This window comes from Rhodobacter sp. CZR27 (assembly GCF_002407205.1).
Taxonomy (GTDB): Bacteria; Pseudomonadota; Alphaproteobacteria; order Rhodobacterales; family Rhodobacteraceae; genus Cereibacter_A.
The window spans coordinates 3,008,817-3,095,000 of sequence record NZ_CP023548.1 but is presented as its reverse complement, the minus strand read 5'-3'; the positions used below and the strand labels follow the sequence as shown (position 1 = coordinate 3,095,000).

At 63.7% G+C, this 86,184-nt stretch carries 64 protein-coding genes, 1 tRNA gene, 2 rRNA genes and 8 pseudogenes (2 of these 75 running past the window's edge); 34 read left to right on the top strand and 41 right to left on the bottom strand.

Translation table 11 applies throughout. The features are described 5' to 3' along the window. From CK951_RS15005 to CK951_RS14995, 3 genes are all read left to right on the top strand, one after another. A 23S ribosomal RNA gene (locus CK951_RS15005) occupies window positions 1-2,466 on the top strand; it begins 402 nt to the left of the window's first position. 99 nt (window positions 2,467-2,565) lie between these two features. Further along, window positions 2,566-2,680: ribosomal RNA gene (gene rrf / locus CK951_RS15000) — 5S ribosomal RNA — on the top strand. Window positions 2,681-2,758: 78 nt separating this feature from the next. After that, window positions 2,759-2,835, top strand: a tRNA-Met gene (locus tag CK951_RS14995). Here the strand turns inward: CK951_RS14995 and CK951_RS22000 are convergent. The 4 genes from CK951_RS22000 to CK951_RS14975 form a co-directional block, all read right to left on the bottom strand. Continuing rightward, a complete protein-coding gene (locus CK951_RS22000) occupies window positions 2,792-4,519 on the bottom strand; it encodes a recombinase family protein (protein ID WP_096787287.1) in 1,728 nt (575 codons plus the stop codon). The two genes, CK951_RS14995 and CK951_RS22000, sit on opposite strands and share 44 nt — an antisense overlap. Window positions 4,520-5,290: 771 nt before the next feature. Next, the gene (locus tag CK951_RS14985) at window positions 5,291-7,489 is read right to left on the bottom strand and encodes an AAA family ATPase (protein ID WP_157764581.1); all 2,199 of its coding nucleotides are present in this window, start codon (window positions 7,487-7,489) and stop codon (window positions 5,291-5,293) included. An 83-nt stretch (window positions 7,490-7,572) separates the two neighbouring features. Continuing rightward, the gene (locus CK951_RS14980; RefSeq protein WP_096786888.1) at window positions 7,573-8,472 is read right to left on the bottom strand and encodes a hypothetical protein; all 900 of its coding nucleotides are present in this window, start codon (window positions 8,470-8,472) and stop codon (window positions 7,573-7,575) included. A 266-nt stretch (window positions 8,473-8,738) separates the two neighbouring features. Further along, window positions 8,739-9,245, bottom strand: a complete 507-nt coding sequence (locus CK951_RS14975) for a hypothetical protein (RefSeq protein WP_096786887.1) — start codon at window positions 9,243-9,245, stop codon at window positions 8,739-8,741. 82 nt (window positions 9,246-9,327) lie between these two features. On the opposite strand from CK951_RS14975, the gene CK951_RS21120 reads away from it, so the two are divergent. Further along, on the top strand, window positions 9,328-9,534 hold the full coding sequence (locus CK951_RS21120) for a ribbon-helix-helix protein, CopG family (protein ID WP_332461070.1): 207 nt from the start codon (window positions 9,328-9,330) through the stop codon (window positions 9,532-9,534). Between the two features lie 637 nt (window positions 9,535-10,171). Here the strand turns inward: CK951_RS21120 and CK951_RS14970 are convergent. From CK951_RS14970 to CK951_RS14945, 5 genes are all read right to left on the bottom strand, one after another. Then, window positions 10,172-10,903 carry an outer membrane protein gene (locus CK951_RS14970; RefSeq protein WP_096786886.1) on the bottom strand — a complete coding sequence of 244 codons (732 nt, stop codon included), beginning with the start codon at window positions 10,901-10,903 and terminating at the stop codon, window positions 10,172-10,174. A 267-nt stretch (window positions 10,904-11,170) separates the two neighbouring features. Beyond that, complete coding sequence (locus CK951_RS14965) at window positions 11,171-11,536, bottom strand: DUF1622 domain-containing protein (protein ID WP_096786885.1); 366 nt, start codon at window positions 11,534-11,536, stop codon at window positions 11,171-11,173. Between the two features lie 407 nt (window positions 11,537-11,943). Continuing rightward, entirely contained in the window at window positions 11,944-12,939 is a 996-nt protein-coding gene (locus tag CK951_RS21425; protein ID WP_198402366.1) for a YidH family protein, read from the bottom strand. An 8-nt stretch (window positions 12,940-12,947) separates the two neighbouring features. Further along, window positions 12,948-13,937, bottom strand: a complete 990-nt coding sequence (locus CK951_RS14950; protein WP_096786884.1) for a formylglycine-generating enzyme family protein — start codon at window positions 13,935-13,937, stop codon at window positions 12,948-12,950. Between the two features lie 287 nt (window positions 13,938-14,224). Next, window positions 14,225-16,543 (bottom strand): arylsulfatase, encoded by a 2,319-nt coding sequence (locus CK951_RS14945; protein ID WP_096786883.1) that lies wholly within the window; start codon window positions 16,541-16,543, stop codon window positions 14,225-14,227. A 1,044-nt stretch (window positions 16,544-17,587) separates the two neighbouring features. On the opposite strand from CK951_RS14945, the gene CK951_RS14940 reads away from it, so the two are divergent. After that, window positions 17,588-18,400: a hypothetical protein gene (locus tag CK951_RS14940; RefSeq protein ID WP_096786882.1), complete on the top strand. Its 813-nt coding sequence runs from the start codon at window positions 17,588-17,590 to the stop codon at window positions 18,398-18,400. A gap of 768 nt (window positions 18,401-19,168) precedes the next feature. On the opposite strand, the gene CK951_RS14935 is transcribed toward CK951_RS14940, so the two are convergent. Further along, complete coding sequence (locus CK951_RS14935) at window positions 19,169-20,608, bottom strand: IS1182 family transposase (RefSeq protein ID WP_096786881.1); 1,440 nt, start codon at window positions 20,606-20,608, stop codon at window positions 19,169-19,171. Window positions 20,609-20,940: 332 nt separating this feature from the next. Between CK951_RS14935 and CK951_RS14930 the strand changes: the two genes are divergently transcribed. Then, window positions 20,941-21,303: a hypothetical protein gene (locus CK951_RS14930; RefSeq protein WP_096786880.1), complete on the top strand. Its 363-nt coding sequence runs from the start codon at window positions 20,941-20,943 to the stop codon at window positions 21,301-21,303. A gap of 162 nt (window positions 21,304-21,465) precedes the next feature. On the opposite strand, the pseudogene CK951_RS14925 reads toward CK951_RS14930, so the two are convergent. From CK951_RS14925 to CK951_RS21110, 6 genes and pseudogenes are all read right to left on the bottom strand, one after another. Next, window positions 21,466-21,897 (bottom strand): annotated as a pseudogene (locus tag CK951_RS14925) (IS110 family transposase); the annotation flags it as partial. Between the two features lie 323 nt (window positions 21,898-22,220). Next, complete coding sequence (locus tag CK951_RS14920; RefSeq protein WP_096786879.1) at window positions 22,221-23,255, bottom strand: IS110 family transposase; 1,035 nt, start codon at window positions 23,253-23,255, stop codon at window positions 22,221-22,223. Between the two features lie 143 nt (window positions 23,256-23,398). Then, entirely contained in the window at window positions 23,399-25,102 is a 1,704-nt protein-coding gene (locus tag CK951_RS14915) for a hypothetical protein (RefSeq protein WP_157764579.1), read from the bottom strand. A gap of 48 nt (window positions 25,103-25,150) precedes the next feature. Further along, window positions 25,151-25,345: pseudogene (locus CK951_RS14910) on the bottom strand (transposase); the annotation flags it as partial. A 448-nt stretch (window positions 25,346-25,793) separates the two neighbouring features. Then, a complete protein-coding gene (locus tag CK951_RS21115) occupies window positions 25,794-26,303 on the bottom strand; it encodes a hypothetical protein (RefSeq protein ID WP_157764577.1) in 510 nt (169 codons plus the stop codon). Window positions 26,304-26,651: 348 nt separating this feature from the next. Next, on the bottom strand, window positions 26,652-26,852 hold the full coding sequence (locus CK951_RS21110; RefSeq protein WP_157764575.1) for a hypothetical protein: 201 nt from the start codon (window positions 26,850-26,852) through the stop codon (window positions 26,652-26,654). A 26-nt stretch (window positions 26,853-26,878) separates the two neighbouring features. On the opposite strand from CK951_RS21110, the pseudogene CK951_RS14905 reads away from it, so the two are divergent. Both CK951_RS14905 and CK951_RS22125 read left to right on the top strand, forming a co-directional pair. Next, window positions 26,879-27,316, top strand: a pseudogene (locus CK951_RS14905) (transposase); the annotation flags it as partial. A gap of 57 nt (window positions 27,317-27,373) precedes the next feature. Then, window positions 27,374-27,508 (top strand): annotated as a pseudogene (locus CK951_RS22125) (IS3 family transposase); the annotation flags it as partial. Window positions 27,509-27,589: 81 nt separating this feature from the next. Here CK951_RS22125 and qatD read toward each other — a convergent pair. The 4 genes from qatD to qatA all read right to left on the bottom strand — a co-directional run bounded on the left by qatD (window position 27,590) and on the right by qatA (window position 32,483). Then, window positions 27,590-28,333 carry a Qat anti-phage system TatD family nuclease QatD gene (gene qatD, locus CK951_RS14900; RefSeq protein WP_096786877.1) on the bottom strand — a complete coding sequence of 248 codons (744 nt, stop codon included), beginning with the start codon at window positions 28,331-28,333 and terminating at the stop codon, window positions 27,590-27,592. Next, a complete protein-coding gene (qatC, locus tag CK951_RS14895; protein WP_096786876.1) occupies window positions 28,330-29,688 on the bottom strand; it encodes a Qat anti-phage system QueC-like protein QatC in 1,359 nt (452 codons plus the stop codon). The genes qatD and qatC overlap by 4 nt, the downstream gene beginning before the upstream one ends. Then, on the bottom strand, window positions 29,685-30,278 hold the full coding sequence (gene qatB / locus CK951_RS14890) for a Qat anti-phage system associated protein QatB (RefSeq protein ID WP_198402365.1): 594 nt from the start codon (window positions 30,276-30,278) through the stop codon (window positions 29,685-29,687). The genes qatC and qatB overlap by 4 nt, the downstream gene beginning before the upstream one ends. Window positions 30,279-30,524: 246 nt before the next feature. Further along, a complete protein-coding gene (gene qatA, locus CK951_RS14885; RefSeq protein ID WP_198402364.1) occupies window positions 30,525-32,483 on the bottom strand; it encodes a Qat anti-phage system ATPase QatA in 1,959 nt (652 codons plus the stop codon). Window positions 32,484-33,026: 543 nt separating this feature from the next. Between qatA and CK951_RS14880 the strand changes: the two are divergent. From CK951_RS14880 to CK951_RS14810, 16 genes and pseudogenes are all read left to right on the top strand, one after another. Beyond that, window positions 33,027-34,372 (top strand): annotated as a pseudogene (locus CK951_RS14880) (IS5 family transposase). Between the two features lie 423 nt (window positions 34,373-34,795). Further along, window positions 34,796-36,007 (top strand): annotated as a pseudogene (locus tag CK951_RS14875) (IS3 family transposase). Window positions 36,008-36,094: 87 nt separating this feature from the next. Then, window positions 36,095-36,841 carry a site-specific integrase gene (locus CK951_RS14870; protein ID WP_096786874.1) on the top strand — a complete coding sequence of 249 codons (747 nt, stop codon included), beginning with the start codon at window positions 36,095-36,097 and terminating at the stop codon, window positions 36,839-36,841. Window positions 36,842-37,283: 442 nt separating this feature from the next. Beyond that, window positions 37,284-37,469: an AlpA family transcriptional regulator gene (locus CK951_RS14865; protein ID WP_096786873.1), complete on the top strand. Its 186-nt coding sequence runs from the start codon at window positions 37,284-37,286 to the stop codon at window positions 37,467-37,469. A 131-nt stretch (window positions 37,470-37,600) separates the two neighbouring features. Beyond that, window positions 37,601-37,903, top strand: a complete 303-nt coding sequence (locus CK951_RS21105) for a hypothetical protein (protein WP_157764573.1) — start codon at window positions 37,601-37,603, stop codon at window positions 37,901-37,903. Continuing rightward, window positions 37,900-38,793 (top strand): DUF1376 domain-containing protein, encoded by an 894-nt coding sequence (locus tag CK951_RS14860; RefSeq protein ID WP_198402363.1) that lies wholly within the window; start codon window positions 37,900-37,902, stop codon window positions 38,791-38,793. The genes CK951_RS21105 and CK951_RS14860 overlap by 4 nt, the downstream gene beginning before the upstream one ends. 187 nt (window positions 38,794-38,980) lie before the next feature. Then, a complete protein-coding gene (locus CK951_RS14855; protein WP_157764572.1) occupies window positions 38,981-39,652 on the top strand; it encodes a hypothetical protein in 672 nt (223 codons plus the stop codon). Window positions 39,653-39,861: 209 nt separating this feature from the next. Beyond that, window positions 39,862-41,364 carry an ADP-ribosylglycohydrolase family protein gene (locus tag CK951_RS14850; protein WP_198402362.1) on the top strand — a complete coding sequence of 501 codons (1,503 nt, stop codon included), beginning with the start codon at window positions 39,862-39,864 and terminating at the stop codon, window positions 41,362-41,364. Between the two features lie 181 nt (window positions 41,365-41,545). After that, window positions 41,546-42,061, top strand: a complete 516-nt coding sequence (locus CK951_RS14845) for a uracil-DNA glycosylase family protein (protein ID WP_157764570.1) — start codon at window positions 41,546-41,548, stop codon at window positions 42,059-42,061. A gap of 104 nt (window positions 42,062-42,165) precedes the next feature. Continuing rightward, window positions 42,166-43,707, top strand: coding sequence for a class I SAM-dependent DNA methyltransferase (locus tag CK951_RS14840; RefSeq protein WP_096786870.1), 1,542 nt, complete (start codon window positions 42,166-42,168; stop codon window positions 43,705-43,707). Continuing rightward, the gene (locus CK951_RS14835; protein WP_096786869.1) at window positions 43,704-44,804 is read left to right on the top strand and encodes a restriction endonuclease subunit S; all 1,101 of its coding nucleotides are present in this window, start codon (window positions 43,704-43,706) and stop codon (window positions 44,802-44,804) included. The genes CK951_RS14840 and CK951_RS14835 overlap by 4 nt, the downstream gene beginning before the upstream one ends. A gap of 29 nt (window positions 44,805-44,833) precedes the next feature. Further along, window positions 44,834-48,226, top strand: coding sequence for a DEAD/DEAH box helicase family protein (locus CK951_RS14830; protein WP_096786868.1), 3,393 nt, complete (start codon window positions 44,834-44,836; stop codon window positions 48,224-48,226). 357 nt (window positions 48,227-48,583) lie between these two features. Further along, window positions 48,584-49,276, top strand: coding sequence for a hypothetical protein (locus tag CK951_RS14825; RefSeq protein ID WP_232520637.1), 693 nt, complete (start codon window positions 48,584-48,586; stop codon window positions 49,274-49,276). A 227-nt stretch (window positions 49,277-49,503) separates the two neighbouring features. Continuing rightward, window positions 49,504-50,970, top strand: coding sequence for an IS21 family transposase (gene istA, locus CK951_RS14820; protein WP_157764584.1), 1,467 nt, complete (start codon window positions 49,504-49,506; stop codon window positions 50,968-50,970). Next, complete coding sequence (gene istB, locus CK951_RS14815) at window positions 50,967-51,830, top strand: IS21-like element helper ATPase IstB (protein WP_096784779.1); 864 nt, start codon at window positions 50,967-50,969, stop codon at window positions 51,828-51,830. The genes istA and istB overlap by 4 nt, the downstream gene beginning before the upstream one ends. 81 nt (window positions 51,831-51,911) lie before the next feature. Then, on the top strand, window positions 51,912-52,433 hold the full coding sequence (locus CK951_RS14810; protein WP_232520636.1) for a hypothetical protein: 522 nt from the start codon (window positions 51,912-51,914) through the stop codon (window positions 52,431-52,433). 53 nt (window positions 52,434-52,486) lie between these two features. Here CK951_RS14810 and CK951_RS14805 read toward each other — a convergent pair whose 3' ends face one another. The 6 genes from CK951_RS14805 to CK951_RS14780 all read right to left on the bottom strand — a co-directional run bounded on the left by CK951_RS14805 (window position 52,487) and on the right by CK951_RS14780 (window position 61,588). Further along, complete coding sequence (locus CK951_RS14805; protein ID WP_096786867.1) at window positions 52,487-53,233, bottom strand: hypothetical protein; 747 nt, start codon at window positions 53,231-53,233, stop codon at window positions 52,487-52,489. Then, on the bottom strand, window positions 53,226-54,131 hold the full coding sequence (locus CK951_RS14800) for a hypothetical protein (protein ID WP_096786866.1): 906 nt from the start codon (window positions 54,129-54,131) through the stop codon (window positions 53,226-53,228). Before CK951_RS14800 ends, CK951_RS14805 begins: the two co-directional genes overlap by 8 nt. Further along, window positions 54,128-55,987 carry a hypothetical protein gene (locus CK951_RS14795; protein WP_096786865.1) on the bottom strand — a complete coding sequence of 620 codons (1,860 nt, stop codon included), beginning with the start codon at window positions 55,985-55,987 and terminating at the stop codon, window positions 54,128-54,130. Before CK951_RS14795 ends, CK951_RS14800 begins: the two co-directional genes overlap by 4 nt. Next, window positions 55,972-56,991 carry a PD-(D/E)XK motif protein gene (locus tag CK951_RS14790; RefSeq protein ID WP_096786864.1) on the bottom strand — a complete coding sequence of 340 codons (1,020 nt, stop codon included), beginning with the start codon at window positions 56,989-56,991 and terminating at the stop codon, window positions 55,972-55,974. Before CK951_RS14790 ends, CK951_RS14795 begins: the two co-directional genes overlap by 16 nt. Beyond that, window positions 56,988-59,822, bottom strand: coding sequence for a Z1 domain-containing protein (locus CK951_RS14785; protein ID WP_198402361.1), 2,835 nt, complete (start codon window positions 59,820-59,822; stop codon window positions 56,988-56,990). The genes CK951_RS14790 and CK951_RS14785 overlap by 4 nt, the downstream gene beginning before the upstream one ends. A gap of 188 nt (window positions 59,823-60,010) precedes the next feature. Next, complete coding sequence (locus CK951_RS14780; RefSeq protein WP_096786862.1) at window positions 60,011-61,588, bottom strand: DNA cytosine methyltransferase; 1,578 nt, start codon at window positions 61,586-61,588, stop codon at window positions 60,011-60,013. A 67-nt stretch (window positions 61,589-61,655) separates the two neighbouring features. On the opposite strand from CK951_RS14780, the gene CK951_RS14775 reads away from it, so the two are divergent. Then, on the top strand, window positions 61,656-62,120 hold the full coding sequence (locus CK951_RS14775) for a very short patch repair endonuclease (protein WP_096786861.1): 465 nt from the start codon (window positions 61,656-61,658) through the stop codon (window positions 62,118-62,120). 236 nt (window positions 62,121-62,356) lie between these two features. Here the strand turns inward: CK951_RS14775 and CK951_RS14765 are convergent, their stop codons facing one another. The 13 genes and pseudogenes from CK951_RS14765 to CK951_RS14710 form a co-directional block, all read right to left on the bottom strand. Then, complete coding sequence (locus tag CK951_RS14765) at window positions 62,357-62,614, bottom strand: hypothetical protein (protein WP_096786859.1); 258 nt, start codon at window positions 62,612-62,614, stop codon at window positions 62,357-62,359. Further along, window positions 62,611-63,285: a D-Ala-D-Ala carboxypeptidase family metallohydrolase gene (locus CK951_RS14760; RefSeq protein WP_096786858.1), complete on the bottom strand. Its 675-nt coding sequence runs from the start codon at window positions 63,283-63,285 to the stop codon at window positions 62,611-62,613. Before CK951_RS14760 ends, CK951_RS14765 begins: the two co-directional genes overlap by 4 nt. 73 nt (window positions 63,286-63,358) lie before the next feature. Further along, window positions 63,359-63,646, bottom strand: coding sequence for a DUF6127 family protein (locus tag CK951_RS14755; RefSeq protein ID WP_096786857.1), 288 nt, complete (start codon window positions 63,644-63,646; stop codon window positions 63,359-63,361). A 19-nt stretch (window positions 63,647-63,665) separates the two neighbouring features. Further along, window positions 63,666-64,742, bottom strand: a complete 1,077-nt coding sequence (locus tag CK951_RS14750) for a DUF2793 domain-containing protein (RefSeq protein ID WP_096786856.1) — start codon at window positions 64,740-64,742, stop codon at window positions 63,666-63,668. A gap of 10 nt (window positions 64,743-64,752) precedes the next feature. Then, window positions 64,753-68,716: pseudogene (locus CK951_RS14745) on the bottom strand (glycoside hydrolase TIM-barrel-like domain-containing protein). An 8-nt stretch (window positions 68,717-68,724) separates the two neighbouring features. Continuing rightward, complete coding sequence (locus CK951_RS14740) at window positions 68,725-69,159, bottom strand: NlpC/P60 family protein (protein WP_096786855.1); 435 nt, start codon at window positions 69,157-69,159, stop codon at window positions 68,725-68,727. Next, a complete protein-coding gene (locus CK951_RS14735) occupies window positions 69,156-70,040 on the bottom strand; it encodes a DUF2163 domain-containing protein (protein ID WP_096786854.1) in 885 nt (294 codons plus the stop codon). Before CK951_RS14735 ends, CK951_RS14740 begins: the two co-directional genes overlap by 4 nt. Then, window positions 70,037-70,663, bottom strand: coding sequence for a DUF2460 domain-containing protein (locus CK951_RS14730; RefSeq protein ID WP_096786853.1), 627 nt, complete (start codon window positions 70,661-70,663; stop codon window positions 70,037-70,039). Before CK951_RS14730 ends, CK951_RS14735 begins: the two co-directional genes overlap by 4 nt. A 61-nt stretch (window positions 70,664-70,724) precedes the next feature. Next, complete coding sequence (locus CK951_RS14725; RefSeq protein WP_096786852.1) at window positions 70,725-73,142, bottom strand: phage tail tape measure C-terminal domain-containing protein; 2,418 nt, start codon at window positions 73,140-73,142, stop codon at window positions 70,725-70,727. After that, window positions 73,135-73,263, bottom strand: a complete 129-nt coding sequence (locus CK951_RS21920) for a hypothetical protein (protein WP_269770469.1) — start codon at window positions 73,261-73,263, stop codon at window positions 73,135-73,137. The genes CK951_RS14725 and CK951_RS21920 overlap by 8 nt, the downstream gene beginning before the upstream one ends. 98 nt (window positions 73,264-73,361) lie before the next feature. Beyond that, on the bottom strand, window positions 73,362-73,799 hold the full coding sequence (locus CK951_RS14720; RefSeq protein ID WP_096786851.1) for a hypothetical protein: 438 nt from the start codon (window positions 73,797-73,799) through the stop codon (window positions 73,362-73,364). Further along, a complete protein-coding gene (locus tag CK951_RS14715) occupies window positions 73,799-74,740 on the bottom strand; it encodes a phage tail tube protein (RefSeq protein ID WP_096786850.1) in 942 nt (313 codons plus the stop codon). Before CK951_RS14715 ends, CK951_RS14720 begins: the two co-directional genes overlap by 1 nt. A gap of 24 nt (window positions 74,741-74,764) precedes the next feature. After that, entirely contained in the window at window positions 74,765-75,184 is a 420-nt protein-coding gene (locus tag CK951_RS14710) for an acyl-CoA transferase (RefSeq protein ID WP_096786849.1), read from the bottom strand. Window positions 75,185-75,309: 125 nt separating this feature from the next. On the opposite strand from CK951_RS14710, the gene CK951_RS21095 reads away from it, so the two are divergent. Both CK951_RS21095 and CK951_RS14705 read left to right on the top strand, forming a co-directional pair. After that, window positions 75,310-76,050 (top strand): hypothetical protein, encoded by a 741-nt coding sequence (locus CK951_RS21095; RefSeq protein ID WP_157764568.1) that lies wholly within the window; start codon window positions 75,310-75,312, stop codon window positions 76,048-76,050. A gap of 2 nt (window positions 76,051-76,052) precedes the next feature. Then, entirely contained in the window at window positions 76,053-76,760 is a 708-nt protein-coding gene (locus CK951_RS14705; protein WP_096786848.1) for a hypothetical protein, read from the top strand. 55 nt (window positions 76,761-76,815) lie between these two features. Here CK951_RS14705 and CK951_RS14700 read toward each other — a convergent pair whose 3' ends face one another. Continuing rightward, window positions 76,816-77,445: a DUF6441 family protein gene (locus CK951_RS14700; protein ID WP_096786847.1), complete on the bottom strand. Its 630-nt coding sequence runs from the start codon at window positions 77,443-77,445 to the stop codon at window positions 76,816-76,818. Between the two features lie 72 nt (window positions 77,446-77,517). Between CK951_RS14700 and CK951_RS14695 the strand changes: the two are divergent. The 7 genes and pseudogenes from CK951_RS14695 to CK951_RS14675 form a co-directional block, all read left to right on the top strand. Next, window positions 77,518-78,705: pseudogene (locus CK951_RS14695) on the top strand (recombinase family protein); the annotation flags it as partial. Next, entirely contained in the window at window positions 78,702-79,085 is a 384-nt protein-coding gene (locus tag CK951_RS14690) for a hypothetical protein (protein WP_096786846.1), read from the top strand. The pseudogene CK951_RS14695 and the gene CK951_RS14690, both read left to right, overlap by 4 nt. Window positions 79,086-79,320: 235 nt before the next feature. Next, window positions 79,321-81,099, top strand: coding sequence for a hypothetical protein (locus CK951_RS14685; RefSeq protein ID WP_096786845.1), 1,779 nt, complete (start codon window positions 79,321-79,323; stop codon window positions 81,097-81,099). Then, a complete protein-coding gene (locus CK951_RS14680) occupies window positions 81,096-82,100 on the top strand; it encodes an HNH endonuclease (protein WP_096786844.1) in 1,005 nt (334 codons plus the stop codon). The genes CK951_RS14685 and CK951_RS14680 overlap by 4 nt, the downstream gene beginning before the upstream one ends. 492 nt (window positions 82,101-82,592) lie before the next feature. Continuing rightward, the gene (locus tag CK951_RS21090) at window positions 82,593-82,964 is read left to right on the top strand and encodes a hypothetical protein (RefSeq protein ID WP_157764566.1); all 372 of its coding nucleotides are present in this window, start codon (window positions 82,593-82,595) and stop codon (window positions 82,962-82,964) included. 8 nt (window positions 82,965-82,972) lie between these two features. Continuing rightward, window positions 82,973-83,485 carry a hypothetical protein gene (locus CK951_RS21085; RefSeq protein ID WP_157764565.1) on the top strand — a complete coding sequence of 171 codons (513 nt, stop codon included), beginning with the start codon at window positions 82,973-82,975 and terminating at the stop codon, window positions 83,483-83,485. Window positions 83,486-84,054: 569 nt separating this feature from the next. Continuing rightward, window positions 84,055-84,615 (top strand): recombinase family protein, encoded by a 561-nt coding sequence (locus CK951_RS14675; protein WP_096786843.1) that lies wholly within the window; start codon window positions 84,055-84,057, stop codon window positions 84,613-84,615. Here the strand turns inward: CK951_RS14675 and CK951_RS21080 are convergent. Next, on the bottom strand, window positions 84,612-86,184 hold the 3' portion of the coding sequence (locus tag CK951_RS21080; RefSeq protein ID WP_157764564.1) for an RNA-directed DNA polymerase. The gene runs 296 nt beyond the window's last position; 1,573 of the gene's 1,869 nt are visible here — the last part of the coding sequence; its start codon lies off the right edge, out of view; its stop codon occupies window positions 84,612-84,614. The genes CK951_RS14675 and CK951_RS21080 overlap by 4 nt on opposite strands.

Sequence of the window (86,184 nt, the reverse complement as noted above, 5' to 3'; positions counted from 1 at the left end):
CCGTACAGGAAGCTCCAGGAGACATATCAAGTAGGGCGGGACACGTGAAATCCTGTCTGAAGATCGGGGGACCACCCCCGAAGGCTAAGTACTCCTTGCTGACCGATAGCGAACCAGTACCGTGAGGGAAAGGTGAAAAGCACCCCGACGAGGGGAGTGAAACAGTACCTGAAACCGGACGCCTACAAGCAGTCGGAGGGTCCATGAGACCTGACGGCGTACCTTTTGTATAATGGGTCAACGACTTGGTCTCACGAGCAAGCTTAAGCCGATAGGTGGAGGCGCAGCGAAAGCGAGTCTTAAAAGGGCGTCGAGTTCGTGGGATCAGACCCGAAACCAGGTGATCTAGCCATGAGCAGGATGAAGTCAGGGTAACACCTGATGGAGGTCCGAACCAACACCCGTTGAAAAGGGTCTGGATGACTTGTGGCTAGGGGTGAAAGGCCAATCAAACCTGGAGATAGCTGGTTCTCCGCGAAAGCTATTTAGGTAGCGCCTCGGACGAATACCTCGGGGGGTAGAGCACTGCATGGATGATGGGGGCCCACAGCCTTACTGAGTCTAAGCAAACTCCGAATACCCGAGAGTACTATCCGGGAGACACACGGCGGGTGCTAACGTCCGTCGTGAAGAGGGAAACAACCCTGACCTGCAGCTAAGGCCCCCAATTCGTGGCTAAGTGGGAAAGCATGTGGGACGGCCAAAACAACCAGGAGGTTGGCTTAGAAGCAGCCATCCTTTAAAGATAGCGTAACAGCTCACTGGTCTAGACAAGCTGTCCTGCGGCGAAGATGTAACGGGGCTCAAGCCACGAGCCGAAGCTCAGGATGCACAGCAATGTGCGTGGTAGCGGAGCGTTCCGTGATATAGCTTCATGTCTCTTATCCCTCCGGGGAGACAGAGACGCGAAGCTTTCTGTGAAGCCGGGCCGTAAGGCATCCGGTGGAGAGATCGGAAGCGAGAATGTTGACATGAGTAGCGACAAACAGGGTGAGAGACCCTGTCGCCGAAAGTCCAAGGGTTCCTGCTTAAAGCTAATCTGAGCAGGGTGAGCCGGCCCCTAAGGCGAGGCCGAAAGGCGTAGTCGATGGGAACCAGGTTAATATTCCTGGGCCAGGAGGATGTGACGGATCGCAGGTGTAGTTCGGCCTTATCGGATTGGCCGGGCTGCTGAGCGGTCCCTGGAAATAGCCCTCCATCAGACCGTACCCTAAACCGACACAGGTGGACTGGTAGAGTATACCAAGGCGCTTGAGAGAACCACATCAAAGGAACTCGGCAAAATGCCTCCGTAAGTTCGCGAGAAGGAGGCCCCGTCTGTGCGCAAGCATGGGCGGGGGGCACAAACCAGGGGGTGGCGACTGTTTACTTAAAACACAGGGCTCTGCGAAGCCGTAAGGCGACGTATAGGGTCTGACGCCTGCCCGGTGCTGGAAGGTTAAAAGGAGAGGTGCAAGCCTTGAATTGAAGCCCCAGTAAACGGCGGCCGTAACTATAACGGTCCTAAGGTAGCGAAATTCCTTGTCGGGTAAGTTCCGACCTGCACGAATGGCGTAACGATCTCCCCGCTGTCTCTGATGTGGACTCAGCGAAATTGAACTGTGTGTCAAGATGCACACTTCCCGCGGTTAGACGGAAAGACCCCATGAACCTTTACTATAGCTTCGCACTGGCATCAGGAATGTGATGTGCAGGATAGGTGGTAGGCATCGAAGCGGGGACGCCAGTTCCCGTGGAGCCAACCTTGAGATACCACCCTTCGCATTCTTGATGTCTAACCGCGGTCCGTCATCCGGATCCGGGACCCTGCGTGGTGGGTAGTTTGACTGGGGCGGTCGCCTCCCAAACAGTAACGGAGGCGCGCGATGGTGGGCTCAGACCGGTCGGAAATCGGTCGTCGAGTGCAATGGCAGAAGCCCGCCTGACTGCAAGACTGACAAGTCGAGCAGAGACGAAAGTCGGCCATAGTGATCCGGTGGTCCCGAGTGGAAGGGCCATCGCTCAACGGATAAAAGGTACTCTGGGGATAACAGGCTGATGATGCCCAAGAGTCCATATCGACGGCATCGTTTGGCACCTCGATGTCGGCTCATCTCATCCTGGGGCTGGAGCAGGTCCCAAGGGTATGGCTGTTCGCCATTTAAAGAGGTACGTGAGCTGGGTTTAGAACGTCGTGAGACAGTTCGGTCCCTATCTGCCGTGGGTGTAGGAGACTTGAGAAGAGTTGCCCCTAGTACGAGAGGACCGGGGTGAACGAACCACTGGTGGACCAGTTGTCGTGCCAACGGCAGTGCTGGGTAGCTATGTTCGGACAGGATAACCGCTGAAGGCATCTAAGCGGGAAGCCCCCTTCAAAACAAGGTCTCCCTTGAGGGCCGTGGAAGACCACCACGTCGATAGGCCAGAGGTGTAAGCGCGGCAACGCGTTCAGCTGACTGGTACTAATTGCCCGATTGGCTTGATCTGACCCGGTAACAGCAAGGCTCGAAACCTCGCTCTGCCCCAGATCAGAAAGCAGCACGACCTGGAACAAGCATAAGCCTGATGTTGTCGTTTCTTCTCCGGTCTGGTGGCCATAGCACGAGCAAAACACCCGATCCCATCCCGAACTCGGCCGTTAAGTGCCGTCGCGCCAATGGTACTGCGTCTCAAGACGTGGGAGAGTAGGTCGCCGCCAGACCTGAAAAGAAACGAAATCTCCAGAACGATCAAAATCATCCGCGTCAGAAGCAAACAATCGCTCAAGACGCAAAACGGCCGCGGGGTGGAGCAGCCCGGTAGCTCGTCAGGCTCATAACCTGAAGGCCGCAGGTTCAAATCCTGCCCCCGCAACCAACACTAATTTGTCAACAAATTCAACGGCTTCGGAAACACCATCCGAGGCCGTGACGCTATTTGCACCGCCCGCTGCCCGTCGCGGGACATCGGCCATCGGCAGTCCCGTCGCCAGGCGCAGGAGGCTCGCCAGCGCCCCGTGCAGGTCGATCGCCAGTTCCGTCTTGCCGTCAGGCCCCATCACTGGCGTCAGCACGATCTTCTCCACCATGGCCCGGATCGCCTCCTTCGCCTCTTCCATCCCCTCCGGTTCCCGCAGCGCCCGGATCAGCGCCCCGATCCGCTCGCGGTAGGCGCCCGACATCGACGGGTGGAACCGCACCGGGTCCGGCGCGGCCTCCGCCGAGAGCTGACGCTCGAGCTCCTTCCGCCTTGCGTCGAGCGCGTTCATCCGCTCCTTCACCTGCTCGACCGGCACGCCGGCGATGATCGCATCCACCAGCTTGGCGTGGTCGCGCTTCACCTGGGCCAGCTCCTTCTCCAGCCCCTTGCGGTTCGCCGTGGCACCCGCCGCCAGCCGGTTCCGCTCCGCGGCGTATTCCTCGCAGAAGATCCGCACCGCCGCCTCGTCCATCAGGTGATGCTCGAGCGCGTGCAGCACCCGGCCTTCCAGGTCGGCCTGCTTGATGACGGTCCGGTTTGTGCAGACCGCCGCACCCTTGCTCCGCGCCGCCGAGCAGCTGAAGCCGTCCCGCCCTTCCTTCGAGACGCCGGAGCCGCAGCAGCCGCACTTCATCAGCCGCGAAAACAGGAACTTCGGCCGCCGCCGGTCCCAGACGGCCACCTGCGTTCCCTTTGACGTCAGCGCGCCCTGCCGTGCCCGAACCCGCTGCCAGAGGTCGTCGTCGACGATCCGCAGATGCGGGACGTCCGTGGTGACCAGGACGTCGCCGGCGTTCGGCCTCGACATCCGCTTGCCGGTGTCCGGATCCTTCCTGTACTGAAGCCGATTCCAGACCAGCCGTCCGATGTAGAGCTCGTTGTTGAGGATCCCGGTTCTGCGCTCGCGGTTGCCGTGCAGCGTCGAGGCGCCCCAGGCGCGGCCCCGGGGTCCCGGAATGCCTTCCGTGTTCAGCGCCTCGGCGATCCTTCTCGGTGACAGGCCGCGCGCGTAGTCCTCGAAGATCCGGCGCACCACCGCGGCCTTGCCCGGGTTGATCGCGCGCTCACCGCCCTCGGTCCGACCCTTGCCGTCCGCGGGTCCCGCGACGACGTCGTAGCCATAGGAATTGCCGCCCGCGACCTTGCCCTGCCGCACCCGGCCGCGCTGGCCGCGCCGGGTCTTCAGCGCGATGTCGCGCAGCTGCATCGCGTTCATCGTGCCCTTGAGCCCGATCTTCATGTCGTCGACGTCTTCCTCGGTGATGGTCCAGATCCGGATGCCCGCATGTTCCATCCGCTCGTGGAACCGCGAGATGTCGGAGAGCTTCCGAGACAGCCGGTCCATGCCCTCCCACAGCACGATGTCGAACTGGCCGGCCCTGGCGCCGCGCTGCAGCGCCTCGATCCCGGATCGGAACATGCTGGCGCCGGAGGTCGCCCGGTCGCTGTACTCGGCCACGACCTGCCAGCCTTGCCGCAGCGCCGCCTCGCGACAGTATACCAGCTGGTCCTCGATCGAGGCCTCCCGCTGCAGGTCGGTCGAGAAGCGGGCGTAGATCGCCACGCGATTGCCCTTGCTCATGGCGAGGCTCCTTCGTCTGGACCGGGTTCGCTCTTCGGACCCATGATCATCGTTCGCATTCGTTCCGGCAAGCAGCGAAAGCGGGGTGTTCGGCATCTGCAGGTCATCCCGGCACGGCTTCGACACATCCGGGGCGGGCGGGCCATGCCCATCGCCGCCCCTACCGCTTCCCCTTCCCGCCGCCGCCGTTCCGACGATGGTCGGCCCGGGCCGCCTCCCGGGCCAGCGCGCGGAGAAAGCTCCTGAAAGCTTCCGCGGCGGCGGACAGGTCCGCCGTTTCCGAATTCGCAGGCGGAGAGCCATCCGACGCGCCGCCCGCGACCGGAGCGTTGGCTCCGGCCTTCAATCGGGCATGCGTCTTCCGTGCTCGGGCCATCGGCCGAGATGCTCCGCTGCAGGCAACCGGCACGGCCGATCGCGGTTCCGGGGGTCTGGGGCAGGGGCGGGGTGAGGATCCCGCTCCTCGGCCGCCAGTCTACCTCAGGCCGCGGTTCCGCGAAGCAGCGATTCGACTGTCGGACCGTCAGGCCTGTGGATATCCCTTCGGTCGGCACCGGGAATGCATCGGATAACAGTGCCTTGTCTCGGTCTTTCCTCAGGCCACGGGACGGCGGGCGAGGGCTGCGGGTGGCACTGACGTCCCTTGCGGAGGACACGCGCAAAAAGCTGAATCGCAAGGAGGTACTTCCGGCAGAAGCCCGGCTTACCCTGATGCGTTTGACGAGGGGGCACCCTGCGCCGAGCGAACGGCGGTGCTGGCCGACGCCCGGCCTATGCCAGCCCATCGGGGGACGGCTCCTGCGGCATGAGCGGGAAGGGGATGACCTGCGAGGTCTCCTCCGCATCGGGCGGCCCCTTGCGGACGTCCGCGAGGAGGGCGGTGATGCGATCGGCATCCAGGTCGCGCTCCCGCAGCAGGACGGCCGCGATCCGGTGAAGCTGCGGCAGGTGTCGGCCGAGCAGGTCGAGCGCCGTGGCGTACGCCGCGCAAAGCCGCGCCTCGATCCGGGCACGCAGTCCGGGATCGGTGCCGAGCAGGTCACCGCGCTCGGCATCCTGCCATGACAGCCCGCCGTCGCCGTTCGTCAGGCGCCACGACACCTCCAGCTTCAGCGCGAGCCGTGTCGCTGAGGCGAGATCGCTGTCCCGCCCCTCTCCCGCGCCGCTCGAGGGCGCGCCATAGACCAGAACTTCCGCCGCACGGCCGCCCATCAGCATCGCCAGATCCTCCTCCGCCGTGTCGAGCGTCTGTAGCGCGGTCCTGGCGCCGGCGACGAAGCCTCCCTGCGCCGTTAGGCGGACGAGGCTCGGCGCCGGCCGGCCCACAAGGTGGCCGACCAGCAGGTGACCCACCTCGTGAAGCGCGACGCGGCGGTCGATCTCGGCATCAAGCGGCGGCGCGAGCCGCTCGGCGGCCGCGGTCAGGTCGGAAGCCGTGAGAAGGCGGCCGGCGGCCCGCGCCCGGCTCGCGGCGTCGCGCAGCAGCGCCGCCACATCGGCGCCCGAACAGCCAAGCAGGCGACGGGCGAGGGCCGCAATCGCCCCGGCTTCGATCCGGGGGCGGGGATCGAGACGGGCGAGGCCGGTAGTGAGCAGATCCTCCAGCCCCGCGACGTCGGGCAGCGCCATGGCGAGCTTCAGGTCGAACCGGCCCGAGCGGATCACCGCCGGATCGACGTCGCCGGGATGATTGGTGGCGCCGAGGACGAGAACGCCCTCGGCGCGGGCGAGCCGCGACAGTTCCTCGAGCAGACCGTTCACCACACCGCGCTGGTAGCGCGCCGAGTTGCCGTCGTCGCTGCGGGTCAGGAAGCTGTCCAGTTCGTCGATGAAGAAGACCGACGGCGCCCCGGCGATCGCCTCATCGACCCGTGCGTGGAGTTCGGCGAGCATGTCGCCTTGGTGGCCCATCTTCTGGCAGGCGCTGTAGCTGGTGGCGATGAACGGAACGCCGGCGCTGCCCGCGGTCGCCTCGGCCGCCATGCTCTTGCCGGTGCCGGGCGGGCCGTAGAACAGGGCCGAGGCCGACACCTCGTTCCAGGCAAGCCCGCCTTCGCGCCAGCGACCGAGGTCGGCGACCATGCGCGTCAGGATCCGCACCGGCTCGGGCTGGCCACGAACGTCCGCAAGCGTGAGGCTCGGCGCGGTGACGGGGTTCGCCATCCCGGCCAGGCGCTCGACCACGGCCGCTGCGGTGGGCGCCATGAATGCGGCGCGGATCGCGATCGGCGCGAGGCGGGCCAGCGCCTCCGTCTCGAGAAAACGGAGAGCTTCGGCGTCGAAATCCTCGGGATGGGTGCGGCTCAGCACCTCTAGAAGCAGGCCGGCAGACAGCCGCGGCAGCCGCACCTCCGGCCCGAAAAGGGCCGCGAGATCGCCCCACCGCAGGTCGCGCTCGGCGCTGACCAGAAAGACCGGCCGCCCGATCCCGACGGCGTCGCGGACCTTGTCGCGGTGGAGCCGGATCTCGCTGGCGCGGTCGCGCGGGGACTGATCGGTCCTGAACGACACGATCCGGATCATCGGATCGGCGGCATCCTCCTCGTCGACCTCCGCCCGGTCGCGCAGATGGCGCAGAAGCCGCCCGCTGAATGCCTTGCCAATGGCATCCTCGCAGCCGGGGAGGGGCGGTCGCACGAGAGTGATCGCTCCGGGGTCGAACAACGGCGCGAGATCGTGGCCCTCGGGCAGCACCCTGGCGAGGGCCGCCACCATCAGCAACTCCAGCGCCTCGTGCCGCCCAGGCCGGCGGAGCCGTTCGGTTGCCTCACGGCGGGCAATCTCGTCCTCGGCCTCCGCCATGCCCCGGCGCATCAGGTCGAGCAGCGGTTCGGTGGACTCCGGATTCTGGAAATCCGGAAGTTCGGGACGCGCATCCGGAAAATCAAGCGACAGATGGGCTGCGAGAAACTCCGCAACGCGGCGGCAGGGGAAGGCCGAGACTTCCGGAACAGAGGGCGACTGGGTCAAGGGGACACCTTCGGGAAAATCCGGATCGGTCCCGGCCGGTATGGCGCCGGCCGGGAGGGCATGGGGCGGAAGAGGCAGGTGGATCAGCCGCGTGGGCACGGCCTGCGACGCGCCCTGGCCTCGATGGCGTCGAGGGCGGCCAGCACGATGGGCTCGAGCCTGCCGTCATATACTTCGGTCGTGACCTTGATCACGCCGCGGAACCGTTCGGCCGGCAGAACTGCCCAGGGAAAGCGGCGCCTCAGCGTGGCGTGAAGCCGCTTCTCGATGCGCAGCGCGGCCGAGCCGCTGGCCATGGGCACCGTCTTCAGGAGATCGGCCGGCAGGTCGTCCCGCAGCCGAAGCTGGTGGTGGAGGCGGCTCTCCGGATCGTTCGAGTGGCCGAGCTTCACGACGGTCGTCCCGTCGCCCAGCACGAAGCGCAGCGCGTAGAGGTTGTTGGGCGCCGCCGGCCAGGCCGGTCCGCATTTGCCGCACTGGAAGCGGCCCGTTTGCATATTCACCCGTGCCACGCGCTGCTCGTGGCCGCAGGAGTGGCGGTAGAGGCGGTAGTTCGGGTCGCCCTCGTGATCGGGTCCGAGCAGCTGCCAGCAGCGACGCTCCGCTTCCGCGGCTTCTGTCCCCGCCTGGCAGATCGCGCAACGAAAGCCGGTCTCGCCCTGCGCCATGCGCTCGATCAGTCCGAACTGTCGCCGAAGCTCGTGCCCGCAGGGCGCCCGGAAGATCCCGTAGTGCCGATCGTGCGCGTCCCGCCGAAGGTATTCCAGACCCGCGGCCTCGGCGGTGTCATGCCAGCGATCGGTCTTGCAGGCGTGGCAGATCGGCTGGAAGCCCATGAGCACGGACACGCGAACAACGTCCTGCGATCCGCAGGCCTTGCATTCGAGCAGGACGTGCAGCCTGTCCCAGACCCGGTCGATCAGCGTGAAGCCCTTGGCCTCGGCCTCGTCGATCCAGTGCGCGTGGAGCAGGCCCGGATACACCGGTTCCCGGTCGTCGGAGAGAAAGTATCTCTTGTCGGTGAAGATGGTTGTCCTTTGTCAGGTGAGAGAGGAAGGGGGGCGGCGCGGACGCTGCCCGGGAGCGGTCGATTGCGCCGTCCAAGAAGATCCGGATCATGCGAATGCAGATGGAGACGGCCACCGCCCGTGTGGCCCGGAGACGTGCGGAGCGACGCTGGGCCGCGGGCCAGCTTCGAATGATCCGGATCGGTTGCGGGAAACCGGCCGAAAATCCGGATGCGTCCTGATCAGCAGCCGCCGGGCGACACTTCCGGGTCGGACGACGTGTCGGGTCCGGTGGACAGCGCCGCCAGCACGTGGAGCCGCGCCTTTGCCGTGCTCAGCATGCGGTCGACGCGGCGCGACGTCGGATCGCTGCCGGGGCAGCAGAAGCAGTCGGCGTGGCGATCGAGAAGGCCGTAGAGCTGGGTGAACTCGTCCGGATGCGTGCTCCGCAGCATCGCCTGTCCCAGCATCGTGGTGAGCCGCAAGGGCAGGTCCGAGACGCGCTCGATCTGGAGATCCAGCACCTCGGCCATGCCCGCCAACGTCGTGACGCGGGTGCGTTCCGCCTCGGTCAGCCAATCCGCGAAGGCCGGATCGGCCCAGTTCGCATGCGCGATGTCGCGCTCGGCCTCGACGCAGCAGCCGAGCTTGCCGAGGAGCCGCGAGAAGCAGCGCGAAATCGGCGTGTGGGTGAAGCGCGCAGGCGGTTCCGTCCCGCTAAGCGGCGTGGTAGTCACTTTGGTAGCCATGATGATCTCCTGATAGATCAGTGTGGTCAGAGCCGAGGCGAGGGGCCCTAATCCCTTGCCTTGGTTCGTCAATGGTGGCACAATGGTATCTTGGTGTCAACATCGGGATTGGAATTATTTTATGGCTCCTCCAAAGAAGGACACGGAGGCAATTAACCTGCGTCTTCCTAGGGAACTCATTGCAGCTCTTGATGACCGCCGCCGGATCGAGCCGGATCTGCCAACGCGTCCGGAGATGATACGCCGCGCGCTCATCCAGTGGCTTGAAATGACGGAGAAAACGCTCTGACGGACGTTGCGCCGCCATCGATCTGGTCGCATGGGCTGGAGTTGGCCGGCCGGCCGGCATCAGCACCCACTGGATCGGAACGACGCGCCACGCCGCCGTCAGACATCCAGTCTCACTCGTGAGACACCTATCTTGTGCCCGGTGATCCCGCGCGACCCTCCGACGCCGAGCGCGAGGTTCTTGCCGGCCTCGTCGAGCGCGTTACCGATCGACGGCGCTGCTCGCACGTCACGGAATGGCTGGCGGGTGTCGAAGTGAGCAGCGGCCATAATGCGTGGGTTGCAAGGCATCTCGCGAAACTGGCCGGAGCGGCACCAACGCGTAGAAGCGACTTCGGGGCGCCGCCGACTAACGCAGACGACCCCTTTCCGCCTGCCGGCGCGTGATGCTCCGTTTCGCGAAGCGGTCGCACAGGCGAAGTGCAGTAGGAGCTGCGTGCAGCCCTTTGCTGCCCCTCGTGCGCCGCACAGCATGACGCCAGGCGCCGACACGAGGGGCGGAGAGCGGACAGATGCAGGTGCGGCAGAGCTGTCGCAGCATCTGCGCGAAAGCCGACACTCGAATTCTGCCCGGCATTGCCGGCAGGATCGACATGAAGGTCAGGTATGTCTTTTGCCGTGACTTGCGGTAACAAGAGCTAGAAGCGGTATGTGGCGCCAAAGACGATGCCGGAGAGTTTGAGGTCGATGTCGCCCACCTCGTCGCCTCGATCGGACTCGATGTGGCGGTAGCCCGCCTCTGCCCACCACCGGTCGTTGATCCGGTAGTTCACCGTCGCGAGGCCTTGAAACGCATCACCGATGTGGTTCTCGAAGCCGCCGACATCCACTATCAGGCTGGCAGACCACCTGTCGTTGAACTCATGACGCAGGCGGGCTCCCACGAGGGCGTCGATCCACTCGTCCTCAAGATCGAGGGATTGCGTGGATCCGTCCACAGCCGTGACGGAAATGTCCGTCGTCAGCCGGAAGCCACGAAGGCCCAAGGCGAGGTCCACGCTGGTCGTCGCCGTCTCCTGCACTCGGTAGAGCAGATAGGCGGTGCCGATGGCGCTGGTGGATCCGATGTCCGCCTCCGAATAGCCTGGTGCGGGATCGGCAGCCGAGTCCTCGGTCGCGGAGTAGATCACGTCGCCGATCAGGCCCCAGCGGCCATGCCTGGCCTCAACGGCGCCCATGAACCCGAACTTCAGCGTGTCGAGGGCGTCGCTCACGCTGATGTCGCTTTCAACCCTGCCTTCCGACGTGTTTGCCGACAGGGATGTCTCCGGGAGCCAACCATAGATCGTCGCCGAATAGGTCCAGCCGGACTCCTGGGCCGTGGCCTGAGTTCCTGCGAGCGTGGCGAAGAGAACGAGCGATTTCTTCATCCTTCAGCATCCTTTATCAAAGCGTCGTGTCGTCTTGCCGGTCGCCCTCCCCGACGCCGGAGGACGACAGGGTTTTCCCGGCGGAACCCGTCAGCGCGTTGCTGCACAGGGCGGTAAGGCCACGACAACCGGCTGACGGCGAAATGGTTGAATTGGCGAACGTCCTTCACCCGGTTGACGAGGGGACCGTCAAGAGGGGACGTCCAACCGAATCCACTCGCCATCACGAACTGAAGCCGCTTGTGCCATCGAAGTCGGCTCGTCCATTCACGGCCCTTCACGCTGGCGCTCGCGAAGGTCGGAAAGGTCGCGTTCCAGGAAGTAGTTGAGGAAGGTGCGGATCACGGCGACGAGGCCGAGCCTTGCCACATCCTCCCAGTCGGTCGTCGTCGCCGTCTCGATGATATCGGCGGCAAGCTGGAACGTGAGGGCAGCGACAAGGACGCGGCCGTAGCGGAGCCAGACGCCGCGGCTTTCCGTATCTCTCGCGGTCCGCGACAGGAAGACACCCGCACCGGCCACGAAGGTCTGGATCGTGCCGGCAAGCACAAGCCCGAGGACCATGACGTCGATGGCGAGGACGGTGAGGTCGGTGGCCACGACGAGGCCCTCGCGGAACTCTTCGGCCGTCATGGGCAATCGAGCCTGGGGGATGACGCGTGAGGAACACGGCCCCGGGTGGCGTAGCCCTGGTTCCTGCGCGCGGGGGCAATCCCCACGATCTTCCCGTTCATCCCGGCCCGTGCATCGACGTTCGAAAGTCCCGAGCGGTAGACACTCCGTCGAGTGATGAAGAGGGACCGCTCGTCCCTGAGGGACACGCCACAGCCGTCGCCGAGCAACATCCAGACCTTGGCGGGCCGATCAGGGTCCGGCGTCCGGTGCCCCATGAGACCGCGCGAGCGGAAGGTCAGGCTCGAGGTTCCACGATCCTTGCCCTTGGTGACGAGGATGTCGGGCGTCCTGCCCTCCTGCCTTCGAGCTTCATGTGCCATCTCGGCCCCCTAAAGACGACGTTGATTAGGTAAACGGCTCAGGCTTCAGCCGAACGGCCCGACCGAGAAGACCATGCTGACGATGGCGAACACGCCGATGACGAGCAGCACGAAGGCGGTGACGAGGGTGAGCGAGAGGGGAAAGTGGCTTTCGCCGTGGATCAGCCCGGCCCCGGTCATCGCCTGGCGCTCCATCCGGAGGCCTGCCATGAACTGCACGTGGTAGACGATGCCGATCACCAGCATCGCGATGCCCAGAAGCACCAGGGCCACGCCGAAGTTGCGCGGCGCGTCACCGGCCTGCGAGATCATCCCTGCGTCCTGCGCCTTGTCGAAGACCTGATGGATCGTGAAGCCGAAACTGATGAGCGACAGCGAGGTCCGGATCACCGACATGAGCGTGCGATCGGCGCTCATCCGGGTGCGTTGGAACGACATTCCCGTGCGCCGGGCCGAGAGTTCGACCGAGATCTGCTCTGAAGCAGATTGAGCAGTGACGGGCGGTCGGGCGGGGTCCGGGTCCATGGCGCTTCCTCTCTGGGATCTTGTCGCGGTGGAGGCGCCGCCGCTCCGGCCCGCCCGCCGACGCGCGAGACGGGCGAACGGCCCGCGCAACAGCACGTATGGCAGGAAGGCGAACAGGATCGCGACGAGCGGTATCTCGGCGGGGTAGAACGTCCCCAGCACCGTCACCTGGTAGATCGCGTCCATCACGAGGGCCAGAACGAAGATCCGGCCGGTGGCCAGCAGGCCCTCGCGCAGGCGGATCGCGCGCTCGTTCGATCCGGTGAGCAGCGTCCAGAGATAGGGGGAGCGACCGAGCCTCGCATCCTGCACCCCGTCGTGGAACGCCGCGGCGGCCGCCATGCAGGGCTGGAGGATGAAGCGGAAGGTCATGGGCCCTCCGGGTCGCGCGGCGATGTCGCGCCAGATGCGCTCATGCACTTCAGCCGAGTAGCCGTACCAGACGAGCCCCGCCACGACGAAGAGAGCGGACGCCGCGACGGCGATCCGCGCCAGCACGACTTGGGTCCGCGTCACCGTCTCCGTCATTGCCCGGTGCTCGCGGGGCGGAGCACACACCGGAAGCCCACGTGGCTGGTCGAGGTGTCGATCGGCTGCGGGTGGCGGGCGGCGGGTCGATAGCGGCGGCAGTAGTTTGGAGCGCAGAGATGCGAGCCGCCCTTGAGCACCCTGCGAGGGATGCGGATGTCGGGTTGCAAGGGATCGAGGCTGTCTGACGCGGCGGCCCCTCGAGGGTTCCGCGGGATGCAGCAGGGCTTCAACGCATCGGTGGAATGCTGCGGACCGTACCAGTCGGCGGTCCACTCCCACACGTTGCCGATCATGTCGCAAAGGCCATAGCCGTTCGGCGGGAAGGCTCCAACCGGCGACGTCCGCTCGTATCCGCCCGCCCGCCGGTTGCGGAAGGGAAACTGGCCCTGCCAGGTGTTCGCCATCCTGCGGCCGCCTGGCATGAATTCATCGCCCCAGGCGTATTCCGCCCCGTCGATGCCGCCGCGTGCCGCGAACTCCCATTCCGCTTCGGTCGGCAGTTCCTTTCCCGCCCAGGCGGCGTAGGCCTCTGCATCCGCGCAGGCCACATGAACGACCGGGTGGCTGTCGAGGCCGGCGATGGAGGATCCCGGACCGGTCGGATGGCGCCAGTTGGCCCCGAACCGGAACTTCCACCACTGGCTCCAGTCCCGCGTGTCGACCGGCGCCGTCTTCGGCGGCCGGAACACCAGCGACCCGGGTTTGAGCAGGTGCGGCGGGGCGCCGGGGTAGTCCGCCGGGTCCGGCCGTCGCTCGGCCATGGTCACGTAGCTGCAGGCCTGCACGAACTTCCGGAATGCCGCGTTCGTGACCGGCGTCCGGTCGATCCAGAAGCCGTCGACCGTCACCCGATGCACCGGAGCCTCCTCGGGGTAATGGCGGTCCGACCCCATCTGGAAGGTGCCCCCGGGGATCCACACCATGTCGAGACCGGGAGATGTCGGTTGAAGCGGTGCCCCTGTCGGGTGGTGCGGGAGGTTCATGTATCGATCCTCGCAGAAAGGACCGGCAACCCGGAGGGCCTGCGGCCGTTCCGCCGCACGGGTCGCGAGTACGAGATCGCCGATGAGCGCCCTTGCACGCTTGTCAGCTTGAGTCCACGCCCTCGTCCGGTCGCAGGCACGGTGATCCGTGGGCAAACGGCCGGCAACCGCGCCGCGGCGATGTGGCGGACCGCTCCGGCGGACAGGGCCGGACGGCCATCCGGAGATCGGCCGTCACGCTCCCGCCACCACGAGCCGAGGTGGTTCTGGTCCATGGCGAGGCTCCGTCAGTCCCGCGCCAAGGCCGCGGCGAGCTTGCGCTCCACGTCGATGTAGACGTCGTCGGCAATGTCGAAGACGACCTTCACGACCCGCCCACCGGAGAACGGAAACTGGGGCTTGTACTCGCTCGAGACCGCATCGCCGCCGTCGTAACCGACGCAGAGACCCTCGCCACACAGCGCGTAGCGGCCGGTCTGGGTCCGGAAGGCGGCCTGCGCCGCCACCTCCTCGTCCACGTAAAGCGTCATCTGCCCGAAGGCCTCCCCGAGGTCGCTGATCCGCTCCTTCACGAACTCGACTCCGACGACGTGCCGGCCGAGCCGGGGCGCCTCGGTGACCAGGCGCTGTTCCGGCGGGACGCCGAGGAAGTTGTAAACGTAGAAGAGCTTGCCGCCCTTCACGAACAGCGAGTACCCCCCGAAGCGGGAGCCTTGGGCAATGATCACGCCCTGGCTGTCGCCAGTGAACTCCACCTCGGCCAGCATCTTGAACGACACGCCCAGCGTTCCGGCCGCCACGGCTTCCGGCACCTCGGTGGTTCCCGGATAGTAGACGTACCGGTCGCGTTTTGGGGCGTGGAATTCGGCCGCGTGCTGGTCATGCACGTTCAGGTCGTTGAGCGGCAGGACGTTGTTCTTCTCGGCCTCCGTCATCCAGAGCTCGACCAGTTCCTTCAGCTTCTCGGGATGCTCGGCGGAAAGATCCCGCGCCTCGGACCGGTCGACGTCCGTGTGGAACAGCTGCCAGACATCCCGGTCGAAGCCGCCCTGGTCCGATGGCATCGGCGCGTGGAGGGCCGCGGCCTTCCAGCCCTTGCTCCAGATCCCGCGCGTGCCGGCCATCTCGTAGTACTGGGTCTTCTTCCGGGTGGGCGCGCTCGCGTCCTCGAAGCTGTAGGCCATCGACACGCCCGCGAGCGGCGCCTGCGGCACCCCGTCCAGCGTGTCGGGTAACGGCACGCCGCAGCATTCGAGGATCGTCGGCACGATGTCGGTGCAGTGGTGGTACTGGTCGCGCACCTCGCCCCTTGCCTTGATGCCTTTCGGCCAGTGGATGACGAGCGGGTCACAGGTTCCCCCTGCGAAGGACGCGTAGCGCTTGAACATCTTGTAGGGCGTGGAGAAGGCGACGGCCCAGCCGGTCGGGTAGTGGTTGTAGGTGTCGGGCCCCCCGAGCCTGTCGATCATGGCCAGGTTGCGCTCCACGTCGTCGGGGAAGCCGTTGAAGAACAGGTTCTCGTTCACCGAACCGCTGGGGCTGCCCTCGCCCGACGCGCCGTTGTCGGCACAGTAGAAGATCAGGGTGTTGGCGAGCTGGCCCGACTCCTCGAGGTAATCGATCAGCCGGCCGACCTGAACGTCGGTGTATTCCGAGAACGCGGCATAGACCTCGGCCATGCGGCTGAACAGGCGCTTCTCGTCGTCGGAGAGGCTCGCCCAGGGCCGCACCATGTCGCCTCCGGCCGCCACATTCTCCGGCATCGGGTTGATCGGCGTGAGTTCGGTACCCTCGGGCAGGATGCCGCGCTCGATCATCCGGGCGAGCACCCATTCGCGGTAGGCCTCATAGCCGTCGTCGAACTTGCCCTTGTACTTGTCGATGTACTCCTGCGGCGCGTGGTGCGGGGCGTGGTTCGCGCCGGGGCAGTACCACATGTACCAGGGCTTGTCGGGATCGCCCTGCTTCGAGTCCCGGATGAACCGGATGGCCTTGTCCGCGATGTCCTTCGAGAAGTGGTAGCCATCCTCGGGCTGAGCCGGCTGATCGACGAAGTGGTTGTCCTCGATCAGTTCGGGATACCACTGGTTGGTCTCGCCGCCGATGAAGCCGTAGAAACGGTCGTAGCCGAGCCCGAGCGGCCACTTCTTCTTCGACGCGCTCATGCCGAACGCATCCACGGGCACGTTGTGGTTCTTGCCGATCCAGAAGGTGCTCCATCCGGCGTCGCGCAGGATGCTGGCGATGGTGCCGTTCTCCAGCGGGATGTGGCCGCTGTAGCCGGGGAACCCGGTGGCGGCCTCCGAGATAGACCCGAAACCGTTCTGGTGGTGGTTCCGTCCGGTCAGGAAGCAGGAGCGCGTCGGCGAGCAGACCGCCGTGGTGTGCCATTGGGAGTAGGTAAGGCCGTTCCGTGCCAGCCTGTCGAGCGTCGGCATCTCGATGCGGCCGCCATAGGGCGACCATGCTGCCTGACCCGTGTCATCGTAGAGAACGACGAGGACGTTGGGCGCGTCTTTTGGTGCCCGATTGTCGAGGAACGCCTCCCAATCCGCGCGGGAGTCGCGGATGTCGAGGCTCGCCTTTCCTTGGAATGTCCTTCCCATGGTCTTCGCTCCTCTGTCGGATTTCCGTCGTGGGAATGCGTAGTCTGGTACTGCGCCGACTGGCTGCCATCGATATGGCGGTCGATGCGGTCAGGTGGATCGCGCGGGTTTGCCCCGGTATGCGCCTTGTGTCCTTCCGTGCCCGGCTCGGTGGAACAAGTGAGAGGGTCAAGGGGCCGATCTCAAGGAAGTTCCCCTGTAATGCACGTCTTTCCAAATCGGTTCCGGATTTTTGCCGACTTCCGACGGGGGTTGCCATCGCTTAAGCGGCGCAGGTCAATCTGCACGACCTCGCGGAGCGAGTGATCCTGATCTCGGTGTGCGGGGCCACTGGGACCCTGATCCCGGTCGGAATGTTCGGGAAGGGTCCGGGCATCGGGAAGCGTCGCAATCGCCCTTCGGCGCCGTCCCGAGGGGCGAGCCATTGTCCGCTATTGCTCTGAGAACAAACGGCGAGCGAAATCGAATGCCGGGCGGGCTTTGGACGGGCGAAGCCGGTCTTCGTGGGGCGTCAGGCAAGGATCTGCGCCTTCTTCACGGCAAACGAGCCATCGGCGGACGTCATTTCGACGACCGAAGGGCGCGTGGCCAGGTGCCGAAGCGGCGCCGGACGGCCTTGAGCGTATCGTTGGGGATGACCCGGGCTGCTCCGGCTTGTTCTCGCTCCGCAAGCGAGGCGGTCGGCCCGCGTGACTGCCATCTATCCCTCGGCAACGAGGCGCCTCGAGATGCAGTCGGTCGCGACAGGAACGCAACTCTTCCTATCCATGGATGGATGCCACGATGCGATACGATCGCGCCTGACCTTTGGAGGCGCCGGTTCCCTTGATGTTTCTCCCCCCGGCCATCGATGCTTGCTCCACCACGCGGCAATCCGGGCAGTTCGGTTTCCGGTTCCTCTGGAACAGCCAGGTGGAGCCGCTAGCTAGGTGGGAAGCCGATGCGGGAGATTGGCTTCAGCAAAGCGGCGAGTCACGAGCGAAGGTCACGGAAACAAGGCGACCGGCCAGCCCGCGGGTGCGCAAACAGCAGACGGAGGAAACCATGAAACGTCCCGCTAGCTTCCCGACCATCCTTGTCTGGGCGAGCGCCGCGAGCCTCGCCGGGGCGTCGGCCGCACAGGAAGCCGGGACGCAGGACCTCGCGCACGACCTTGCCAATCCGGTCTCGGACCTCATCAGCGTGCCGTTCCAGTTCAACTTCGACGAGGGCCTCGGTACCGGGGATGGCCACCAGTCGCTGCTCAACATCCAGCCGGTGATCCCGTTCTCGATCAGTCCGAACTGGAACCTCATCTCGCGCACCATCGTGCCGATCGTCCGGCGCTCGGATCTCGGGCCGGGATCGGAGGATGAGACGGGCCTCGGCAACATCACCCAGAGCCTGTTCTTCTCGCCCAAGACACCGACGGCTGCCGGAGTGATCTGGGGTGCTGGCCCGGTCGTGCAACTTCCCACGGCAAACGACGGCATCGCTCCCAAGCAATGGGGCGCAGGCCTGACCGCCGTGGTGGCGATCCAGCAGGGACCCTGGACGGGAGGGGCGCTCAGCAACCATGTGTGGTCCATTTCGGACGAGGAGGAGTTCGGGGAATCCTCCGTGACCCTCGTCCAGCCCTTTCTCTCTCATTCGACACCAGGCGGAACGACGTTCACCCTCAACAGCGAGTCCACCTACGACTGGGAGGACCAGCAATGGAGTGTGCCGGTGAACTTCACGGTCGCGCAACTCGTGAAGGCGGGCAGCCGTCCGCTCCAGTTCCAGGCCGGAGCGCGCTACTGGCTGGAGGCCCCCGAAAGCGGCCCGGATGGATGGGCGCTTCGGTTGGGCCTGACAGTCCTCTTTCCGAGAAACTGACGTGATGGGGCATCGTCGTGGGGGTATGATGTCTTCTTTGCCGAGACGGGGCACGCGAGTCTGGCGAGCCGACACTATCCCGGCGACGCGGACGGCTACGTTTCAGCTCGCTTCCCTGACGGTGGCGCAAGCCCTCCACACTCGGCGCAAACGTTCACGTAAAGGCACTACGCTCCGGCGCGCCCTCCGACGGTAGAAGTATGCAAGGGTTTGCGCGCATGGCCGTTGTCTGCGTGACCTGCCACGCGATCTTTCCTCCATCTGCGATTAGAGTTCGGCCCATGAAGAGGAGGGACGATGAAGAAGGCACGACTGACGGAAGAGCAGATTATTGGCCTCCTGCAGGAGCATGAGGCAGGCGCGAACTGCGCCGATAACAGCTTGGTCCCGCAGTGCCGACACCGCACGGTCAATCTCGCTGCGGTCAGCTATCAACGGCCGGTTCAGGGAAGCCGCGCTGCAGCGTCCCTGCAGGCTCGACCGGCAGCAATGGGCCGGGCGCGCTATCTTACCGCGCTCAACAACGCAGGAGCGAAGGTCCGTTTGCTGCGCAACGCGTTGCGCCAAGAGCGAGTCGCGAATGGCCGCTTTCGCCCATTGCCACGGACGCGATGCCGCGACCTCACGGTCCGCTCACCGCCGAGGCAGTGTGGAAACTGGCGATCGCACGACGACCGACCTTTTCGTCTGCTTCAGTAGTGGCGCTTCTGCGGAAATTGCGGGATGGTTTGGCGGTAGCTCGAAGGCACGTGCGTCGGGGCTGTCAGCTCAGCCGGACATCGCCTTCGTCAGGCCTGCGATGCCGATCAGCGAGACCATTCGCTTGATGTTGTAGGCGAGAACGTTCAGCGCGAACTCCGTCCGAACGTTGCAGAGACGTCGGGTGAGGAAGTGGCTGGGGCCCATCCATGACTTGAGGGTGCCGAACGGGTGCTCGACCGTGGAGCGGCGGACACTCATCGGTGCCGATGCGCTGCGCCGCCGGGCTTGGGCAGCTTCGATCAGGTGCTCCTGCTCCCAGCGGGTGATCCGCCGTTCCCGGCCGGTCGTGCAGCGAGCCTTGAGGTCGCAAGCCGCGCAGGCCGTGGTCCAGTAGCGCCGCAACTGAAGGCCATCCTCCTCGGTGGTGTATCGGTAGGTCAGTGCCTCGCCCGCCGGGCATCGGTAGACATCGGACTCCGCCTCATAGGCGAAATCGGCCTTCACATACCGCCCCTCCGACCGGCTGCCCGAGGTGTCGGGGCGCGGCACGGTCGTGGTGATGCCCAGCTCGTGGCAGGTCAGGATCTCGCGGGCGCTGAAGTAGCCCTTGTCGGCGAGGATGTGCAGATCCTCACGCTGAAGCACTGCCTTCGCCACGCAGGCCATCACCGCCAGCAAATCCCGGTCGTGGCCCTGGTTCGTCACGGCATGGGTCACGATCAGGTGGGTTTCGGCATCGACCACGCTCTGGACGTCGTAACCGACGTGTCCGCTGTGCTGCGCCCTTGTGGCCATGGCGCGTGCATCCGGATCGGTGAGCGATATCTGCCCGTCCGGCGCGTCGGCCAGGGCCTCCTGCATCGCCAGCAGGCGCTCGATCTCCTGCCGGATCCGGACATAGCGGCCGGTCAGATGCGCTGCCCGTTCGGCTCGCGCCTCGCCGGTTTCCTGGCGATCGATCCGGTCGGCTTCTTCCATGTAGCGACCGACCTCGGCCTCCAGATGCGCCAGGCGGCTGGCTACCTTGCCCTTGGTGAAGTTGCGGTCGCGGTTGTTGACCGCCTTGAACTTGCTCCCGTCGACCGCCACGCAGTCGCCCTTCAGCACGCCAATCCGGCGACAGAGGTCCACGAACTGCGCACAGGTCTTGCGGATGCCGCCACCGTTGTCGCGCCGAAAGTCCGCGATCGTCTTGTGGTCCGGGACCAGTCGCCCGGTCAGCCACATCAGTTCGACATTGCGCCCCGCTTCGCGCTCGAGGCGCCGGCTGGAGGGGATCCGGTTCAGATAGCCGTAGATGAACAGCTTGAGCAGGACCGCCGGATGATAGCCCGGCCGACCTGTCCGCGCTGCCGCGTAACGATGAAAGCCAAGCCTTGCCAGATCGAGCTGATCGACGAAGAGGTCAATGACGCGGACGAGATGGTCTTCGCCGATCCAGTCCTCCAGCCGCTCCGGAAAAAGCGTCGTCTGATCCCGCCTCACACCCTCGATGAAACCCGACATGCAGAGCCTCCCTACTTGCAGAAGTCTAACACGAACAGGGGTTTTCACACAGGCTCGGCGGAGAGCAGCCTGACGCTGCTGCGGCATCACACCCGAAAGATCATGCGATAGCTGACGCTTGCATCGGCTGCGGGCACGGCGCCGTCGCGAACCGCTTAACTGGCACGGCACCGTTACCGAAGTCCTGATCCTAGACCAGTACCCTGCTTCAGCGCTGACCTGCGCGCCTTTTCCGACGCCACCGCCAAGCTCGAAACTTGACAGCTTCCCGGCCGCGAGCTTACCACATCCAATAGCAATGGAGTTGTCGTTCAGTTTAACAGGCATCGCAAATGAAGATTATCTTTTCCCGCAACCAGAAAGACTTGAAAGGCCTGCTCGGCGGACACAAAGGCGTCAGGTTCGAACTGGGAGCGATCGCGGAGATAACCGACGAAGAGCGTGCGCTTTGCTCTCAATACATGCCCTCGTCCACGCACCTCTACACTTGGGAATATCGAAAAAGGCCTGGCGCTATTGCGCAGTCGCATTCGATCTATGTCGAAACCCTGCTCAAAGGTCAAAAGTTCGAGTGCGAGGATATTGCGGAGATCCTTTTTCTCGAAGGCAAGATCGTGGAGGCTGCCAAGGAGTTCCGCTCTTATCTTTCCGTTGCAAAGTCCTTTGGAGGTACCGTCGAGGTCGAGATCAACTGATCTTCGAGCGACAAGAACGAACGGAATCTGGCGCTGGAGCCGAGGCCAGTGCGGCGCGACATCGAATGTGAAGATTCAGCGACATCGCAGATGACGATTTGGGGGAAGCGGAGGTCGGGTGTTGATCGGCGCGCAATAAGAAGTTCGACGCCGATTGACACCCAGATAGCCCCGCAGGGCGTTGATCGCCTGCGTCCGCTGCCGGATCAGAAGCTCGCGGATGCGGAAGACCATCGCGGCCCCCTGGGTCTCCTCGCTCTTCACCGGCACGAAGCGCATCGTCGGACGCAGGGCCGCTTCGCAGATCGCCTCGGCGGCGGCGGCGTCGTTCTTCTGCCGCTTCACGAACGGCTTGACGTAGGAGGTTGGGATCAGCCGCACCTCATGCCCGAGCTTGCCGATCTCGCGGCCCCAGAGATGCGCCCCGCCGCACGCTTCCATCGCCACGATGCAAGGCGGCAGGCGGCCGAAAAAGTCGAGCACCTGATCCCGCCGAAGCTTCTTCCGAAGCACAGCTCGGCCCGAGGCGTCGGCACCGTGCGCCTGAAACACGTTCTTCGCCAGATCGAGCCCGACCGTGGTAACCTCCGACATGACCGCTCTCCTCTGTGGATCGTCGCAGACCCACCTTGGCACATCGATGACCTCGGGGGGCGGTCACATCATGTGTGGGTAGCCCCGGTTTTAGCGGGCTGTCGCCTCGGCTAGCATGATACGATCGAATGCGTCCATGTGTCAGGCCTTTCGTCGGAGCGCTTTGCTCCATGGCCGGTATGGGATGCGCGGGTTGTGGTCAAAACATCAAAACGAGCTCGAAGCTCTCCATGTGACACTGGTTTCCCCAACCCCGATCTGTCCGATCGATTTCATACAAGCTTCAGCTTCTCCCGCATTTCGAGGCGGTGCTGCTGACCTCGTCAGTTCGCCATCAGCGGTCCCCCTCGAAACTCTTCGTTCTTTGTGATCATGGCCCAAAGCATGCGGGCCATCTTGTTCGCCAATGCGATGGCGGCCAGCATCCGTGGCTTGCGTGCCAGCATCCGCCCCAGCCACGAGCTTTCTGCGGGTGGCCGGATCTTGGTCCCGGAGATTACGGCCATCGCGCCAATGATCAGCAAGCGCCGGATGTCGCGCTGGCCGGACTTGCTCGTGCGGCCGAGCCTCTGCTTGCCGCCGCTGGAATGCTGTCGCGGCACGAGGCCCAGCCAAGCCGAGAAATCCCTTCCCTGACGGAAGCTCTCCATCGGTGGCGCGAAAGCCGCCAATGCCATCGCGGTAATAGGGCCTATGCCGGGCATCTTTTGCAGTCGGGCTGAGAACCGCGAACGTTTGCTGGCCGCCGCGATCTGCGTATCAAGCTCGGTGATCCTCTGCGACAGATCGTCGATCTGATCAAAGCAAAGCTGTGCCATGTGGCGGACCACAGCAGGAAGATCGTCTGACCCTGCGCCCGGCTCCAGAACGGTCCGCAGCTTGTCCACGTTCTCCCGCCCCTTCCCGGCGACAAGCCCGAACTCGGCGAGATGGCCGCGCAAGGCATTGATCATCTGCGTCCGCTGCCCTACCAGCAGATCCCGCAGCCTGAAGATCATGCCGAGGCCCTGCTGCTCCGGCGTCTTCACCTCGACGAAACGCATGGTCGGCCGACTGCCCGCTTCCGCGATCGCCTCGGCATCCGCCATGTCGTTTTTCTGGCTCTTCACATACGGCTTGACGAATTTCGGGGCGATCAGGCGCACTTCATGCCCGATGGCCGACAAGGTCCGGGCCCAATGATGAGCGGTGGCACAGGCCTCCATCGCAATGATGCACCCGGACTGCGACTGCATGAACGTGAGAAACTGCTTGCGCGACAGCTTCTTGCGAAACACGACCTCGCCTTCTGCTGTCGCTCCGTGCAGTTGAAAAACCTGTTTCGCCAGGTCAACGCCGATGATCGAGACGTCCTTCATAGCGGGTTCCTCCTGATCCTGTCTGGATCACTGTGGCACATAAGTGCCGTCAGGAGGGGCTACCCAACCCATCATCAAAGCCCAAGAGAACCGAAACTCATCCCGGTCGACGGCGAGCCGGCCTGACTGGCGCCGTCTGGACCCTAGTTGCCGGACAGCTTCTCGTCGAGCTTAGTGGCCGCCTTGACGACCATGCGGCCGAGAAAGCGGCTCGGCCGCGAATTGAGTGCCTTGTAGCCAAGCTCGGCCGTGTCGACGAAGGCCTTCGCTGTTCCGGTGACGGCAACGCCGATCCCTTCGAGGACGGCCTCTTCGCGATCCCCGCCATTGCGGATCTTTTCCGACACGTGGTTGAAGCCGCGGAGCATCGCCAGCGTGCCCAAGCAACCGACTCCTGCCAGCAAGGCATCGATCGCTGTGTCGTCGATATCGATGCCGGGTCCACCGAGCGCAAGATCGACGGACTCGTTCAGGTCCGCATTGGCGTAGCCGCCGTCGATCACGTTTGTTGCGGCGGCCACCTCCGAGGTGGCGATGACCGGGATGCCGTCCGCAACGCTGTCGATATAGCTTTCGCTGTCGGTGGCCTTCAACTGGTAGGCGATGCCATCGACCACGATGTCGGCGTCCGGATGGTTGAAGTGCTCAAAGCGCTCCCCTCCCAGGTCGCTCTCGACCAGCTTCTCGAACCAGGCTCCCTTGGTCAGCGAGGCGAGGCCGGCCAGGCTTTCCGATGGCATCATCAGGGCGTCCATCCAGATATCGATGTCGGACATTCCCGCATAGTTGCCGTTCACCTCGCGGAGACAGTCGTAGATGTCGCTTGCCCGGGTGATATCCACCCAGGCCGAGACCGGGATCGACATCGCCGCGAGCCAGAGCGCGCTCTTCGCGATCATCTTCTCGTCATAACGCTCGAGGTGGGAGCTTGGCAGGGTCTGGTAGGCTGGCAGCAGGCATTGCAGGTGACGCGCCTTCGCGCGATCCTTCACCACATCGAAGTGGGCGCGGTTCCGGGCAGACTTGCCGGACCTGAGGAAGCGGCGCTGCGCGGCCTCGATCTCCGCGATCTGCTTGTCCATTGCTGCGAGGTCAGGCCCTTCGGTGTTCAGCTGTTGCCACCAGGACATGCCGTGAAGTTTCGTGTTCCAGTTCGCTTCCGCGTCGATCCGGTTCTTCCTGGCGATCGTCAGGGCCTCCGTGAAAAGCCTCTCCACCTGGCAGACCGGCGAGTCCCTGTACCGGGCCTCGATGTGATCGACGCAGGCCCGGCTGACGTCCTCGAAGGCTTTCGTCAGAGCCGCCAGCCGGGTCTCGCGCACCTTTTCATCCCGGGCTGCCATCTCTTCCGCGGCAGCGATCTCCGCCAGCTTCCGTCGTGTCTCGCGCTCTTGCGCTTCCGCCGCCATGACACTCGCCAGGTGGTTCATGATCGCATCTCGCCGATCATCCATCAGGCCCCGGACAAAAGGATCGTGTCGCGAGCGTCTTGCCAGCGCGTCGAACTCGTTTCGGATGTATTCCGAACGGTCTGCGCGAAGCAGGGCAACCAGGGTATTCTCGGCCCGGTCATACCTCTCGAGAGGCTCGTTGCTGCGGCGATACGCGATGACAAGGGCGACGAATGCCAGTGAGCCGGCAAGCACCAGGCCAAGATGGATCGCGTCCTCGGGTCGGGTGAAATCCGCAGCTCTTTCGCGAACCCGGACCACACCTGCGGCAAGCATCACCGCCAGGACACAGAATGCCATGATGCAGAAGTCGAAGATCCTGCTGGCGCGTCTCCGCATGGCCCGAATAATGTCGCCGCTCTGGCCTGTCATCAGTCGTCGTCCCGTCTTCATCATCTGCACTTTCGCAGTGCCGCACGACCTATGGTCCATACTCATTGAGTTTCAAAGCCAGAACAAGACGATGGCGGCGAGGATGATGGCTGAGAAGAATGTTTCGGGGCATCGGTCGTATCGGGTTGCGACGCGCCGCCAGTCCTTGATGCGACCGAACATGATCTCGATGCGGTTGCGGCGTTTGTAGCGCCGCCTGTCGTATTTGATGGGCTTCTTGCGAGACTTTCGTCCGGGGATGCAGGGTCGTGTCGCGAATGCTGTGGAAATTCCCTGGCGGCGCGCTCCGGGCATGTGAACTTGGTGCCGTTCAGGCCGCACGGTCAGAGGCATCGGCACGAGAAGCTGGGACAGCGTCTCCCATCCGTCGACCGTACCCACCTGTCTAATGGATCAATCTTCACTGTTTAGGTTAGCACCTCCAGCTTTCATCCCTCTCAAGCTCTGCGAAGGTTACCCTGTGAAACGAGCGCAATGGATGTCTGCTTCGTAGGCGCTGTACTGCAGCGAGGACCTAGTCTACTACAGATGGCCGCGATGGGCGGACAGCGGCCCGTGAGGTTACGGCATTGCGTCCGCGGCAATGGGCGGAAGCAGTCGTTCGTTGCGCGGGGTGCGAATGGCCGGTTAAAGCGCGACAAGATCAGGGAAGAAGGAGACCACGTCGGTTTTTGTCATTTGATTCTCTTGCGATTTATTGCTTCACCAAGTCACGAGCGAGCAGTTCGTGAAACTTTAGACCATCTTTATGGAAGGCCATTGCGTTTTCAATGGAAGGGCTTTGTGCATGCTTGTCAATTCCATCTTGAAGACGGGTTTTCAGACCTACCACTTCATCCGAAATGTAATCGGAGTAAAGTTCCACAAGATCACGGCTGTGTTTTGCATAGAGATCAGTGATTAGATTTAGGCGCCGAACAAATCCGTCCTCCGATTTTTTCGTCTCTCGCACTTTGCTCTCAAATTCACGATAAGCAGTAACATATGCATCATGACGGTTTAAGAACCGCTGGGTCCGCGCCGAGGAAAGATCTCTGACGCGAGTTTCGCTGCGAATAGTCTGAAGAATGGTGATGTTTTTCCAGAAGGTAAAAGCTGCTGAAGGGACGGCAATCGCAAGGGCTACAACGGCACTGATAATGGCCGAAGTAATTTCTGGATTCCTTTGACGGAGACCAGGCATCTCTACTTTTTTGCGCGACATTATTATTTTGATCCGTTCCGCCTAACGCGGTGTGTTTCGAACAATACCTTACAATTGCATCCCTAGTTCCTTTAGTTTGAGATCGCAAGAAGGCATCAGTCTTAGCCGCGGCTGCCTCAACCCGGCAAACTCACCGAACTCTGTTGGCTGGCGATATCGAATCGCTTCGGTGCTGGCGAGGGCCGCGAATGTGGGGCGGAGGTGGCGTCGTTTAGAGTTGGTGGGGTGGATGCGGCCCCGGGACCGGGTTTCTTGCGCGTTAAGAGGGCGATCGGGTGCCTTTTGCGCATGGGAACGGGCCGTCCGTGGACGCTTTCGCAGGCGATCGACATCCGGTGAGGCCAGCCGCTACGGATCGGCCCAGTGCAGCGCCATCAGCCTCGGCCAGAGCGCTGACCAGAACGGCGCTGCTGCCGCGGACAGCGCCAGCGTCATTCGCCGCCCCGAGATCGTCAGTCGTGCACCGGCGCGCAGGTCCCTCTCGCGCAGACGGCGCAGGGTCCAGCCGGTAGCGGTCGCCCTGGCCATTGCGCGGCGGGCGATGTGCATTGAACTGCGCCGGGTTTGCCGGAGCGGTGTTCGTCAACGTAGTTGTCCCAGTCGCTCGTTTTCAGGCTGCGTGTCGCTTGACACAGGGCTACAACCGCCTCGCCGAGGGCAGCCGGGTGCAGCTTGCCTTCTGCTGGGCACACGCCCGGCGCAAGCTGATCGAGGCGCGGCCGAGCGCGGCCTCGCCCTTCGTCGACGAGGCACTGCGGCGGATCACGGAACTCTACGCCATCGAGAGGGAGATCCGCGGTCAGGCGCCCGAGGCACGCCGCGCCGTTCGGCAGGAGCGCTCGAAACCGCTCCTTGAGGCGATGCACCCTTGGCTCATCCAGGAGGCTGCGCGGCTGTCGAAGAAGTCCGACCTCGGGATGGCCGCGGCTTACCTGCTGGATCATTGGCCGGGTCTCATCCTGTTCCCCGACGACGGCCGGATCGAGATGGACTCGAACCCCGTCGAGAACCGCATCCGGCCGCTGACCCTTGGGCGGAAGAACGCGCTCTTCGCCGGCCACGACGAGGCCGTCGAATATGCCACGCTGGAATGGGTGGACTGGTTCAACAACCGCCGTCTCCTCGAGCCGATCGGGAACATCCCGCCGACAGAAGCCGAGGCCAACTTCTACGCTGCTCTGGAAGCTGCACCCATGGCCGCGTAACTAAACAAAATCGGCCTCCGGCAAACCCGGCGCGGTTCACGCCCCCACCAGCTGCGAGGTCGATGCAAACTAGCTCAACAGTTATCTCAGGTTCGATAGCAGACCCGACCGCATATCCTCTACGGTGAAACCGAAGACCTCGGCAAGTTGAAAGACGGTCTCTTCGACATCGCGCGGACGCACCGTTCCGCGCGAAGTTTTCACGAAAGGGCCGTCCGTTTCCGTCAGCAATCTGTCATGTGGCAATGAGGCGACCAATATCCGATGCCGTTCGGTTCGCAGCATCTCGGCATTAATCGAGAAATAGCACCCCATTTCGACGGCCCGCCGCGCCTCCGCCTTGGTTCCTGTGAACCAGTGCAAGACTGCCTTCGAAGTATCGATAAACCTGGTGCCCTCGAGCGCCGTGAGCACCTTGGCGACGCTGCGGACACTGTGAAGTGACGCCACCTTGCGCCCCTGCTCGGCGCTGGCCCGCAGCATCCGGTCAAGGACCTGCTCTTGCTCCTTCAGACTCCCATAGAACCGCGGTCCCCCGTCGAGGCCGATCTCTCCAATGTAACGGGCGTCCGGCAAGTATCGCTCGAAAATTGCTACCTCTTCAACCCGTTCCGCAACGAGCTGTGGATGAAGACCAAGAGCAACCCGCACCAGCCGAGACTGTGCCGCCATCTCTTTGTTCCGTGGCCATGCCTTCGGAGTGGTTGTCACTGCCAATGTCGCGACTTCCGCTTGGTCACACTGCTGAATGAGGGCAGCGTGATCCGGGTAGAGATCGAGATGGCAGTGGAAATCGACCCAACGCGGCCCCGTCCCCTTTTTCATAGCGGTCGTGCTCGAACCCCGCGGAGCAGCGCCTCCACTTCCGCAATACCCGTGCGATAGACCTTCTCGTAATCAGCTAACCGATCAGGGTGATCGATCAGTGGACCTGGGAGGTGGATGTCGAGGCTCGCCGTTGCGGGGCGCTTACGGAGTCGAGTAATGGCACGCTGGAAGGATCGAACATGCATTCCTTCCGCTTCGCTGCTATCTAGGTCGCGCGCCTTCAGATCCGGGATTGAGTAGTCGGTTGAGTCGTTTCCGAGGCCAGCTAGCATGGAGGCCCGGCGAATGAGACACGGGACACAGTATCCGCAATGCTTGGGCGCTTCGCCCTGCCAGCGGGCCTTCGCAGGCGAAGAACAAGACATCGTGTTCGCCGCCGCCTTGGCGATGAAAGACTGGTCGCGACACTCGCCGATCATCTCGCCCTTTGTCTTGAAGGCGTATGTATTAACCAGCTTCACTTTGAGACCGAGCGCTACCAGCAGTTCATTGAGGCGCGCCATATAGTAGGGGTGTGTCGTTCGGGTGCTGAGCGCACCGAGACGCAATGGATCCAAGGGCACATTAAGAGAGATGAGTCCGTTCTCTGGGACATGCGCGATCTGGTCGCCGCCCAATGCGTCAGCCGCCAAGACCGCAAGGGAGAAAAAGAGGAAGGATCTGCCCCGCAGCGTGTTTTCGGAGCTGCCAGTGCCCAAAACGTCATGGCCGAAACCAACTCGAGCCCGGACATGCCTAATGCCGAGTGCGCCGTATTGCTTCTCGAGGGCTTCCCTGCAATGTGTCTGCGACTTGCTCGTTTCACCGTCCCAGTAGTGGCTGATTAGCAATGGCGCTTTGCCATCCGAACAAAGATCTATTGCGCCGATAAAGCTGTCCAGTCCTCCGGAAAACAGGCAAACCTCCAGCGCAGAACCTAGGCAGAGCTTCGACGACGGTGGGGATAGCTGCGAGCAAGCACTCGGTCTGGCGCGGAACTGCAGAGTCCATCGATCACCGGTGAGAAAATTTAGCATCTTCGCCAGCAATGGCTCGACGCTTCTCCAGAGAACGGGATCGGACACCGGGACATCGAGACCGAGTTCACGGCTCCATCCATCCTGCGCATGGGATTCTCGTGAAATCCGAGTGTCCGCAGCGGTCAATGCTACAGAGATGAGTGACAAATCTATCGCCGTCTCCGATGGGACGATGCCCAGATCGGCCAAGTCGTCCATCGCCCGGCCTAGTCCAAAATCAAGTCGAGCATCTGCGTCGAGCATATCGAACGGATAGGACGTATCGTCGGCCGAAGTGGAAGACGGTTTGTCTTCTGGACCGAGCTTGAGGATGATAACCTGGCGCCCCTTCATTCAGCTTCTCCCATGAGGCTAATCAGCTCGAACCCAGCTTCGTAAATGTTGTCGATCGTGTTCATCATCTCCGCGTCGGAGTGGACCGGCCCGTCCAGAAGGGGTGCTAAAGCCCCTCTGGTGTGACCCGCGACGAAATCGTGGAGCTGTTCCTGCATGTCTTCCATAGCTTCGACGCTGGCAGAGCGTGCCATCCCGCGCGTCGCCATGTCGGTGATGATCCGACCTTCGATTGAACGGATGATGAAATCCAAGAAGAACTCCCGACGTTCGGCGTCCGACATGGCGCCGAAGTCGTCCATCCCTGCATCAGCGAAATCGGAGATCGCGTCCAGCATTGCCTGCCGCGCGATGGCCTCATCCAAGGCTCCGCCGGGCGGACAGATGAAATCCAGGAGCGCTGTGAAGACTTCCGCAGCCGGCCGGGATGCCAGAGACCCGAGGTTGAATTGCTGAAGAGCGGTAGCCGCTCCGAAGCTCTCCACATTTCGCACGAAGCCCAAGAGGCGAGCGCCCGCCGACCGCGAAGCGCCCATGCGCCGAGCGGCGCCGCGTGCCCCGCCCGTCCCGGAACGCACATAGCTGGACAAGGACTTGCCTAGGTCGCCGCGATCTCCACTCTGGGCGAATTTGTTGAAGCTTCTCCTCGCACTCCGGAAGCTTCCGGTATCCGCGGGCACGACCTGCGGGGCGCTCGGCTGTGCCGTTCCATCCGGAGCAGAAGGTGCGCCCGAAGGCGCCTGCCCCGTGCTGGCGACGTTGCCGGCGAGGGGTCGTCCGCCCAGCTGGGCACGAGCCCACCACTTGGTCCACCGAAGCGCGTCGAGGTTCCCATGTTAGAGGTTCCTTGCCCGCGGAAGCAGATCGGTCGCTTTTGCTGCCGACTGCAGTTTCTTGTTTTCTGTCTGCTTCGACCATTTGTTCTTCAGCAAGTCGAAGCGTTCGATGGAGTTGGTGGACTGAAGTGCCTTGCTCCAGCTGGACACAGCCCATGCTCCGATGTGCTCGGTCGGCAATGCCTCGAGAAGCTCAACCAATCGCGGCTGCAGTTGTGGGTGATGCTCAACCAACACTGCCAGCCCATCGACACCATCTGGCTTTCTGGATGGCTTGTCTGTCGCGAGGATGTGGTCGCGAAGCGCGTTGAATACTGCCTCAGGCTCCATTCCCGTGAGCTTGCGCAAATCCTCTATACTCTGAGTGGCCGAGATGCGGCCCGCCATCAACCTCTCGATGATCGCCTCGAGGTGCTGATTGGCGGCGACGCCGGACAGCGCGCTACGTTTGTCTCGGGTGACGAAGACATAGGGCCGCAGATCCTTGCCTGCCAGCTTCGGCTCAGTCTTCGCCCAGCGAACGATCCACTCGCTAGTCAACCATTCACCGACCTCGGCTGGAGGTTCGACTGGCTCTTCGTCCGCGGCCGACACGGATTGTGCCGAACCACTGACTTTCGCATGACCCTCAAGCGCCTTGATCGCTTTTGGAGATCCGTTGATATCGCCGGCCGCGAGCTTCGCCAGTTCCCCATAAAACGAAGGCGCGAAACGCTCTGCGAGCATGATTTTCGCGAGGGTAGACCGCTCGATGTCGTCAGCGAATCCACGTTCTTCTGCAATCGCCTCGCGCAGCATCATCGTATTGAGGAAGCGCTTGATCTGCCGTGGGTTCCCGTGCGCGCCCTCGCTCAACACCGCACTGACTTGGGCGCTTATGGCCAGGGCATTATCGATGGGAGCCGGTAACCTGCCGATTTCCTCTTCAATGGCCGAGCGGTCGAGCCCTTGGATGAGCCATGGCTTCTTCAACTGATCCCGCGCTGCGGCGATGAGCTGGGTAAATATCGGGTCGTCGCTTCCGAGGGCGTTCTCGGCCAGAAGCAGAGACACGTAGATGCGCGTCTCAGCAGCGCCCAAGGCGGGGATCCGGAACGGGACCTGGATCAATTTTTCGAGGTAGTTCCTAGAGTAGCTCACCGGGCCGGAGGATGGCGGGAGCTCCGGGAAGTGGTCCTTCACCGCATACTCGATCATCGCCTCGTCAGCGCCGATGATGAAGGCGGTGCGCTCGACGAACAGGAAGAGCCTAATCGCTTCCAGGGTGGCGATGGCCGTACTCGGCAGGCAGCGATCCAGATCATCCACCATGACGACCAGCCGTTGGACTTTCGCAGCATCTAGCAATGCTGCGAATTCCTCTCTGAACGCATGCATATGCGCGGGGGTCCCGCCCGCCTCTTCGGGAGCATCCTTTACGAATTCGCTGGCTGTGCTCGCCCAGTCAACGAGCTTCTCGATCGAGATAGCCTCGCCGGGATTGTCCACAAGGCCCTTGATCAGGCCTACCGCATCCGAGACAATGTCCGGCGTCGGGACCCCGGAGAAGGCGGTCAATGCAAGCCCGCCCGTTTTGCGGGCGAGCTTCAGCCAGTCGATACGTTTTCGCAGCTTAGTGGCCGCTTCCTTGACGTCTGCCATCTTGGGCCGGGCCCGGGTGAGTTCTTCCACAACGGTTTCAATGACTACCGTTTTCGCGTCGTCAAAGCCCTCGAACGCCCAGCCATTGAACCAGAGGCAGAGTGTCCCGTCGTCCTCCCAGGAGGACTGGATCATTTTGAGGATGCTGGATTTCCCGGCCCCCCAGTCGCCATGAATCCCGATGGTCAGAGGATCATTTTTGGAAGCGTCGATCAGACGGACAACGGTCCTCGAGATGGCTTCGAAGTAAAGAAGATCGGTCGCGGTTTCTTGGTCATTCAAAAACATAGCGAAGCTCAAATTACCCTGTGTTTGCATCAACCTCGCCTAATCGCGCCCCGTAGTCCAGATGTTCTCGTGGAAATATTAAAACGCGAGCGCACGCCAATGGCTACCGGTGACCCGTTCCAGTTCGGCTCGACGCGTCGCCTGAACGCAGCGACTACCGACGCATCCTTCTGTCCGAATACCTCCGCTAGCGCGCAACCATAGCTACGCGACCGAGCCTTGCTGTGCCGCCAGTCGAACGTCGGCTTCTGGGAATGCGGCCATGCAGTGTAGGTCGAAGCCGAGCGGCGGCTAAGGGCCGGCAGCCGTCCGTCGTCCCCGTTGCCTGATGCGTTGTTGCCCAGGCGCCGTCGGTGCGTAAGATGGTGCGAGGGCCGCGAACGGTGGGGATGACGAGTGAACGAAGGCGAGTTCTCTGGTGGTAATCAGCAGCGTGTGCTGAGCGAAGTCGTTAGTCCGGCCTGAACAACACGGAAGTGGTTGATACAGCGCGTGAAAGCCGAGGTTTCAGTCGCCATGGCCTGCATGATTTCATAGGATTCCGCCCGTAACCCTGCAATTTTGGTCCGCCGCATGAAGCACCGTCCCCGTCCGCCCGAGCAGAATGACCTCTTCCGGCCGCGCCTCGTCGACATGATCGACCTGCGCCACGAGCTGGTCACGCTGGCGGGGCTGATCGACTGGGAGTTCTTCGAGCGCGAATGGGCGGGCTTCTTCCCGTCCAGCACCGGACGGCCGGCGACCTCGCCGCGGCTGGTCGCGGGGCTGCTCTACCTGCAGCACGCGTTCCGGCTGTCGGACGAGGCTGTGGTCGCGCGCTGGGTCGAGAACCCCTACTTTCAGCATTTCACCGGGGAGACCTTCTTTCAGCACCGCCCGCCGATCGATCCCACCTCGCTCATCCGCTGGCGGAAGCGGATCGGGGAAGAGGGAGTCGAATGGCTGCTGACGAAGACCATCGAGGCCGGGCGGAAATCGGGTGCCGTCGACGATGCCTGCCTCGACGAGGTGGCGGTCGACACGACCGTCATGGAAAAGAACATCGCGCACCCGACGGACTCCCGCCTCTACGAACGCGCGCGGGCGCAGCTGGTGGGTCTGGCCCGGGACGCCGGGATCGAGCTGCGCCAAAGCTACGCCCCCTGGCACCGCGGCTGGCGGCGCAGGTGGGGCGCTACGCCCACGCGAAGCAGTTCCGGCGCATGCGCAAGGCCTTGAGAACGCAGAAAGGCTACACCGGCCGCGTGATGCGGGACATCCGGCGGCAGCTCGACGAGATCCCCGCGGGGCCGCTGCGCGAGCGGATGCTCGACAAGCTCGTGCTGGTCTCGCGGCTGCTCCACCAGAAGCCGAAGGATCCCGGCAAGATCTATTCACTGCATGAGCCGGAGGTCGACTGCATCTCCAAGGGCAAGGCTCGGGTGCGCTACGAGTTCGGCACCAAGGTCAGCATCGCCACCACGCTGACGGGCAGCTTCGTGGTGGGCACGCGCTCGCTGCCGGGGAACCCTTGCGACGGCCACACCCTCGGCGAGGCGCTGGAGCAGGTGGCGATCCTCACCGGCCACCCGCCGAAGCGGGCTGTCGTCGATCGCGGCTACAAGGGCCACGGCGTCGAACATACCCAGGTGCTGATCAGCGGCACCCGCCGCGGCCTGACGCCCTCGCTGGCGAAGGCGCTCCGACGGCGCAGCAGCATCGAGCCCGCGATCGGCCACATGAAGACCGATGGCCGCCTCGCCCGCTGCTACCTGAAAGGCACCCTCGGAGACGCCCTCTTCGCCGTCCTCTGCGGCTGCGGCCACAACATCCGCAAGATCCTCGCCCACCTGAGGAAGCTTCTTGCCGCCATCATCACCCTCGTCCTGACGGCGATCCGGCACGACAGATTTCAGCACCACAGCATCGCGGCCGCCTGACCGCGTTGTTCAGGCTGAACGAAGTATCACCCCATGAATACAAAACCCGCCATCCTCCCCCTGCGACGCTTTGGCATGGGGTTCGGATGAGGCGCGGCGGTGGCAACGGGCGGGCGACCGAACCACAGTTTTACGTTGGGCGGGTCTTTGGGCGGGTAGTGCCCAGATGCTCACGGAAAAGGCAGAGAATTCAATGATATATGGCGGGGCGAGAGAACTCCACATCTTTGTCTAAAGCAGTCCATTGGCATCCATTGCGGATCTAATATACCATTGATCGCTCTAGCAAAACATCTTCTCGACATGTTAGAATGTCCAAGGTGCAGCAGCAAAATCCAGCTCTGCACTGGTATACGAGTGGCCTGCCCCCAGAAAAGTGGTCCTCCCTGAGGTAGGCTTTCGAGCCGGATGGAGGACGCAGGAATGCCCCAGAAGAAGCACAAGCCGGAGGAGATCGTGGCGAAGCTCCGGCAGGTCGACGTGTTGGTGTCGCAGGGCCGGTCTGTGGCTGAGGCCGTACGGTCGATCGGTGTAACCCAGTTCACCTACTACCGCTGGCGCAAGGAGTTCGGCGGCCTGAAGACCGATCAGGTCAAGCGGCTGAAGGAACTGGAGAAGGAGAATGAGCGGCTGCGGAAGGCCGTGTCGGATCTCACGCTCGAGAAGCTGATTCTACGCGAGGCTGCCTCGGGAAACTACTGAGCCCCGCCCGCCGCCGAGCCTGCATCGACCACGTCCGCCAGAAGCTCGGCGTGTCGGAACGGGTCGCCTGCCGCGTGCTGGGGCAGCATCGCTCGACGCAGCGCAAGGTGCCACAGGGCCGGCCCGACGAAGAGGCGCTGACGGCCGACATCGTCGCGCTGGCCAGCCAGTACGGCCGCTACGGCTATCGCCGGATCACCGCGCTGCTCCGCGAGGCGGGCTGGGTGGTGAACGTGAAGCGGGTCGAGCGGATCTGGCGGCGCGAGGGGCTGAAGGTCCCGCAAAAGCAGCCGAAGAAGCGGCGCCTGTGGCTCAATGACGGGTCCTGTGTCCGGCTGCGGCCCGAACGCCCCAACCACGTCTGGTCCTACGACTTCGTCGAAAGCCGAACCCACGACGGGAGAAAGTTCCGCATGCTCAATGTCCTCGACGAGTTCACCCGCGAATGCCTGTCCATCCGGATCGCCCGCAAGCTCAACTCGACCGACGTCATCGACGTGCTCTCCGAGTTGTTCATCCTCCGCGGCGTGCCCGGCCACATACGTTCCGACAATGGCCCCGAGTTCATCGCGACCGCGGTGCGGACCTGGATCGCCGCGGTCGGCGCCCGCACCGCTTTCATCGAGCCCGGCAGCCCTTGGGACTGCCGAGGGTCAGAAAACGGTCCGGGGGACCGTTTTCCCGAGGCAGGGCTATTGCGAGAGCTTCAATTCCAAGCTCCGAGACGAGCTGTTGAACGGCGAGATCTTCTACAGCCTGGCCGAGGCCCGGATCGTGATCGAGTCCTGGCGCCAACATTACAACACAAGGCGCCCGCACTCATCGCTCGGCTACCGTCCTCCGGCACCACGGGCGGTGCAGTGGCCGGCTTCGCCACCCGCACCCGCTACGCCGGCCACCCCAAGCGTGGCGCCAAGACCTGTCATGCACTAAGATTGAAACCGGACCACTCAATGGGGGCAGGCCAAGCAGCTTGAGGACCATGTCTTCCCGCGCATCGGCCGCCGTCCGATCAATGAGATGAAGCGGCGCGAAATCACCGACGCTTTGGCCGACCTCTGGGTGAAGCATCATCCGAGCGGCGTGAAGGTTCGCGGCAACGTGGAGCGGGTCTTCGACTACGCCATCGACCTGGAGCTTCGCGAGGATAATCCCACGCCGCCCCCGCGTTCGATGCCTCTGCACCAGCACCACGTCAAGCACTTCACATCCCTTCCGCACGAGCGCATCCACGAGTTGTGGGCGTGGTTGCACACTCGTCCGCGCATGGGGCCGCACACCCATGCCGGCATTGCCATCGCCGTACTGCTGGCGAAGCGGACGAAAGAGATCCGCATGATGAAGTGGGAGCAGATCGACTTCGACAAAGCGGTCTGGGTGACGCCGTTTGGCAATATGAAGAAACGCAAGATGCGCCGTCAGCCGTTGCCGCGGCAGGCGCTGGAGAAGCTGCAGTTCCTAAGCAATCTCGGTCGCTCCGAAAGCGGTTACGTCTTCGACAGCGGCAGAGGGAAGCCCATGTCGGAGAACGCGATGCTCATTGCGCTTAAGCGCTTCGACGACATCACGACCCACGGCTTTCGCGCGACACTCGGGTCGTGGTGCGCAGAGGGGAAGGTGGACAAGCGGGTGTCGGACTACATCAAAGCCCACCAGCCGAAGTATCTCGATGCCGCCTACCAGCGCTCGGACCTTCTGGAGGAGCGCCGCCTCGTCCTGCAGCAGTGGGCGGACTATGTGACCGAGCGGCCGGGCGGCGACATCTAGATTGGTATCTCAGCGCGTTCGCCTCTCGCTTGCCTTGGCGCCGTGAGAGGCGAGTGCGCCTTCTTCTGCAAGAATGGGTCGAAACCGGTCGACAGCGCCGTCGAGCTTCTGTCGGTCCGCTTGCCCGTGACTTTTGCCTCGAATTATCACAACGATGATAATGTGGCACTGGCCTGTGGTTAACCCCTATCATGACCATGATATCGCCGGCCGCAGCGTCTCATTCCCGTGCTACCTGATGGCCTTCTCAAACTAAATGAGGACGGCTACGGATCTTCTCGGCCGAGGAAAGATCGCTTGGACGGCATGATCGAAGGACCTCTACCGGCACGCCAACGCCGTTAGAGGCGGAGTGTGGACGTTTAAGCTCGCCAAGCCGTTTCCTCGCTCACGTTGAATTCCGCCGCAACCTGCGCGGTCGCGGACAAGCATGAGGAATGGAATGAAGGTTTTGCGTCTCCCTAAAGTTCTCGCGTCGACGGGCCTCTCGCGCTCGTCGATCTATGCCATGTCGGCTTCGGGGCAGTTCCCGAAACCGGTTCGGCTTGGCAAGCGCGCCGTCGGCTGGATCGAGGACGAGGTGATCGCGTGGCTCGCCTCCCGCGAGGCGATGCGCGGAGCCGCATAGTATCCAGTTCAGCGGGCGCCGATCTTTCACGCGCCAAAGCACCGACGTCTCCCTCCACAATAGGACATGCCGCCAGCGACGCCCGAGGGCGCCGCCGCTGGCGCTTGCATATCCATTTTTTGGATTTAGGAATGAACCAGCACCTCGCCGCTGTTCCTGCGCCTATCGGGGCAAACAGCACTCGTGAAACCTCTGACGACTACGCCCGCGTCCTGTGTCGCGACGGCAATTATCGCATCTCCCTTTGCCGGCAGGGCATCCAATGGCTGCTGCAGCGTCGGCGTGAGAACGCGGCCGCAGCGCAGGCGTGGGACAGCGTGGGCTACTGCACTACGTGCGAAGGACTGAAGCGGCTCGTGCGGCCTGTTTCCGGCCTTCTGTGCGATTTTGTGAACGGGCTGCCGGTCCACCTTCGCGGGGAGATCCCGAAGTGACGCAACTTCCGGCGCCCCTCGTCCCCGCCGAGGTTGATTTGCGTGGGTTCCCGGCGTTCATGCTGGACGTCGAGCGGCTGCTGGCATCGGAACTTGTTGCCATTGGTTCCCCCGAGGAGTGTTGGGCCGCCTGCTTGCTTTGGTGCCGTGCTTGGCAGCAGCACCCGCACGCGTCCCTTCCTGACGATGAACGCGTGCTCGCGTCCTTCTCCGGTGCCGGCAAGCGCTGGCCGAAGATCCGAGCAATGGCTTTGCGCGGCTTTGTGAAGTGCTCGGACGGTCGCTTGTACCATCGAGTTCTCGCGGAGCAGGCGATGGAGGCTTGGTCGCGACGTAAGAAGTACCGGGCGAGAAGTGCCGCCGGCAACACCGCCCGGTGGGGAACCAAGAACAGCCAACCTGTTGATGTTGTTGATGTGACCGATCCTTCAAGGATGCCTGATGGTATCCTTGGCAACTCCCGGGACAGTGAAGGAGAAGAAGAACGAGAAGAGAAAAGTTCTTACTGCACGGTTCTCGTCGCTGCCGCGGCGGTAGAGGCGAGCGTTCGTTCGGAGCAAGCGGCGTCTAAGCCGGTCGAGCCGAGCGAGGGCTACTCGGCCGAGTTCGAGGCCTTCTGGCAGGTCTACCCGAGGAAGGAGGGCAAGGGTGCCGCCTTCAAAGCCTTCCGGATCGCTAAACGCCGCGCGGCCGTCCAGCGGCTCATGGACGGGGCCACCGCCTACGCCAAGCGCCGCAAGGGCCAAGACCCCCACTACACCAAGCACGCTGCCACTTGGCTCAATGCCGACGGCTGGAACGACGAGCCCGCGCCCGAGCCGCCCGGCAAGCCGAAGGGCAAGTTCTCGCACATGCCCGGCTATGTGCCGATGGGGCCGAGCGGTTTCTGACATGAGCGTGTGGGTGAAGCTCCGCGAGAAGGGCATCACCCTCGGGCATGATCCCCCCGGTGAGTATACGACAGTCCGCCCCAGTGCAGTCACGGGCGGAAGCCGATGAACCAGAAGAAGCCGTGCCTCTCGGTCTGCGTTGGGCCGGCGCAAAGGAACAACGCGCAATAGGCGCGAACGAGACCGTGTGTTGTTACCGCTGCGGATGGGCAGGAATAGCGAAGCTCGGCCTCTGGACAAAGGCCCTCGGCTGGTGGTGAGGCCGCCGTCGTCCCCGGCCCGCGATCACAAGCGCAGCCTGCCGGCGTGGTTCAACAGCAAGCCCGAGGTCTATCAGAGCGAGATGGATCTTATCGGGGCGGATCGCTGGATCGACCGGCAGTACGTCTTGATCGTGCCGTCCGAAGTCGACGACGCGACGCTTGACTGGTTCCTCGACCGCGCGGAGGCTGCCGCAGTCCAGCACAATGCCAAGGTTCTGGTGGTCGACCCGTGGAACGAGATGGATCATCGCCGGCTGCCGGTCAAAAGCCTGACCGAATACACCGGTCGGGCGATCAAGGTCTTCAAGCGCTTTGCGAAGAAGTTCCTGGTGGCGGTCGTCATCGTGACGCACCCGGCGAAGCAGCACAAAGACCAAGACGGCAACGTCAAGGTGCCGACGCTCTACGACATCTTGGACAGCGCGCGTTGGTACAACAAGGCCGACGCCGGCCTGATCGTCCACCGGGTTGACAACCAGACCATCATCCGCGTGGCGAAAAGCCGCTATCATGTCGAAATTGGCATTCCGGGTGAGGTGCACGCCAACTTCTCGTCGCATGGCAGGCGATTTGCGATCCTGAGCGACGACGAATAGCGCCCTTGCGCGCCCGCAGATCGGAAGGAGAAGACATCTGCAGCCTCTACATGGCGAAGAAGCCTCGACGGAGGGAAAGATCATGAATGTGATAAACCTGTGACCACGCGGCGCAGCGTCCGAATTGTCTTGCTGATCCGAGGCCCACCAGAGTAGTTTCCGAGGTCTTAAAAAGAACAAGGCCCTCAGCATATCCATGCGGGGCTGCAATGAAGAGCCTCCCCCAATTGCGCACCAGCCTCACCCATCCCCTCCAGATCGCCGAAGTTCAACCGTTCCTCGGTGCCGGCCGTGTCGGCATCACCTTCTGCCCCGGCAAGAAGCAGCCCAAGGCTGCCACGGGCGCATGGGATCGCGACCTTGACCTCGACCTTGATGCCGTCGCCGCATGGAACGCTGCGGCCGTGGTGACGCTGATCGAAGACCACGAACTGACGGCTTTAAAAACAGAGGGTATGGGGGCGAAGGTGGCCGCGCGGCACATGGCGTGGTTCCACTTGCCAATCGGCGACTACTCGGTGCCGCCCGTATCCTTCGAGCGGCAGTGGACCGAAGTCGGCGAAGGGCTGCGGGCGCGGCTCCGCGCAGGCTTCAACGTGCTGGTGCACTGCAAGGGCGGCCTCGGCCGCGCCGGCACCATCGCGAGCCGGCTGCTCATCGAGCTGGGCATGGAGCCGAAGGCTGCCGTGCAGGCGGTGCGGACGGCCCGCCCCGGCGCCATCGAAACCGACGCGCAGCTCGCCTATGTCATGGCGCAGAAGCCCGTTCCTGAGGCCGAGCCTGCCGCCACCGCCGAGGCCATCAAGGACCGCGCTACAGGCGCTCTGCTGGGCCTCGCGGTGGGCGATGCCATCGGCACCACGCTGGAGTTCAAGGCGCGCGACAGCTACCCGCTCCTGACCGACATGGTGGGCGGCGGGCCGTTCGGGCTGAAGCCGGGCGAGTGGACCGACGACACGGCGATGGCGCTCGCGCTGGCCGACAGCCTCGCGCTTGATCCGAAGCTCGACGAGAAAGACCTCATGCGTCGCTTCGTGGAGTGGCACGAGAAGGGCACCTACTCCTGCACCGGCCGCTGCTTCGACATCGGCATCACGACGCGGCAGGCGCTCGGCCGGTGGAAGAAGTCGGGCGACCCCTTCGCCGGTTCCACCGATCCGCAGACGGCCGGCAACGGCAGCCTGATGCGCCTTGCCCCGGTCGCAGTGCGGCATTGGCAGGACCGCGCTCTGCTGCGCGACGTCGCCGCCCGGCAGAGCCGCACGACGCACGGCGCGCCCGAGGCCGTGGACGGCTGCGTGGCCTACGCCGAGGCGCTGGCAGACGCCATCGAGGGCCGCAAGCGCAGCGAGGTGCTGCGGGATCGGCTGGAGCCCTACGCGGGCGCTATCGCCTCGATCATGGCGGGAAGCTGGCGGGGCAAGCAGCGGAAGGCGATCCGCGCCTCCGGCTACGTCGCGCATTCGCTGGAGGCGTCGCTCTGGAGCGTCGCCCGCACCGGCAGCTTCGCTGAGGCGGTGCTGCTGGCGGCCAACCTTGGCGAGGATGCCGACACGACCGGGGCTATCGCGGGGCAGCTCGCGGGAGCAGTTTACGGAGCAGACGCCGTTCCATCTCGTTGGTGCCGCACTGTAGCTTGGTCCGACAGCATCATCGACGCAACTCGTGCGCTTTTTGCCGCAAGCGAATACAGGCCGTTGAGGCAAAGCTGAAGCGCGAGCAACGCAAGGCAACGAAGACATGGCACTCCCTGAGGCGCTCGAATTAACAGAGGTCATTCGCTCTTGCACAGCTTGCAGCGCTGATCTGTCTCGTTTTCCCGCCGATATAAGATTTCCCGATACGCCAGTTGCTCCGCGGCCCGTTGTGTCTTCTCCGAATAGAGCGTCAATAATGCTTGTCGGCCAGGCACCGGGTTTGACTGAATACATCAGCGGCCGCCCTTTCAGCGGCCCAGCTGGGGAAGAAGCTCGCGCGCTCTTCGAACAGTGCGGTCTGCGGAGGGATCAATTCGACGTCCTCGTTTATCAAACCTCCGTGGTAAAGTGTTTCTGCGGCAGAAAGGAAGGCAGCAACGGGCGACCGGAAGACGTGGTTCCGCCAGCTCCAATAGTTCGGGCGTGTAAACCGTTCTTGGTAAGGCAGATCGAGATTTTCAAGCCCAAGCTGATTGTATGTCTCGGCGCCTTTGCGGCCGGGCATGTTCAGAGGCTATTTGGGCTGGCCACCGGAGCCCAAGAAGATTACGTCGGCAGGATTGACTTCGTGGGTGATATGGGAGTTGCCTACCTGCCCCATACCTCGGGAAGAAGCCAGTTTCTCAACAAGCCGGAAAACAAAAAGCTCTTTATTAAAGCACGGCAGCTCCTCTCAGCGCAAATCCACCGCGTCGGCGCCGCCGGCCAATAACGATGTGGCGCGGATCAAGGCTCTGGCTTGCGAAAGATCACGCTTGAGGTTGCGCGTAGCGTCGGTCACAACAGCATAAACTTGGACTGCTTGGGACCATCAGGATGCTCACGGGACCTCTGCGCACGCAGGTCGATCAAATCTGGAACGCCTTCTGGTCGGGCGGCGTCTCCAACCCGCTGTCGGTGATCGAGCAGATCACCTACCTGCTCTTCATCAAGCGGCTCGACGACCTGCATACGCTGGAGGAGAACAAGTCCCGCACGCTCGGCACCCCGATGCAGCGGCGGATCTTCCCCGAGGGATCTGACGCCAAGGGCAAGCCTTACGAGGATCTGCGCTGGTCGCGGTTCAAGAACTTCGACCCGCGGGTGATGATGGAAGTGGTGGAGGAGCACGTCTTCCCCTTCCTGCGCACGCTGGGCGAGGTCGGATCGAGCTACGGCAAGCACATGAAGGATGCCCGCCTCGGCATCCCGAATGCAGGCCTTCTCGCCAAGGTCGTCGACCTGCTCGACAAGATCCCGATGGAGGACCGCGACACCAAGGGCGACCTCTACGAGTACATGCTCGGCAAGATCGCCAGCGCCGGGCAGAACGGCCAGTTCCGCACGCCGCGGCACATCATCAACCTGATGGTGCACCTGATGGCGCCGCAGCCGGACGACATCATCTGCGATCCGGCTGCCGGCACCTGCGGCTTCCTGGTGGCTGCGGGCGAATACCTGCGCGAGCATCACGCCGGCCTCTTCCGCGACGCGAAGCTCAAGCAGCACTTCCACGGCGGCATGTTCCACGGCTTCGACTTCGACAGCACCATGCTGCGGATCGGCGCGATGAACATGACGCTGCACGGGGTCGAGGACCCGGACGTCAGCTACCGCGACAGCTTGGCGGAGGAGCATGCGGGAGATGAGGGCCGCTACTCCCTGATCCTGGCCAACCCGCCGTTCGCGGGCTCGCTCGATTACGAGACGACAGCGAAGGACCTGCTGAAGCTGGTCAAGACCAAGAAGACCGAGCTGCTGTTCGTCGCGCTCTTCCTGCGGCTGCTGCGCACTGGCGGCCGGGCAGCGGTGATCGTGCCGGACGGGGTGCTGTTCGGCTCGTCGGGCGCGCACAAGGAGATCCGGCGCAGGCTGGTCGAGGACCACAAACTGGAGGCGATCATCAAGCTGCCCTCCGGCGTGTTCCGCCCCTACGCCGGCGTCTCCTGCGCCATCGTGGTCTTCACCAAGACCGGCGTCGGCGGCACCAGCGGCGTCTGGTTCTACGACATGACGGCCGACGGCTTCTCGCTCGACGACAAGCGCACGCCGCTGCTGGACGAGGCGAAGCTCGGCGCGGTGCCGGAGCAGCCGCTGTCGGCTGAGGACTACGCGAAGAACAACCTGCCCGACATCCTCGCGCGCTGGAAGCATCGGGAGGAGACCGAGCTGCTGCGCCCACGCACGGCGCAGAGCTTCGTCGTCGATGCCGAGGAGATCAAGGCGACCGGCAGCTGGGACCTGTCGCTGAACCGCTACAAGCAGGTGGAGCACGAGGCGGTGGAGCATTCCTCGCCCGCCGAGATCATCGCCGAGCTGCGAGCCATCGAAGCTGAGATTGCCGAGGGGCTGGATCGGCTTGAGGATATGTTGTCGTGAGTTATCCTATCGTTGCCCTGGGTGATGTAGCACACATCGAAATGGGCCAAGCGCCCAGCGGCGAAACATACAATGACAAGGGAGACGGCTTGCCGCTAATCGCTGGCGCCGGCGACTTTGGTGCTCTTACGCCGGCGCCAAAGAGGTACACCTCGGCTCCCGCGAAGGTGGCTGACGCCGGCGACATCATCGTTTGCATCCGAGCGACCATTGGTGACCTGAACCTTGCGGACAGAAGGTACTGCCTTGGCCGAGGTGTTGCTGGCCTGAGAGCCAAGAACCGTCATCTAGATCAGCGGTATCTTTGGCGCGTTATGGAGCACGCTGCCGACACCCTTCGCTCAAAAGGAAGGGGAGCAACGTTCCTGCAGGTGTCGCGAGCCGATATTCGTGGCCTGGAGATCCCCCTACCATCCTTGGAGGAGCAGAAACGCATTGCGGCGATCCTCGATCAGGCGGACGCGCTGCGTCGCCTCCGCGCCCGCGCCCTCGACCGCATCAACGCGCTCGGGCAGGCGATCTTCAATGAGATGTTTGGGGATCCTGTCATTAACGAGCATGGTTTGCCTACTCTGCCTCTTAAAGAGGTCGTTAAAGTTAGCAGCGGGCACGGCTTGATCGCAAAAGATATGCAGGGCGGCTGCGTCCCCGTGTATGGAGGCAACGGAATAACCGGCTGGCATGACGTTCCAACGCATCCGGCTGATACTATCGTGATTGGCAGAGTTGGCGTTTACTGTGGCGCGGTTCATGTTACAGATCGCCCGTCGTGGATTACGGACAACGCGCTCGCCGTAAAGAAGCTAATAGAGATCGACACTACCTTCTTGGCGTTCTCCCTCCGCCTAGCCAATCTAAATCAGTATGCAGGGAAGGCAGCTCAGCCACTTGTTTCCGGTAGCCGCATCTACCCCGTTCACATCCGTGTCCCAGCACTTCCCGATCAAGAAACCTTTTCTCAGCGAATTGCAGCGTGCGACGGCGTCACAGCAAGTCTGCGAGCAGCCTTGATCAACGCTGACCGTTTGTTCGCGGCGCTCCAGCACCGAGCCTTCATAGGTGAACTCTCGCCGTATCAGGTAGTATCCGCCGCCTAACACTTACTCATCGTTCTTGTGGTCGCTTCATGTCCCAGTTCGCCTTCCTCTCGCCCGAGTTCCTCGACCTCCTCGACCTCGCCAAGCGAGCAGAGGCGGCTGCCCTGACGGACCCCCGGGGCGCCTGCTTCTACGCCCGGCTGACGCTGGAGACGGCGCTGCAGCAACTCTACCGCAGCGATCCAGCGCTCCGGACGCCCTACGACACCAGCCTCGCCGCGCTGATCGCCGAGCCGAGCCTGACCGTCCTCGCCGGCCCCGCCATCGTCACCAAGGCCCGGTTCGTGAAGGACCACGGCAACCGGGCGGTGCATGACCCGCGGCAGGTCAAGGAAGCCTCCGCCGTCGCCGTCCTGCGCGAGCTGCACCACATCTGCTACTGGATCGCTCGGACCTACGCCAAGGGCGCGAAGCCCCCGGCGGGCCTCGCCTTCGACCCGGCGAAACTGGAGCGCATCCACGCCATCACCGCCAGCACGCTCGACCGGATCAAGCGGCTGAAGGAGGAGCATGACGCCGCCGCAGAGCGCGCCAGAGCGGCCGTAGCGGCCCGTCAGGCCTCGGAGGAGGGTCGTGCTGCGCTGGAGGCCGAACTCGCCGCGCTACGGGCGGAAATCGCGGCCATACGCGCGACGAACCAGAAGGCCGAGGATCACCACGACTACAACGAGGCCGCCACTCGCGATGCCTTCATCGACCTGCTGCTGGAGGAAGCTGGCTGGCCGCTCGACAAGCCGCAGGACATCGAGTTCCCGGTCGAGGGCATGCCGAACCAGCAGGGCAAGGGCTTCGTGGACTATGTGCTCTGGGGTAGCGACGGGCTGCCGCTCGCGGTGGTCGAGGCGAAGCGGACGCGGAAGGACGCGCTGGTCGGTCAGCAGCAGGCGAAGCTCTATGCCGACTGCCTGGAGAAGCAGTTCGGCCGCCGGCCGGTGATCTTCTGCAGCAACGGCTACGAGCACTGGTTCTGGGACGACCGGATGTACCCGCCGCGGCCGGTCTCGGGCTTCTACAAGCGCGACGAGCTGGAGCTGCTGCACCAGCGCCGGACGAGCCGGAAGAAGCTCGATGGCGTGGAGGTGGACGAGACCATCGTCGAGCGCTTCTACCAGACGCGGGCGATCCGCCGCGTCGGCGAGGCCTTCGAAAAGGACCGGCAGCGCAAGGCGCTCCTGGTGATGGCGACGGGCTCGGGCAAGACGCGCACGGTGATCGCGCTGATCGACCAGCTGATGCGCGCGAACTGGTGCAAGCGGGTGCTGTTCCTCGCCGACCGGGTGGCGCTGGTGAAGCAGGCGCATGGTGCGTTCAAGGCGCACCTGCCGAGCGCGCCGAGCGCGAACCTGCTGGAGGGCCACGACCCGAAGAAGAACGACCACTCGGCCGCCCGCGTCTGCCTCTCGACCTACCCGACGATGATGGGGCTGATCGACGAGATGAAGGACGGGACGAAGCGCTTCGGCCCCGGCCACTTCGACCTGATCGTGATCGACGAGGCGCACCGCTCGGTCTACCGCAAGTACCGCGCCATCTTCGACTACTTCGACGCCCTGCTGGTGGGCCTCACCGCCACACCGCGCGACGAGATCGACCGCGATACCTACTCGCTCTTCGAGCTGGAGAAGGGCGTACCGACCGACGCCTACGACCTGGAGGATGCGGTGGCCGACGGCTACCTCGTGCCGCCCTCGGTCGTGTCGGTGCCGCTGAAGTTCCAGCGCGAGGGCATCACCTACGACCAACTCTCGGATGACGAGAAGGCAGAGTGGGACGCGCTGGAATGGAGCGAGGACGGCGAGATCCCGGACCGCGTCGAAGCGGACGACGTGAACAAGTGGCTGTTTAACAAGGACACCGTGGACAAGGTGCTGGAGCACCTGATGACCCACGGCATCAGGGTGGCCGGCGGTGACCGCCTTGGCAAAACCATCATCTTCGCCAAGAACAGCAAGCACGCTCAGTTCATCGCGCAGCGCTTCGACGCGAACTACCCGCACCACGCCGGCCAGTTCGCCCGGCTCATCGACTACAGCGTGGTCTATGCCCAGTCGTTGATCGACGACTTCTCGGACCCGGAGAAGGCGCCGCACATCGCGGTGTCGGTTGACATGCTCGACACCGGCATCGACGTGCCGGAGGTGGTGAACCTCGTCTTCTTCAAGATCGTGCGCTCCAAGACCAAGTTCTGGCAGATGATCGGCCGCGGCACCCGCCTGCGCCGCGATCTGTTCGGGCCGGGGCAGGACAAGGAGGCGTTCCGCATTTTCGATTTTTGTCAGAACTTCGAGTTCTTCAACCAGAACCCGACGCGGACGGAGCCGGTGATGGGCCTGCCCCTCGGCGCCAGGCTCTTCACCACGCGGCTCGACCTGATCGACGCGATGGCGGGCAAGGAGGAGCACGCCGAGCTTGCCGCTGGGCTTAGGGACCGGCTGCACGAGGAGGTGGCCGGCATGTCGCTGGAGAACTTCCTCGTCCGGCAGCAGCGCCGCACGGTGGAGAAGTTCCAGCACCGCGATGCCTGGGACAGCCTCGGCGCCGAGGATCGGGAGGATCTGGCCGCCCACATCTCCAGCCTGCCGACGGCGCTGCAGGACGACGACCTGCCGGCGAAGCAGTTCGACCTCCTGACGCTCGGCGCCATGCTGCGCCTGCTGAAGTCGGATGCGGCCTTCGCGCAGTTCGCGCTGCGCATCCGCAAGGTTGCGGCCGACCTGGAGGGCAAGGCGAACATCCCGATGGTCGCGAAGCAGCTGGAGCTGATCGCCGAACTGCAGACCGACGCCTACTGGGAGGATGTGTCGCCCGAAGAGCTGGAGCATGTCCGAAGGTCGCTGCGCGCCCTTGTGAAGCTGATCGACCCGCGCGAGCGCAAGATCGTCTACACCGACTTCACCGACGAGATCGGTGCAGGCACCGAAATCACCATCGACGCCATCAGCCCCGGCATCGACAAGCCGCAGTTCCGCAAGAAGGTCCGCCGCTTCTTGGAGAAGCACAAGGACCACATCGCGCTCCTGAAGCTGCGTCGCGCCGAGCAGCTGACACCAACCGACCTTGCCGAGCTGGAGAAGATGTTTGTGGCCGAAGGCGTGCAGGTCGAGGAGGGCGAGGGTGAGATCACCCAAGCCGGCGGCCTCGGCCTCTTCCTGCGCAGCCTCACCGGCCTTGACCGGAAGGCGGCCAAGGAGGCGTTCAGCAAGCTTACCGACGGCCGGACGCTGACGGCCGCCCAGAGCGAGTTCATCGACCTCGCCGTCAACCATCTCGCCGAACAGGGCATCATCGAACCCGCGCTCTTCTACGAGAGCCCATTCACCGACCTGAACGACCAGGGCATCGGCGGCATCTTCCCGCAGGCCGACGTGGAGCAGATCGTGGCAATCGTGAAGCAGATCAGGCAGACTGCAGAAGCGGCGTAGCGGGACGGTTCCGAAGCGTGCTTTCGGATGTGCAGGACGCCGAACCTTGTGCGCATCAGGCAGCCGGTGGCTGCAGTTGATGCCGGTAACCGCCAAATCGGTATACGCTATGGCATACGAGGCGACGGGGCGCTACGCTAACCCACTGAAGTCAATAGGCTAATTCGCAACATGATGGCGGAGGGAATGGGCCTGACGTCGAACCTTCTCCAGGTTTCATCCGGGTGGCGATGACAGCTAAAACGGCGCTGCGGGATATTGCTTCCGCGCGAAGCTGTATTGCGGAGAGTTCAAGAATTGTCGCCTTCACAGATACTTAGCCGTCGGGACCTCTACGACTTGGTCTGGAGCAAACCGATGACAGCGCTTGCACAGGAATTCGGGATATCGGACCGGGGGCTCGCGAAGGTCTGCAGTCGTCATCGTATTCCCGTACCGCCGCGGGGGTACTGGGCCAAGGTAGCAGCCGGAGAACAACCGAAAGTGCCGCCGTTCCTCGAACTGAGGGATCGAAGCCTCGATCGGGTAAGCATCCGCGGGGCCACCTCAGCTCTTCCCGACAGCGTCGCCGAACTCGCCCGCAAGCGAAAGGCTGAGCGGGAAGTCCGGGCTGCTACCATCAAGGCGACGCCAGAATCCCCAATGCCTCTGATGGAAAACCCACACGCCTCGGTGGCGACAACGGTGAAGTTCCTTCGGACCAGGAAGCCGGACAAGGAGGGCGTCCTCAGCGCCACGGCGCCAGGCCAGTGTGGCGTGATCGTCGGCGCTGCGTCCGCCGAACGGGCTTGCTTCTTCCTCGACGCGTTGGCGCGGACGCTCGACGAGGTCGGGCTGAGCCTGACAGCGGACGGGGAGAAGATGTCCGTTCAGAAGGGCGCGGACAAGATCAGCTTCACCCTGCTCGAACGAACGAGAAGGCTGAAATACGTACCGACCCCAGAAGAAGTCGCTCGGGAGGAGAAGCGGAAAGAGAAACAGGCACGGTCCCTTCGACGCAACGATTGGAACAGTATTTCGTTCGGCAGCAGTCCACCCTGGCCGGACTGATGAGCGACAACCAAGTTGTCCGACACCGTCAGGCAAGTTGGCCGCTGGGTTGAGCCGGAGGACGGGCGTAGCCCGTCCCGGAGGCTGAACCCAGCGGCTGGCCCTCGTTTCGGGGGAGAAGGGTGGGTGCTGGCCGCTGCGGGCCGGTAGGATCGGGATCTCTGCGTCCAAACGGAGATCCGACCGTGCCGGGCAAACCCGTCACCGACCAGCAATTGAGAGTCTACATGACCGACCGTCTCCAGCACAGCCAGCGTGTCGCCGCCGCCCGCGCCGGCTTCAGCGAGCGCACCGCCCGCCGCATCGATGCCGATCCGCGCCTTCCCTCGCAACGTCCGGCCCCCCGGGGCCGCACCGTGCCCGACCCGCTCGAGGCGGTGTGGGAGCCGGTGCTGCTGCCGATCCTCGCGCGTGATCCGGCCGTTCAGGCCGTGACCCTGCTGCGGCACCTTCAGATGAGCGACCCGGAGGCTTTCCCGGACGACCGCGTGCGCCGGACGCTCGAGCGGCGCGTCCGCGACTGGCGTGCCCTGAACGGCCCCGAGCGCGACGTGATCTTCCGTCAGACGCCCGAGCCCGGCCGGATGGCCCTGTCGGACTTCACCGATGCGAACGAACTCTGCGTGACGATCGCGGGGCAGCCGCTGGAGCAGCGCCTCTACCACTTCGTCCTGGCCTACAGCGGCTGGGAACATGCCGCCGTGGTGCTGGGCGGCGAGAGCTTCCCGGCGCTGGCCGAGAACCTCCAGAACGCACTCTGGACCCTTGGCGGCGTCCCGCACGAGCACCGAACCGACAGCCTGTCCGCAGCTTACCGGAACCTCGACACCGAAGCGGCGGCCGATGTCACCAGCCGCTATCAGGCGTTCTGCGCCCACTACGGCATGCTCGCCAGCCGCAACAACCCGGGCGAGGCGCACGAGAACGGATCGGTCGAGGCCCACAACAACCACCTGAAGGTCGCCCTCGACCAGGCCCTGATCCTGCGTGGCTCCCGCGACTTCGCCGATCTCGCCAGCTGGCGCCGCTTCGTCGATGAACTGGTCGCCCGACGCAACCGCCGGCGCGAGTCCGCGGTGCGCATCGAGATGGCGGCGCTCAGGCCGCTGCCGGCCCGGCGCACCACAGACTTCACCGAAGTGGTCGCGCGGGTCACGAAGACCGGGGGCTTTCTGGTCCACCAGGTCTTCTACTCGGCACCCTCGCAGCTGATCGGCAAGCGCCTGCGGGTCCATGTCTACGACGACCGGATCGAGGCCTTTCTCGGAGCGACCCCTGTCGTCACGCACCCCCGCCGTCGCGGCCGCGATGACGGCGCCCGCGTCCACTGCGTCAACTATCGCCCTGTCATCCACGCCCTGCGCCGCAAGCCGCAGGCGCTGGCCGGTTCCGTTTACCGCGACGGCCTGTTCCCGCGATCGGAATACGCCGAGGCCTGGGTTGCGTTGTCCGCCGCCTTGCCGCGCCGCGACGCCTGCCGTCGCATGGTCGATCTGCTGTGGCTTGCCCATGCGGAGGGCTGCGAGGCTGAACTGGCCGCGCTGATTGCCCACACCCTCGGTCATGGCGAATTGCCCGAAGCCCATGCGCTAAGGAGCAAGCTGGAGCCGCGTCGGCGCGAGCTGCCCGACGACACGCCCGTCAACCTCACCGATCTGGCCCGCTTCGACGAGCTGCTGGAGGCGCGCGCATGACCGCCGCTGCCCCGCACCCCGTCGATGTGCATGCGTTGCCCGCCATGCTCACGGCTCTGCGCCTGCCCAGCATCCAGCGCCACTGGCCGATGCTCGCCGAGCGTGCCGACGCCGAGGGCTGGCCCGCCTCGCGCTTCCTCGCAGCCCTGGCCGAGGTCGAGCTCGCCGATCGCGATGCCCGCCGCATCCAGCGCCATCTGCAGCAGTCCGAACTTCCCGGCGGCAAGACGCTGGCAACGCTTGACTTCAAGGCGCTGTCCGGCGTGACCCGGGCCCGCATCGAGGCGTTGGCCGCCGGGGATTGGGTTGAGACCGGCGCCAATCTCATCGCCATCGGCAACTCGGGCGCCGGCAAGAGCCACGTTCTCTGTGCCATCGGCCATGCCCTCGTCGAGGCCGGCAAGCGCGTCCTCTACACCCCCACCACCGACATCGTGCAGAGGCTGCAGGCCGCGCGCCGCGACCTCGTCCTTGAGGCCGCCCTCGCGAAGCTCGACAAATTCGACCTGATTATCCTCGACGACATCACCTACGCCCAGAAGGACCAGGCCGAGAGCTCGGTGCTCTTCGAGCTCATCGCCCGGCGCTACGAGACCAGAAGCCTCGCCATCGCCGCCAACCAGCCCTTCAGCGCCTGGAACCGCGTCTTCCCCGATCAGGCCATGACCGTCGCCGCCATCGACCGGCTGGTTCACCACGCGACCATCCTCGAGATGAACGGCGAGAGCTTCCGCCGACGCGCCGCCGCACGACGCCGATCCACGGAGCCTGTCGCTGCGCCGACAACCTCCAGCGACAACATCGGCGTCGAAGCCACCGACAACATCAACGACAAGCAGAGGGAGATCAGCGCCGACTAACACCAACGACCGCAGCGGTCAAAACCGGCCATCCTGGTTGTCGGTCACGGCCAAGGAGGTTGACGCTCTACACCGGAATATGTGACCGAGTGGACCGGCGAACTCGTGTTCTCGATCGATGCGTGGGCAGACGGCCTGCGGAAGACGTGGGGTGACGGCAAGACGCAACGCGTGGAACGGATGGTCCCCGAAATAGTCGCAGGCATAGAACTCATTCTCGAGACCATTCGCGTGCGCCGCGAAGAGCGTGAGGAGCGCGAGAGACAGTGGAAGATTCTGCAGCACCGGCGACAGCTGGCGCAGGCCCGCCTCAAGCGCGAGGAGACGCGACTTTCTCGCTTGCGGCAGATAATTGAGCTGCGTCGGGAGGCCCAAGAAATCCGCGAGTGGATCTCCAGCCTGCCGCAAGAAGACAGCCTATCCGTCGACTCGGATCTGGGCCGAATGCTGCAGTGGGTAGATTCACGGTTGGCCGAGATTGATCGTCGAACAGGACTGGATGCCGCGAAATCCTTTGCGGGCGAAGGTGATCTGTTCCCGGCAGTCGACGAGCTTGAAGATCCGCTTGGCGATCCCCCCGTCAGCTCTGGCTGGGGCTACTGACTACTTCGCTTCGGCCTCAGGTGACCTTGCAAGCAATCTTGTTGCCGCGAAGGTCATAACGCCGCCTCGTCGAAAAATCCCTGCAGTCGGCTGACAAGCTCTGGCTCACCCAACGAGGCTAGGCACGTAATCTCGTTGTCGATCCTGATTCTTCGCACCGCTCGGCGAGTCACATCTTCCATTCGGCGCGCACCAATCCGGTTCGCGGTCGCGAGCCAAGCTTCTGCAACTGCGCGAGCGAGCATGGGGTCGCCCCCGATGGATGGCCTTTCCACAATCTGAACCACCGCATCCTCCGACAGCGCCTCGACGAGTTGCCACCGTTGCGGCGCTCCTGCGCCCCGATCCAGCGAACGTGCTCGGAGCCAGAGCCGCTGGAAGGTGTTGCGCAGACCACCATGGAAGCGGTCAGCGTGGCCGTCCTCGAAGCGCCAGAGCACCACCTCCGGGGCGATACAACATGCAACGAATGCCCAGACATCATCCCGCAACGCCTCACCGCCGCTGATGATGGGAGCCTCCACCAGCCACTGCGCACATTCTGCATCGAACGAGGCCCTGCCGGCGGCTCGACCCTCGTTCGGAAATCCGAAGCGTTTGGCAAGGGCACCGATTTGCTCTTGGAGTTCTGTCAGATCGGCCGCGTCGGCTCGCGATCCGCCACTGGACGCATATGAGACCGAAGTGCCGGCCGCCTCCATTCGCTCGCTGATGGAGCCTGTTCGCAGCAAGTCTGGCATGCCAATCAGTCGCCGAACGCCGTGGTTGTCGAGGCGGGGCATGAGGAGGAACTCACTCATTGCCGAACTCTCCTGCAAAGAGGCTTCCGATCGCGAGCTCGAAGCGTGAAGGGTCATGCTGTGCCAGCGTCCGCACAGCCTCCGCCGACTGTCCGGGGAATGCCTGTTCCACCCATGCCTCGATCACCGCTGATACCGACGAAGGGCTGGCCTCCGCTTGGTCCAGCGGAAAATGATCGAGATCGATGGCCGACCTGACCATCTGGGTGGTTACCGAGCACATTAGCATCCTCAGTGTGACCTCGTCCGCTTGCTGCACGGCTTCCACAAAGGCCGGCCTGTCCAGGTTGATCAGCAGTCGGACCGACGTCGCGAAGTCATGGTGGAGGGTCTGCGGTGACCAGTCGAGGTACCAGAGTGCATCACCATGGCCGGTGGGGAAAACAGTCGCAAAGCTCACGGCTTCCATCGGGAAGCGCGCACCGAGCGGTTCCACCGCGGCGCGGAATTCGTCTCGCCAAAGTCTTGCACCTGTCGTGACTGGCGAGACCCGGCGACGGACCGTACCCGACGAAAGAAGGATGATTTCGGTCGTGAGCACGAAGAGCTCTGAGACCTCGCGACCATCGATTGCTAGCGCCAGTACAGCAGCCTCGCGGCCGGCTTGGATCACTTCCCGGGTAACAATTCTTCTCGCGCGCTGGAGGCGGCGGCCACCGGTGCCGAAAGTGACGACGCAGAGGAGCCTGATCTCGTCGGCCTTTAGCCCGGTGTCAGCGGCTACCCCTTCCACATCGACTTTGAAATGACGAACTGCCTCGAGGTTGGTCGAGTAGTCAAAGTGATCGAGGTGGCCGTCCGCGAAGACGCAGGGTTCGCCGTCACGCGTGACGAGCCAGGGCCCGGCACTGATCCGGTCGGGGCCGGGACGAAGGAAGGGATAGGCAATGGCCGTCATGATGGTGCCTGCTCAGCTGCCGCCACTCGCACTCCGGCCGCTGCAACATCAGGCACGATGATCCGCGCACGATAGCTGCCACTCTCGTCCGGCGTTGCGAGCAGCTCAGGCGATGTGGTCAGCTGATTGCCGTCCTGATCTTCCCAGCAGACGAACGTGACGACGACGTCACCCTCGTCCGGACCTGCCAAGACACCATCGATCACAGGAGCAGGTATGGCGGTGAGGCGGATTGCCCGCTCCGTATTGTTGTCCACGTCGATCTCGAAGAGCGCTTCGGCCCCGGTAGCGCCTTCCTGCAACGCTACGAAACGTGGCTCGCTGACCCGCCAGCTGCGGCCTCCGCCGCGACCACCGCCGCCTCGGCCATTTCCGCGGCCGCGCGACCCGCCGCCACCGCCGCCCGTACCTCCGATTGCGGGCATGCAGCTGCCGAGAAGGTCGGCCGCCTTGGCAAGCGGTGGCTGCTCGGATGCTCCGGACGTGGAGGACGAAGCCGGATATGCGTATGATGCCGCGAGGTACTTCAGCCTTGCCAGCGCAACCCGCACGAAGGTCTTTGCCCAGCTCTTCGGCATCTTGTCCGGGATCCAGTCGTCGTGGGCAGGTGGCTCAGCGTCGGCGAAAGCTTGCTCAACTACGGGATCGTCGTCACAGATGAAGACCCCGGCCCATTCGACGGTGTCCCCTGGCAGGTGGGTGCCCTCTATGTACTTCACGACCAGTTCAACCGGACGCATGAGCGCTATGTGCGCACTGGTGGCCGGGATGATGCTTTCAGCGGGGTCGCCTAGAAACTGTCGAGGCCTCCTGAAGCCGCGTCTGATGGAGCAGAGGCCAAGGTGCTGGATGGGCCGCTCGGAAGCGATCCTGTTCAGGTTTGGCCCTCCAGCCTTCACAGCGCGATAGGCCTCAACGAACAGGTCGAGTGGCGGGAAATCTTCGGGTGCCGGAAGCGGCAACAGCTCTCCGTTGAGTTCGACCTCGATGGCCATGGCCCTTTGGCCATCGGCGCCGAGGAGCATCTTTGGCCAGAGGTACCAGAGAAGCGCCTCCTGGATTTCGGTCGCAACCGCCTCGAGCGGGCGGTCCTCGAGATCGGGGGCGAGCACGACCAGCGTTGTTCCCGTGGCGTCGGCTCCCCGATCAGGAAGCCCGAGCGCCTTCCGCAGCCGAACGGCGTTGCGACCAGTAACCGGATCGACCACGTTCGCGTCGTCGGCATCGGCCACGCCCCACCAGTGGCGGCCGGTCAGCCGGCCATGGCGCTTGCTGTCGTGGGCATCGCCCAAGTGGCATCCAATGAAGCGGTGAACGATCCGCGCGGAAGGAGTCAGCGAGACCGAGTCAACGAGGACCGTGGCACATCGACTGAGCTGATAGAGCGAACTCTTCCCGTAACCATAAGTGCCGCCACCGCCCGCCATGTCACGACGGGCACCCATGTTGCGCACGAAATTCACGAAGTCGTTGTGCTCTCCTGGCTTCGGCAGCACGTTCGCCCGAGATGGACCGCCGAGGCCACGGGTCCTCCAGTCGGAAATCTCCATGACGACCGGATGCTTCGAGGAAAGGTAGGCAAGCAGTGGGTCTGCGGACTCCTTGGACGAAGGGAGCTTGGCGAGAATCTCATCGCGGAGAATGGCAGCCTCCTCGGGCCGCAGCTCTCGCAAGCCAATCCTGTAGCCGACGCCGGACTCGACGAGCCGTGCATCCCAGCTGTTCTGGACCGTCTCCCTCACCACCGTCTCCAGCAGGGACAGCGCAGGTGTGCCCAGAAGCTTCTTCATGCCGTCGGCAGCCATGCCACCTGCAGCCGCGAAGCATTCCGCATGGAGACTCAGGGGCTTAGACATGACACTATCTCCTGAAGCGCATTGTCGGCCTCGGCGGGCCGGACTCGAAACTCCGACGCAAAATCGAGATTCACCCGGTAGCGGAAGTGGCTGACCCCGACCGGCAGTTCTCCCTCCGCAAACGAGGCGGGAGTGAGCCGCGGAAAGCCGTCGGTCACCGAATAGAGCTCCTGCGAGAACAGGGAGAACCTGAACGAGGACCACTCATCGGCCTGGGCCTGATCGTATCCGAGCAGGGCGAGCCGATCGGCCACGGCGGCAGGATCGCTTGCGATCGTGCACGCATGCGTCGCCTCACCCACAACCGAAAGAGGCCCCGCCCCGTCATACTCGAGCACGCAGTGCGCGAGCAGCAGATGTCCGCCGGGGGGCGCTGCCAGCTGGTCAATTGCAGATACCTCCACGATCCGGGACTGGGCACGAAGCGAAGTCTTGACCTCGATTGCCCGGTCACCGCCACGGAAGTCGTGACGGCCGCCAGCCGGCCCGGTCCAGAGTTGCCAGGCGTCGGGATCAACAAGAAGTAGCCGGTTCAGGATGATGAGCTCGCCAATCAGCCCGAGTGCGGTTTCGATCGAAGGACGCTCGCGGTTAGCGCCCGAGAGGAGATTGCGAAAGTCGGTGATTGCATCCTCGAGCGCGTTCGCCGGCGCGGCGCCCCCCCTCAGGCGCCGAACGATTTCATCGACCAGCTTCTCGAAGACGGCCTCGAGACGCTCGCCGCGGCAGGCGACATCGATGAACCGGACCGGCTGTCCCTGCAGCAGAAGCACGCTGTCCCTGAGTTCAAGACCGTGCGTATCGTGGACCATCGGGAACCGCTCACCGGCTGCGAGCGGGACAAGAAGCCGCGCTTCGCGCTCAGCTCCTATCGCGAGGCGGGCGGGGCCAGCGCCAGCCGAGGCGTCAAGCACCAGGGAGGGCACGCCCAGATCACTCGCCTGCGCACCTGACTCCTGCCGCAGGCGTTCCCAGCCGATGCCCGCACGGGTTCCGTCCGTCATTTCGCAGCCTGTCCGGCATCGCCGTCGATGTCTGCCTGAACGTCCTCCTCGTCGCCGTCGTCCTGGTTGATCGGGACGCGGACATAACTTGTCTTTGCGCCCCGCTCTGGCAGAACGAGGCCAATTCCCAGCATGTCGCGCACCGCGCCGAGCGGTTCGCGCAGCTTCTCAGACCTCGGTACCGACGCCTCATCGATTGCGTAAAGGAGCAGCAGTGGAATCCGGTCACCGACCAGCGCCTGACGGAATTCCTTAACGCTGTCCCAAGACCTGTCATCGGGCGAGCCGGTGACGTCCATAAGCACGTCGTCCCGCGACATCAGAGCCTTGATGTCGGCGAGACCGTCGCGTGTCAGTCCCTTGAGGCGTGCCCGATTGACGAGGCCGACATTGCCGAAGGCACCAAGCGGCTCAACGGAGCGGCGGGTTCCGCCTGTTTCGACGATCGCGATGTTCCAGGTTTCGTACGGCTGATCGGCCCGACTCGCCTCGAGCCGGATGTATTCCAACAGCTTTCCCGAGATCAGATCGCGCTGGTCACTTCTGTAAGTCTCCAGAAACTTCATGGCGAGATCGAAGGATACGCCTTCGATCAGACGGCCGCGCCGCGCAGGCTTGATACCTTGGCTCGCTGCCGCATCGACCAGCTCGGCCGCAGCCTCCCAGTTGTGCCGAAGAAAGTCCTCGTCACGGTGCGGGAAGCGTATGGTCTGGATGTGCTCTCCCGAGAAGCTCACGTCGCATGCCTTGGCCGCATACATCTTCTTGGCAGCGGTGATGGCCAATCCAGGAATGCGTCGCACCCGGATCGAGAAATCCGCCGGTGTCACCTCGCGTTTGCGGTACTGCTGAATGTCGGCCCGGATCTCGGCCTCGACCGTCGCCAGATCGCGGAACGATGTCCGCAGGTCGTCGGTCATCCAGATCCGCGGGAGGTCCTCGTAACCGGGCCGATATCCGAACCATCGGCCCATCTGAAGGAGGGTGTCGTACTGGTTCGATGAGCGCACGAAGTAGCTGACGACCAGCCCCTCAATTGTGAGACCACGCGCGAGCACCGAGCCGCCGACCACGATGTACTTCTTCGGCCCCGACGCGTAGTCGAGCCGCGTCTCGCTGTCGCTGTTCTCGACCACGATCGCGATGTCATCGAGGACCTTCTCGAGCTCAGGCTTCAGCGCGCTGAACGATGTCGGCGCAAGGCCGAAGCGACCCGCATCGACCTTGGCCACCTCTTCGAGCCAGAGCTTCTCAAGTCGATCGAACGTCTTCTCGTCGCCCTTCGAGATCTTCTTGGCGAGCCCTTTCTGCCAGGCCGCGATCTTGTCGGCAAGCGCGTGATGCGGGTGCGTGTAGACCGTCGTGTGCACCAGCATCGAACTGTGCTGGCGCGACTGCCCACGTACATAGCGGGCGGCGGTTGCAAGCACGAAGTAGGAAAGCGCCTTGTCGAGCGATTTCGGGATGCCGGGCTCAAAGGTGAACCGGTCCTTTGCTGACGGTGGACGGACGAGGGCTACCTCGGCGTCATCGACCCCACGGATCATGTCGAGTCCGGACTCCTCCGGTTTCTCGTCATCGGCATCGATCGGGTCGCGCCCGAACAGGCTCTCCGGACCGAAATAGCCTTCGGGCTTTGGCAGGCTCGTGATGAAGTCCTCGGGATATAGGTCGTCCAGGCCGCCGGTCGGCTTCTCCGGGTTGATCAGCACGTTTGCAAAGGGCGTCGCCGTGTATCCGACGTATTGGACCTTCGGCAGTGCCGCGAGAATCTTGCGGATGAGCGCGTTGATCGCCGTCATGTTGTACTGACTGCCGGTCGAATTGACGCCGGCCTGATCGCATTCGTCATCTACAATAAGCACAGGCATGCGCGCGCGGTGCGTTGGCGGCGTCTTCTCGATCGTGCCGAGAAGCGCTTCAAGTGGCGCCACATTCTTCTTCACGGCAGCGATCTGCACCGGGTCCATAATCGAAAACCACTTACTCGCCGGCTTCCGGAAGTCGGAGTCGCTTGTGGTGTGGCTGTGCCACCCGTACTTGTTGCGCTCGACCAGATCGGATTCGATGCGATCCTGAGTCTGCGTTCGCAGCGAATTTGTCATGCCAGTCAGGATGATCACGAAGCGGTACCCGGCATCGACCGCCTTGGCGATGACCGCCTCCATGTTGGCAGTCTTCCCACTCTGAACATAGCCGACCACCAGTCCTCGACCCCGGAACTCGCTCTGGGCAGGATTTTCGAGAAGCGAGACTACCTCGGTCGATGTTGCGTCGATGCTCGCAACGGTCTCCTTCGACCAGCCCTTGCGAGACAGCAGGAAGGCCTCGAGCTTCGGCCAGTGCAGATCGCCCGCGCGCGGACCGTCATACCAGTGCGGCCGTCGCGGCTTGCGGAGCGAATAGTTGCCAAGATACTCGATCTTCCGCTCGAAAGCGGCTTCAAGCTCGCTGACAGCCGCCTTCCAGTTCGCCTCGTGCTGCGGGTCGAGCGGGCCAAGAAGTCGCTCGAAGGACGCGCGGGCCTCGTTTGCCGCGGTTTCGAGATCCAGCCCGGCAGCCTGCTCCTTCCGGATGTTGCCGACCCATGCCTCGACCTGACCGGCCACGGGCGGTGGCAACGGCGCCGCGTCAGCTTCGCCAATCAGCGTCGCAACGGAAACGCCGTAGTTGTGGGCGAGCGCCTTCAGCACGTCGATGCCCGGGTTCTTCGCCACGCCGCGTTCGAGCTCGGACAGGTAGGCCTTGGACGAACCGACCTTTTCGGCGACCTGCTGGAGAGATTGGCCCGATTGGACGCGCAGGTCCTTAAGAAGGGATGAGAGCGACATGGGTTCTCCGCGATGATCTGGAAGGGAATGCGGTCGCAGTCGAAGAGACATCTCCACAGACCCGCCGTGGACTGGGCCCAACGACGCTTCTGCTCGGGATTTGCCTCGCCCCTACGCGCTATCCAGATGAGTTACACACAGCGCCGTATGCTGGCGCGAACGATATATCTCAACTGAGCGAACGATTGTCAATCGTTCGCTGAAACGAACGTCTGCGTTCGCTGGGTGCTGGTTTTTTGAAGCGTGGCGTGCACAACCGCTGCGATCTGACGTGCCAGGAGCGGCGGCACAGCGTTTCCGACCTGGACATACTGCTGCGTGCGGTTGCCGAGGAACAGGTAATCGTCGGGAAAGGTCTGCAGACGAGCAGCTTCGCGAACCGTCAGGCTCCGGCACTGGATGGGATCGGGGTGAATGAAGTAGTGGCCATCCTTCGAGATGTGGCTCGTAACCGTGGTCGATGCCTCGTCCGCCAGCTGAACCCGGAAGCGGTCATTGAACACACCGCTGTGCCAGTTCCGGTGATCGGGGCTGAGCACCAGAGGGAAATCGGCGGCCTTCGGGCTGTAGCCGTGGACGGTCCCGAACACGGCAGCACACAGGTAGCGGCCTAGGTCCGACGCCATGTGCCCGCGCGTCTCGTGCTGAGCGATCGCGCGAAGTTCCGGTCGCTCGATCCACTGCAGCAACTCATCGTTTGAAGTGCCGTAGCCGTCTGGCAACCGTGACGCAGCCCGAACGATAGGCGGGTTTTCCTTCACTCGCTCCGAAACGCTCAGGAATGCCTCACGGAGCGCCTGGTCGTCCTTCCCCTTGGAAATGCCGGCCAGCATGCTCGCGGCGCCGAGGACTTCTTCCCGCCAAGCGGCCGCGTCGTCGAGCCCGCGGCTGATGCCGCTCCGCAAGGTTGGCATCGTTTCGATGACATCGCGGACGGTCCGCACTCTACCCGACACAGCGATCTGGGCATCGCTAGCCCGTCCTGCGAGGTCCGAACGGATGCCGACGATGATCACCCTGTGGCGACGCTGGGGGACTCCGAACGCCTCGGAGCGCACGATGAAGTCCGAGGGCTGTGACGCTTCCTGCAGGCTGGCCTTGCCATCCTCGACCCGGACGGCACGAAGTTCGTAGTGATGAGCGTGACCCGTGCCGAGCGAGGACAGATCCTCCATCAGCATCTCGAAGACAAGCCGGCTCTCGACGGTCGACGAAAGCATGCCCTTGACGTTTTCCATAGCGAAGGCGGCCGGGCGAAGCTTGTCGAGGACCCGGATGTACTCGCGAAAGAGGTAGTGCCGCGCATCCTCCTCCGGGACGTAGCCGACCTTGCCTCTGGAACGGACACGCCCCACCAGGGAATAGGCCTGACAGGGCGGGCCGCCGATCAGGATCGTGTCGTCGTACTTTGCTTTCAGCGTCGCGATGGCGCCATCAATGGCGGTCGCCGCAGCCCCGGTGCCGAGCTCAAGCGCGCGGGCTTCGTCGATGGAATGCTGCCACGCTTCGGCATCGACGGCTGACCAGTCCGGTTCGGATGCCAGCCCGGCATGGAAATCGATGAACTCTTTCGGGAAAACGCCATAACGTGCACGGTACTCGCGCAGAAAGGCACGCAGCGTCAGGGTCCGATGGGCCGACGCCTCCTTCTCGACCGAAATGCCGATCCGGAACGGCGCATGGCCGTCCTCGACGAGGGAAGCGAACCCCTCGCCAAGTCCGCCCGGGCCGGCGAACAGATCGACAATGCCGAAAGTGGAAGGCAAATCAGGCTCCTGACGAATTTCATTTAGCCGGTGTATACTAGGTTCAGGGACGAAGACCAGGACGGATATGACCGACATCGTGGACCAGCAGACCCGTTCCCGGATGATGTCGGGAATCAGGGGAAAGAACACCAGGCCCGAGCTGGCTCTCAGGCGCGCATTGCACGCGCGCGGGTTCCGCTTCCGGCTTCATTCCGGAAAGGTTCACGGTCGACCGGACCTTGTCCTTCCGAAGCACCGCGCCGTGGTCTTCGTGCACGGCTGCTTCTGGCACCGACACGAGGGGTGCCGCTACGCGACCGTACCGGCAACCCGGCCGGAGTTCTGGCGGGCGAAGTTCGATGCGAACACCGCTCGAGACAGCGCCGTTCGCACAAGACTCCTCGAAGACGGGTGGCGCGTGGCGACGGTATGGGAGTGCGCCCTGCGGAAGCCGGAACAGGTGGAAGCCTCTACGGAAAGCCTGTCGATCTGGCTGCGAACAGAAGAACTTCAGATCGAGATTGGCGACGACAACGCACGTCGATCCTGAGCGGAAGGGCCGTTTTCCTTTCTGGGCCATGAAACCAGCACCGTGGTGATCGAGCGACGTTGCTGACCGAGCTGCGCTATCCGCAGGCCCGCGCCTGGTTGCGCATGACAGCGTAGTCGCGAAACATCTCAGCGAGCGCAGATCCCTGTGGCAGCAGGGCCAACTCCTCGGCCGCCCGCGCCTGGAACTCCCTGCCATACTCGACCACGGGCGGGCATGTCGCCAGCCTCCCGTTCTCAGAACGAACCGTCGCGCAGCCGCTGAGCAAGCTCGTTACGATCGCGAGGGCGGCGAGCCGCCGCCTCCAGCATCCGGCGATGGACATCATTTGCCTTCTCCGTGGTCTCAAGGCGTTCGGCGAGGCGTCCCGCTCGCTCGCCGGACCGCCGAAGCGAAAGCAGAAACAGGAGCACGGTTATGACGATGGCGCCGTAGCGCAGCGGGGCCCGCATCCATGGGCTCGCAGCGATGCCGCCGAGCAAGGTGGCGATCATCGCTGCCCCCGTTTCCAATCGTCGAGACGGGCGTAGATCGTGACTGCGATGCCCCCGAGCGCCACGGCGATGAACACCCAGCGCAATGTGTCGAGATACGGCACGAGCGGCAGGATGGCGGTCTGGGTCTCGGCCAAGACGCTTTGCGCGACCTCGACCCCGGCAGCGCCCAGCGTCGCCAAGCCTGCCGCGCCACCACCCTTCATGGTGCGGCTGTCGGCCAGCACTTCGCGTGCGGGGGGCGTCTCCGCTGCAAACGCGGTAGCCCGGACCGGGAACCGCTCGCCCCACTGGCGCGCGGGGCCAAGGTCGACATGGATGAAGCCCGAGCGCGGGTAGAACCCGAAGCCGAGGAACCCGACCTCGCGCGCCGCAGCCTCGAACGCCACCGGGTCCTGGTTGGCCATGGCGATATCGAAGGCGGCGCCGTCCAGATGCTTCGACCTCGTGGCGCCACCGACCGCGCGGTTATGCTCGGGGCTGCGATAGCCGGAACGCACGATCAGCGGCTTGCCCAGCCGATCGCGCAGCGCCTGCAGCTTGTCGAGCGCGGGCTCGTTGACGAGCAGCTTGCCGGTGCCCCGGCAGGCGATCTCGGCCGGGCTGAAGTTCGGCCAGCGCCACGCGCTCTCTGGTACATCACGCCAATGGCGGTGGAAGGTCGTCGTCATGGGGTCCTCCGAAAACGAAAAACCCGCCTCGAGGGCGGGTCATTGCGGGCTGATGAATGGGGATCGGGCGCGGCTACGGGCCGCTGCCGAAGATCTTGAGCTTGATGGCGATGCCCGCGAGCAGCGCCAGCATGACGCCGGTGGTGATCATGCGAACGGCGGTCTGCATTGCGGTGCGCCGCACCAGCCGGATGCAGTCGACCAGGGAGCGCAGATCGCGGATGTCGAGCGCGGCCTCGGCGCCGTCGAGGCCGACATCGGCGAGCGCACGCTTCGCGCCTTCCTCGGCCGCCCGGGTCAGGATCGCCTCGAACTCGGCGTCGGGCATGCGCACGAAGCCCTCGGATCGGGGTGGTGTCATCGGATCCTCCTTCCGCCGCTCAGCCAATCTTGCAGCCCCAGAAGGACGTGTGATCGGCGGCGAAGTAGCCGTCCGCGACCCGGAAATACCCTTGCAGCTCGACGGTATCGCCCGCAGTCAGCGGCACCATGGTCTGCAGCCAGATCGCGGTGGCGAGCGAGACATGGGTGGCGGAGATTTCGCCGAGGGAGCCGCGGATTTCGGTGGTGCCGTTCAGCACGAGCCTCCCGCGCATGCGGGCGGTGGTACTGGCGTTGACCTTGTAGAGCAGCGTCGCGCCGAACAGGTAGGTGCCGTCCACGGGCGCGACGAAGTGGTTGTTCGCGGCGTCGAAGGCCCCTTGATCGTTGTAGTCGGTATTGTTGAGGCCGATCTTGGTCCAGGTCCCGACGCCGACATAGTTGTCGTAGTTGGTGTAGGCCTTGAAGCGCGGCAGGCGGGGCTGGTCGACGGTGCCGGTGGCGTTGTCTACGCTCAGCCCGTCGAAGAAGGTGCTGCCGTCGGCGGAGACAGCAAGGCGGAAGCGGTCGGAGCCGAACAGGCCCACCAGCGCCTTGGTCACGAAGCCGGTCTGCAGCGTGAGGCCTAGGTCGTCGGCCGCAGCCTCCTTGTTCATGGTGTAGAAGAGATCACCGGTCCCGCCTTCGGCCACGGTCTTCGCGGTCCAGAGCGCGGCGTTGAGCTTGGCCGAGAACGGGTTCGATGCATCCGCCGTCGTCCCCATCCCGAGCAGCGCCATGTTCTGCAGCGCCGTGGGTGTCGTTCCGATCCAGCCTGTGCCGTCGTAGACCAGCAGCAGGCGCTCGTCCTCGACCCACGCGCGCCAGCCGGTGCGTGGCGGCAGACGTAGCCACGCCCCGTCCGTCCAGAGCGCCACATTCAGGTCCCAGCCCGCCCAGTCACCCGTCGCGCCCGAGCCGACGATGTAGCGGTCGCCGTCGGCGGGGCTCGCCGGGGGTGCTGCCAGATCGCGGTCGAGAACGGAGAGCTGCACGAGCCCGTCGAGGATCCGCAGCGCCTCGTTGTGGGTGACATGCTTCTGGGCCTGCGCCGCCAGGATGTAGGGTAGCAGGAGATGGGTCGTGGCGTCGGACATGAGATGGCTTTCAGAACAAGAGCGTGACGGTCTCGGGCGCGCCCCGCCCGACGAGGGCGGAGAGCTGGAAGATGCGGATGTCGAGCGTGTCCCCGGGGCCGAGCGGCCCGCCCCAGTCGGCGGTCTGCTGGGCGGCGGTGTAGACCACGCTGGTCGTAGTCGTGCTCAGCACCCGCTTCACAGTGGCGCCGTCGAGGATCTCGACCTCGTAGGCTTCGAACTCCTCGCCGAGCGGCACCTCAAGCCCGCCCCAGCTGTCGGCGGACAGCGCGCGGGACCGGCGGGTCCAGCGGATGGTGAGATCGCCGGGCGAGCGCGGCACGCGCCATGGCTGTTCGACATGGGTGACCGAAAATGGCCGCAGCCCGACGCCTTCAGGTGTGAAGGCCTTTGCCACATAGGTCTCGTCGCTGACCGGACGGCTGGCCGGGCCGATGCGCCAGTTCCACGGGATGCCGAGGTCGGCCTCGGCGATCGGCAGCGACGCGAGGCTGTCGTCGAGCACCACGACGCGGGCACCAGCAGGCGCCGGGTTGCCCATGGTGCCCTCGGTCCCGCGCTGGCCACGCAGGAGCCGGGTCAGACGATATCGACCCGGTGCCAGAAGCTCTGCCGCGCCCGCCTGCACGATCTCCCAGGTGCCGGGCGCGCTCTCGATGGCCAGCGCGTTCGCCCCGCCGAACAGCGTCAGGTCGGTGACACTTTCCAGCGTGCCGGTGAGCAGATCGACCACCAGCGCATTGCCGAGGTCGAAGCGCGAGGTGGGCCCTGCGTAGAAATCCGAGACCAGCGCCCCGATCCGGGCGCGACTGCCGAACGCGGTCAACAACTCGAAGCCATCCGTGGAGGGGCTGCGGAACACCGCCATCTCGCCCGGCCAGGGAACCGCGTGGGCGGCGACCAGCGGCCGGTGTGCGGGCTGGTCCTCGGTCAGCTGCGGCAGGTCCATCAGCAGCGCGTCCGGCGCCCCGAACACCACGGCGCGCGTCAGTGACGCCGCGCGCGGATCGCCGGGCGGCAATCGTAGGTCGCTCTGTCCTGGCGGACCGCCTCGATGCCGCGGGCCTCGGCGTCGGCGATGGAGACCAGCCGCAGATCGACCAGACGCCCGTCATGCGCCAGCCGGATCGCGTCGGCCGGATCGAGCGCGAGCCGCGAGGGCGGCAGACGGAACGCCGCCCTCTCGCGCCCGACCCACGCCTCCATCAGCGCGCGGCGGCAGCGCCGCTCGGCTTCCTCGGGCGGCACGGCCATCGGGAAGGATTCCGAGGCGATCCGGGTCGTGTCCACCGTGATGCGCCGCGCCTCGACGAGGGCGGCGTCGTAATCCTCGTCGGCTCGGGCGACCTGCCATTTCAGCGCCTGCGGCAGTTCCGTCTCCTGGCCGCGCGTCAGTTCCAGCACGTCGCCCTCGCGGGCGGCCACCAGATCGTCGGGTGTGAGGGTCGCGACGGAGGCCCGGCCGCGGATGACAAACCGGATCATTCCCTCGGTCTCCACGGCGTCGAAGCCGAAGTGTCGCGACAGCGTGGTGATGGAGGCGCGCGGGCTTTCGAGCGCCGTGATGGCATAGCCCTCGACCGCGCCCCAGAGCCCGGTGACGTCGATCAGGGACTCGCCCAGCCCCGCGCGCAGGCAAAGGTGCCGGACAAGCGCCGCCAGTGACACTGCCCCGAGCCGCCCGGTCAGCCAGTGGCCGAGCCGCCAGTTCGCGCCGTCCGTCCAGACGTCGGTCAGCGCCGGGAAGAACGGATAGGGCCGCGCGTCCCAGGTCCAGGCGGCGCATTCCGGCACGTGCACCATCCGGCCGCCGTAGACCGAGGACACCGGGTTGTTCGCCGGGGTGCCCCACCAGAGATAGGTCGCCTCGAGATAGGCGCGCTGGATGGCGTCGTCCCGCCAGCCCCGCGAGAAATGCGGCGTGGAGCTCTCGGACGACTTCGGATCGAAGAAGACGTTGGGCTGGTTCGCGCCTCGGTCGATGGCGGGACAGCCCAGCTCGGTGAACCAGATCGGCTTGGACTGCGGCGCCCACGCGGTCGGCGTCGCGCTCTCCACACCGCCCGGGCGGTCGTAGTGTGCGTTCGACCACCAGGCGCGAAGATCCTTGTAGCGAAAGACCCACGGCTTGGCCGCCGCGCCATCCGTGATCGGGGTCCGCACCTGCCCGGTGCGATCCGCCGCACTGGCATAGAACCAGCCGAAGCCTTCGCCGCCCGCGATATTGGTTTGCAGGTAGGCGCGGTCGTAGATCGCGGGCCAGCCCTCGGCTGCATCGAGATGCTCGAACCGCCCCGCCAGTCGGAGAGCGGCATGTAGTTGTCGATCCCGACGAAGTCGATCTCCGGATCAGCCCAGAGCGGATCGAGATGAAAGAACACGTCGCCTGAGCCGTCACCCGGCTGGTGACCGAAATACTCCGACCAGTCCGCCGCATAGCCGACCTTGGTGCCGGACCCGAGGATCAGGCGCACATCCGCAAGGAGGTCCCGATACGCCTGCACGGCCGGATAGCTGCTGGCGCCCGAGCGGATCGTCGTCAGCCCCGGCATCTCGGTCCCGATCAGGAACGCATCGACGCCACCCGCTGCCGCGCAGAGATGGGCGTAGTGCAGCACCATCCGTCGCAGGCCCCAGTCGCCGGGAGAGCCGGCCCACGAAACGGACTGACCCGAGACGCTGAAGCTGGCGGGCGTAGCCGCGCCAAACAGCGCGGCGACCTGGCTTGCCGCCGTTTCGGTCTTGTCCACGGTTCCGGCAAACCCTGCTGCCGGAGAACAGGTGATCCGTCCGCGCCACGGGAAGACTGGCTGACCGGTCTCCGCGGCGTTGTCGGAATACGGGTTCGGCAGCGTGTTGCCGGGCGGCACGTCCATCAGGATGAACGGATAGAAGGTCACCCGCAGCCCGCGCGCCTTCATCTCCTGGATCGCCTGCACCACTGCGAAGTCGGACGGCGTGCCGCCATAGACGGGGCGGTCCTGATCGTCGCGGCTGACGAGGAAGGCGCTGGCCCGGCTGACGCCGTTCACCGACCAACTCGCGGGCGTCGTCGACTTGGCCGACACCTCGACACCCGGCCGCACCTTGCACGATCCCGCGCGCAGGTCGTCGCCGAACCACGCCACGACGAGGCTGACGCTCTCGACCGCAGGCGCCATCGCCTGAAGCCGGTCCAGCGCCTCCACCATGTCAGTGGAGTCGGCCAGCGCGTTCAGGTTCTCGGGCACCGTCACGCCGCCATCGGTCTTGCGGATCGCCTGTGTCGCGTAGGTGAATTCGCCCGAGGCCGGGATCATGGTGACGGCGCGGGTCAGTCCCTCGGCGGTGTCGGGGTCGGCCAGCGGCCGGAACACCTCGAAGGAAAGCTGCGGCAGGCGGTTGCCATAGGTCGAGAGCGCGAGTTCCTCGAAGACCACATAGGCCGTACCGCGATAGGCGGGGGTGTTGGCGGCACCCATCTTCGCCGCGATGAACGGGTCCGCCGTCTGCGCCTCGTCGCCCGGATACCAGCGCCAGGTGACGCCGGAGAGGTCCATCGGCTTGCCGTCAGCCCAGATGCGGCCGATGCCGGTGATCGGCCCCTCGCACAAGGCGACGGCGAAGCTGGCGTAGTACAGATACTCGGTGGTCTTGACCTTGCCGCCTCCGCCGCCCTTGCCGCCGCCCTGCGTGGTGGTCTTCGTCTCCTCGCGGAAATCCGTCGCCCAGATGATGTTGCCGCCCAGCCGCATGCGGCCATAGAGCCGGGGGATGACTGCGCCTTCGGTGGCTGAAGTGATGCGCAGCGTGTCGAGCCGCGCGCCCTCTATGCGCTGCGTGGGCGCCAGCGACGAGATGATCCAGCTGTCGACCACCGAGCCGATGCTCGAGCCGATGAAACCGCCGATCGTCGCGGCGCTGACACCGAGGATGGCGCCGCCGATGCTGCCGCCAATGGCGGCGCCAGCGGCACCAAGGACAAGTGTTGCCATGGGGGGTCTCAGCGTTGCGGAAACAGCAAGGCGAAGGCGATGCGCCGTCGCCAGGTTGGGGTGAGCGGTTCCTCGATCACGCCCAGCCGCTCATGGGCGTGGAGGAAGGAGCCAGGCTCGGTCAGGATCCCGACATGCTTGGCGATGGCGCGGGGCCTCATGCGGAAAAGGACCAGCGCGCCCGGCCCGGCCGCAGCGGGCGCCACGTCGATCATCATCCGCCGCGCGCCCTCGGCCAGAACCTCGCGCGGTCCGGTCTCGCCCCAGTCCCGGCTGTAGGGCGGGATCGGGAATGGCTCGGGGCCGACGACATCACGCCAGACGCCGCGGGCCAGCCCGAGGCAGTCACAGCCGATACCGCGCAGGCTTGCCTGGTCGTGGTACGGCGTGCCGAGCCAGGACCGCGCGATGGCGATGACACGCGTGGGGTCGGCGGAGGTCACAGGACGGACCCCTCGTGACCGCCGTCCTTCGTGGCATAGCGGAGGACGGCGTCCTGACCAGGGATGTGCGGGAAGCCGCGGAAGTTGGCGGTGTTGGCGAACTTCGCCCCGCAGGTCTCCATCCGCTTGTCGCAGCCCGCGCGGATGGTGAAGGCGTCGCCCTCGGCGATAGGGCGCACCGGCGCCTCGAGCAGAGTCAGGATCGCCCCGCCGTCCGTGACCTCATGGCCCAGCACTTCCGTCATACGCCCCGCGTTTGCGCCGTTGGTCCATTCGAGCGTGCCGAAGGTGAACCAGCCGGAGGCGAAACCGCCGAGGCCCGAGGCGGTGAAGGCCCGGTCGCGCAGCATGTCGATGACGGTGCCCGTGCCCTTGAAGGCCGGGTCCTCCAGATTGACGCCGCAGCGCGCATCGCCGAGCGCCGCGTCACAGCTGGCCTGGAAGGTTCGCCCGACCGTCTGGCCGAGCACATGGGCGAGCGAGCGGACTTCGGCGACGAAGGCCAGCCGCCCGCGCCGGATCTGGCCGATGGCGCCGCGACGGATCAGTACGCGCTGGCCGGTGTCCGCCCAGTTCACCCGCCAGACCACGACGTCCGCGTTGTCCCAGCGGCCGTCGAGAATGTCGGTCTCGGTGATCCGGTCGGAGGTCAGCACGCCTTCGGCGTCCTGCGCGTCCACCGACAGGTCCGATCCCGACCGCACCTCGGAGGCTGTCAGCCCGCTCTCGGGTTCGAAGTCGGTGCCGTCGAAGCTCAGCGTGCGGTCGTGATCGGTAAAGCCGAAGGCGACGCCGTCGGCGCGGGCAATCCGCCAGCACCAGGCGAGCGTCGTCGTGCCCTCGTCGAGATGGGCCTGCAGGGCGGGAACGAGGGTCTTCATCGGCGCAGTTCCAGAAGCGGAATGGAGGTGATCGAGCCGAGTCGCTCGAGGTCGAGCGTCACGTCGAGCACGTCGGTGTCGAAGCGGACCGGCACGTCGAACTCGAAGCCCGCGGTGATCGCGACGCCAGCGCCCGGCGCGGCTCCGAAGGTGACGACGCCGGTGGCGGTGTCGACCGACCAGCCGGAGGGTTGATCCACCCCGCCGAGCGCGATGCGCACGGAGCCTGCCACCGGCTTGACGATGGCGCGCGTCCAGGATTGCGCGCCGGAGGCGTAGCGCTTGACCAGCTGGAAGGCGGTCGTCGTGCCGTCGCCGGTGCCGATCGCCTGGTCGGTCGGCGATGGCGTGCCCGAAGGCAGGCAGGACTTGTGGTCGCCCCAGTCCTTGAACCGGAAACCGTGCAGGCGACCGTTTCGCGCCTCGAAGAAGGCGACCACCGCCGCCAGGTCGTCGGCGCGGCGGATGCCATAGGCGACATCGTAGCGACGGCGCGAGTTGGCCCAGCTGGCGTTGCGCTCCTCGTCGCCCGAGGCAAGCTCGACGATCTGCGTGCGCCGCTCCGGCCCGCCGCGGGCACCGCGGCTGATGTTGTCGGGAAACCGGACTTCGTGAAACGCCATCGAGTCTCTCCTTGGTTCGTGCTCTGGCCCCCGCAACCGGTTCCCACTTGCGGGGTCGCACTCACATGCCCCTCCGCCCGAGCGACACGGCGCGGGCGATGTCGGCCGCGACCTGCGTGCGGGACTGCCGGAAGCTCTCGGCGTCACGCGCTATGATGGTGACGTTGACCCCGCCGCCCGCGCCGTAGCTCTGCGCGTCACGCCGCGACAGCACGCGCTCGCCGCGCTGCAGGATCGCGGGCACCTCGTCATGGCGGAGGCCAGCCATGCCGTCGCCATGCATGCGGGGGGCAGCGGCGAAGGCCATGGCCGGGACCATGCGCGAGGGTCCGGCCGATCCGACCATCCCGCCCGCATGCAGGACGTTGGCAAAAATACCGCCCGCGCCAGCAAACACACCGGAGAGCGCATTGGCGATTGGCCCGAGGATGAAACGCCGCGCCGCCAGCTGGGCGAGATCGGCCAGCAGCGAGGTGACGAGGTCGCGGAAGTTCAGCTTGCCGGTCTTCACAAACTGGCCCACCGCGTTCTCGGCCGACTGGAAGGCGCCGACGAGGCTCTGGCCGATGTCGCCACCGATCTCGCGGGCCTTGCTGGCGTAGTCCGACAGTGCCGCCGTGACCGCCTGCCAGCCGGTGACGGCTGCCTCGGTCGCGGGCTCCGCTGCAGCGGCAGCAGCTCCGGCCGCCGCACCTGCATCCGTCGTGGCGCGCCCGGCATCGCCGAGCGCCGTCTCCAGTCGCTCGGCCGCTCCGGTGGCCTCGGTCAGCGCATCCGCGCTCGCCTCGTCGGTTCCCCGCACGGCATCGCGCAGGGCCTGCCAGCTTTCGAGGGGCGCACGAGCCCCTTCGGCCAGATCACGCGCGGCGCCCCGGTAGACATTCGCGGCCTCGAGCGCCCGGGCGGCCGCCTCGGTCAGGCCGAGATCGGGCGCGGTCAGCGGATTGTCCTCGAAGGCCCGGTCGAACGCCGCCTGCGCCGCCGTCGTGGCAGTGCTGGCCGCGCCCTCGAAGCGGTTCTCGATCTCGCCGAGGTCGAGGTCGGGCACCAGCGAGATGCGCCGCTCCGATCCGAGCGCTTCGAGCCCCTGGTTGATCCCGCCGATGAAGCCGTTGATGCGCGAGACCACGCCGTTCAGCATCGCCTCGACACCGTCGACCAGGCTGTTAGCCGCCTGGAACGCGAGATCGCCGATGGCGGCGGGCAGCAGACCCCAGATCGCCTTGATCGCCTCGTAGGCCCCCTCGAACGTGTTCGCCGCCGTGTTGCCGAAAGCCACGACGCTCTCGATGGCGTTCTGCATGCCCGACGCGGCGTCGGCCTTGAGGTCGAAAAACATCGCCGTGGCGGCCGCGCCCGCCGCCGCCGCGCCCATGCGGATCCGCTCCCAGACCTCGACGGCGAGGTCCTTCAGGAGTGACATGGCTTCACCAAAGCCGCCCGCGCCGGAGACGAGGCGTGTAAACTGGTAGACGAGTTCGCCCGCGCCGACGATCAGGGCGCCGATGCCGGTGCGGATCAGCGCCCCACGCAGGACGACCAGCGCCGTGCCGAGGCCCCGGACCGAGAGCTCCGCGGCGGCCATGCCGGCGACCCAGCGTCCCGCGAGAAAGGCCGCGCAGTTGGCGGCATAGGTGGTCAGGCGGCCGATGTTGTCGAAAAGCCCCCGGATCGCGATGCCGAGCGGCCCCGTGCGACTGGCGACCGCCGCCATGGCATCGGCAACCGCCTCCAGGGCGGGCGCCGCGGCAACCGCCAGCTGGTTCGAGAGCCCGCGCCAGATCAGCCCGAGCCGCGAGATGGCATCGTTGGTCCGCTCGATCTGGTCGGCATCCTGCTCGGACACGACGACGCCGAAGGCGAGAACGTCCTCGGTCGCCTGGCGCAGCGTCGCGGTGTCGATCCGCGACATGGCGATGGAGCCTTCCTCACCGAACAGCTGGCCCGCGACCGCCGCACGCTCGGCGGCGGGCACGAAGCTCTCGATGGCGGCGTTGATCGCACCCACGCGCTGGTCCAGCGGCAGCGCGATCAGGTCGGTGGCCGAGAGCCCCAGCCGGTCGAGCGCGTCGGCGGCGGGACCGGTCCCGGCGGCCGCTTGGCTTAGACGGCGCGTCAGATCCTTGGTGGCCTGCTCGATGCCGGACATCGACACGCCCGCCAGCTCGCCCGCGCGCTCCAGCGTCTGAATCGAAGCGACTGTGGTCCCGAGGGACTGCGCCAGCTTTGCCTGCGCATCGACCGTCTGGAGGCCGGAGCGGATCATCGCCACGCCAGCGGCGGCTGCGGCGGCCACGGCAGCGGCTGCCGCGACCCTGACCCGGCGCGAGAAAGCCGCGAGCCTCGCGTTGGCCGCTTCCATTTCGCGGCTGAGCCGCCCAAAGCCGCGCGCGCCAGCCTCGCCGACACCTTCCAGTTCGGCGCGCACCTGCCGTCCGCCCACGGCCGCGAGGCGGACGCTGACCCTCTTCTCAGCCATGGGAATGATCCATCTGTTCGTTGAGTTTGGTGACCATCACTGCCTCGATGACGGGCAGCAGTTCGGCCATGGCGAGTGGTGAGACCCCAAGCGCACCCCCGAGCGCCAGCGCCGCCGACATGTCCCAGCCGATCACGGCGCCGGGCAGGACACGCAGCTGGCCGCCAAGGCGGCCGACGAGATCCCAGACCTGACAGCCCTCGTACGTCAGGGGCCGGTTCAGCCGCGCCGGGCAGTCCGGGCACGTCGTTTGGCAGGCTTCGCAGTAGCGCTCGCCCCCGCCGAAAGACCATTCGGCGAGAGCGCGGAGGCGTTTTTTTCCTGTTCCAGCAGCAGGCCCTTGGAGACATAGGTCAGCTGGAAGGCCTCGAAGATCGGCCAGACATCGAGCAGCGCGTCGATGGCCTCCGGGCTCGGGTCGATCGGCTTGCCGTCGGCGTCGCCGATGCCCTCCCAGGCGAGTACCGCCCGGCGCGCGAGCGCCTTGGCAAAGGCGACGGCGCGCTGCTCGTCCGCTGCCTCTTCGGGCACCGTCTCGACAGCGGGATCGCTGCGGGTCGCCACCATCAGCGCGGTAGTCAGGGGTCGCAGCTGCACCCGGACGCCGGGCGCCAGGTCATGCCAGCGCGGCGCGTTCGTTAGATCAAGCGTCAGCATCAATAGGTCTCCACGTCGTTCACGAGGGTGGCGGTACACATCCGCCCGACCACGCTGTCGCGCGCGGCCTGCCAGTCGAAGGTTGCCTGCACGCCCTGCGGCCCGGAGATCTCGATGCGCGGGCGCGGCAGGTAGACGGCGTGCACCGTGAAGGTGAAGCTCTCGCCCGAGGGCAGGGCGTAGGCGAACTCCATCTCGCAGGCTTCGCCATTGATCGCCTGCGTCACCAGCGTCTGGTCGGCGAAGCGGACCTCGATCCGGCCGGTCAGCGCCGCGATGGACGGGTCCGCGCCATCGATGCGACCGTCCGAGCGGATGGTCTCGATCCGGTCGAGGTTGTTGGCATAGGTGATCTCGGCCGAGACCACATTGCCGAGGGCGGTGCCATTGCGGGTGATCGCCCCGTTGAAATGCCCGAACCGCTTCAGCTCCAACGCCGCTGGTGTACCTGCGCTGGTGGTCGTGCCCACCGTCTCGCCCTGCGCCACCAGCCGCGCAGTCGCGGTCAGCAGCCCCGAGCGCTGCATCTGCCAGGTGATCTGGTCGAGCACGCAGCCCGAATACATCGCATAGTGCGGCACTTCCGGCATGCCGGTCTCGATCGACATGCTGGGGAGCGTCCAGGACCCGGACTGGAACTCGTGGCTGTACGGCGCTTCCATGCCCGTGGTCGTCGGTGCGCCGAAAGCTGCCTTCATCCAGAAGCCCAAAGCCTCGGCGTCGAGCGGCACGACGACATCGCCATCCGCGGTCACCGCATCCTTGATCGGCGCCAGCGGATCGCGGCCGTAGCCGAGAAGCTCCGAATTCAGCAGAGGCTGCTCGGCCCCGAGCGAGGTGCTTGCGAAGGGCATGCGGGTGAAGCCGCTCGCTGGCGGCGTTCCATAGGTTGTCTCGAACGCAAGCGCCATCAGCGCCCGCGCCCCCTGGGCTCGTGCCATGGTGTTCTCCTCGGGTTGTCGGGATCAGCCGAGCGGATCGGCCGTGGAATAGTGCAGCACCACCGTGATCACGGCGGCCTTGAGGCTGGCCGCGCCTTCAACCGGCAGGTCCAAGGGCCGCGGCGCTTCCGCCTCGACCCAGTCGCAGAGCCCGCCCAGCGTGCGGTCGGCGGCGAGCGCCGCGCCGATGCTGGCGGTCAGCGTGTCGAAGGCGACGTCACGGTCGGCGCCCTGTACGACCGCCTCGATCTCGGCGCGGTGCTGGTAGTGATAGGCGAGCGGCGAGAGCGTCACCTCGGGGTCCCCCGGCTCGCCGTCGCGCAGGATCAGCAGCCCCTCGGTCGGGATACGCTCGGGCAGCACCTCGCCGCGGAGCGCGGTGGCGGGCAGCGCCGAGAGCCGCGCGTGCAGCGCGGCGAGGATGGTTTCTCGGGGAGTGGGCATCTTTGATCCAAGGTAATAGTGTATCGACAGTGGGCACTTTGCCCCCGTGCAGTTCTTCCTGAATCCTGCCTCTGCGAACTCGGATGGCCGTGCTAGTCTAACCCGGATCGGCACAGAGGTGGGCTATGGGCAATCCGACACATTTCAGTCTTGAAGTCCCCAAGAGGGCACATCAACTTCTTCGCGATCTTTATGAACAGCTAAGCGACTCCGACGGAACGCGACTTCCGCTGAAAGCAACTTTATTGCTGTCGGTTTCGATGCCTATCGTCATCCTGCCGATCGAACGTATTCTAAAGTATAAACGGAAGCCGGCCGAAATTCACATGAACGATGCCATTCTCAATGAAAGGCTCGCGAATGCAGTCGATCGAGCTATGGATTTCGACGCCAAGGTTCATGAGGCCAAGTTTTTCGCCGGTTCATGGCAGTACGCCGTGCTACCGAAAGGAGCAGGCTTTCCGAACTTGGCTGCCGGTGGGTTACCGCCAGACATCGCTCAGCAACTCGACGCTCCCGATGCCGTAGAGAATGCGAGGAATCTATCCGCCAATCGCTTCTGTAAAATCCTCCGCAACGCTTTGGCCCATGGCGGCGTGCTATATCTGGATCAGCATGGTCGCTCTAGTTCCGGCTCCCCTGTGCGCCGCTTCGCGTTTGTCAGCACGGACAATCCATATAATCCGTCGAAGCTATATTTCCTCCGGATCACGATGGCCGACTACCGCGCATTCCTGCAACGCTGGGTCGATTGGCTTAACGGAGAAGCGATGGAACAGATATTGGCTGATGATCTCGGCCTAGAAGCGCTCGAAGCTGATGCAAGCACCATCCCTGACGAGACCGTTGATGCAACGGTAAAGTAAGCATGGATGCTGCATTTTTTCTCTTTCGTCGGACCGGCTTCACCCGCCGCTACTATAGAGTCGGTGTCGAGCCATTCCGTAAGATACAGCGGCAGATCGATGCTCAGGAATGTCCCTACGACGAACCGCCGCCATCGTACGATCCAGAGTACGGTGAGCCAGCATTCCTCGAGGAATGGATAGAGGCAGGCGAGGCCGCGCAGGTTGTTGGCCGGTCCGCCGTATCGATCTTGTCCGACTCGCTTAAACTGTACTTCAAGGCCCTAGAACAACAGCTAGAGTTTCGTCTGAGCCGGGATGGTAAAGCTACTGCAACAAAGGGAGGCTTTCTGGAGGCATACAGGGGAGCCATCGGCGAAGTTCTCGAAACGGACTGGACCAACTGTCCGGTTCGCTTCGACGTCATTGAGCAGATCGTGCTGGCGCGCAACCGGGCGCAGCACGGCGAACATCTGTCGATTATGGGCGCTCGGCATGACCCCAAGACACTCACGAAGCATCGTGACCTCATTTTCGCGACTGAAGGAGAGCTCAAAATGTGGGTGGATCAGGGTGCTGACCCTGCCACTTGGCTTGCTCCCCGGCTCGAGATCACAGAGGAGGGCATCGGCGCGGCAATTTCGGAGGTTGAGACGCTCGCGGCTTGGATTGATGCGCGGATCTCGGATGTCATGGCGCGCCGCAATGGTCAGGAAAGAAAGGATCAGTGACAGCCGGTTTGCGGCTGGACAGATGACTTCGGAAGGTTCGCTTAATCGACATTCTTCACCGTCTAGCTTCCACCCAGTTCGCCACGATCAGCCCCGGCACGCTGTCCAACGCCCGGTCTGCGTCCCGCGCCAGGTCCAGCCGCTTTGGCAGCTTGACCTGAGGCACCAGCAGGAAGATCGGCGCGGTGACCTTTCCGCGCCCGGTCTTGGAGCGCGACACCACCGCCTGGCCCTTCGTGTTCAGCCGGCCCTCCGCCACCAGCAGGCTCGGTCCGGTGCGACGATAGACGAAGCGCAGGCGCAGCCCGCGTCGTCGTTCCCATTCGCCGGGGGTGATCCGTCCGCCGCGCAGGGATTTGCCGGCGGCGGGCAGCGGGATCGCCAGCCAGAACCCGTTCTTTGAGCGGATCAGCGGTCCGGTATCATGCGCGCCCACGATGACCGGCGCCTTGGACCAGACCAGTGCGGCCGCGTCCAGGCTCTCGCCCGACCTCGGGAAGTTCTGGCTCCGGATCGAGTTGGCGAGCCGTGTGCCGAGCCCCGCGCCGGTGATCTGCAACCGCCAGGCCGACTTCAGCCCAATCCCGGCCTCGCGCATGGCGGCGGTCATTGCGCGTTCGCCCGCCGCGATCTCGGCCTGCATCATCGCGACGATGTCTGGATCGATGTCGAGTTTCAGTTTCACGCAGGCCTCAGATCGACGGTCCAGACCAGCCGCTCGCGGTCGCGGACAGGCTCGCCCTGAATGAGGAAGGCGTCTAGTCAGCGGTCGGAAGGGTGGGTGCTGGTCCGCGATCAGTATGACGACGGCGGCATCTCGGGCGGTACGCTGGAGCGCCCCGGATTGAAGCGGCTGCTGGAAGACATCGAGGACGGGCTGGTCGATGTGGTGGTGGTCTACAAGATCGACCGCCTCAGCCGCTCGCTCGCCGACTTCGCCAAGCTGGTCGAGGTGTTCGACCGGAACGCCGTGACCTTCGTGTCGGTGACGCAGTCGTTCAACACGACCACGTCGATGGGGCGGTTGACGCTGAACATCCTGCTGTCCTTCGCACAATTCGAACGCGAGGTGACCGCCGAGCGAATCCGAGACAAGGTCGCGGCCAGTCGGAAGAAGGGCATGTGGATGGGCGGGGTGCCGCCCTACGGCTACCGGGTCGAGAACCGGAAGCTGGTGGTCGACGAAGAAACCGCTGCGCATGTGCGCTGGATCTTCGCCCGCTTCCTCGAGATCGGGTCCTGCACGGAACTTGCGAGGGAGGTCGGCGCGCGCGGCGTCCGCACACCGCGCGGCAACCGGATCGACAAGAAGTACATCTACCGGATGCTCAGCAACCGCGCCTACATCGGCGAGGCGGTCCACAAGGGCGACAGCTATCCCGGCGAGCACGACGCGATCATCGACCGCGAGACGTGGGATAAGGTTCACACCATCCTGCAGGAGAGCCCCCGGAAGCGCGCCGCCCGCACACGCGCTGACACGCCCGCGCTGCTGAAGGGGCTATTGTTCGGGCCCGACGGCGCCGCGTTCTCACCGACGCATACGCGCAAGGGCGATAGACTATACCGTTATTATGTCAGCCAAACGGTGCTGAAACATGGTGCTGGATCGTGCCCGGTCGGCCGCGTGCCCGCGGGCGATATTGAGGCGGCGGTGATCGACCAACTTCGCGCCGTCTTTCGCCAGCCCGAGATCGTGGCGGGCACATCGAAGGCCGCGCGCGGCCACGCCGACGACATCACCGAGGCCGATGCCAGTGCGGTCCTGCAGCAGTTCGATCCGCTGTGGGACGAACTCTTCCCGGCCGAGCAGGCGCGCATCGTGGCGCTGCTGGTCGAGCGCGTGGACATCTGCACGGATGGACTCAACGTCCGCCTTCGCATGGACGGCCTTGGAGGGCTCGCACGTGAGATGCTGTCTGGCAGCATCGGAGAAGCCGCATGACCCGCGGGATGACGATCCCCGAGACCGTGACGATCCACATCCCGTTTCGCGTCGTGACGCACGGCGGGCGGAAGGAGATGCAATTGCCGGACAGCGCCGCGCAACCGCGGCGGACTGACAACACGCTGGTCAAGGCGTTGGCCCGCGCGTTCCGCTGGAAGCGGATGCTCGAGTCGGGTGAGTTCGCCACCATCGCCGAACTGGCCGAGCGTGAGGGGATTGCACCATCCTATATGACCCGCGTCCTGCGGCTAACCCTGCTCGCACCCGATATCGTCGAGGCGATCCTGGACGGAAAGCAGGGACCGGAGGTGACGCTGGCGTGGTTGCTGGAGCCATTTCCAACATCTTGGGAAGCGCAGCCGATGCACTTCGGCTAGCGGCCCTGAGCAGCCATTTCCACCATACGCGACGAAGTTCAGCTTCACGCCTGATCTTGAACGCGCAGCACAACTCTGCCATTTGCCGCAAGCAGACGTGACCGCGACCGAAGTGGACGAATGCATACGCTGCTTTTTTGTTCGTTTCTGACACGTTCGAAGGGGAAGCGATCATCTCGGAGGCGATTGCCGCTGCGCCCGAAGAGGACCGCCGTGCGGCCGCTGCTGAGGAAACATGACGCCTGAAGAAAGAGAGATCATCCGAGAATTCTTGGCCGCGCTTTCGCTGGAGGAGGAAAGTGTTAGTCGCGACCTCGCCTCGGATCGGCTCGGTATGGCTTTTCGCACAGCAATCAATGAGCTTGACTGGTATGTCTGGAATTACCACCAACAGCAGGAGCGAACAGCGGAACAGGCCGAACAATATGTCATTATTTCACAGGGTGTAGCGCGGCTGATTCGGCTCTCACTTCAGATTCACGGCGGCTTTCCGGTACCCGCCCTGACCTTCAGACGACAGAACGGGCCCTACCGGGAAATTCTGTTACTCATCAGCCATCTCGCGTTTATTCAGCATGGGCGCCGTATAGCGGATTCAGCATTTGCGGGAATCTGCAAGGTGACTCGCAGCGCCGAAGGTCGCTACGAATTTGTTCTGCCGGCGGCGATCGCCAATCACGGAGCGGTTGAGGACGACGTCAACGATCACTTTTCCAAGGAAACTGCGCGTGTCCGGAATGAGTTCATGCAACAGGCGGAAGGTCGCAATCTGCAGAGGGTCGTCAACGAGCTGCACGACGAGAACGTGTTTATCTATCGCGAGCACTTTATGGGATATGATGCGGACCCGTTGCTCGATGAATATTACTTTCAGATCGCCTGGAGTGATCTGAGGAGTGGGCCCGGGTTTGATTCATTCAATGAGCTGCGCGAATTCGGCGGGATTACCTATCTGAAATACACGCTTGCAGCCGCTTTTATTATTTCGCTGTGTCGGAAGCATGAAGCCTTCTGCCAGCGCATGGTGAAAAAACATCCAGAAATCCGGATGGAGGATATTCTGACGATATCCGCCGACCGGGCCGGACTGATAACGTCCATACGCGAGGCCCTGAACCTCGTCGGTCGCAAATTCCTCCACTATACGACCACCACAGAGGAGCAAGCGGAGCAGATTTATGAGATAATCTCCATCACTCCGCGCAACGCCGATCTACTCGACGGAGCATTTCCCGCGCTGCCCTGCATAATCGAGTTCGCCAATGGCGGTATCGTAAAATGTCTGGCCGGCAGGTATCGTCAGATGGAGTTTCTGCTTGGCGCCCTAAGACGCGCCTATCCCAGGGAATACGATGCACATCAGCAGCTGAGGGAAGGCTCTTTTCAAACTGCCGTGGAAGGAATTCTGGGATCGTCATTCCCCAATCTGGAAATGCGCCGGAATATAAGGCTTCGCAAAGAGGGTAGAGAACTTACTGATGTTGATCTGGCTGTTATCGATCTGCAGCAGGGCCATCTGCTGCTTATCCAGTTGAAGTTTCAAGACGTCACTCGCGGCGATTTTCGGGTGGAGGCATCTCGCATGGGACGGTTCCGCGACGAATCAGTCCGCTGGCTTGATACGGTGTCCCTGTGGTTGAGCTCAACCGATGAGCAGACTCTCAGATCAACGTTCCGCATTCCTCGGGGGATGCGCATAAACCGTATCCGGAAACTGATACTGGCGCGGCACCATGCATGGTCGCTTCGATCCGTCCGCCTCGAAAATGATACCGTTTTCGCCTCATGGAACCAGCTGATCAATGCCGTGCATCTGATGGAACAGCGGCAGGGGGATTTTCGCACGCTGAACGGTCTGCATGCGATTCTCCGCACCTACATTGTGGATGCGCCTGATCGCTATCATCGTGACGAAGGTCCTGTGGAATACGTTCTTGATAGCTTGAAGTTCGCTGTTATTCAGGCCGATCGCGCTGAGCTTTCCTCGCCGGCTACTTCCTCCGGCGCATCATGAAGCGGGCATGGTCACTGCTGACTATATCAGGTGTCCGCCAGTACGGCGGGAATACCGGATATGATGATGACCCTCAAGCTGTCTACAGGTACGACAGCAACGTCGCCAATCATCGACGGGTTGAGCCCGGCGACATCGTTTTTATACGTTCTCGTTCAAAAGTGCTCGGCATAGCCGAAATAGAGCGTATTCTTGAAGGAACCGGCCAGAAGGAACGGCTGCGCTGTCCACATTGCCATGTAACGAACATCAAGCGTCGACTGACGCAATCGCCTCCGTGGAGATGCAAGAACGGGCACTTCTTCGAAGAGCCGGTTAACGAACCTGTCTCAGTTACAACCTATGAGGCACACTATGGCGACTCATTCAGACATGTGAGTTCCGATCTGACAATAGCGCGCCTGCATGAGGCGGTTCTCCGTCCGAGCGATCAGATGTCAATTAAGGAGCTCGATCTTGCCCGTCTCGAACTGTTTCTGGGTAAGGACAATGCCATCGACGCTCTTCTGAAGCGCTTTGTCGCGGAGATCTCTGTGCCTCAGCAGGGAGGCGCGGGGACGCCACCTGATAATCCCTCGTCCAGAATCGAGGAACGAAGGCGTGTTCTTCGGGAGATCAGCCTGCGCCGTGGGCAGTCGCAATTCCGTGAAAGGCTCATCCAACGGTACGGCCAGCGCTGTCAGATAAGCGGATATGATTTTTCACCTGCGGTCGAAGCTGCCCATACTCGGCCCTATGCGGCGTGTCAGGACAACGGCGTAGCAAACGGACTGCTGCTTCGCAGCGATCTTCACCCACTCTTCGATCTCGGCTTTATCGGAATCGATCCTGTTACACGGCGCGTCTCTTTCAATCCGGCCTGCCTCTGCGCCGGCTACGCAGCCTATGACGGAGCTTTGCTTTTAATCAACGGCACCAGCGGACCTGATGCCGGGGCTCTGGCGGAGCGTTGGGAATTTTATCTGGCTATGCAAAATAAGAGCCCGCTTGGGAAGATTTGAAACGGAAAGCCACCCGTCTTCTACCCGCCCCGTTTCAGTCGTTCGTTCACATCGCAACGAACGGCGGCTTCCCGCCCCTTTGTGCATCTTCATAAAGAATGCCGCCTTGCCATCGAGGCGACGGCGACGGCGACGGAAATGTAGCCGTAAACGGCCTTACTTAGAAGGGCAAATCCGTCCTTCATGCTGTGCCTCCAAAAGGGCAGCGTTTGTTCGCCCGAATGTGCAGCTAACAGTTCACTCCATTGCCGAGACCTACGTGCCTTCAGCCAACGCGCTGGAGGCCGTGCGGTGACGTGAATTGAGTGTAACCGTAAAGAGCCTGACATAGAGGAAGAAAACGCAAAAGTCCTTCCTTCGGTCGCGTGTCCCGAATCCTCATGGATAACTCGTGAAATGGCCCAGTGCTTCCGCAGCTGATGGGAGCCGGCGTCTGCCGATGCGGTCTCGGGATCGGAAAACCTATCCACCTCCTAAAATGAAGGTAAAACAATGAATATTGAAATTCAGCAAGTCGCTCGTGACGCTGCAAAGAAAATCGAACGCAAGGCGAGGACCGTAAAAGACATCAACGATGTCATCTCCATCGGCGCCGTGATGGACGAACTTAAGAAGTCTTTCCCAAGCACCAAACTGCGCGGACAGTATATCCAACAGAACTTGCCAGAACTCGCTGAGCTTGATTCTCCGTTCCGCTCAAACAGCCGTTGGGTCTACCGGACCCACATTGGCAAAGAGGATGCCGACATTCTGGAGGTCATGGGGGTACGCAGCTTCTCTGAGTTGCCATATACGCATCCGACGGTTCTTCGCCAACGCTATCGAGAGCGTAAAGCTGCCCTAGGCAACGCCGTCACCGAATAAGAAAGGCAATGTCGAAAGGCTCGGTCAGGAAACTGGCCGTGCCTCCTATTTCCATGAACGAAGAACCTCAAGAAAAAGAAAAAGCAATATGCGGCCAATGTTCGGCAGAGTTTGAGAAGCGAAGGAGGAACCAGAAGTTTTGCTCTGACGCCTGCCGGAAGAATGCCCACCAAAAACGCGACGGGAAGGAGAACCCGAGGAACTCCCTGATGTCGCCATCTAAGCGAAGGGAGAACGAATTATTCTTCGATACAAACAGAAGAATCGCGGAGGATATTTATACAAGGCCTCCTTGTGAACGCTTCGATTACGTCGCCGGCATGATTGAGGCAGCAAGATCGGGCCACGGGAAGTTGAGAGCCTTGCTTATGAATAAACTCCTGCTCTTCCCTGATTACGATATGAGGGGCCTTTTTCACCGCAACTGCCCTGCTGCCTACCTGACAACAAGTCAAATAGCCTCCGTGTTCTGTGGGCTGGCTTGGAAGGCGGAGCAAAGCGTCGTCACCATATATATATAACACAGGCTGGCGCGTTCAGGCCGTGACGTGCTCATGCCGAGTAGTGGATTGGCTCGTGATGAGCCAAAGCGTTGTCACCATAGATCATTTACCCATGCTGACACCTAAAGGGGCCTTCTGTTGACGTCCTGATGATGGAGTCACTTGATGAAGCGGGAACATCGCTCGACAAGAACATTAAGAACAATAAGAGCAATTATAAACCCCCATTTTTTGAAGTCTCAATCTCAGACCCCCACCCCCTTCTGGCTCCGAGATCAAATCCGGTCCGCGGCTTGCCTTCCCCTTGCCCCATAGCGCCACGGAGAGAGTCGCTGAGACTCGTTGGCTCAAGTCGGCTGCAATGTTTGCCCTCCTTGCTACCGCCCGTCAGTGAGCCTCTCCGTGAGTCTCTGAGGTTGCCTGCCTCGGTACCCGATCTCCGTTATCCCTCATCCGCCCGCTGCCAATAGGGCAAGCCCATGTGTCAGGGTGCCACAGTGACGGGATCGCCTGACAATGGAGTGGTGTTTCGAGTTTTGGCAGACTCGGGACGCCAGCTCTTAGACTTCATTGGCAGAGGTGGTAACATGCTGGTTGGATACGCTCGGACTTCGACGCTCGAACAGGTCGCCGGCCTGGAGGCTCAGAGAGAGGCGCTGAAGGCGGTTGGCTGTGAGAGGCTCTATGAGGAACAGACAAGCTCAGTGGGCGTCAGGGAGGCTCTCAAGGCCGCTATGGACTACGTGCGAGAGGGGGATACGCTGATCGTCACGAAGCTGGACCGTCTTGCCCGTTCGGTGAGGCACCTTGGGGAGATCGTTGACGCTCTTGAAGCGAAGAAGGTGGGGCTGAGGGTGCTGGACCTTGGGCTGGACACCGGCAACGCCACAGGGAAGCTCATGCTGAACGTGCTTGGGGCTGTGGCTCAGTTCGAGCGGGAGATGATGCTTGAGCGGCAACGAGAGGGGATTGCCAAGGCGAAGGCGGAGGGGAAGTATAAGGGAAGGAGGCCGACTGCAAAATCGAAAGCATGTGACGTGCGCGCATTACTGGCTGACGGGCTAACGAAGAGAGAGGTGGCACAAAGGCTTTGTATCTCCGAGCGTTCTATATTTCGAATGATTAAAGAAAAGGAGTCACAGTTTTAGAAGCCCATGCTCTTGTAGAACTGATCCGATCTCAGGCAGGTATGGATCGCATGTATCTTTGGGAACAACTTGGAGGCATCACGGTTTCGGCTCGCAGCAAGGAGTTGAAGAACCTTCGGGAAGTAAACTCCTTGCGCGAAGGTGTCGTTCTTGGCCTCAAGGTATGCCCTCAGTGATGCAGATGGAGCGCTTGTTCTTGTCAGCGCCAGCATATATTCCATGACGTTTTCGGCATCTTCGCTCTTCAGATCTCGGATCATGCGTATAAAGTGGTTCAAGGAATGAGGGGATTTCAGAAATACTGGCGTGAGGCCGGCTACAGCCCTAGACAACCAAAAGTCAGACCTAATTCTTCTTCTGTTGCGCCTTACTAGGCTCAGAATCTCAGCCATAAATAAAAATCGCGAGGAGACGAATAAAGCGCAGTGAAGCCCGATATCGCTGTGACGCTCCATCAGTCCGGCGATATCCCTGACCCTCCTGATTGTTGCGTGGGTTCTTCTGAATCTCGCGTGAAGTAGGTAATGGCAAATATCAACCATAGCAGCATCGTCCACAAACAGACCGCGAGCCATCATTTCAAGAATGCGCTCAATATTAGAATTGCCTCTCCGCGAGAGCGAAAGATAGCGCAGAGCTGTGCTGCGAAGTGTGGGATCGTTTCTTACCAACCAAAGAAGATCCTCTTCTGGAACGCGACCACCTAACTCGTAAATGAGTTTGAATATGTATTTGTGTATTTTCGAGCCATTGGCCCTCCTAAATGCTGACCTAGGTCCGGGCTCTCCAGACCCTACTCGCTGCAACCACCTCTCATACTTGTTGAGCAGAATCTTAAGGCACGTGGTTTTCCATCTGACTTTTTGAGAGAAGCGCTCAAGGCGAGCGAGCGCATGATTCTCCTTGATGCAGAAGTGCTCGACGGCCTCGCTGGCGCTTAGAATACGGGTCTTGGAGGAATTTAGTCTTAACTGCCTTGATTGCAGTGTCAGATCTATGTCTCTAATAATCTGCTTCGCCTTTGGAATGTCATCGACCCCAATATCCATGTCATCCATGAATCTAGCATAATTAAGTGCGGAAAAATGCTCGCATACCTTGTCCACCTCAAATAGCATTGCATTAGCCAGAACCCGTGTTGCCGAAGTTTCAATTTGCGGCATCCCAATCTGACTTAGGGGCATGAAGTCTGGCGTCCATGTCATCCGATTGAGGATATGAATTAATAGGTCAAGGATGGACTCCCTGACATCCGCTAAGCCGGATATTATGTTGCGGAGATGCTGGAAGTTAATAAAATCATAGAAGTTGGCTACATCCGTAACTATGATATAATTGTTTTCGTCGGAGAACCCAAAAACCGCCTTTTGGAAGCGTCGCCAACTCGCATAAGAGCCGTATTGAAAGTCCGGCTGATGAAACCCCTTTACAAAAGATCCATCGTCTGGCTCAAAGAAAGCCGATTTGCTGGGGCACTTTGATTTAAGCTCGTAATGCAGCGAGCGGGAGAGTCGTTCCAGCACCAAGAGATCCAACGGGTGGATTAGAGTCATCTGCCTGCAGAGGCCG

Excerpts from the sequence above, each read along its gene's own strand:
- CK951_RS22000 (WP_096787287.1), bottom strand. The coding sequence starts at position 4,519 with ATGAGCAAGGGCAATCGCGTGGCGATCTACGCCCGCTTCTCGACCGAC.
- CK951_RS14975 (WP_096786887.1), bottom strand. The coding sequence starts at position 9,245 with ATGGCTACCAAAGTGACTACCACGCCGCTTAGCGGGACGGAACCGCCT.
- CK951_RS21120 (WP_332461070.1), top strand. The coding sequence starts at position 9,328 with ATGGTATCTTGGTGTCAACATCGGGATTGGAATTATTTTATGGCTCCT.
- CK951_RS14970 (WP_096786886.1), bottom strand. The coding sequence starts at position 10,903 with ATGAAGAAATCGCTCGTTCTCTTCGCCACGCTCGCAGGAACTCAGGCC.
- CK951_RS14965 (WP_096786885.1), bottom strand. The coding sequence starts at position 11,536 with ATGACGGCCGAAGAGTTCCGCGAGGGCCTCGTCGTGGCCACCGACCTC.
- CK951_RS14950 (WP_096786884.1), bottom strand. The coding sequence starts at position 13,937 with ATGAACCTCCCGCACCACCCGACAGGGGCACCGCTTCAACCGACATCT.
- CK951_RS14945 (WP_096786883.1), bottom strand. The coding sequence starts at position 16,543 with ATGGGAAGGACATTCCAAGGAAAGGCGAGCCTCGACATCCGCGACTCC.
- CK951_RS14940 (WP_096786882.1), top strand. The coding sequence starts at position 17,588 with ATGAAACGTCCCGCTAGCTTCCCGACCATCCTTGTCTGGGCGAGCGCC.
- CK951_RS14935 (WP_096786881.1), bottom strand. The coding sequence starts at position 20,608 with ATGTCGGGTTTCATCGAGGGTGTGAGGCGGGATCAGACGACGCTTTTT.
- CK951_RS14930 (WP_096786880.1), top strand. The coding sequence starts at position 20,941 with ATGAAGATTATCTTTTCCCGCAACCAGAAAGACTTGAAAGGCCTGCTC.
- CK951_RS14920 (WP_096786879.1), bottom strand. The coding sequence starts at position 23,255 with ATGAAGGACGTCTCGATCATCGGCGTTGACCTGGCGAAACAGGTTTTT.
- CK951_RS14915 (WP_157764579.1), bottom strand. The coding sequence starts at position 25,102 with ATGATGAAGACGGGACGACGACTGATGACAGGCCAGAGCGGCGACATT.
- CK951_RS21115 (WP_157764577.1), bottom strand. The coding sequence starts at position 26,303 with ATGTCGCGCAAAAAAGTAGAGATGCCTGGTCTCCGTCAAAGGAATCCA.
- CK951_RS21110 (WP_157764575.1), bottom strand. The coding sequence starts at position 26,852 with ATGCACATCGCCCGCCGCGCAATGGCCAGGGCGACCGCTACCGGCTGG.
- qatD (WP_096786877.1), bottom strand. The coding sequence starts at position 28,333 with ATGAAAAAGGGGACGGGGCCGCGTTGGGTCGATTTCCACTGCCATCTC.
- qatC (WP_096786876.1), bottom strand. The coding sequence starts at position 29,688 with ATGAAGGGGCGCCAGGTTATCATCCTCAAGCTCGGTCCAGAAGACAAA.
- qatA (WP_198402364.1), bottom strand. The coding sequence starts at position 32,483 with ATGCAAACACAGGGTAATTTGAGCTTCGCTATGTTTTTGAATGACCAA.
- CK951_RS14870 (WP_096786874.1), top strand. The coding sequence starts at position 36,095 with ATGAAGCGGCGCGAAATCACCGACGCTTTGGCCGACCTCTGGGTGAAG.
- CK951_RS14865 (WP_096786873.1), top strand. The coding sequence starts at position 37,284 with ATGAAGGTTTTGCGTCTCCCTAAAGTTCTCGCGTCGACGGGCCTCTCG.
- CK951_RS21105 (WP_157764573.1), top strand. The coding sequence starts at position 37,601 with ATGAACCAGCACCTCGCCGCTGTTCCTGCGCCTATCGGGGCAAACAGC.
- CK951_RS14850 (WP_198402362.1), top strand. The coding sequence starts at position 39,862 with ATGAAGAGCCTCCCCCAATTGCGCACCAGCCTCACCCATCCCCTCCAG.
- CK951_RS14845 (WP_157764570.1), top strand. The coding sequence starts at position 41,546 with ATGCTTGTCGGCCAGGCACCGGGTTTGACTGAATACATCAGCGGCCGC.
- CK951_RS14840 (WP_096786870.1), top strand. The coding sequence starts at position 42,166 with ATGCTCACGGGACCTCTGCGCACGCAGGTCGATCAAATCTGGAACGCC.
- CK951_RS14830 (WP_096786868.1), top strand. The coding sequence starts at position 44,834 with ATGTCCCAGTTCGCCTTCCTCTCGCCCGAGTTCCTCGACCTCCTCGAC.
- CK951_RS14825 (WP_232520637.1), top strand. The coding sequence starts at position 48,584 with ATGACAGCGCTTGCACAGGAATTCGGGATATCGGACCGGGGGCTCGCG.
- istA (WP_157764584.1), top strand. The coding sequence starts at position 49,504 with ATGACCGACCGTCTCCAGCACAGCCAGCGTGTCGCCGCCGCCCGCGCC.
- istB (WP_096784779.1), top strand. The coding sequence starts at position 50,967 with ATGACCGCCGCTGCCCCGCACCCCGTCGATGTGCATGCGTTGCCCGCC.
- CK951_RS14805 (WP_096786867.1), bottom strand. The coding sequence starts at position 53,233 with ATGAGTGAGTTCCTCCTCATGCCCCGCCTCGACAACCACGGCGTTCGG.
- CK951_RS14800 (WP_096786866.1), bottom strand. The coding sequence starts at position 54,131 with ATGACGGCCATTGCCTATCCCTTCCTTCGTCCCGGCCCCGACCGGATC.
- CK951_RS14795 (WP_096786865.1), bottom strand. The coding sequence starts at position 55,987 with ATGTCTAAGCCCCTGAGTCTCCATGCGGAATGCTTCGCGGCTGCAGGT.
- CK951_RS14790 (WP_096786864.1), bottom strand. The coding sequence starts at position 56,991 with ATGACGGACGGAACCCGTGCGGGCATCGGCTGGGAACGCCTGCGGCAG.
- CK951_RS14785 (WP_198402361.1), bottom strand. The coding sequence starts at position 59,822 with ATGTCGCTCTCATCCCTTCTTAAGGACCTGCGCGTCCAATCGGGCCAA.
- CK951_RS14775 (WP_096786861.1), top strand. The coding sequence starts at position 61,656 with ATGACCGACATCGTGGACCAGCAGACCCGTTCCCGGATGATGTCGGGA.
- CK951_RS14765 (WP_096786859.1), bottom strand. The coding sequence starts at position 62,614 with ATGATCGCCACCTTGCTCGGCGGCATCGCTGCGAGCCCATGGATGCGG.
- CK951_RS14760 (WP_096786858.1), bottom strand. The coding sequence starts at position 63,285 with ATGACGACGACCTTCCACCGCCATTGGCGTGATGTACCAGAGAGCGCG.
- CK951_RS14755 (WP_096786857.1), bottom strand. The coding sequence starts at position 63,646 with ATGACACCACCCCGATCCGAGGGCTTCGTGCGCATGCCCGACGCCGAG.
- CK951_RS14750 (WP_096786856.1), bottom strand. The coding sequence starts at position 64,742 with ATGTCCGACGCCACGACCCATCTCCTGCTACCCTACATCCTGGCGGCG.
- CK951_RS14735 (WP_096786854.1), bottom strand. The coding sequence starts at position 70,040 with ATGAAGACCCTCGTTCCCGCCCTGCAGGCCCATCTCGACGAGGGCACG.
- CK951_RS14730 (WP_096786853.1), bottom strand. The coding sequence starts at position 70,663 with ATGGCGTTTCACGAAGTCCGGTTTCCCGACAACATCAGCCGCGGTGCC.
- CK951_RS14725 (WP_096786852.1), bottom strand. The coding sequence starts at position 73,142 with ATGGCTGAGAAGAGGGTCAGCGTCCGCCTCGCGGCCGTGGGCGGACGG.
- CK951_RS21920 (WP_269770469.1), bottom strand. The coding sequence starts at position 73,263 with ATGTCGGCGGCGCTGGCGCTCGGGGGTGCGCTTGGGGTCTCACCACTC.
- CK951_RS14720 (WP_096786851.1), bottom strand. The coding sequence starts at position 73,799 with ATGCTGACGCTTGATCTAACGAACGCGCCGCGCTGGCATGACCTGGCG.
- CK951_RS14715 (WP_096786850.1), bottom strand. The coding sequence starts at position 74,740 with ATGGCACGAGCCCAGGGGGCGCGGGCGCTGATGGCGCTTGCGTTCGAG.
- CK951_RS14710 (WP_096786849.1), bottom strand. The coding sequence starts at position 75,184 with ATGCCCACTCCCCGAGAAACCATCCTCGCCGCGCTGCACGCGCGGCTC.
- CK951_RS21095 (WP_157764568.1), top strand. The coding sequence starts at position 75,310 with ATGGGCAATCCGACACATTTCAGTCTTGAAGTCCCCAAGAGGGCACAT.
- CK951_RS14705 (WP_096786848.1), top strand. The coding sequence starts at position 76,053 with ATGGATGCTGCATTTTTTCTCTTTCGTCGGACCGGCTTCACCCGCCGC.
- CK951_RS14690 (WP_096786846.1), top strand. The coding sequence starts at position 78,702 with ATGACCCGCGGGATGACGATCCCCGAGACCGTGACGATCCACATCCCG.
- CK951_RS14685 (WP_096786845.1), top strand. The coding sequence starts at position 79,321 with ATGACGCCTGAAGAAAGAGAGATCATCCGAGAATTCTTGGCCGCGCTT.
- CK951_RS14680 (WP_096786844.1), top strand. The coding sequence starts at position 81,096 with ATGAAGCGGGCATGGTCACTGCTGACTATATCAGGTGTCCGCCAGTAC.
- CK951_RS21090 (WP_157764566.1), top strand. The coding sequence starts at position 82,593 with ATGAATATTGAAATTCAGCAAGTCGCTCGTGACGCTGCAAAGAAAATC.
- CK951_RS21085 (WP_157764565.1), top strand. The coding sequence starts at position 82,973 with ATGTCGAAAGGCTCGGTCAGGAAACTGGCCGTGCCTCCTATTTCCATG.
- CK951_RS14675 (WP_096786843.1), top strand. The coding sequence starts at position 84,055 with ATGCTGGTTGGATACGCTCGGACTTCGACGCTCGAACAGGTCGCCGGC.